General features: G+C 36.4%; 106 protein-coding genes, 25 tRNA genes and 3 pseudogenes (2 of these 134 cut by a window edge). 24 read left to right on the forward strand and 110 right to left on the reverse strand.

Translation table 11 applies throughout. The annotated features are described in order from the left end of the window. The 6 genes from LT143_RS02925 to rsgA form a co-directional block, all read right to left on the reverse strand. On the reverse strand, positions 1-272 hold the 5' portion of the coding sequence (locus tag LT143_RS02925; protein WP_246939504.1) for a hypothetical protein. It extends 214 nt beyond the left edge of the window; the window shows 272 of its 486 coding nt (coding positions 1-272); its start codon is at positions 270-272; its stop codon lies off the left edge, out of view. A gap of 79 nt (positions 273-351) precedes the next feature. Next, positions 352-1413 (reverse strand): AbrB family transcriptional regulator, encoded by a 1062-nt coding sequence (locus tag LT143_RS02930; RefSeq protein WP_246939507.1) that lies wholly within the window; start codon positions 1411-1413, stop codon positions 352-354. Positions 1414-1503: 90 nt separating this feature from the next. Then, positions 1504-2349 (reverse strand): manganese catalase, encoded by an 846-nt coding sequence (locus tag LT143_RS02935; protein WP_246939510.1) that lies wholly within the window; start codon positions 2347-2349, stop codon positions 1504-1506. Between the two features lie 105 nt (positions 2350-2454). Then, the gene (locus LT143_RS02940) at positions 2455-2718 is read right to left on the reverse strand and encodes a hypothetical protein (protein WP_246939513.1); all 264 of its coding nucleotides are present in this window, start codon (positions 2716-2718) and stop codon (positions 2455-2457) included. Positions 2719-2833: 115 nt separating this feature from the next. Beyond that, entirely contained in the window at positions 2834-3214 is a 381-nt protein-coding gene (locus LT143_RS02945; RefSeq protein ID WP_246939517.1) for a DUF120 domain-containing protein, read from the reverse strand. 223 nt (positions 3215-3437) lie between these two features. After that, positions 3438-4499: a ribosome small subunit-dependent GTPase A gene (rsgA, locus tag LT143_RS02950; RefSeq protein ID WP_246939519.1), complete on the reverse strand. Its 1062-nt coding sequence runs from the start codon at positions 4497-4499 to the stop codon at positions 3438-3440. A gap of 400 nt (positions 4500-4899) precedes the next feature. On the opposite strand from rsgA, the gene LT143_RS02955 reads away from it, so the two are divergent. From LT143_RS02955 to LT143_RS02965, 3 genes are all read left to right on the forward strand, one after another. Then, positions 4900-5814, forward strand: a complete 915-nt coding sequence (locus LT143_RS02955; protein WP_246939522.1) for a DMT family transporter — start codon at positions 4900-4902, stop codon at positions 5812-5814. Positions 5815-5884: 70 nt separating this feature from the next. Then, positions 5885-6838 carry a calcium/sodium antiporter gene (locus tag LT143_RS02960; protein WP_246939523.1) on the forward strand — a complete coding sequence of 318 codons (954 nt, stop codon included), beginning with the start codon at positions 5885-5887 and terminating at the stop codon, positions 6836-6838. Between the two features lie 20 nt (positions 6839-6858). Further along, entirely contained in the window at positions 6859-7149 is a 291-nt protein-coding gene (locus tag LT143_RS02965) for a DUF6407 family protein (RefSeq protein ID WP_246939525.1), read from the forward strand. A gap of 101 nt (positions 7150-7250) precedes the next feature. Here LT143_RS02965 and parC read toward each other — a convergent pair whose 3' ends face one another. The 4 genes from parC to LT143_RS02985 form a co-directional block, all read right to left on the reverse strand. After that, a complete protein-coding gene (parC, locus tag LT143_RS02970) occupies positions 7251-9674 on the reverse strand; it encodes a DNA topoisomerase IV subunit A (RefSeq protein WP_246939527.1) in 2424 nt (807 codons plus the stop codon). A 3-nt stretch (positions 9675-9677) separates the two neighbouring features. After that, positions 9678-11648 carry a DNA topoisomerase IV subunit B gene (parE, locus tag LT143_RS02975; protein WP_246939529.1) on the reverse strand — a complete coding sequence of 657 codons (1971 nt, stop codon included), beginning with the start codon at positions 11646-11648 and terminating at the stop codon, positions 9678-9680. Between the two features lie 209 nt (positions 11649-11857). Further along, entirely contained in the window at positions 11858-12271 is a 414-nt protein-coding gene (locus tag LT143_RS02980; RefSeq protein ID WP_246939531.1) for a CoA-binding protein, read from the reverse strand. 69 nt (positions 12272-12340) lie between these two features. Continuing rightward, positions 12341-12616: a hypothetical protein gene (locus tag LT143_RS02985; protein WP_246939533.1), complete on the reverse strand. Its 276-nt coding sequence runs from the start codon at positions 12614-12616 to the stop codon at positions 12341-12343. A gap of 220 nt (positions 12617-12836) precedes the next feature. Here LT143_RS02985 and LT143_RS02990 point away from each other — a divergent pair, with 220 nt between their 5' ends. Next, positions 12837-13442, forward strand: coding sequence for a DUF502 domain-containing protein (locus tag LT143_RS02990; protein WP_246939535.1), 606 nt, complete (start codon positions 12837-12839; stop codon positions 13440-13442). Between the two features lie 34 nt (positions 13443-13476). Here the strand turns inward: LT143_RS02990 and LT143_RS02995 are convergent, their stop codons facing one another. From LT143_RS02995 to LT143_RS03015, 5 genes and pseudogenes are all read right to left on the reverse strand, one after another. Continuing rightward, the gene (locus tag LT143_RS02995) at positions 13477-14787 is read right to left on the reverse strand and encodes a DEAD/DEAH box helicase (protein ID WP_246939538.1); all 1311 of its coding nucleotides are present in this window, start codon (positions 14785-14787) and stop codon (positions 13477-13479) included. 57 nt (positions 14788-14844) lie between these two features. Continuing rightward, positions 14845-17019, reverse strand: a complete 2175-nt coding sequence (locus tag LT143_RS03000) for a DNA topoisomerase III (RefSeq protein ID WP_246939541.1) — start codon at positions 17017-17019, stop codon at positions 14845-14847. Between the two features lie 20 nt (positions 17020-17039). Continuing rightward, positions 17040-17216: a hypothetical protein gene (locus tag LT143_RS03005; protein WP_246939544.1), complete on the reverse strand. Its 177-nt coding sequence runs from the start codon at positions 17214-17216 to the stop codon at positions 17040-17042. Between the two features lie 140 nt (positions 17217-17356). Further along, positions 17357-17491, reverse strand: a pseudogene (locus tag LT143_RS03010) (response regulator); the annotation flags it as partial. A gap of 357 nt (positions 17492-17848) precedes the next feature. After that, entirely contained in the window at positions 17849-18784 is a 936-nt protein-coding gene (locus LT143_RS03015; protein WP_246939547.1) for a DMT family transporter, read from the reverse strand. Between the two features lie 139 nt (positions 18785-18923). Here LT143_RS03015 and LT143_RS03020 point away from each other — a divergent pair, with 139 nt between their 5' ends. From LT143_RS03020 to LT143_RS03040, 5 genes are all read left to right on the forward strand, one after another. Next, positions 18924-20135 carry an MFS transporter gene (locus tag LT143_RS03020; RefSeq protein WP_246939550.1) on the forward strand — a complete coding sequence of 404 codons (1212 nt, stop codon included), beginning with the start codon at positions 18924-18926 and terminating at the stop codon, positions 20133-20135. Between the two features lie 228 nt (positions 20136-20363). Then, entirely contained in the window at positions 20364-20963 is a 600-nt protein-coding gene (gene plsY / locus LT143_RS03025; protein WP_246939552.1) for a glycerol-3-phosphate 1-O-acyltransferase PlsY, read from the forward strand. A 240-nt stretch (positions 20964-21203) separates the two neighbouring features. Further along, complete coding sequence (locus LT143_RS03030) at positions 21204-21392, forward strand: hypothetical protein (RefSeq protein ID WP_246939555.1); 189 nt, start codon at positions 21204-21206, stop codon at positions 21390-21392. A 91-nt stretch (positions 21393-21483) separates the two neighbouring features. Then, the gene (locus LT143_RS03035; protein WP_246939559.1) at positions 21484-22647 is read left to right on the forward strand and encodes a CapA family protein; all 1164 of its coding nucleotides are present in this window, start codon (positions 21484-21486) and stop codon (positions 22645-22647) included. Positions 22648-22761: 114 nt separating this feature from the next. Continuing rightward, entirely contained in the window at positions 22762-23055 is a 294-nt protein-coding gene (locus tag LT143_RS03040; RefSeq protein ID WP_246939562.1) for a HesB/YadR/YfhF family protein, read from the forward strand. Between the two features lie 7 nt (positions 23056-23062). On the opposite strand, the gene LT143_RS03045 is transcribed toward LT143_RS03040, so the two are convergent. The 8 genes from LT143_RS03045 to acnA all read right to left on the reverse strand — a co-directional run bounded on the left by LT143_RS03045 (position 23063) and on the right by acnA (position 30564). Beyond that, positions 23063-23374 (reverse strand): hypothetical protein, encoded by a 312-nt coding sequence (locus LT143_RS03045; RefSeq protein ID WP_246939565.1) that lies wholly within the window; start codon positions 23372-23374, stop codon positions 23063-23065. Next, positions 23374-23799 (reverse strand): acyl-CoA thioesterase, encoded by a 426-nt coding sequence (locus LT143_RS03050; RefSeq protein ID WP_246939566.1) that lies wholly within the window; start codon positions 23797-23799, stop codon positions 23374-23376. Before LT143_RS03050 ends, LT143_RS03045 begins: the two co-directional genes overlap by 1 nt. A 12-nt stretch (positions 23800-23811) precedes the next feature. Continuing rightward, on the reverse strand, positions 23812-26127 hold the full coding sequence (locus LT143_RS03055) for an AAA family ATPase (protein WP_246939568.1): 2316 nt from the start codon (positions 26125-26127) through the stop codon (positions 23812-23814). Positions 26128-26221: 94 nt separating this feature from the next. Beyond that, the gene (gene tlp / locus LT143_RS03060) at positions 26222-26446 is read right to left on the reverse strand and encodes a small acid-soluble spore protein Tlp (RefSeq protein ID WP_246939570.1); all 225 of its coding nucleotides are present in this window, start codon (positions 26444-26446) and stop codon (positions 26222-26224) included. 120 nt (positions 26447-26566) lie between these two features. Next, positions 26567-26710 carry an acid-soluble spore protein N gene (locus LT143_RS03065; RefSeq protein ID WP_246939572.1) on the reverse strand — a complete coding sequence of 48 codons (144 nt, stop codon included), beginning with the start codon at positions 26708-26710 and terminating at the stop codon, positions 26567-26569. A gap of 101 nt (positions 26711-26811) precedes the next feature. After that, positions 26812-26943, reverse strand: coding sequence for an FbpB family small basic protein (locus LT143_RS03070; protein ID WP_246939574.1), 132 nt, complete (start codon positions 26941-26943; stop codon positions 26812-26814). Positions 26944-27077: 134 nt separating this feature from the next. Beyond that, positions 27078-27662 carry a TlpA family protein disulfide reductase gene (locus LT143_RS03075; protein ID WP_246939576.1) on the reverse strand — a complete coding sequence of 195 codons (585 nt, stop codon included), beginning with the start codon at positions 27660-27662 and terminating at the stop codon, positions 27078-27080. Between the two features lie 187 nt (positions 27663-27849). After that, positions 27850-30564 carry an aconitate hydratase AcnA gene (acnA, locus tag LT143_RS03080; RefSeq protein WP_246939578.1) on the reverse strand — a complete coding sequence of 905 codons (2715 nt, stop codon included), beginning with the start codon at positions 30562-30564 and terminating at the stop codon, positions 27850-27852. Positions 30565-30813: 249 nt separating this feature from the next. Between acnA and sspO the strand changes: the two genes are divergently transcribed. Further along, positions 30814-30963: a small acid-soluble spore protein O gene (gene sspO, locus LT143_RS03085; RefSeq protein WP_246939580.1), complete on the forward strand. Its 150-nt coding sequence runs from the start codon at positions 30814-30816 to the stop codon at positions 30961-30963. Between the two features lie 86 nt (positions 30964-31049). Here the strand turns inward: sspO and LT143_RS03090 are convergent. The 24 genes from LT143_RS03090 to LT143_RS03205 all read right to left on the reverse strand — a co-directional run bounded on the left by LT143_RS03090 (position 31050) and on the right by LT143_RS03205 (position 34839). Further along, positions 31050-31121 (reverse strand) — tRNA-Glu (locus tag LT143_RS03090). Positions 31122-31136: 15 nt separating this feature from the next. Beyond that, a tRNA-Ser gene (locus LT143_RS03095) sits at positions 31137-31227 on the reverse strand. A 5-nt stretch (positions 31228-31232) separates the two neighbouring features. Further along, positions 31233-31307: transfer RNA gene (locus LT143_RS03100), tRNA-Asn, on the reverse strand. 197 nt (positions 31308-31504) lie between these two features. Continuing rightward, a tRNA-Ile gene (locus LT143_RS03105) sits at positions 31505-31581 on the reverse strand. 14 nt (positions 31582-31595) lie between these two features. Beyond that, positions 31596-31669, reverse strand: a tRNA-Gly gene (locus tag LT143_RS03110). 3 nt (positions 31670-31672) lie between these two features. Next, positions 31673-31747: transfer RNA gene (locus LT143_RS03115), tRNA-Gln, on the reverse strand. Positions 31748-31760: 13 nt separating this feature from the next. Continuing rightward, positions 31761-31836, reverse strand: a tRNA-His gene (locus tag LT143_RS03120). Between the two features lie 16 nt (positions 31837-31852). Then, positions 31853-31926 (reverse strand) — tRNA-Trp (locus LT143_RS03125). Between the two features lie 76 nt (positions 31927-32002). Then, positions 32003-32087, reverse strand: a tRNA-Tyr gene (locus LT143_RS03130). Between the two features lie 30 nt (positions 32088-32117). Then, a tRNA-Thr gene (locus tag LT143_RS03135) sits at positions 32118-32193 on the reverse strand. A gap of 160 nt (positions 32194-32353) precedes the next feature. Next, positions 32354-32429: transfer RNA gene (locus LT143_RS03140), tRNA-Asp, on the reverse strand. 306 nt (positions 32430-32735) lie between these two features. Continuing rightward, positions 32736-32812, reverse strand: a tRNA-Met gene (locus tag LT143_RS03145). Positions 32813-32861: 49 nt separating this feature from the next. Further along, a tRNA-Ser gene (locus tag LT143_RS03150) sits at positions 32862-32954 on the reverse strand. Between the two features lie 11 nt (positions 32955-32965). Then, positions 32966-33039: transfer RNA gene (locus LT143_RS03155), tRNA-Ile, on the reverse strand. Positions 33040-33067: 28 nt separating this feature from the next. Further along, positions 33068-33141 (reverse strand) — tRNA-Met (locus tag LT143_RS03160). Between the two features lie 47 nt (positions 33142-33188). Beyond that, positions 33189-33264 (reverse strand) — tRNA-Ala (locus LT143_RS03165). 17 nt (positions 33265-33281) lie between these two features. Further along, positions 33282-33358: transfer RNA gene (locus tag LT143_RS03170), tRNA-Pro, on the reverse strand. Positions 33359-33365: 7 nt separating this feature from the next. After that, positions 33366-33442 (reverse strand) — tRNA-Arg (locus LT143_RS03175). 56 nt (positions 33443-33498) lie between these two features. Further along, a tRNA-Leu gene (locus LT143_RS03180) sits at positions 33499-33587 on the reverse strand. A 13-nt stretch (positions 33588-33600) separates the two neighbouring features. Beyond that, positions 33601-33675 (reverse strand) — tRNA-Gly (locus tag LT143_RS03185). A 24-nt stretch (positions 33676-33699) separates the two neighbouring features. Continuing rightward, positions 33700-33784, reverse strand: a tRNA-Leu gene (locus tag LT143_RS03190). 7 nt (positions 33785-33791) lie between these two features. Continuing rightward, positions 33792-33867 (reverse strand) — tRNA-Lys (locus LT143_RS03195). Positions 33868-34058: 191 nt separating this feature from the next. Continuing rightward, a tRNA-Val gene (locus tag LT143_RS03200) sits at positions 34059-34134 on the reverse strand. Positions 34135-34578: 444 nt separating this feature from the next. Next, complete coding sequence (locus LT143_RS03205; protein WP_246940360.1) at positions 34579-34839, reverse strand: hypothetical protein; 261 nt, start codon at positions 34837-34839, stop codon at positions 34579-34581. 285 nt (positions 34840-35124) lie between these two features. Between LT143_RS03205 and LT143_RS03210 the strand changes: the two genes are divergently transcribed. Then, positions 35125-35250 carry a small acid-soluble spore protein P gene (locus LT143_RS03210; RefSeq protein WP_336296588.1) on the forward strand — a complete coding sequence of 42 codons (126 nt, stop codon included), beginning with the start codon at positions 35125-35127 and terminating at the stop codon, positions 35248-35250. On the opposite strand, the gene selA is transcribed toward LT143_RS03210, so the two are convergent. Further along, complete coding sequence (gene selA / locus LT143_RS03215; protein ID WP_246939586.1) at positions 35251-36654, reverse strand: L-seryl-tRNA(Sec) selenium transferase; 1404 nt, start codon at positions 36652-36654, stop codon at positions 35251-35253. Between the two features lie 201 nt (positions 36655-36855). On the opposite strand from selA, the gene LT143_RS03220 reads away from it, so the two are divergent. Continuing rightward, positions 36856-37236, forward strand: coding sequence for an Hsp20/alpha crystallin family protein (locus LT143_RS03220; RefSeq protein WP_246939589.1), 381 nt, complete (start codon positions 36856-36858; stop codon positions 37234-37236). Between the two features lie 39 nt (positions 37237-37275). On the opposite strand, the gene LT143_RS20700 is transcribed toward LT143_RS03220, so the two are convergent. Continuing rightward, positions 37276-37509, reverse strand: a complete 234-nt coding sequence (locus LT143_RS20700) for an Rdx family protein (RefSeq protein ID WP_418909797.1) — start codon at positions 37507-37509, stop codon at positions 37276-37278. A gap of 140 nt (positions 37510-37649) precedes the next feature. On the opposite strand from LT143_RS20700, the gene selD reads away from it, so the two are divergent. Then, positions 37650-38705, forward strand: coding sequence for a selenide, water dikinase SelD (selD, locus tag LT143_RS03225; protein WP_246939592.1), 1056 nt, complete (start codon positions 37650-37652; stop codon positions 38703-38705). Between the two features lie 72 nt (positions 38706-38777). On the opposite strand, the gene phnC is transcribed toward selD, so the two are convergent. The 5 genes from phnC to selB all read right to left on the reverse strand — a co-directional run bounded on the left by phnC (position 38778) and on the right by selB (position 44231). Beyond that, positions 38778-39509: a phosphonate ABC transporter ATP-binding protein gene (gene phnC / locus LT143_RS03230; protein ID WP_246939595.1), complete on the reverse strand. Its 732-nt coding sequence runs from the start codon at positions 39507-39509 to the stop codon at positions 38778-38780. After that, positions 39509-40264, reverse strand: a complete 756-nt coding sequence (gene phnE / locus LT143_RS03235) for a phosphonate ABC transporter, permease protein PhnE (RefSeq protein ID WP_246939598.1) — start codon at positions 40262-40264, stop codon at positions 39509-39511. The genes phnC and phnE overlap by 1 nt, the downstream gene beginning before the upstream one ends. A gap of 86 nt (positions 40265-40350) precedes the next feature. Then, positions 40351-41262 (reverse strand): phosphate/phosphite/phosphonate ABC transporter substrate-binding protein, encoded by a 912-nt coding sequence (gene phnD / locus LT143_RS03240; protein WP_246939602.1) that lies wholly within the window; start codon positions 41260-41262, stop codon positions 40351-40353. 73 nt (positions 41263-41335) lie between these two features. After that, entirely contained in the window at positions 41336-42343 is a 1008-nt protein-coding gene (locus LT143_RS03245; protein WP_246939605.1) for a glycosyltransferase family 4 protein, read from the reverse strand. Next, positions 42336-44231 (reverse strand): selenocysteine-specific translation elongation factor, encoded by a 1896-nt coding sequence (selB, locus tag LT143_RS03250; RefSeq protein ID WP_246939608.1) that lies wholly within the window; start codon positions 44229-44231, stop codon positions 42336-42338. The genes LT143_RS03245 and selB overlap by 8 nt, the downstream gene beginning before the upstream one ends. A gap of 163 nt (positions 44232-44394) precedes the next feature. Here selB and LT143_RS03255 point away from each other — a divergent pair. The 5 genes from LT143_RS03255 (at position 44395) to LT143_RS03275 (ending at position 48241) form a co-directional block, all read left to right on the forward strand. Further along, positions 44395-44491, forward strand: a tRNA-Sec gene (locus LT143_RS03255). 148 nt (positions 44492-44639) lie between these two features. After that, positions 44640-45608 (forward strand): tyrosine-type recombinase/integrase, encoded by a 969-nt coding sequence (locus LT143_RS03260; RefSeq protein WP_246939611.1) that lies wholly within the window; start codon positions 44640-44642, stop codon positions 45606-45608. Between the two features lie 385 nt (positions 45609-45993). Further along, complete coding sequence (locus LT143_RS03265; RefSeq protein WP_246939614.1) at positions 45994-46845, forward strand: hypothetical protein; 852 nt, start codon at positions 45994-45996, stop codon at positions 46843-46845. 810 nt (positions 46846-47655) lie between these two features. Then, a complete protein-coding gene (locus LT143_RS03270) occupies positions 47656-48081 on the forward strand; it encodes a hypothetical protein (RefSeq protein ID WP_246939617.1) in 426 nt (141 codons plus the stop codon). Continuing rightward, on the forward strand, positions 48059-48241 hold the full coding sequence (locus LT143_RS03275) for a hypothetical protein (RefSeq protein WP_246939620.1): 183 nt from the start codon (positions 48059-48061) through the stop codon (positions 48239-48241). The genes LT143_RS03270 and LT143_RS03275 overlap by 23 nt, the downstream gene beginning before the upstream one ends. 746 nt (positions 48242-48987) lie before the next feature. On the opposite strand, the gene LT143_RS03280 is transcribed toward LT143_RS03275, so the two are convergent. Next, positions 48988-49716 (reverse strand): hypothetical protein, encoded by a 729-nt coding sequence (locus LT143_RS03280; RefSeq protein WP_246939623.1) that lies wholly within the window; start codon positions 49714-49716, stop codon positions 48988-48990. A 201-nt stretch (positions 49717-49917) separates the two neighbouring features. Between LT143_RS03280 and LT143_RS03285 the strand changes: the two genes are divergently transcribed. Further along, positions 49918-50014: transfer RNA gene (locus LT143_RS03285), tRNA-Sec, on the forward strand. A 204-nt stretch (positions 50015-50218) separates the two neighbouring features. On the opposite strand, the gene LT143_RS03290 is transcribed toward LT143_RS03285, so the two are convergent. From LT143_RS03290 to LT143_RS03300, 4 genes and pseudogenes are all read right to left on the reverse strand, one after another. Further along, on the reverse strand, positions 50219-52915 hold the full coding sequence (locus tag LT143_RS03290; protein ID WP_246939624.1) for a PAS domain S-box protein: 2697 nt from the start codon (positions 52913-52915) through the stop codon (positions 50219-50221). Between the two features lie 225 nt (positions 52916-53140). Beyond that, a complete protein-coding gene (locus tag LT143_RS20705; protein WP_418909802.1) occupies positions 53141-54091 on the reverse strand; it encodes a methyl-accepting chemotaxis protein in 951 nt (316 codons plus the stop codon). Positions 54092-54097: 6 nt separating this feature from the next. Next, positions 54098-55237, reverse strand: a pseudogene (locus LT143_RS20710) (cache domain-containing sensor histidine kinase); the annotation flags it as partial. Positions 55238-55278: 41 nt separating this feature from the next. Then, positions 55279-55581: an STAS domain-containing protein gene (locus LT143_RS03300; protein ID WP_246939630.1), complete on the reverse strand. Its 303-nt coding sequence runs from the start codon at positions 55579-55581 to the stop codon at positions 55279-55281. Positions 55582-55933: 352 nt separating this feature from the next. Here LT143_RS03300 and LT143_RS03305 point away from each other — a divergent pair, with 352 nt between their 5' ends. Beyond that, on the forward strand, positions 55934-56143 hold the full coding sequence (locus tag LT143_RS03305; protein ID WP_246939633.1) for a methionine aminopeptidase: 210 nt from the start codon (positions 55934-55936) through the stop codon (positions 56141-56143). A 185-nt stretch (positions 56144-56328) separates the two neighbouring features. Here LT143_RS03305 and LT143_RS03310 read toward each other — a convergent pair whose 3' ends face one another. The 3 genes from LT143_RS03310 to proC are packed head-to-tail and all read right to left on the reverse strand — an operon-like array spanning position 56329 to position 59620. Next, positions 56329-57588 (reverse strand): glutamate-5-semialdehyde dehydrogenase, encoded by a 1260-nt coding sequence (locus LT143_RS03310; RefSeq protein ID WP_246939636.1) that lies wholly within the window; start codon positions 57586-57588, stop codon positions 56329-56331. A gap of 18 nt (positions 57589-57606) precedes the next feature. Next, positions 57607-58734 carry a glutamate 5-kinase gene (proB, locus tag LT143_RS03315; RefSeq protein ID WP_246939639.1) on the reverse strand — a complete coding sequence of 376 codons (1128 nt, stop codon included), beginning with the start codon at positions 58732-58734 and terminating at the stop codon, positions 57607-57609. 37 nt (positions 58735-58771) lie between these two features. Continuing rightward, complete coding sequence (gene proC, locus LT143_RS03320; protein ID WP_246939642.1) at positions 58772-59620, reverse strand: pyrroline-5-carboxylate reductase; 849 nt, start codon at positions 59618-59620, stop codon at positions 58772-58774. Between the two features lie 364 nt (positions 59621-59984). Between proC and LT143_RS03325 the strand changes: the two genes are divergently transcribed. Further along, the gene (locus LT143_RS03325) at positions 59985-60419 is read left to right on the forward strand and encodes a DUF2621 domain-containing protein (RefSeq protein WP_246939645.1); all 435 of its coding nucleotides are present in this window, start codon (positions 59985-59987) and stop codon (positions 60417-60419) included. Between the two features lie 238 nt (positions 60420-60657). On the opposite strand, the gene LT143_RS03330 is transcribed toward LT143_RS03325, so the two are convergent. The 6 genes from LT143_RS03330 to LT143_RS03355 all read right to left on the reverse strand — a co-directional run bounded on the left by LT143_RS03330 (position 60658) and on the right by LT143_RS03355 (position 64399). Next, positions 60658-61548, reverse strand: coding sequence for a hypothetical protein (locus LT143_RS03330; protein WP_246939648.1), 891 nt, complete (start codon positions 61546-61548; stop codon positions 60658-60660). A 49-nt stretch (positions 61549-61597) separates the two neighbouring features. After that, complete coding sequence (locus LT143_RS03335; RefSeq protein WP_246939651.1) at positions 61598-62086, reverse strand: hypothetical protein; 489 nt, start codon at positions 62084-62086, stop codon at positions 61598-61600. Between the two features lie 120 nt (positions 62087-62206). Further along, complete coding sequence (locus LT143_RS03340) at positions 62207-62680, reverse strand: CcdC family protein (RefSeq protein WP_272495674.1); 474 nt, start codon at positions 62678-62680, stop codon at positions 62207-62209. A 106-nt stretch (positions 62681-62786) separates the two neighbouring features. Beyond that, positions 62787-63146, reverse strand: coding sequence for a response regulator (locus LT143_RS03345; RefSeq protein ID WP_336296587.1), 360 nt, complete (start codon positions 63144-63146; stop codon positions 62787-62789). A 50-nt stretch (positions 63147-63196) separates the two neighbouring features. Next, on the reverse strand, positions 63197-63619 hold the full coding sequence (locus LT143_RS03350) for a Na(+)/H(+) antiporter subunit B (protein WP_246939654.1): 423 nt from the start codon (positions 63617-63619) through the stop codon (positions 63197-63199). Between the two features lie 72 nt (positions 63620-63691). Next, positions 63692-64399 (reverse strand): cytochrome c biogenesis CcdA family protein, encoded by a 708-nt coding sequence (locus LT143_RS03355; RefSeq protein ID WP_246939657.1) that lies wholly within the window; start codon positions 64397-64399, stop codon positions 63692-63694. Positions 64400-64752: 353 nt separating this feature from the next. Between LT143_RS03355 and LT143_RS03360 the strand changes: the two genes are divergently transcribed. Then, a complete protein-coding gene (locus tag LT143_RS03360; protein ID WP_246939660.1) occupies positions 64753-64920 on the forward strand; it encodes a Spo0E family sporulation regulatory protein-aspartic acid phosphatase in 168 nt (55 codons plus the stop codon). Between the two features lie 103 nt (positions 64921-65023). Here LT143_RS03360 and LT143_RS03365 read toward each other — a convergent pair whose 3' ends face one another. The 9 genes from LT143_RS03365 to yneA form a co-directional block, all read right to left on the reverse strand. Further along, the gene (locus tag LT143_RS03365; protein WP_246939663.1) at positions 65024-66826 is read right to left on the reverse strand and encodes an ABC transporter ATP-binding protein; all 1803 of its coding nucleotides are present in this window, start codon (positions 66824-66826) and stop codon (positions 65024-65026) included. Positions 66827-66829: 3 nt separating this feature from the next. Next, entirely contained in the window at positions 66830-68578 is a 1749-nt protein-coding gene (locus LT143_RS03370) for an ABC transporter transmembrane domain-containing protein (protein WP_246939666.1), read from the reverse strand. Between the two features lie 166 nt (positions 68579-68744). After that, positions 68745-69815, reverse strand: coding sequence for a tRNA 2-selenouridine(34) synthase MnmH (gene mnmH, locus LT143_RS03375; RefSeq protein ID WP_246939669.1), 1071 nt, complete (start codon positions 69813-69815; stop codon positions 68745-68747). 93 nt (positions 69816-69908) lie between these two features. Further along, complete coding sequence (locus tag LT143_RS03380; RefSeq protein WP_246939672.1) at positions 69909-70127, reverse strand: YneF family protein; 219 nt, start codon at positions 70125-70127, stop codon at positions 69909-69911. Between the two features lie 74 nt (positions 70128-70201). Next, the gene (sirA, locus tag LT143_RS03385; protein WP_246939675.1) at positions 70202-70642 is read right to left on the reverse strand and encodes a sporulation inhibitor of replication protein SirA; all 441 of its coding nucleotides are present in this window, start codon (positions 70640-70642) and stop codon (positions 70202-70204) included. Between the two features lie 138 nt (positions 70643-70780). Beyond that, the gene (gene tkt, locus LT143_RS03390; protein ID WP_418909798.1) at positions 70781-72784 is read right to left on the reverse strand and encodes a transketolase; all 2004 of its coding nucleotides are present in this window, start codon (positions 72782-72784) and stop codon (positions 70781-70783) included. A gap of 75 nt (positions 72785-72859) precedes the next feature. Then, positions 72860-73096, reverse strand: coding sequence for a DUF896 domain-containing protein (locus LT143_RS03395; RefSeq protein ID WP_246939681.1), 237 nt, complete (start codon positions 73094-73096; stop codon positions 72860-72862). Positions 73097-73170: 74 nt separating this feature from the next. After that, on the reverse strand, positions 73171-73815 hold the full coding sequence (locus LT143_RS03400; protein WP_246939684.1) for a YneB family resolvase-like protein: 645 nt from the start codon (positions 73813-73815) through the stop codon (positions 73171-73173). 1 nt (position 73816) lies between these two features. Further along, complete coding sequence (yneA, locus tag LT143_RS03405) at positions 73817-74146, reverse strand: cell division suppressor protein YneA (RefSeq protein ID WP_246939687.1); 330 nt, start codon at positions 74144-74146, stop codon at positions 73817-73819. A 157-nt stretch (positions 74147-74303) separates the two neighbouring features. Between yneA and lexA the strand changes: the two genes are divergently transcribed. Next, positions 74304-74927: a transcriptional repressor LexA gene (lexA, locus tag LT143_RS03410; RefSeq protein WP_246939690.1), complete on the forward strand. Its 624-nt coding sequence runs from the start codon at positions 74304-74306 to the stop codon at positions 74925-74927. 84 nt (positions 74928-75011) lie between these two features. On the opposite strand, the gene glnA is transcribed toward lexA, so the two are convergent. The 4 genes from glnA to hflX form a co-directional block, all read right to left on the reverse strand. Then, positions 75012-76346 carry a type I glutamate--ammonia ligase gene (gene glnA / locus LT143_RS03415; RefSeq protein WP_246939693.1) on the reverse strand — a complete coding sequence of 445 codons (1335 nt, stop codon included), beginning with the start codon at positions 76344-76346 and terminating at the stop codon, positions 75012-75014. Positions 76347-76376: 30 nt separating this feature from the next. Continuing rightward, on the reverse strand, positions 76377-76778 hold the full coding sequence (locus LT143_RS03420) for a MerR family transcriptional regulator (RefSeq protein WP_246939696.1): 402 nt from the start codon (positions 76776-76778) through the stop codon (positions 76377-76379). A gap of 142 nt (positions 76779-76920) precedes the next feature. After that, positions 76921-78186 carry a methionine gamma-lyase family protein gene (locus LT143_RS03425; protein WP_246939699.1) on the reverse strand — a complete coding sequence of 422 codons (1266 nt, stop codon included), beginning with the start codon at positions 78184-78186 and terminating at the stop codon, positions 76921-76923. 13 nt (positions 78187-78199) lie between these two features. Then, positions 78200-79462 (reverse strand): GTPase HflX, encoded by a 1263-nt coding sequence (gene hflX, locus LT143_RS03430; RefSeq protein ID WP_246939702.1) that lies wholly within the window; start codon positions 79460-79462, stop codon positions 78200-78202. 259 nt (positions 79463-79721) lie between these two features. Between hflX and LT143_RS03435 the strand changes: the two genes are divergently transcribed. After that, complete coding sequence (locus tag LT143_RS03435; protein ID WP_246940369.1) at positions 79722-80354, forward strand: trimeric intracellular cation channel family protein; 633 nt, start codon at positions 79722-79724, stop codon at positions 80352-80354. A gap of 178 nt (positions 80355-80532) precedes the next feature. Here the strand turns inward: LT143_RS03435 and spoVK are convergent, their stop codons facing one another. The 29 genes and pseudogenes from spoVK to LT143_RS03580 form a co-directional block, all read right to left on the reverse strand. Next, complete coding sequence (spoVK, locus tag LT143_RS03440) at positions 80533-81483, reverse strand: stage V sporulation protein K (protein ID WP_246939706.1); 951 nt, start codon at positions 81481-81483, stop codon at positions 80533-80535. A gap of 793 nt (positions 81484-82276) precedes the next feature. Then, positions 82277-82513 carry an RNA chaperone Hfq gene (gene hfq / locus LT143_RS03445; RefSeq protein WP_246939708.1) on the reverse strand — a complete coding sequence of 79 codons (237 nt, stop codon included), beginning with the start codon at positions 82511-82513 and terminating at the stop codon, positions 82277-82279. Positions 82514-82552: 39 nt separating this feature from the next. Next, positions 82553-83488, reverse strand: coding sequence for a tRNA (adenosine(37)-N6)-dimethylallyltransferase MiaA (gene miaA, locus LT143_RS03450; RefSeq protein WP_246939711.1), 936 nt, complete (start codon positions 83486-83488; stop codon positions 82553-82555). A 195-nt stretch (positions 83489-83683) separates the two neighbouring features. Continuing rightward, positions 83684-85564 carry a DNA mismatch repair endonuclease MutL gene (gene mutL, locus LT143_RS03455; protein WP_246939714.1) on the reverse strand — a complete coding sequence of 627 codons (1881 nt, stop codon included), beginning with the start codon at positions 85562-85564 and terminating at the stop codon, positions 83684-83686. A 20-nt stretch (positions 85565-85584) separates the two neighbouring features. Continuing rightward, positions 85585-88173: a DNA mismatch repair protein MutS gene (mutS, locus tag LT143_RS03460; protein WP_246939717.1), complete on the reverse strand. Its 2589-nt coding sequence runs from the start codon at positions 88171-88173 to the stop codon at positions 85585-85587. A gap of 160 nt (positions 88174-88333) precedes the next feature. Further along, a complete protein-coding gene (locus tag LT143_RS03465; RefSeq protein WP_246939720.1) occupies positions 88334-88873 on the reverse strand; it encodes an outer spore coat protein CotE in 540 nt (179 codons plus the stop codon). Positions 88874-89232: 359 nt separating this feature from the next. Then, the gene (locus LT143_RS03470; RefSeq protein ID WP_246939723.1) at positions 89233-89682 is read right to left on the reverse strand and encodes a YlbF/YmcA family competence regulator; all 450 of its coding nucleotides are present in this window, start codon (positions 89680-89682) and stop codon (positions 89233-89235) included. Between the two features lies 1 nt (position 89683). Then, positions 89684-91294, reverse strand: a complete 1611-nt coding sequence (gene miaB, locus LT143_RS03475; protein WP_246939726.1) for a tRNA (N6-isopentenyl adenosine(37)-C2)-methylthiotransferase MiaB — start codon at positions 91292-91294, stop codon at positions 89684-89686. 182 nt (positions 91295-91476) lie between these two features. Further along, complete coding sequence (locus LT143_RS03480) at positions 91477-92343, reverse strand: 2-oxoacid:ferredoxin oxidoreductase subunit beta (protein WP_246939729.1); 867 nt, start codon at positions 92341-92343, stop codon at positions 91477-91479. Continuing rightward, a pseudogene (locus LT143_RS03485) lies at positions 92330-94083 on the reverse strand (2-oxoacid:acceptor oxidoreductase subunit alpha). Before LT143_RS03485 ends, LT143_RS03480 begins: the two are co-directional and overlap by 14 nt. A 313-nt stretch (positions 94084-94396) precedes the next feature. Further along, positions 94397-95320 (reverse strand): dipeptidase, encoded by a 924-nt coding sequence (locus tag LT143_RS03490; protein WP_246939733.1) that lies wholly within the window; start codon positions 95318-95320, stop codon positions 94397-94399. Positions 95321-95416: 96 nt separating this feature from the next. After that, positions 95417-95677, reverse strand: a complete 261-nt coding sequence (spoVS, locus tag LT143_RS03495) for a stage V sporulation protein SpoVS (RefSeq protein WP_019242228.1) — start codon at positions 95675-95677, stop codon at positions 95417-95419. A gap of 163 nt (positions 95678-95840) precedes the next feature. Beyond that, the gene (locus tag LT143_RS03500) at positions 95841-96638 is read right to left on the reverse strand and encodes a TIGR00282 family metallophosphoesterase (protein ID WP_246939735.1); all 798 of its coding nucleotides are present in this window, start codon (positions 96636-96638) and stop codon (positions 95841-95843) included. A gap of 296 nt (positions 96639-96934) precedes the next feature. Beyond that, a complete protein-coding gene (gene rny / locus LT143_RS03505) occupies positions 96935-98500 on the reverse strand; it encodes a ribonuclease Y (RefSeq protein ID WP_246939737.1) in 1566 nt (521 codons plus the stop codon). A gap of 573 nt (positions 98501-99073) precedes the next feature. Continuing rightward, positions 99074-100117 carry a recombinase RecA gene (recA, locus tag LT143_RS03510; protein ID WP_246939739.1) on the reverse strand — a complete coding sequence of 348 codons (1044 nt, stop codon included), beginning with the start codon at positions 100115-100117 and terminating at the stop codon, positions 99074-99076. Between the two features lie 330 nt (positions 100118-100447). Further along, positions 100448-101686 (reverse strand): competence/damage-inducible protein A, encoded by a 1239-nt coding sequence (locus tag LT143_RS03515; protein WP_246939741.1) that lies wholly within the window; start codon positions 101684-101686, stop codon positions 100448-100450. Positions 101687-101700: 14 nt separating this feature from the next. Beyond that, the gene (pgsA, locus tag LT143_RS03520; RefSeq protein ID WP_246939743.1) at positions 101701-102279 is read right to left on the reverse strand and encodes a CDP-diacylglycerol--glycerol-3-phosphate 3-phosphatidyltransferase; all 579 of its coding nucleotides are present in this window, start codon (positions 102277-102279) and stop codon (positions 101701-101703) included. Between the two features lie 180 nt (positions 102280-102459). Next, positions 102460-103371 carry a helix-turn-helix domain-containing protein gene (locus tag LT143_RS03525; protein ID WP_246939745.1) on the reverse strand — a complete coding sequence of 304 codons (912 nt, stop codon included), beginning with the start codon at positions 103369-103371 and terminating at the stop codon, positions 102460-102462. 17 nt (positions 103372-103388) lie between these two features. Continuing rightward, positions 103389-104183 (reverse strand): YmfK family protein, encoded by a 795-nt coding sequence (locus LT143_RS03530; protein ID WP_246939747.1) that lies wholly within the window; start codon positions 104181-104183, stop codon positions 103389-103391. A 232-nt stretch (positions 104184-104415) separates the two neighbouring features. Beyond that, complete coding sequence (locus LT143_RS03535; protein ID WP_246939750.1) at positions 104416-104688, reverse strand: DUF3243 domain-containing protein; 273 nt, start codon at positions 104686-104688, stop codon at positions 104416-104418. An 86-nt stretch (positions 104689-104774) separates the two neighbouring features. Beyond that, positions 104775-105497, reverse strand: coding sequence for an elongation factor P 5-aminopentanone reductase (gene ymfI, locus LT143_RS03540; protein WP_246939753.1), 723 nt, complete (start codon positions 105495-105497; stop codon positions 104775-104777). 147 nt (positions 105498-105644) lie between these two features. Next, complete coding sequence (yfmH, locus tag LT143_RS03545; protein WP_246939756.1) at positions 105645-106925, reverse strand: EF-P 5-aminopentanol modification-associated protein YfmH; 1281 nt, start codon at positions 106923-106925, stop codon at positions 105645-105647. After that, positions 106925-108202: an EF-P 5-aminopentanol modification-associated protein YfmF gene (gene yfmF / locus LT143_RS03550; protein ID WP_246939759.1), complete on the reverse strand. Its 1278-nt coding sequence runs from the start codon at positions 108200-108202 to the stop codon at positions 106925-106927. Before yfmF ends, yfmH begins: the two co-directional genes overlap by 1 nt. Before the next feature lie 493 nt (positions 108203-108695). Next, on the reverse strand, positions 108696-109649 hold the full coding sequence (locus tag LT143_RS03555) for an ABC transporter permease (protein ID WP_246939762.1): 954 nt from the start codon (positions 109647-109649) through the stop codon (positions 108696-108698). A 1-nt stretch (position 109650) separates the two neighbouring features. Beyond that, positions 109651-110727, reverse strand: coding sequence for an ABC transporter permease (locus tag LT143_RS03560; RefSeq protein ID WP_246939765.1), 1077 nt, complete (start codon positions 110725-110727; stop codon positions 109651-109653). Further along, positions 110727-112250, reverse strand: coding sequence for an ABC transporter ATP-binding protein (locus LT143_RS03565; RefSeq protein ID WP_246939768.1), 1524 nt, complete (start codon positions 112248-112250; stop codon positions 110727-110729). The genes LT143_RS03560 and LT143_RS03565 overlap by 1 nt, the downstream gene beginning before the upstream one ends. A 188-nt stretch (positions 112251-112438) precedes the next feature. Next, the gene (locus tag LT143_RS03570; RefSeq protein ID WP_246939771.1) at positions 112439-113530 is read right to left on the reverse strand and encodes a BMP family lipoprotein; all 1092 of its coding nucleotides are present in this window, start codon (positions 113528-113530) and stop codon (positions 112439-112441) included. Positions 113531-113710: 180 nt separating this feature from the next. Continuing rightward, complete coding sequence (locus LT143_RS03575; protein WP_246939773.1) at positions 113711-114433, reverse strand: GntR family transcriptional regulator; 723 nt, start codon at positions 114431-114433, stop codon at positions 113711-113713. Between the two features lie 247 nt (positions 114434-114680). Continuing rightward, a protein-coding gene (locus tag LT143_RS03580; RefSeq protein WP_246939776.1) for an FtsK/SpoIIIE family DNA translocase crosses the window boundary here: on the reverse strand, positions 114681-115343 show its 3' portion. The gene runs 1662 nt beyond the window's last position; the window shows 663 of its 2325 coding nt (coding positions 1663-2325); its start codon lies off the right edge, out of view; it ends in the stop codon at positions 114681-114683.

Consider the following 115343-nt stretch of genomic DNA (forward strand, 5'->3'; position numbering starts at 1 on the left):
TCATTGTTACTAACTGTAACTATACCAGAAAAGACAAGCATCTTTTCCATTAAATCATTCATGATCGTATATTCTTTTTGAAGAAGATTTTTTTCTTTACTATCTCTTTCATTCTTTAAGAAAAAACCAATTGTATGTGTCAAGTAAGTTAGCGTATGAATCCAATATGATACTTCATTAGTAGGAATTTTCAGCTGTATTGCATGTTGTTCTAATTTCGTTAGTGCATCTTCTTTTAAGAGTTTTGCTTGTTCAAAATCTATCATACTCATTTTATTACCCCTCCTGCCGTCTCTTATACTAGCATGTTTCTATGTAGAAAGGCAGTTTACTTTTATGGTAAGTAGACAATTATTTTCCAAAAGCTCTATGCTTTTTAAATACCCAAACGACGACCGGAGGAACAACGAATAAAATGAAAAAGATCCTGAATAACTGAAACCCTGTAACGATTGATAGATCTGCGCCAATTGCTTGTGCAGTTAACCCCATCTCAGCAATCCCCCCTGGCGCTGTACTTAAGAAAGCGGTGCCTAAGGAAATGGGATACACCCATTTTAACGCCCCCGCTATGAGTATCGTTGATAACAATAAAATAAGACAAGAAATAACGGCCCCTGTTCCAAACAGCTTCCAGTTTTCCAATTTCTTAGGATCCACCATTTTCCCCACATGAATCCCTAAAAATATCTGTGCTGTAACTAACAATGGTTCCGGAATCGAGAATGGATCAAAACCTGAAATGACCAATATTCCACAACCTAAAATCGGTCCTACAAGATATGGAGTCGGTAGTTTAGCTTTTACTGCCAAAACTGCTGAAAGTGCAGTTACAACAAGAAAAAGAACTGCTTCAGTAGTAGTACTAACGGTCATTGCCTCTGAAGCTATTGTGTGTGAAGTACTATTTTCACCAAACCATTCAATTCTTACAATTGCAGGTACAAGATAAATCACGGATAATAATCGTATTAATTGAATCAACGTGACACTTGTTACATCTACATCCTCTATTTCTTCACCTAATAGTACCATTTGTGAAAACCCACCTGGCATCATTCCAATAAGTGCTGTCTTAAACGAAATACCTAGAAATTTAGCTGCGAAAACGGAGACTAACAAGGAGAAGCCTATTAAGAGTATAGTCGTTGCAAACATGGCCGGAAGCATCTTCGTCATCTGGATCAAGGTATCATATGTAAATGAAATGCCAAGCATATATCCAATAATGATGAGTCCACTGTTTCTCATGAGTGGATTGCTAACAATTTCTCGTTTGACCACGAGTTTCCATATTACAACTATAAATAAGGAACCCAGCATCCAAGCTAAAGGTAAATGTAGAAAAGTAAAAAGTAGTCCTCCAATAAAAGCGATGAAGAGTGTCTCTAGTAGGGAGAGTATTTTTTTCACAGAATCACGCTTTCCTATAAATTTAGAAAAATATTACAATATAATTTTAGCATTAATAAAGGACTGCAACAATGCAGTCCCTTTTTCTATTTAGATTAGATTTGGTGGCAATGGATGTGGTAACGTGTCATGAACATAAAGTGGAGCAGGAGTTAGACTTACTTTGGGACCAAACGGAACAGGCTTCGCAACGTAATTGAATACACCTTTTCCATCTGGAGCTGGTCCTTGAGCCCATAATCCTTTACTGCTTGCTTCTCCACGTGATAAATTATACAAGTCATACGATACGGCTTGCTTTTCAAGCTCTCTTGGGAAAGTTGTAGGTACAACTATATCCCCTTCACGTGCTTCAATCTCTGCAATAGCTGCTTTCCATTGATTTTGGTGGGCTGTATCACGTGCAATTAAGAATGAAAGCATATCTTTTACACCAGGGTCTACCGCTAGCTCATATAATCTTACTGCTTGAAGGCGACCTTGAGACTCTGCGGTCAAATTTGCCCTAAAATCAGCTAACAAGTTTCCACTTGCACCAATATAAGAAGCAGTCCATCGATTTCCAACACTGTCTACAGGCATCGCGCCTAATCCAGATACGATTGCGTGCTGAGGGTTCATTCCCCCCATAATAGCAGCAACAGCAGGATTATTATTGTAGGCTGCTTGCTGATCTTCCCATGGTGCCCCGTCAAGTAAGCGTGCAATCATCGTTGCTAGCATCTCAACATGAGCAATTTCCTCTGTACCGATATCTAATAATAAATCGCGGTATTTAGAATCCGCCCGACCGTTAAACCCTTGAAATAAGTACTGCATCATGACTGATATTTCACCATATTGTCCACCGAGTATTTCCTGGAGTTTCTTAGCATATATAGGATCCGGGCAAGTTGGTTTTGCATCAAACTGAAGTTCTTTAATGTGATAAAACATTAGGTAAAACTCCTCCTTTTTTAACATCCATATAATTTATAGACCATAAGGAGAAGTTGTGCTTGTATAGGTAAATACTCTATAGAGAATTTTGTTGCTAGGCTTTTAATCCTTTTTATCCTCACTGATAATTACGTTATCGGTATCAATACTTTCAAACTCACCAATTTCATCTTTAAGCTGCTTAATTGTCGGTAGGTCATCATAACTCTCTATGATTTCATGATTCACTAAGCTGACTAAATGAAATGTGAACTCTTCATCATCATACGGGGAATGAATAATTGTAAACACTCCACCACCATTTGTAAAAAAGAACTGAAGATGTGTTTTTAATCTCTTATCCTTCTTATCATGAATGATTGCCAATTGAAGTCACCTCTACTTCATATTCTATTAAAATATATTTGTGTAATAGAATAAATAGAACAGTGATTTAGTGCCCATCAACCACTCATTAAAAAAGGAGAAGCACACTTTTAGACTAATGTAACAATACTTCTTCTCTAATTGGCATCATTACTTCTACTTCCTCACCCTCACTTAATCTTAGGGATTTGATGAGATCTAAGTCTGATACAATTTCTATAATTGACTGGCTTGATTTCCGAAAAGTAGAGTCCATTGGTTCCATATAGTAGACTTTTATACCATTCACGTAACAAATCTGGTAACACTCGTCCTTCTTGTTCATACTATTTTTATGAATATACGTACTTTGTTTACAGTAATCTAATAATTGAATTTGTATACTACCAGGAAAGAGCCGAATTCCTGTCTTAGATGTGTAGTAACTTTCAAGCTTATTCATCCAACGAGAGCGTTCATTAATACCTTTCACTACTTTTCCTCGAATAACTTTCATGTTGATGCTCCTCCTTTTTCGCTATCTATTTTCTTTATTAAAGACTGTTTTTAGAAGATTATTACGAAGCAACAATCTATCCGCCTCTACTAATTATACCGAATAAACCTATTAATTTTCGAAAAGGAAATTCCTTTTTTATCGATGATATTCAACACCCGTTGTCTAAGAATGTCGTTTTGAACACAATAAGAGCCTAAACCAAATGGTTTAGGCTCAACTTTTACTTCCGGTGAACTCTTGTACGATCTCCGGCAATCTTTTTCCACTTTTCCTTTTCTGCCATCTGTGCTTTCTTATCAGTCTTACGTTCTAAGTAAGCAAGCTCCTTCTGTAGTTTTAAATAGCTTAGATAACGTTCTTCTTCAAGAGTGCCTGTTGCAATAGCATCTCTAACTGCACATTTCGGCTCGTTATTATGTTGGCAGTCTCTGAAATAACACTGCTCAGCCAGATCCTCCACATCAGAAAAACTTTGACTCATACCACTATCTGCTTCCCATAGTTGAAGTTCTCTCATACCTGGAGTATCTATAATGATACCACCTGTTGGTACCTTTACTAGTTCACGATGAGTTGTAGTATGTCGACCTTTTCCGTCTTCATCTCGGATATCCTGAACAACTTGTTTTTCCTCTCCTAACAAGTAGTTCGTTAATGTTGATTTACCAGCACCTGATGAACCGAGTAAGGCCACTGTCTGCCCTTCTTCGAAATAAGTTAGAAGTGCTTCTAACCCTACTAGATTTTTAACACTCGTTACGTGGATGGGGACACCAAAAGCTACCCCTTCAACGAGGTTAATCTTTTCTTCTATGTCATGACATACATCAGCCTTTGTTAGGACAATGACAGGATTAGCCCCACTCTCCCAAGCTAAAAGTAGGTATCTCTCTATACGCCTTACATTAAAATCCTGATTTAGTGCATTTACTAGAAAGACCGTATTGACATTTGTCGCAACAATCTGTTCATCTATTGTCAGACCTGCTACTTTTCTTGAAAACTTACTAAATCGAGGCAGAATTCCATGGATTGTTGCTTTTCCCTCTGAAATACGAGGAGAAACCATTACCCAATCACCTACAGCGGGATAATCTTCTCTTCCATCGGCTTGAAATCTCATTTTTCCAGTAATTTCAGCTAAAAGTTCTCCTTCTTCAGTCAATATTCTATACATTCTTTTATGCTCTAAGCTAACCCTTCCTGGGAGCCAGTTTAGTTGTTTTTCTTGATTAAATATTTCTTCTAATTCACAATTCCATCCTAATGACTTTAAATTCAATGTTGTTTCCTCCTACGGAACGTTTATGATTTTTTTTCAAAACAAAAAAGACCATTCTCATGATCTTTGATGTATACGCAAAAAGACCAAGAGCTACATAAACAGCCCCTGATCTTTTACCGCTCTCAAATAGGAGTAATAATAGGTTACATGGATAACAAGGGCTGTGCTATAAAATTAATCAAGTCAGTTACAATAGGCTTTCTCATAACACATCCCTCTCTTTCCGTTCATAATGATATGTTAATTATAATATGTAAAATATAGGTTGTAAAGACATTATTTTCTATATTTAAATGACTTTTAAGTTTTTAGCTAAATAGAATAAGTTCAAACACAAAACATATAATTCTATATAGGTTGGACAACCAGCCAATAATATGATTGTGGATGTGTTGACGTGGGAAACCGAAATGCTGTTATTTCTAGTATATATGCCTTCATCTCTATCTCTTTTTGGGGAATTTCTTTTGTATCAACAAAGGATTTACTGAATTCGCTAGATCCCTATACAATCATTACATTAAGATTTGGAATCGCCACTATCTTTCTCTTAATCTTAATAGTTATCCTTAAACAAGACTTATATATAAAACTAAATCATATACAATATCTTTTTATCCTTGCAATTTTAGGAGTATTTATTCATCAATTAGTACAAGCATCGTCCTTACTTTTTATAGATGCCTCAGCTGCAGGGTGGCTTATTTCTTTTTCACCTGTATTTACAGCTATTCTATCTATCTTGTTTTTATCTGAACGCTTTACTCTAGCAAAGTTAATGGGCATGAGCATCGCTGTTGTAGGTGTTATATTAGTCACAACCCATGGAAACTCTATTTTGAATTTTTCTCCAAACATTGGATACCTATTGATGATCTTTAGTACTCTAAACTGGGCTGTTTATTCCATTCTCATTAAGAAATTTAATTTACCCTATTCTTCTCTAACGGTGACATTTTGGACTAGCTTGTTAGGATTTCTCTTAACTATTCCGATTACCTATAATATGAGGGGTTGGTCAAAACTTTCAAGTTTACCCGTTGATGATTGGATTCATTTACTCTTCCTTGGGATCTTTGTTTCTGCCATTGCATATTGGTACTGGGGTAAAGCGTTAGAAACTCTTGAAGCCACACAAGTATCCGTTTTAATGTATCTAGAACCTTTAGTTACCTTGGTGGCGGCAGTGATCTTATTAAAGGAAAAGATTTTTCTTACTTCCGTACTTGGAGGCCTCTGTATTATCTTTGGTGTATCAATTGTGAACAAACAAGTTCTAAATTGGATTAAGATGAACTTAGCAAGGAAATAATGAGAATAGGACTGTTTCTTTCAGTCTTTTTCTTTTTCTTATTAGAGAAATTTTTAAGGAGGTTATACAGTTGACATATGTACTGTTACTCGTCGGATTCGCATTGCTAATAAAAGGGGCAGATTATTTTGTGGAAGGCTCTTCATCAATTGCGAAATCCTTACAAGTATCTCCACTATTAATTGGCTTAACCATTGTTGCGTTTGGTACAAGCTCACCTGAAGCAACGGTTAGTATTGTAGCGGCAATTGAGGAAAATGCGGGAGTTGCAATTGGAAATGTGGTCGGAAGTAATATCTTTAATATCACGTTTGTTGTTGGGATAACAGCCTTAATAAATCCACTAGTTGTTGAGAATACAACGATAAGAAAAGAAATTCCCTTTACTCTTTTAGCAAGTGTTGCCCTCTTTATTCTCATTAGTGATGTATCACTTCAGTATGTGAGTGATAATTTTATTACGAGAAGTGACGGATTAGTTCTACTACTATTTTTTGCCATTTTCCTTTATTATATATTTGAAATAGCCAGAAAGAATCGCAGTCAAGAAAACCGAACTGAAACTTTACAAGAAAGACGATGGGCGAGAAATATACTATTCACTCTTGGAGGATTGGCCGCCATTATCTTTGGTGGGGACCTAGTTGTAAACAACGCTACCAAAATTGCGTTTGCTTTTGGCATGAGCGAAACGTTAGTAGGTTTAACCATTGTTGCAGTAGGTACTTCTTTACCTGAATTAATCACCTCTGTTACGGCTGCCTATAAAAAAGCAAGTGATATCGCCCTAGGAAATATAGTAGGAAGTAATATTTTCAATATTTTGTTTGTTCTTGGAGCAGCTTCAACGATCTCACCGTTACCCGTTGATGATAAGATTTTCTTTGATGTCACCTTAATGATTATACTTACCATCATCCTACTCATTTTTTCAAGGACGAGCTTTAGAATTGGGAAGCGAGAGGGAATCGCCTTAGCTATTGCTTATATTCTTTACATGATTTATATCATCATTAGAAATTAAAACTTTGTTAGGAGAATGAAATGAGTATGAGTCTACACGATTTTATTCAGCAACAAATAGAAATGATTCAAGGGTTTGACTCAAGTAATAATCAAAACATACAAGAAGTCGTAAGGAAAACTATCAAACACTACCAACTAAAATCCTTTGAAGAATTGGAAGAATCGAGTAATGGGACGCTAATATATCTATATATTCACTCAATGGCGGAAGAAAATATATTAAATCGAGTCGTTACCCTCTCTACTAATATGAATTCAGACATGTCGGTTGAAGCAGTATACGAGGGAAAGGTCATAAGACAGTATTAGTTTAAAAATTTTTACAAAAGCACAATCTATACGAAAAAGAGCTCAATCTAAAAAAAGAGTGTCTAATCTAATTAGATTGGACACTCTTTTTTCATAATGCTCTATAGTCGATTTGTTCTCCAAACAGCATCTACGACTCCTACTTCGTCGGTATCTACAATAAAGGAACCATTTGAGTAACGATCATTTGATCGAAGTTTTAATGGATCAATTGTTTCCATAACCTTATTTTCTGTTTGTATAATGACTAAATGCTTTTCATCAATTACCGGAACAATTCTAACAATTCTATGCGGATTTGACTTCAGTTCACGTAGCATAATGACTCCGCGTTTTGCTCTTGTTGCTTTTTCAAATTCGGAAAGAGGCATTTTCTTAGATGCTCCTCTTTGCGTAACGAGAATCAGGTTAACTGGATGATCAGGTATAATGAGTGATCCTGAAACAACAAAATCCTCGTCTTTTAGATTAATCCCTTTTACACCCGCTGATCTTGCACCCGTTGGATTAACTTCTTCCTCAGAGAACCATAAAGCATAACCATTATTTGTCGCAAGGAAAATATCTTGAGTTCCGTCTGATATATGGACATCAATCACTTCATCTTTATCTTTAAGGTTTATTGCCACAAGAGGCTTTGAATAACGTTGTGCCTTATATTGATGAAGCTCTGTTTTCTTCACCATTCCATTTTTCGTGACAAACAACAGATAATGAGGCGTTTCAAAATTCTTTATAGGTAGCGCTTCAATTAAGTTCTCATCTCTATCAATCGGAATAATGTTTGCAATATGTTGTCCTAGGTCTTTCCATCTAATATCTGGAAGTTCATGGACAGGGAGGTACAAATAATTCCCCTTATTTGTAAAGAGTAACAGGGTATCCGTTGTATTAATCTCAAGCTGTTTTAATAAACGGTCTGTATCCTTCATGCCAAAATCCTGCCCATTTGATGCTGCATAAGAGCGTTGGCTCGTTCTCTTCACATACCCATCTTTTGTCACAGTAACAATGACATCTTCGGATGGAACCATGACTTCTAAATTGATCTTAATCTCTTCAATTTCAGCTTGTATCTGTGTTCTACGGTTATCGCTAAACGTTCTCTTTACACGTTTCAGATCTGTTTTAATTACAGAAGCCAGTTTGCTACTACTATTTAGAATTTGGGTAAGTTCTGCAATTTTAGCTGCTAATTCATCAGATTCTTGCTGTAATGCAGTGATATCTGTATTTGTTAAGCGGTATAACTGTAAGGATACAATTGCTTCTGATTGAGGCTCAGTAAAAGCAAACTGCCTCATTAGGTTTTCTTTAGCATCCTTTTTATCTTTAGATGCACGAATGGTCGCAATAACCTCATCTAAAATCGATAAGGCTTTCATGAGACCTTCAACTACATGCTGTCTTTCTTCCGCCTTAGCAAGCTCAAACCTAGAGCGATTCGTAATCACTTCTTTTTGGTGGTCAATATATGCATCAAGTAAAGACGGGAGGCTCATTAACCGCGGACGACGATTATAGATTGCAACCATATTAAAGTTATAAGGAATCTGCAGATCTGTATTCTTATATAGGAAATTAAGGACTCCCGCTGAATCCGCATCCTTTTTAAGCTCAATAACAATACGAAGACCCGTTCGATCGGTTTCATCACGAACTTCTGATATCCCTTCAAGTTTCTTATCAAGACGAAGTTCATCCATTTTCTTAACAAGATTCGATTTATTAACTTCAAAAGGAATTTCAGTTACAACAATTTGTTGTCTACCGCCCTTTATTTCTTCAATATCAGCTTTACCACGGATAATAATTTTACCTTTTCCCGTTTCAAACGCTTTTTTAATTCCATCAACACCCTGTATAATCCCACCTGTTGGGAAATCTGGCCCTTTTATAACAGTCATTAAGTCATCTACTGTTGCTTCTGGCTTGTCCATGCGCATAATTACAGCATCAATGACCTCACCTAAGTGATGAGGCGGAATTTCAGTTGCATAACCTGCCGAGATCCCTGTGGATCCATTAACTAGCAGGTTAGGGAACATAGCAGGTAAGACTGTAGGCTCTTTACTAGTGTCGTCAAAGTTTGGAACAAATTCTACCGTCTTCTTTTCAATATCTCGAAGAAGCTCGGAGGCTATAGCGGATAATCTTGCCTCCGTGTAACGCATAGCAGCAGGTGGATCTCCATCCACACTTCCGTTATTTCCATGCATCTCTACAAGAAAGTTTCTCATTTTCCAGTCTTGGCTCATTCGGACCATTGCATCATATACAGACGTGTCTCCGTGAGGATGGTAATTACCGATTACATTACCAACTGTTTTTGCTGATTTTCTGAATCCTTTTTCAAACGTATTACCTTCTGCATGCATGGCATACAAGATTCTTCGTTGAACAGGCTTTAGTCCATCTCGTGCATCAGGTAATGCACGCTCTTGAATAATATATTTACTGTATCGACCAAATCGGTCACCTAATACTTCTTCTAATGGTATATCTCGGAATAGTTCCTGTGTCATCTATTAAACCTCCTCAGTGACAGACAACGTTTCATTTTCTAGAATATTCGGATCATCTTCCATACCGAAATCAACATTTGTCTCAATCCACTTTCTCCGAGGCTCTACTTTATCTCCCATTAGAGTCGTGACTCTACGCTCTGCTCTTGCCGCGTCATCAATACGAACTCTAATAAGGGTTCTTGTGTCTGGATTCATCGTTGTATCCCAAAGCTGATCAGCATTCATCTCACCAAGTCCCTTGTAACGCTGAATCATATAACCTTTACCTATCTTTTTGATCGCAGATTGTAGGTCAGTTTCTGACCAAGCATACTCAATTTGCTCCTTCTTACCGGTCCCCTTGCTTACCTTATATAGAGGTGGTAGAGCAATATAAACTCTGCCTGCTTCAATCATTGGCTTCATATATCGGTAGAAGAACGTTAATAAAAGTACCTGAATATGTGCTCCATCAGTATCGGCATCTGTCATAATCACAACTTTGTCATAATTAATATCCTCAAGAGAGAAATCTGGTCCAACACCAGCTCCAATCGCGTGGATAATTGTGTTAATCTCTTCATTTTTAAAGATGTCTGCAAGCTTGGCTTTTTCTGTATTAATGACTTTACCACGTAACGGAAGAATGGCTTGAAAACGTCTGTCTCGCCCCTGTTTAGCAGACCCACCAGCTGAGTCACCCTCTACTAAGTAAAGTTCATTCTTTTGAGGATTACGGGACTGTGCGGGAGTAAGCTTTCCACTTAAAACCGTCTCGGAACGTTTTCTCTTCTTTCCACTCCTAGCTTCCTCTCTTGCCTTACGAGCAGCTTCCCTTGCTTGGTATGCTTTTATTGCTTTTTTCACTAGCAATGTACTAACCTCAGGGTTCTCTTCAAGGAAGTATAAAAGCTTTTCAGAAACAACTGAATCAACAGCAGAGCGAGCTTCACTCGTACCTAGCTTACCTTTTGTCTGCCCCTCGAACTGAAGTATAGCTTCGGGAATTCTAACAGATACGATAGCAGCTAATCCTTCACGAATGTCAGTTCCTTCTAAGTTCTTGTCTTTTTCTTTTAGAAGGCTCACCTTTCTCGCATATTCATTAAATATTCTAGTCATTGCTGTCTTGGCTCCAGCTTCGTGTGTACCCCCGTCCTTTGTTCGAACGTTGTTAACAAAGGATAAAACATTTTCAGAGTAGGCATCATTAAATTGGAATGCGAACTCTACTTCTATATCATTGGCTTCACCTTCCATGAACACAACCTCATGGAGGGCATCCTTTTCCTCGTTTAAGTACTCAACAAACGCCTTAATACCTGTATCGTAATGATAAACATCATGCTGATCATAACGTTCATCCTTCAACTCTATCTTTAATCCCTTTAGCAAGAATGCAGATTCTCTTAAACGCTCACTTAATGTATCAAAAGAAAATGTAGTGGTACTAAAAATCGTCGCATCTGGCTTAAAGTGAATGGAAGTTCCTGTTTGCTTAGTCGTACCTATTTTCTCTAATGTTGTGACAGGTTTACCGCCTGATTCAAACCGTTGTTTATAGATAAAACCATCACGTTTAATTTCTACTTCTACCCATTCGGATAATGCGTTTACGACAGAAGCCCCTACACCATGAAGACCTCCACTTGTTTTATATCCGCCTTGTCCGAATTTACCTCCAGCATGAAGCACCGTAAAAATGACTTCTGGAGTGGGCTTTCCTAATTTATGCATTCCTGTTGGCATCCCTCTCCCCTTATCTGTAACAGAGATGCTATTGTCTTTGTGTATTTTTACGATGATGCTATCACCAAAGCCTGCTAATGCTTCATCAACAGAGTTATCGACAATTTCATAGACCAGGTGATGAAGACCTCTCTGATCGGTGCTGCCGATGTACATACCAGGTCTCTTCCTAACAGCTTCTAATCCTTCTAGTACCTGTATTGCATCATCATTGTAGTCAAATGGTTGTTGTTGCCTTGCCAAAGAGTCCGTCCCCTTTCTTTCTGAAGAGCTAAAAAATTACTATAGCTCACGTTACATCTTGCCCTAAAGAGTATTTCTAACCAATTCGTTGTTCACTCTAATAACGAACGTCTATTCCTTATTGTACTTGTTGTTCTTCATTTCGCAAACACCCTTTTTAAAAAAGATGAAAAAAACCCTTGATATATCAAGGATTTTTGAAAGTAAATTTATTTTGTTAAGGCATGTTCAACCTTAATACAGCGGTTCATGATGACAGACTTACCGGAGTTTCTCAACAGTTCATAGGCTTCTTCACTTTCTAGACCAAGCTGAGTCCAATAAACATCAGCATCTATTTCTAGAAATTCCTCTGCATGACCAAGTAAATATTGAGGGCGTCTAAAGATATTAACTATATCGATATGCCCTTCAATTTCTTTGATTGAGTCCACGGCTTGTATTCCTAGCACTTCTTTTACATTTGGATTTACAGGTATTATTTCGTAACCTTCCCTTTGCATCGCTTCACTTATCATATACGAAGATGTTGAGGGATCATCGGATAATCCTATCACTGCAATCCTTTTACTTTTTTTTAAGATAGCACCGATCTCATCCCTACTTGGATTTGAAAAAGTCATCCTGCAGCACTCCTTCTTGCCTTTTTCTTACAATATGCTATAAATTCCGTCTCGGTTCAAGTAGGTTGCTCAGGAATATTGGTTTTGACAGTCTTCATGTTCACCGTAAATCATAGACAACATTTCATCTGAGTCTTCATTTGAGATTTCTTGATAGTCCTTTGCAAAATGCCTAAGGCTGTCACAGAAACCAACATTGTCTTCTCCTACTCCTTCTGACCAACTTTTAAAGTTTCGGTAATCTTGAACAGGATCATAAGACTCAAAGCTAGCAACAACATCACTTTCATTCCCAATCGTCGTTACTTTCAATCCCTTTGTATGTTTCTGGATGCACTTCATCATACTTTACACAAGCATAAAAAATCATGTGCTGCAAATCCCCTTCCAAGAATGTGTCTGATTATGTTATATTTTGTTTTTCTAATTGATTTATACATATTTGTGTCCATATACTAGAAGAGATGATTCGCATTTAATTACTGTTTTGTGAAGAAGTGATAAGATATGTACAGTAGTAAAAATATTTTTGCATGAGAGAGATCTGTAAGAAGAGGAGAACCGCATGAAAGTTTTTATTAGGAATTTTATTAATGGTCTACTAACCATCGTCCCTATTATTCTTGTTATTTATGTTGTGATTAAGGTTTTTAATTTCTTAGATGGGATCCTTGGAGATACGTTAAAACCATATATGGAAGAGAGCTATATTCCTGGAATAGGAATTGTTGTAACAATTCTCTTGATTACAATAGCAGGGTGGCTTTCAACCAAGTTTTTAGCTAATAAAATTATTGAACTTATTGATCGTTTGTTAGAAAGAATTCCATTTGTTAAGACATTGTACTCTGTGATTAAGGATACCTTTCAATCCTTTCTCGGTGAAAAAAAATCTTTCTCAAAGGTTGCACTCGTTACGATGCCCCAAACATCCATGAAAGTGATTGGTTTTGTAACATCTGAACAAGTAGGATCATTTAATGACTCTTTAACTGATTATGTTGCCGTTTATATACCACAAACCTTTCAGGTTGCTGGTTTCACCTTTTTAATTCCAAAGGAAGATGTGGAGTTCCTAGATGTGTCACCAGAGGAAGCCATGAAATTTGTACTATCTGGTGGAGTAACCTCAAAGAAAACAGAAACACATTCGGTCCGTAACAACGAATAAGAAAGCCAGGATTACGAGAATCCTGGCTTTTTTCCTACTTATGGTTTGATTTCGTTGTTGATCGACTATTTCCTTTTTTAGATACCCGTGTACCCATTATTGACTTAGATTTTCTGCCTGAACGAGTTTCTTTTTGATTTGATCTAGTTTTCTTTGAGCTCCCAGGATTACTTTTCTTCTGATTAGTAACTCTCTCTTGATTATCATTTCTACCTGTTTTTTCAGTATGTTGCACCTCTTTTACTAATGTTCTTTTTGGGAGGGTCAAACCTATACCTTTTTCGATGATTTTTAGTTGTGAAAAGTCCTTTGGAGTTACGAAGGTAATTGCTAACCCTTTACTTCCCGCTCTCCCAGTTCTTCCAATTCTGTGTATATAGCTATCTACATCTTCAGGTAGATCATAGTTAAATACATGGGTAACACCTTCTACATCAAGACCTCTTGCTGCAACATCCGTTGCTATTAGGTATTGAATATCTGCTTCTCTAAAACGGTCCATTACCCTTTCCCGCTTTGGTTGAGAGAGATCTCCGTGAAGAACGTCGCAGTTATACCCGAGTCCCTTTAAATTCTCATAAAGCTTATCTGCTCTTCTTTTCGTTCTGCAAAAAATGACGGCAAGGAATGGGCGATGTTCGTCTATTATTTGACAGAGAGAGGCCTGCTTTTGGCGATCAGTCGTCTCATAAACGAGTTGCTTAATTTCATCAAGTGTTTTGTGTTCCTCCGCTATCTTTACTGAGACCGGATTTCTTAAATATTTTTGAGAAACCTTCTTTACTTGATCTGTTAAGGTCGCTGAAAAAAGCATCGTTTGTCTAGTACTTGAAGTCTCACTAATAATAGTTTCAACCTCGTTTATAAAGCCAATATGAAGCATCTGGTCCGCTTCATCTAATACCAGCATGCTAACGTTTTGTAGTTCAATAGTTTCTCTTCTGAGATGATCTAAAATTCTACCCGGTGTACCGACTACAATATGAACATTGCCAGCCAATCGCTTTAGTTGTCGCTCAACATCTTGTCCACCATAAACAGCTAGTACATTGATTTCTTCCGATTTATACTTCTGAAATTCATTTGTTATTTGAATCGCTAACTCTCGAGTTGGAGAAACAATCAATGCCTGAATGTATCCTTGGTCTATATTGATTTGATCAAGGATTGGGAGGATAAACGATATCGTTTTACCTGTTCCCGTTTGTGCCTGTGCCAAAACATCTCTCCCTGCTAATATATGTGGTATGGCTTGTTCCTGGATAGGTGTAGGCACCGCAATACCATTCTTTTTTAATGCATGTTGTAGAGGTTGACTTACCCCTAATTGGATAAAATTCTGCAAAGTATTTCCCTACTCTCTTTACTTCTATACGATTATTGTCACCAAAATTTATTCAATTTATTTTACTTGAGTTGTTGCTTCTCCTTGGCCAAAGAGAAATGTAACTTTTCCACTACTTTCTCCCAGCTGTAATTTAGCATCAAAAACCTTGTCTCCCTTTTTAAACCCTTTTATATTGTCTGTTTCACCAGACGTAAGGAGCTTTTTAACTTGGTTGGTTGTTAATTTCTTTCCTAAGATTACTTTGGAAATGGTAAACGAGCATTTTGTCGCAGAATAGTTGGAACATCCGTAAAACTGCCCTTTGTCTAGTACTTTTCCATCACAAAGTTTACAACCACCGACTGTTGTCCCTATACTAACTTTACTAGCAACACGTTGAATAGACGTTGTATTTAGATCTTTAAAATCCCATTCCGTCGAAGATGAAATGGCATCCTGAATAATTTTCTCCGATAATTTTTTGGTTTGTTCCATAAACATTGTCGCAGAGGCCTTACCTTGTCCAATTTCCGATAGTCGCTGCTCCCATTTTGCTGTCATCTCCGGAGAAGCTAAAATCTTATCCCCGATGGCACGAATTAATACCTTACCTTTGTCTGTTGCAAATACTTGATTCTTCTTTACTTCAATATATTTACGATCTTTAAGCATCGTAATAATACCCGCTCTTGTTGCTTCTGTCCCAAGACCTTCTGTTTTCATCAAAACTTTTTCAAGTTCTGAGTCCTCTAGGTGCTTCCCAGCAGTTTTCATAAGGGTTATTAATTGTCCCTCTGTGTATCTCTTAGGTGGCTGAGTTTTCCCTTCCTTTACCTTAACTTTTGAAACGATTCCAGCTTCACCTTGCTCAACTAGCGGTAGGATCGTCTCCTTATCTTGATCATCCTGAAAGATTACCTTTCGCCAGCCCTCTTGGATTTGCTGCTTTCCTTTTGAAATAAATTCCGCCCTATTGTCTACTAATGTCACAATCGTTGTATAGTCAAACACCGCATTTTCATAATGGGCCGCGAGTAACTGACGAATCACTAAGTCATACAATTTTTGTTCATCACCTGACAGTTTAGCTGGGTCAGTTACTTGTTCTGTAGGTATAATAGCATAGTGATCCGTTACCTTTTTCTCATTAACATAGCGTTTATTATGTTTGATAGATTGAACTGGCAATGGAAAGAGATCCTTGTACATATCAAACTGACTTAATTTATTTAATATTTCCGGAAAGGTATCAGCTTCTCCCTCAGTGACAAAGGAAGAGTCAGAACGTGGATATGAAACAATTCCTTTCTGATATAACTGTTGCAGAACATCCAGTGTCTTCTTTGGGGAAAACTTATATCGTTTATTAGCAGTAGCCTGTAGAGAGGAAAGGTTAAATAAATAAGGAGGCTGATATTCCTTTCTTTCTGTCTGCATCTCCTTAACCACTGCTTCCTTTTTCTCACAAAACGCTGCGATTTTCTTTGCCATTTCTTCATCTTTTAGTCGAGAGTCCTGTTCTTTCTGCCACTTTCCCTCATAGGTCTTGTTGTTCATTTTAAACGTAGCTAACACTTCCCAGAATGGTTCTGATTGAAAGGCCTCAATTTCATTTTCCCTTTTTACAATTAGTGCCAGTGTAGGAGTTTGTACTCGACCTGCAGAGAATACATCTGACATTCCTTTTTTCTGCAAAAGTATACTGTAGACTCTTGAAGCATTCATTCCGACGACCCAATCCGCACACGCCCTCGTATATGCTTCATAAAAAAGGTTTCTTGTCTTATCTTCAGTTAGAAGTTCCTGAAAGCCAGAGTATATCGCTTTTTTTGTTAAGGAAGAGATCCATAATCGTTTCATTGGTTTTTTGACACCGACGGTATGAATAATGTTTCTTACAATAAGCTCCCCTTCACGTCCAGCATCCCCCGCATGAATAATCTCAGTTACTTCTTTTTTGGTTAACAGACTTTTTACCACCTGAAACTGCTTATATTTAGATCGTTCAACTTCATATTGAAATTTATCTGGAATAATGGGCAAGCGTTCTAATGACCATTTTTTCCATTCAGGTTTATATTTCTCTGGTGCTATAAGCTGACATAGATGCCCAACTGCCCAGGTCACATACGCTCCTTTTGGGAATATTTCATTCGGATGAATCTCAATGTATCCTTGCTGTTTTTTTGATTTAAAAGGTGAAGCAAGCATTGCTCCTTGATCTGGCTTTTCTGCGATAATTACTTTCATGTCTTTCTCCTTGCTGTCTCTTATCCTAGGTATTCTTCAATTAGTTCGTAATTTAATTGGAAAGGTAAATAAAGTGGGTCCTGTTTATTTTGCTGAGGATTAGCGGTGTGAGGTTTTCTAATTTGTTCCTGAGGCTTCTTCTTTTTTTCCTCTAGATACTCAAAGCCTTGATTCATTTCCATGATCATTTTTTCCATATGTATTCCCTCCTATTTTAACATTATAGCATTTTCACGATCTACATATGATGGTTATTTAAAATATATAGTAATCCATTTCTTAGAAAAGAGTTCGTAAAAAATCAAAGCAAGAACACCTTGCTTTGATTTTGTTATTACTTCCTTAATATAACAATGGTTTCTAGCCCATCAGCTGCATGAACCACATTCAAGCCTTCATTTCTCAAGTAAATCTCAAGTGCATCTCTAATTTCTTTTTCATCGTCTACGACTAAAATTGTATAAGGGTCCATCTTATTCACCTTCCAATTGGAAACTAAAGCTATTATAGCACTCCCCTCCTTTTCTATTGGTAGTTTTTATTATGAACAGTGTTTATGAAGAAAATAGTTTCATAAATCTTAAGATTTTCTTAATAGTGGATTTTAGGACTTGCATGTTGGCTCGTGTAACAACTTAGCTTCTACTAAAGTTGACATACCGACGAAGAAATGAATAATATCGACTAAATTTTTATTTTATCTAACAGATCTCTCTATGTATCTAACACATTGTAAAATTTATCAACGAGTTGACCCTATTTATTAACAAAATCCTTATAACACAAAAAAACCACAGTACAATACTGTGGTAGAACTCAAACTAGTTATTTACTTTCCTACTGCTTTTTCAGGGAATTGCTTTGGACTCCCAATACCCTTTAAACGAAATTTGACTGCACCTGTTCCTAAAATAACGCCACTTATGATAAAGGCGAAACCAATAATATGTTTTGCATATATTTGTTCTCCTAGAAACAAGAAGGACCCAACTACCGAGAAAAATGGGCTTAAGTTAATAAATAAAGAGGTGGTACCAGCCCCAAGTTTATGAATGGCATAATTGTATACCATATGCCCGAGTCCCGTTGCAATGATTGCAGATGCAAGGAGAACACCCCAAATATAAACTGGAACTTCACTAAAGACAATATTCTCACGTGATTCTGTAAAGAAGCTAATGACGATGAGCATGATAGAACCAAAAACAAGCATCATTCCTGTCATTTGTCGTGATTCAATGTTAGCCGTTAATTTCTTAATTAATATAAAGCTAACTGCCTGTGTAATGACTCCTCCAAATACATACAAATCGCCAATTGATAGATCGTTTAATCCGCCATTTTTATTCATTACAATAAGATAAACACCAATAAGAGCCAATAAAATCCCTAGTGATTTTGTTACGGTCAACTTCTCATTTAAGAAAATCATCGCTAAAATAGACGTGCATAATGGAATTAATCCTAAAATAAGCCCTGCATTTGTAGCAGAAGTACTCATTAGACCTAAAGCTAAAAATAGGTGATGACCGACTACCCCTACAATTGATGCAATTAATAAACCTACAATATTTGAAGAAGATACTTTTTTAAGACTTTTAGAAAGCCATAATATAAGAATAACAGAAAGCCCCGCTATCAAAATACGAGTCCCTTGCATTAATGCAGGAGGAAAATAACTAACGAGAATTTTAATTGCAGATACATTAAAGCCCCAAATTACCATTAGCCAGAACAGTAATTGATACAGCACCCATTTTGACACAAAAAAACCTTCCTTCTCTAAAGGTAGAATAAATCTAACTTTACCAACATCCTTTAAACAAGTAAAGAATTTATTCTTTACAATAACTAACAAATAGTAGTATGTTTGTAAAGTTAGTTTTCGTAAGGAGAGATTAAATTTGGGACCGCAAGAAAAATCAACAAGTGTATTAAAAACATTTCTCTTTTTCTTTCATGCCACTGGTTTTGTCATTACTAGCTTCCTATCTTTATTTTTGATTGATAAAGGATTGTCTCCTACCCAATTAGGATGGATATTAGCGATTGGCCCTATTGCGTCACTCTTATCCGAACCAATTGCAGGGTATATCAGCGACAAATATAAATCTATTAAGAGAGTGATTCTCATCAGCGGTATCGGGATGTTAATCACGGGATTTATCTTCTTTCAGCTTGACCACTTTCTAGGTTTTGCAATTCTTGCCTACTTCTTATTCTTTTTTATGGCCCCTATTGGAGCATTGGGAGAGAGTCTTGCACAGAAAACAGCGAATCAACTTGAAGTTTCATTTGGTAGCATAAGAATGTGGGCATCCCTTGGTTTTGCCATTTCAAGCATTGCAACTGGGTATATACTCAGCTTTATCGGTATTGAAAATATCATGGTACCCTTTCTATTGTTTACCATTATTTTTTTAGTCAGCAGTTTTCGTCTTCAAGATGTTAAAGCATCAGATAAGCCTGTTCAACTATCAGATGCGTTTCAATTAATTCGAGACTTAAGGTTTGTCTTGTTCTTACTAGTAGCACTAACCATTACCATTGCACATAGAGCAAATGATGTTTATTTGAGTGTGTTCATTAAAGAACTCAACGGGGATGAAATGATGATTGGCTGGGCTTGGTTTGTAGGGGTATCTGTTGAAGTATTTGTTTTCGCAATCAGCCATCTTTGGTTTAAAAAATTTCATGAGCTAACCTTTATCATGATTGCCGCTCTGTTATATGGAATTCGTTTTATCGGCATGTCCTTTGCTACAAGCCCGATTGAATTATTCTTTTATCAACCTTTACATGGAATTATATTTGGGATATTTTTTACAGCTTCTTTCTCCTATGTAACAAAGATTGTGCCTCTCGAATTACAATCGACAGGACATGTCCTGCTTGTTTCTGTCTTTTTTGGCTACTCCGGTATTGTAGGTGCGTTAGCTGGTGGAACGATTATAGAAGAGCAAGGTATTCATTTTCTTTATTTAATGTTGGGTATAAGTTCTCTGGTAGGTTTAGTACTACTAATTTTCTATAGGTTTATATTTCAAGGCGGTACACGTTCTTATATTGTGAACCTTAAATCTAAAACCTTGGTTGAGTCCAAACTCTCACGATAGGCAGGAAAGATACTGAGGATATATTATGTCTGGTGTACATTTACTACTAAAAGCAGTGGACTTCAGGTACTGAAGTTTCACTGCTTTTTTATTCTTGAAGTAATACGTTTTAATTATTGTCCCTTCCCCCTTCCATCCTACTTAAACTTGGGCTAAAATAAAATAGTATTTCATATGATAGAAGAAACAAAGTCCATTACATAAAACTAAACAGAGAGGAGACACAGAATGCTTGTTGGAATTGTTATCATCCTTGCCTACTTAATAGGATCTATCCCTTCTGGATTAATTGTTGGAAAACTAGGTTATGGAATCGATATTAGGGAACATGGTAGCGGCAACTTAGGAGGTACAAATACGTTCCGGACGTTAGGAAAAAAAGCAGGATTTACTGTTACGATAGCTGACATCTTAAAAGGAACGTTGGCTACTGCCTTACCCTTCATTTTCGGAGTGGACCTTCACCCATTATTAGTTGGTACTTTTGCGGTCATTGGACATATGTATCCTATTTTTGCAGGCTTTAAAGGTGGAAAAGCTGTCGCTACTTCTGGAGGAGTCCTACTTTACTATAGTCCTGTTTTATTTATTACGATGGTATTAATTTTTCTTATTTTACTTTTACTTACAAAATACGTTTCATTATCTTCCATGCTAACTGGTGTGTATACGTTCGCTTTTAGTCTATTCAAACAAGACATACCTCTGATGATTGTTGTTGGAGTATTAGTCTTTTTTGTATTCTATAGGCATCGAGCAAATATAAAGAGAATACTAAATAAAACAGAACCTAAGGTCCATTTATTTGCTAAAAACAAAAAACCTTAACAAACTCAGCATCCTACTTAGTAGGGTGCTTTTTTTAGGAGCAAATAATAGCCTAACACATCAAAAAACTAAATAACATGAAACTTTGTCCCTTCTTATACTAAAAACCCAATTGCTAATACAGCAATTATGGTTCTTATAGTCTGTTATTCTTCCCGTTTCTAGTAATCATGAGGATGTTTTATAAATTTTGGGCATACAATATCTACAATATCTATTTTCGGAAGGAGGAAAATTGTCATGAAGAATAACCGTTCAAAAAATCTAGTATATGAGGTAGAAGTATCCAATACTCAAAACCAAGAAGAGTTTGCCCTCGAGTTATTTGAACTTATGGAAGATGCAACAACAAAAACCTCTCATCGAAGTATACGTAATTTTGATGAGTTACTGGATTGGAATGAAGAGTTTGAATCTGGGGAAAAATAGACATAAAAGTTATACAATTTAAAATTATTGGTACATTCTGTCTTATTTTGTATAATAGTAAGAGATAGATGAGAAAAAGGAGTCCATTGTTATGAACAAACGAACCTTACTAATTTCTATTTCGAGTTTAATATTACTTTCTACTCTCTTACTGTTTTGGTTTAACCAAGCACCTTCAGAATCTCCTACTCCATTGTCACTCAGTCAACCACATGTCCTAAAGAATCAACAACTTTCAGCTAAGGACTTTAAAAGTACCGCTACCCTAACAGCCATAGGTGACATACTCATCCATAGCCTAGTCTATAATGCTGCTAAAACAGGAAACAGTTATGACTTTACCCCTATGTTATCAGAAGTAAAACCTTACTTAACAAGTGCTGACCTTACATTTGCTAATCAAGAAACGATGATAGGTGGAAAAGAGATTGGATTGTCGACTTATCCTACTTTTAATAGCCCATTTGAACTAGCGGATGCCTTAAAAGACAGTGGTATAGATATTGTTTCTATTAGTAACAACCACACGCTAGATCGCGGTGAACAAGCTCTGTTAAATGCAACTAATTATTTTAACAAGATCGGTATTCAATACACTGGAGCATATGCTTCAGAAGAAGATAGTAAAATAATTCGAACTGTGAAGAGAAATGGGATTACATTTTCTTTTCTTGCTTATACGTATGGTACAAATGGAATTCCAATCCCTAAAGAGAAACCTTATATTGTCAATCTAATTGATCTACCCAAAATAACAAATGATATAAACCTCGCTAAAAAAATCAGCGATGTTGTCGTAGTTAGTTTACACTTTGGCAATGAATATCAACGTATGCCCAGTGAAGAACAAAAACAAGTAGCTAAGCATGTAATAAGTGCAGGTGCAGATCTAATTCTGGGACATCATCCTCACGTTTTACAGCCGATGGAATGGGTGGAGGCAGATAATGGCCATAAGGGATTCGTCGTTTACTCCCTAGGGAACTTCCTATCTGCACAAAAATCAATATACCGTGAAATTGGAGGAATTTTTACGATTACTACTCGTAAAGAAGTGAAGAATGGTATTACAACCATTTCGTTAGATAGTCCCTCTTTCATATCAACATATGTCTCAAGAGCACATAATTATAAAGTGATCCCTTTAGAAAAGGCAGGACAATATGGTCTATCTGGTGCTAAAGGTATCTATGATAAAATCACAAATCATATGAACCAGTTCCTTACTAATACAAAAATCGCTCAATCAGATTGAACTTGAGCGATTTTTAGTTGGAGTGTTCATTTTCTTTCCTACGATTGAAAAGTTTGTGTAAGCTCCACTGATTATTTATAATATAGCTATCATTACTCTACAAAGGAGCTAAACATGAAGCTAACCATTGATGAAAAAGCAGCGAGCTGGTATATAGATGAATTGCATTTAAAACAAGGTGATTATCTTCGTTTTTATGTACGTTACGGTGGTCATGGAACCGTCTTAGCTGGGTTCTCTCTAGGAGTCTCTAAAGATGCTCCAGAGGAAATTGGTAATAGTGTAACAATAAAAGGCATTCATTTTTTTATTGAAGAAAGAGACCTTTGGTATTTTGATGGACACAACCTACATATCCAATTTAATGAAAATTATTTAGAGCCTGAATTCATGTATAAAAAGCCGTAAAATACCATTACGGCTTTTTTAATTGAAATCTCTCTAACTGGTTGTTTATTCCTTCCTTAACTAAAATATCGATCTGAGTTTCACCAATTAAATCAAAGTGAGGATACTTCTCTCGCCTATGTATCCATTCTGGTTGTAATCCATATTTCTTACCCCACTCTATTAATAAATCTAGATTAGCGCTCCCTGCTTTTGTGACAGTCTTAATTTGTGGATATTTAGGATGGAGCCAGTAATGTGTTAGAAAAACAACTTCGCTTCCCTCCAATACTTTAAGTTTCCATTCTTCCAACTCTGTGCGCTTAATGCCAAATGCCATTATACCTCATCCTTAATTCGAGCTTGTAAATAAGCTTCATGCCACTTTGGGTATGCCTTCCTAAATGGGATTGGACGGAAAGTATCTTTCTTTACACAAACATGTGTTGAACGAGCAGTTACGGCCAATTCTCCTGAAGGGGTTAATATTTCGTAACCATAAATTGATCTGAATCCATCATACTCCGCAATCCATGTCTTAACAGTCGCTGTTTCACCATATTTTAATGGTTTTTTATATGAAATTTGCAAGTCAAGCACCGGTGATACAATTCCCTCTGATTCTAGCTCTGCATAACTAAAACCTAAATCCTTAATTAATCCTGTTCTTCCTATTTCCATCCAAACAAGGTAATTTGCATGATATACAACTCCCATCTGGTCGGTGTCCGCATATCTTACTTCCACTTCTCTTTTTGAAATCATATAGAATCCCCCTTAAGATATCGGGTAGAAGGATAGTCCCTCCTCCATATCCTTTTCATTTATTATCGAAAATTCCTCTTCCTTTATATCTGTTTGTTCCATAACCCTTGCAGCCTGTATTTGTAATAACTCGTCTACGAAATTAACCGCAAAACGGGCATTTCCTAAAACTTTTTTAGTGTTTATAAATTCTTCCAAAGCCTTTATTGCTTCTCCAGTCAAATCGTACTCATATTGTTTCACACGCTGGAGAATGATTTCTACCATTTCATCAGCAGTATAATCAGGAAAGTGGAAAAACTTTTTAAATCTTGATTGCAAGCCAGGATTGCTCTTTAACAACTCATCTATCTCTTTTGAATATCCGGCTAAAACGATCACCAAGTTCTCATTATGCTTCGTCATCTCTTCCACAATGGTATCTACAGCTTCTTTACCAAAATCATTAGAGGATCCAGCTTGTAATGAATAAGCTTCATCAATAAACAATACTCCACCCAGAGCTTCCCTGATTTTCTTTTTTGTTTTTAAAGCAGTCTGCCCGACATAACCAGCAACTAGATCTGCTCTTCCTGTTACTACTAAATGACCTCTTTTTAGGAGACCAGTCTCTTTTAACATTTTTGCGTATATCTTCGCAACAGTTGTTTTCCCGGTACCAGGATTACCACTAAACACTGCATGTAATTGAACAGGAACAGTCTTAAATCCTTTTTCCTTTCTTACTTGTTGTAGCTGCACAAAATGTTGTATTTTCTTTATTTCTTCCTTTATTCCCTCTAGGCCAATTAATTCATGAAGCATTTGTTCTGGCAACAACTCTTCTGATATTACTTGTGTAGGTAATAAATCATTCTTTTCAAGCAAGGTAAGATCAAAACTATCAGCATCTTTTAATTCAATGGTAGCACCTTTTTTAAAGATTGAATCTAATATAATGTTTTTAACCGTACGAGCATTTCCAAAGCTTTCATCGACACGTTCTTTTTCAATACGAGTCTCTAGCTCTATTAAAGCCTCCTCTGTCATCATATAGTCATTATCTGAAGCAACCTTTTTTGCTATTTCAAGCAGTTCCATATTTGTATAATCAGGCAAGTGGATATGATTACTCTCTGGAAAACGACTTCTTAATCCTGTGTTTGCCGTTAAGAACTGCCTCATCTCTTCAGGGTACCCCGCTAAAATAACAGCAAATTTCCCAACATATTCGCCACTTGTCATTAAAGAGACAAGTGCATCTATAGCGGTTTGTCCATAATCATTTGTCGATTGACCCTCTCGTTTTAAGCTATATGCCTCGTCAATAAATAAAACGCCTCCGAGTGCTCGATTAACTGCAGCTTTTACATTTTCCTCTGTCTGTCCGACATACGCTCCGATTAAGTGGGATCGATCCACCTCAATCACTTCAGGCTTTGTTAAAACACCAAGCTCAAAGTAAATTTTCGCTAACATCCTAGCTAAAGTTGTCTTTCCAGTTCCCGGATTACCGGTAAATACCATGTTAAGGCTCATTTCATCCTTCATGGTGAATCCTAATTCCTTACGTTTTTTTTGATATTGTATGTATTGTGAATGTTGATATACTCGATTCTTAACTTGCTTCATACCTATCATTTGTTCTAGCTCTTGTAAGCTAGAGGTATTAGCTTTCACTCGTTCCTCTTTTTGATCACTTTGTAGAAAGATTTCTTTAAGTTTGCCAATTTCCTCAAGTGTGCTCTTTATTTCATCAAGGTGGACCGAAGTATGAAAAACCCCACTAATAGATGAGTAATACTCATCTGATGCTTTAAGGAGTTTATGAACATGATTACTCAACTCACTCGAGATATGAAGCCAGTGGGCTGCTTGTTCACTCAATTCTTCTTTATCATTCATGAACTCATCTAACTCAGCTAACATATCATCATATTGGTCAAGATAATTCCTGCAACGGTCAATATATTCTTCAGCCAACTTTCTTTTCGACGTTCTATTATCGGCTTCTCGAATAAAGGGGAATTGTAGCTGCTTAGGTAGAGACTTCAATGAAGTATAGATAATTTGGTCATAAAATGCTTTTAAATAATGATTTTGCGGATCCAATTCACGAGCCCGCCTCACCCATTCCATCGTAAGGTCATCCATCTCCTTACGACGAAATGTTCTAGATTGTGCCAAAAGAAGTAATAAAATTGACTCTAATTTTGGGTTAGGTATATTTTTTAGATTTCTTATACCTTGGATAACTAAACCTTCATCTTCTATGTAACCTCGATCTTCTAACTCTCTTTGCCATAGCTCTATTTTCTTTTCATCAACAAGTATTTGTTTTTTTATCAAATTTATCACCATTTCTATCATATCACTGTACAGTCACTCATGTGAAAGAAAATGACCAAGCTCTGTGCTTGGTCATTTATGTAGCAATGATCGTTTATTTGTTATGGCGAGCTTCATCTTTTACTTCATTGCGGAATGCATCAATGCTGTCACGTCGTCTCTCATTTTTTGCTTCAATATTGGCACGGTCCTTTTCATTAGAAAACTCCATTGTTGCTTCTGCTGCTTCCATATTCTCAATCGTGTTATGAATCATTTCCTGCAGCTTTTCTACATTATCACTTCTGTCGTCTGGATTTGGTCGTTGATGATTTGTCATTTTCTTTTCCTCCTTTAATGATATCAGTATTACAAAAATATTGTTTCTATTTATGGGGGTGTTTATGTGTTGTTGTGAAGAACAATTTTATGTAGTGTAGGGACAAGTTGTCCCTATACGTTACTCACCTTTTGTCTGGATTACTTGAGCATGTTCTCCAGATTTATCTTGAAACTTCTTCCCTTTGTTTCCACTGAATCCTCTTGGTTGAGTCCCTAAGTGACTAGGAACATAATGCTTAGCATGTTTTTTTGGATTTCCCATATCATAATCCCCCCTTAACGCTACTATTTGCTTTATTTAATCGACCTATACAGAAAAAGAAGCTGGTAGGTTTACCCGCTTCTTTTTCTGTATACAACTGGTTATTCTGCTTTATCTAACCGTTTTTGTTCCAATCGATCTTCAATACGTTCTAATGCCTCTTTGTCATTAAGTAACTGTCTTTTATTTTCAAGGACTAGTTCCTGAAATGAGCGTTTTTTGCTTTTTCTCATTAAAGGTCACCTTCTTTCTATATTTGTTTTATTTTTTTTATTCCCGAAAATAGCATGAATTATGCCAGTTTTGCGAAAATTTTATTAAAATAAAACGACAACGAAAAAAGCAACAAAGAAAGATCTCTGTTGCTTTAATCAAGAGAATTAACCATTTCCTCCATTTTCTCAAGCGTTAAAGGTCCAATAAATTTATATTGAATCTCGCCATTTGTATTAATGAAAAAAGAGGTAGGTAGTGTTAATACTTTATAACTCTCCCCAACCTTTCCTTTTTGATCCAATAATACAGGAAAAGTATAGCCGTTCTCTTCAATAAATTCTTTAACTACTTCATCACTTTTTTCAGTATTACGTAAATCAATCGCTAGAACCATAATATCAGGATATTTCTCATGAAATTCTTGTATTTCCGGCATTTCGTCTTTACAAGGCGGACACCAGCTTGCCCAAAAGTTTATAAATACTTTTTTACCTTTTAGTTCAGAAAGTCTCACACTCTCTCCAGATAACGTTTGTAGTGAAAAGTCAGGCGCAACCTGATTGACTAGATCACCTTTATTTATAACTGCACCTATTTTTTCATTAGGGTTAAAAGGATTAGTTTGAGCAATTTCAGACGAATCTACTGTTTCAACAAGATGCTTGGCCCATACTTGAGTATAAATGGTATATCCTATTAGTCCAACGAGAATACCTATGGCTAGAAATCTTTTCATGCTCTCGTCCTTTCTATCGACTTTTAACATTATGGGTAGTTCGGTCTATTATAGCTTATTCTCTGTATGCTTCATGGTGAATAGTTCTTTCTCTTATTTTATCATGGTTTGTCCCATAATCCTATTGAAAGGATGCGTTCTGTATCCAACAAAAAGAAGAGCTACAACTTGTAGCTCCCCTTCTTTATTAATTTTCTTTTAACTTATCACGAAGTACCATTTGGAGAATTCCACCATGACGGTAGTAATCAACTTCTACTTCACTATCGAAACGTACAAGAACTTCAAACTCTTTCTTGTTACCATCTTCGTCAGTAGCAGTAACTTTCGCAAGATCACGTGGCTTTACACTTTCATCGATTTGAACTTCGATTGTTTCCTTACCAGTTAAACCAAGTACTTCAGCATTTTCACCCTCTTTGAATTGTAGAGGAAGAACTCCCATGAATACTAGGTTACTACGGTGGATACGCTCAAAACTTTCAGCAATAACAGTCTTAATACCAAGTAGGTTTGTACCTTTTGCTGCCCAGTCACGAGAAGATCCCATTCCATAGTCATTACCAGCAAGTACAACAAGTCCTACACCATCTTGCTTATACTTCATACATGCATCATAGATCGACATTACTTCGTTTGTTGGCCAGTAAGTTGTAAATCCACCTTCTGTACCAGGAGCAATTTGATTCTTGATACGGATATTTGCAAACGTACCTCTAGTCATAATACGGTCATTACCACGACGCGAACCATAAGAGTTAAAGTCACGTGGTGTTACGCCCTTTTCCTGTAGGTAGCGTCCAGCTGGAGTGTCCTTACCAATTGAACCAGCAGGTGAAATATGGTCAGTTGTTACTGAATCACCAAATTTACCAACAACGCGTAAGCCTTTAAGTGGTTCAACAATACCTGGCTCAGCTGATAGCCCTTCAAAGAATGGAGGATTTTGGATGTACGTTGAATTCTCATCCCATTGATAAAGAGCATCTTCAGTCGTTTCAATTTCATTCCAACGAGCGTTATCATCAAATACTGTTTCATATTCTTTACGGAATAGGTCAGGTGTAACAGTATCCTTAACTAATTGGTTAATTTCTTCAGTAGTTGGCCAGATGTCTTTAAAGAATACATCATTACCATCTTTATCTTTACCGATTACATCATTTTGAAGGTCAACATCTACAGTACCTGCAAGAGCATATGCCACTACTAAAGGTGGTGATGCAAGGTAGTTACCTTTTACAAGTGGGTGAATACGTCCTTCGAAGTTACGGTTACCAGATAATACAGAAGTAACAAGAAGATCATTCTCAGCTACAGCTTTTTCAATCTCATCAGCTAATGGACCTGAGTTACCAATACATGTTGTACATCCGTATCCTACTGTATTAAATCCTAGTTTCTCTAGGTAAGGTAATAGACCTGAGTTTTCTAGGTAACCAGTTACAACCTTAGAACCAGGTGCTAAAGATGTTTTAACGTACTTTGGTACTTCTAACCCTCTTTCTGTAGCCTTTTTCGCAACTAGACCTGCCGCGATAAGAACATATGGGTTAGATGTGTTTGTACAGCTAGTAATCGCTGCAATTGCAACAGCACCAGTCTTCATTGTTGTTTCGTCACCATTATTGAACTTAACAGTTACTTCTTTTGTTAAGTCAGTTGGCAGTAGTCCGAAACCTTGATTTCCTGCAGGAGCTGTAAGAGCTTTATTGAATTCCTCTTTCATCAGAGAAAGTGGGATTAAATCTTGAGGACGCTTAGGACCTGAAAGATTTGCTTCAATTTGAGAAAGGTCAATCTCTACTACATCAGTAAATGTTGGTTCTTCCGCATCAGCAGTAAAGAATAAACCATTTGCTTTAGAATATTGTTCAACTACATTAATTAACTGTTCATCACGACCAGTTAGACGTAAGTATGAAAGTGCTTCGTCATCTACTGGGAAGAATCCACAGGTAGCTCCATACTCAGGTGCCATGTTAGCAATTGTTGCACGGTCAGCTAGTGGTAATTTAGATACCCCTGGTCCGAAGAATTCAACAAACTTGTTAACAACACCTTTTGCACGTAACACTTGAGTAACTTTTAACGCTAAGTCAGTCGCTGTCGTACCGTTTGGAAGATCTCCAACTAACTTAACACCAATAACTTCAGGAACTGGGAAATAAGAAGGTTGTCCTAGCATTCCAGCTTCCGCTTCAATACCACCAACACCCCATCCTAAAACACCAATACCATTGATCATTGTTGTATGTGAATCTGTTCCAACTAAGGAATCTGGGAAAGCTTCAAATTCGCCATTTTCACCTTCAACCGTTTGAACAACACTAGCTAAGTATTCTAAGTTAACTTGGTGAACGATACCAGTAGCAGGAGGAACAGCACGATAGTTATCAAATGCTTTTGTTGCCCAGCTTAAGAAATTATAACGCTCAGCATTACGTTCAAATTCAAGGTTCATATTAAAAGCTAATGCATCTGCAGTCCCTGCTCTATCAACTTGTACAGAGTGGTCAATAACTAGATCCACTGGCTTTTCTGGATTAATCTTTTGAGGGTCTCCACCAAGATCAGCCATTGCTTTTCTTAGAGATGCTAAGTCAACAACTGCTGGTACCCCAGTAAAGTCTTGAAGAATAACACGAGAAGGCTTAAACGGAACGTCTACTTCCTTCAATTCATCAGTACCCCATTTTGCTAGGTTCTCAACATGTTCTTTTGTAATCACGCGCCCGTCATATTGACGTAAAACGGATTCTAATAAAACTTTGATTGAGTAAGGTAGACGGGATACGTTACCAATTCCCGCATCTTCAAGGGCTTTTAAGTTGTAATAATTGTACTTCTTTCCATTCACCTCAAAAGATGAACGTGATTTGAATACATCGTTAGTAGCCACGAGTATTCCCCCTTTTCATTCTTTAATTACGGATAGCGTTTTCTTTTGAATTATCTTTCAGCAATCCTTCTACAACTTTACCTTCTAATCTTAATACAAGTATATACATAAGTAAATAAAAAGAAAGTTATGGTTTGTTATAAGAATTTCTTATAAAAGATTATAATGGTGCCTGTCACTTGTCGAATTTTCTTTACCAACATATTTTTAACTTAGATGACTCATTATATAAGTATGGAGGTGAGGAAGATGGCAAAACGTAAATCAAATCACGTCATTCCTGGAATGAACGCAGCTAGTGGACAAGGAATGGGTGCAGGGTATAACGAGGAGTTTCAAAATGAACCATTAACTGCAGAACAAAGACAAAATAATAAGAAACGAAAAAAGAATCAATAGACACTATCTACACGAATTATTAGTAAAAACCTACATTTATGCATAAAAAAGGCACTGTGTACACAGTGCCTTTAAAATTTCCTTGATGACCCATACGGGATTCGAACCCGTGTTACCGCCGTGAAAGGGCGGTGTCTTAACCGCTTGACCAATGGGCCTAATTAATATGTTCCTGGCGGAGAAGGAGGGATTTGAACCCTCGCGCCGCGTAAACGACCTACACCCTTAGCAGGGGCGCCTCTTCAGCCACTTGAGTACTTCCCCAGATATGGCTCCACCAGTAGGATTCGAACCTACGACCCTTCGGTTAACAGCCGAATGCTCTACCGCTGAGCTATGGTGGAATAACCTAATAAATATTTAAGAAATAGCAACTACTGGAGCGAACGTCCCGATTTCAGAATGCTAAATCAAGATGTCACACAATCGGTACGCTGAAGCCTATTCCAAGAAGTCAATTCAATCGTGCTCTACCGCTGAGCTATGGTGGAATAATTTAATCAAAATATGAAAAGTTATTTTCGCTATCGCGAAAAAACTCTGGTGGGCCTAAATGGACTCGAACCATCGACCTCACGCTTATCAGGCGTGCGCTCTAACCAGCTGAGCTATAGGCCCATTAGTATGCTAATTGGAGCGGGTGATGAGAATCGAACTCACGACATCAGCTTGGAAGGCTGAGGTTTTACCATTAAACTACACCCGCAAATGGCTGGGCTAGCTGGATTCGAACCAACGCATGACGGAGTCAAAGTCCGTTGCCTTACCGCTTGGCTATAGCCCAATATTTTTTAAAATGGGGCGACCGAAGGGAATCGAACCCTCGAATGTCGGAACCACAATCCGATGCGTTAACCACTTCGCCACGATCGCCATAATATTATTCTATTGGCAGGGGTAGCAGGAATCGAACCCACACCAAAGGTTTTGGAGACCTTCGTTCTACCTTTAAACTATACCCCTATTTATATTCATATTTTCATAAGTGACAATTTTTCGCTGTCACGTTATTGATAGTTATTTTCGAAAGCAAAAACTTTGGTGGAGGGGGACGGATTCGAACCGCCGAACCCTGAGGGAGCGGATTTACAGTCCGCCGCGTTTAGCCACTTCGCTACCCCTCCATATAGTAATACAGCATTTTAAAGTGTAGCTGGTGCCGGCTATAGGATTTGAACCCACGACCTACTGATTACAAGTCAGTTGCTCTACCAACTGAGCTAAGCCGGCATATTAAAGAAATATACTAACTATTATTTATTGCAAGTACTTGTCGTCCCAATCTCAGAAAGCTGAATCAAGAAGCAAGTTCCATTGGTACGCTGAAGCTTTTCTCTGGAAGTTATTCCCACGTGCTCTACCAACTGAGCTAAGCCTGCATTACAAAAAATGGCGGTCCCGACGGGAATCGAACCCGCGATCTCCTGCGTGACAGGCAGGCATGTTAACCGCTACACCACGGGACCATTTCAGAAAAATAATGTGATCTATGCAATTTATTACTACTAGTACAACTGTCCCTTCCTCTAAAGGAAAATTCAAGGATGTGAATGCGTCGGGACAACTCGAAGTCTTTTCTTTGGAGCTTCGCTCGTCGCTACACCACGGGACCATTTCAGAAAAATAATGTGATCTATGCAATTTATTACTACTAGTACAACTGTCCCTTCCTCTGAAGGAAAACTCAAGGATGTTAATGCGTCGGGACAACTCGAAGTCTTTTCTTTGAAGCTTCGCTCGTCGCTACACCACGGGACCATTTCAGAAAAATTTGGTTGCGGGGGCAGGATTTGAACCTACGACCTTCGGGTTATGAGCCCGACGAGCTACCAGACTGCTCCACCCCGCGATAATAATATATGAGTCATGTTAAGATCATACCAATACTTGATAAGATATGGCGGAGGAAGAGGGATTCGAACCCCCGCGCGGTTTAACCCGCCTGTCGGTTTTCAAGACCGATCCCTTCAGCCGGACTTGGGTATTCCTCCATAAATGTATATGGACCTTGTAGGACTCGAACCTACGACCGGACGGTTATGAGCCGTCTGCTCTAACCAACTGAGCTAAAGGTCCAATTCTTATAGTTATTAGTATTGGTATATAGCGGCGGAGGGAGTCGAACCCACGACCTCACGGGTATGAACCGTACGCTCTAGCCAGCTGAGCTACACCGCCATATTAAGATGTAAAAAGAGTAAGTTATTTTGCACCGCAAAATACTTTGGTGGAGCCTAGCGGGATCGAACCGCTGACCTCCTGCGTGCAAGGCAGGCGCTCTCCCAGCTGAGCTAAGGCCCCAATATAATATATAGTAATGGTCGGGAAGACAGGATTTGAACCTGCGACCCCCTGGTCCCAAACCAGGTGCTCTACCAAGCTGAGCCACTTCCCGTTATACATGGCGCGCCCGAGAGGAGTCGAACCCCTAACCTTTTGATCCGTAGTCAAACGCTCTATCCAATTGAGCTACGGGCGCTAATATTTTGCTGCCGCCAGATATTATGAAAAGTTATTTTGCTGCCGCAAAAAACTTGGTGCCGAGGACCGGAATCGAACCGGTACGGTAGTCACCTACCGCAGGATTTTAAGTCCTGTGCGTCTGCCAGTTCCGCCACCCCGGCAATACAAAGCTCTTGGAGCGGAAGACGGGATTCGAACCCGCGACCCCCACCTTGGCAAGGTGGTGTTCTACCACTGAACTACTTCCGCAATGAATTTGCATATTTATAGAATTGGTGCGGATGAAGGGAGTCGAACCCCCACGCCATAAGGCGCTAGATCCTAAGTCTAGTGCGTCTGCCAATTCCGCCACATCCGCGTATAAATGGTGAGCCATGAAGGACTCGAACCTTCGACCCTCTGATTAAAAGTCAGATGCTCTACCGACTGAGCTAATGGCTCATATAAATGAGTATGTTCAAGCAAAGTATTTTGTAGCTAAAAACGACCAAATCTCAGGAAGTCTCGCAAGCAGTGGCTCGATTTGTTCGCTGATGCTTATTCTTAGAAGCATATTCTGTCGGGTTCTACCGACTGAGCTGAGCCGACGAAAAAACTATAGGACAGATATTTTCACTAACGTGAAAAATCTATGGTGGAGGATGACGGGATCGAACCGCCGACCCCCTGCTTGTAAGGCAGGTGCTCTCCCAGCTGAGCTAATCCTCCAGGCTTATAAGTTAAGATGTAAAAGTAGCGAGGTTATTAATATACCACCTTTTTGATTACCAACTCAAGTTGTACTTTTTTCCAGTGAGTTTAGGTAGTAATTCTTTAATCTAAATTTCTTACTCTCATTTAATGTTATCAGCGGAATATCAATATACCATCTTTTATTTAACTGTTCAAGCTGTATTTTTTACCATTGAAATTAGTATTTAGTATTGTTGTTATTTACTGTTTTCACATACTCACTCGCTTCATGAGCGGAATATCAATATACCATCTTTTACTTAAGATGTTCAAGCTGAATTTTCTTCCAGTCAACTTGGTACTTAGTAAGATTTATCACACTCGCTTCATGAGCGGACTCTTAATATACCATGAACTTTTAAAATATCTCAATATGATTTTATTTCCATTAAAAGAGATAGCTTTCCAGCTATCTCTTCTTTATTCCTGACTATTAATATCTTCAACAATCGAATTTAAATCATCTTTGAATTGTTGCAGTTGCGGGCGCTGAGTTTCAGAAGCTACTTCAAGAGCATTTGATATCTGTTCATAAGCCTCGTTAACTTCGTTTTTTAAATGTTTAAGTTGTGACCCATAATCTCCGCCTGTTACTTCCATGTTCTCATAAACGTCTTTCGCCTGATGAGTTCCTTGTTGAGCTGCTTGAAAAGCTTGTTGTTTGTTTTTATTGTATGGCATGTGGCTCTCTCCTTTTTTTGTAAAGGCTCTTTTCGCATAAATTGTTGCTTTCATAATAATCCCAAAAGCCATATTTTACTTCTAGGAAGTCGCTACTTTCTAAACAATCAATATTATTTTATCGACTAGAATAACCTTAACTTCAGTTAAAGTGGTTAAAAAGCAACAAAGTTTTAGAAAAGAGGCTTTGTAAATGTTTCTTTATTAGTTTTTCAACGTTTTTAAAAATGATGCGGAGAATAAAAACAAATTATTATTTCATCCTAATTGATAAGGAGGGATGCAATAATGGCAAAGAAACCACACAGTAAAAACGAAAATACAAGTCAACCTGAACCGTTAAGCGGATCTAAAAAGGTAAAGAACCACAATCATACTCGCCAAAAGAATAACAAAGGGCACGATATGTAATTAACCCATTTGGTGTAATCTTTTAATGATATCATCGATTTCCGATGATTGAATGGTTCTAAAGTCGAAAATAACTTGATTATTTCTGACTCTCGTTACAATCGAAGGATCGTTTAGACGGAGCTCCTTACTCAGGAGCTCTGCGTTTTTAATTGGATGAGTAAGAGTAACAACATATGTAGATAATTCTACATCAGGCATCGTACCTCCTCCAACCTGGGAGACATCTTGTTCTATAGTTAACTGGTACTTGCTAGAATTTAATAATATTGATTTAAATTGTTCAGCTTTTTGTAGAATCTCTTCTGGTTTAATTAACATATCACGAATTACTGGAATTTCCATCATTTTTTCAGTACCTTTTAAGTAAGCTAAAAGCGTTGCTTCTAGTGCTGCAAATGTGAGCTTGTCCACTCTTAACACTCTTGCTAACTGGTGCTTTTTCAATTTATCTATTAAAACTTTTTTACCTGCAATAATCCCAGCTTGAGGACCCCCAAGTAATTTATCACCACTAAATGAAACAAGATCTGCTCCTTGTTTCAATACTTCACTAACTACAGGTTCATCTCCTATTCCATGCTGTCTAAAATCATAAAGGACTCCACTACCAAGGTCCTCATAGAAGATAATTTCTTCATGTTTCCTTGTTAAATCTAATAGTTCATCCGTAGTTACACTCTTCGTAAATCCAATTGTTTTAAAATTACTAGTGTGTACCTTCATAATCATTTTTGTTTGTTCAGTTATCGCATCCTCATAATCGTAAAGGTGAGTTTTATTTGTCGTCCCTACTTCGACTAAATTCGCCCCACTCTCTTCCATAATAGATGAGATTCGGAATGAACCACCAATTTCAACAAGCTGGCCTCTAGATACGATTACCTCTTTATCTTTAGCTAATGCTCGGAGTATTAAATAAACTGCAGCTGCATTATTATTAACCACCATTGCTGCCTCTGCCCCTGTAACCGAACGAATTAAGCCTTCTATAATATCATGGCGAGAACCCCGTTCACCCTCTTCAATTCTATACTCTAAATTGGAATAGTATTTAGCAATATCCATAACATGCTGTATGGCTGGTTCACTTAAACGTGCTCTACCAAGATTGGTATGCAGAATAGTTCCTGTCGCATTAATCACTTTCCTCAAGAAGTACTGGCTATATTTCTCACCAGCTTTTGTTAACTGATCAAATAAGTAGGAGATGAGGGACTCCTTGGTCGCATTTTTCTCTATCCAATTCCCATTTAATAAATTTTGACGAAGAAGATGTATTTCTTCTTGTAATAATTGAGTTAATTTTTCTTGTTGTAATTCGGTCTTCTCTAAAATTAATGTAAACTGTTCATGTTTTTGTAGCTCATGAACAGGAGGTATAAATCTAAGATATTCTTTCACGTTCTTTCCTCCGTTTTAACACAAGGCTGATTTCATATAGGTAAGTGCTATGATAGATTCATTAATACTATTATAAAGTGGCTTCTGCCCTAGCACAAATAAACGATATCAGAAAACACATCATTTATCCTATATAAAAGTCCACACGATTATATGGGTATACGAATATTTTAATGGTAACAACAAGTTGGAGGGCTTGTCATGAATGATGAAACTAAAGATGATATATTGCTTGAAGTGGACGGAGTAGAAGAATGGATGGCTCAGTTTGTCATGGATCCATTTTTCGACGGGAATATTGATGGCTTTCGAATGGACTTGTTTGAAACAGATTCTTCCTACATTATTGAAGCAATTGTTCCTCAATATAGCAAGGATAATATCACAATAAAGGTTGTGAAGGGTGGCCTTCATGTAATATTTAAAAAGTTAAACAAAAACACTACCCGGTTCATAACTCTTCCTTTTTCTTTATGCAGGAAAAAAATTCAAGCAACTATTAACCATGATCGCCTTGAAATATGCATCCCCAAAAAGGGAAAAAGAAAAAGAAAACCGTACCGGACCATAAAAATAAATTAAAGGAAGGCGCCAAATGTTGGTGTCCTTCCTTTATTTTGACTATTTTTGTAATTTATTAATTATTTCAGTTGTATCAGGAAACTTACCAACTTCTAGTTTTGAATAAATCTTTTCGCCATTTACTGTAACTTCAAAAGCTCCGCCTCCAGTAGGCACTAACTCGAGACTCGTTATTTCGTGACGGAAATGTGTAAATAATTCTTCTGCGAAACTCGCAGCTTTAGGCGCATAGTTTCACATCATGCAGAATTCAACTTTAATTTGAAAGCTCATTATATTTTTCCTCCTTAAGTAGTTTCTGTCATTTATTGTAGTACAACTTCATAGTGGAAGCAAAATTTTCACACTTGAAGCGTGATATTTGGAAAAAAAAACATAAACGAGATATACTAATTTTCAGGAGGTGCTTGTTTATGTCAAACCAAGAAAACGTAAGATTAACTCAAATGTCCTCAAAAGCTGGTTGAGGATGCAAAATTGGTCCAAGTGACCTGGCGCAAGTGTTGCGTCAATTACCTGAAAGAGAGCATGATCCAAACCTTTTAGTTGGACTTGATACCTCTGATGATGCTGGTGTATATAAATTAACAGATGACATAGCTATCATTCAAACAGTCGATTATTTTACACCTGTAGTAGATGATCCTTATATGTTTGGTCAAATTGCTGCTGCAAATGCATTAAGTGATGTATATGCGATGGGTGGCAAACCAAAAACTGTTATGAATATTGTAGGATTTCCCATTAAAGAACTAGGTCCTGATGTTTTGGCTGAAATATTAAAAGGTGCAGCAGATAAAACAAAGGAATCAGGCGCTCTAATAGTTGGAGGCCATTCAATCGATGACAAAGAACCGAAATTTGGACTTTCTGTTACTGGTTTAATACATCCAGACAAAGTATTAAAAAATGTTGGGGCAAAGCCTGGTGATGCTCTCGTTTTAACTAAACCTATTGGAGTCGGTATATTAACTACTGGTGTTAAGCGAGATGCTGTCACACCTGAACAACTTCAAAAAGTAACAGAAACTATGGCTAGTTTAAATAAAGTGGCTGCTGAATGCTTAGAAGGACTAAACCCAAATGCGGGTACGGATGTTACTGGATTTGGTCTTTTAGGTCATGCAAGTGAAATTGCAAGAGGTAGTGATGTTAGTTTAACACTTCATTTTGATCAAGTTCCTTTATTGGATGGAACAGTCGAGTTAGCTGGTAAAGGGATTATACCTGGAGGAACAAAATCAAATTATGAATGGTTAAGCGAAGCTGTTGAGTATAGTGATGAACTAACTGAACAAGAACGCTACATCCTTTGTGACGCAGTTACTTCAGGTGGGCTTTTAGTAAGTTTACCAAAAGAAGAAGCAGAGCTTTACGTACAGAAACTTCACCAAAATGGTATTGCTGAGGCTGCTATCGTTGGAGAAGTGACAGAAAAGCGCGAATGCTGCTTATACGCAGAAAGATGATGCAAAAAACAGAGACTTTATATGGAGTCTCTGTTTTTTTACGTTTACTTATTGTTGTACAAAACAACCCACTTAATAAATATTCTCCAAGTCTTCCTGGGTCAATTCATCAGGCTTCCCATCAAATACAACCTCACCGTTTGCAATACCAATAATTCTTGTCGCAAATTCCTTTGCTAACTTAACATCATGTAAGTTTATCATCATTGTAATCTGATCTTGCTCATTAATTTCTCTTAGCAACGACATTACTTGAGTGGAAGTATTGGGATCTAAGCTTGCGACAGGTTCATCTCCAAGTATAATTTTCGGCTTTTGAACTAGTGATCTGGCTATTGCTACTCGTTGCCTCTGACCACCGCTTAGTTTACTTACTCTTCTATCAGCAAACTCACGAAGCCCTACTCTTTCTAATGCATGTAAAGCTTGTCTTTTTTCCTCTTTACTAAATTGGAAAAATAGTCCTCGCCATAACGGAATTGCCCCTAAAAATCCAACGAGTACATTGGTAATAGTAGACATACGCTCAATTAAGTTAAATGATTGAAAAATCATCCCAATCGAACTGCGGTATTTTCTTAGGGATTCTCCTCGGTAGGAAAGAATAGATACACCATTCCAAATAATATCCCCTGAAGTTGGATCAACAAGACGATTTATACATCGAATAAGAGTTGATTTCCCGGCCCCGCTTAATCCTAAGACTGCCACGAACTCTCCTTGTTCGATTGTAAAACTTATCTTTTTTAATGCCGAGTTAGTGGCTTTTGGATATTTTTTTCCTAGTTCTTTAATCTCGAGCATTAAATCACCTTCTTACGAATAATGGCTCCAATATAATCAACAATCATAACAAGAAGCATGATAAAGATTACTTCTGTGGCCACCATTTGATAATTGAGTATTTTAAAATCGATAAACAGCATACTTCCGATACCGCCTCCACCGATAAAACCTAAAATTAGGGATGCTCTTATACCTACTTCCAATCTATAGAAGTAATGAGAGATAATATTAGGTATGATTTGAGGCAGTATACCATATGTGATAATTAATAGTCTCTTTCCTCCAACAGACCTAACTGCTTCCTGTTGTCCTTCCTCAGATGCTTCAATTAATTCTGAGATTAACTTTCCTAATACCCCGATATTGTGTAAAGCAATTGCCAGAACGGCAGGAAAAGGACCTAAACCAAATGTAGGTACAAAGAGAAGACCAAATACAATTTCAGGTACAGAACGAAAGAAGTTTAATAGCGCACGAGTCGCATTATACAACCATCTAGAAGGAGCTGTATTCCATGCAGCAAAAAAACTAAGGGGTAATGCAAATAACAACCCTAAAAAGGTACCCATAATAGCTATTTGAAGTGTAATAACGGATGCTTCTAGTGCATATTTTGCATTCGAAAAATCTGGTGGCCACCATTGCTCTTTGAAAAAGTCGACCGTCCTTCCTATCTCCATAAATTCACGAAAGGAAAACTCGACACCATAGCCACTCCATATAAGAATAGCCGCTGACAGTACTGCCAACGACCATTTATTCATGTGTTTCATTTTAACACCTTCTTATCAACATAGACGATGTAAGGCTCCAAAAATGGAAGCTTTACAGTTGGTTATACCTAATGTTCAATTTGGTATTATTTACCTGCTGCTTCTTTTTTAGCTTGGCGAATTGCTTCGTAATCCGCATCTGTAGCTTTGGTAAATCCTGTTGCAGCAAAAGCATCAAGTATTTCTTGATCTTCTACTTTTAAGAATGCATCTTGAATCTTTGTTACAAGATCATCACTGACTACTTTACTTACAGCCCAAGGATATTGAAATAATTTGTCTGACTGCCAAATTACTTTAAAATTGTCCCCAACTTTACCATTTTCCTTTAGCGTGTTAAAGATCGCACTATCAATTGCACCAGCATCTACTTGCTTATTTTCTACCGCAAGAGCTGTTGCATCATGACCACCAGTATATAGGATGTTCTTAAATTGATGTTCATTTTGATTTGTAAATACGCCTTGGTTCTTTAATTCAATACTAGGAATTAGTGAACCTGAAGTTGAACTTGGATCTCCAAAAGCAAATGTAAGATCCTTACTTTGCGATACTAAATCTTCAATTGAAGTAAGTGCTGAGTCCTTATGAGTGATGATATAAGAATAGTAAAATGGTTCGCCGTCGATCAATTGAGTCATAATCGCTCTTGCTCCACTTTGCTCGTTCGCATCAATATAAGTTGAAGGACCAAAGTACGCCATGTTTACTTCATCGTAGGTCATTGCTTGAACAACAGCTTGGTAGTCAGGATATACAGTAATTTCTACTGGCATTCCTAATTCGGTCTCAAAATGCTGGGATAACTTATCCATAGCCGTTTGCATATTTCCCTGGTTTAATGAAGGGATGACACCCACAACTAATTTTTCAAGTTCAACTGAACCTGTTTGCTCTTCTGTCTCTTCAACTTGTTCTTCTACTTCTTCATTCCCGCCTCCACATGCTGCAAGAAGGGCAAATAAGGCAATAATCATAAATACCCAAAGTTTTTTCAACTTAAATTCCTCCCAATTATGTATTAACGTTCTTAATCATAAGTAAGTCTATCAATTTTGTCTAACAACTTGCTCAGATGAATTGATTATATAATTCCAAGTACTGATTGATTTCTTTTTCAAGTGAATGATGTTCTAACACATATTGCTTTCCGTTTCTAGCTAAGGTTTCTGCAAGTTTTTGATTAGTTAATAGTTCAAAAGCCATGTTATAAAAGTTTGTAGGATCAGTAAATACAAGTCCAGTTTCTCCGTGTGTAACTGTACTTAAATTCCCTTCATTTTTCCGTACTAAAACGGGACTAAGATTGTACATTGCTTCTATAACAGATGAAGACTGGCCTTCTGTAACAGATGTATTAATGGTAATATCAGCTTGCCTGTACAAATACTTCATCTGATTAAATGGAACATCCTCTAAAAAATGCACCCAATCATATTGTCTACAAAGCTTTTCAATTTCATGAAATAATTCTCTTTCAATTACAATACCAGCGATAATAAATTGTAGATTGTTGAACTGCTTCTTTAACTCTTTTATTTCATTCCAAACAAAGAGAGGATCTTTAATTGCTCGTATTCCAGCTGGTAAAAATATAATGGGGCGATCCTCTGGCAGAGAAATAGAAAGATCGTTTACACCATCTTCAAACCAAACACTTTGCGGTATAACTTTTAAAATTTTTTCTGGAAATAGGGATTGCACTTTATTTTTACCGTCTTCAGTAAATACAGTAATAGCAGCCGCATTATGAATCATTTCGTCCATTTCTGCTACTTGAGCCGGATTTGCTAAATCATAATTAATATCAGTCCCACCATTCGTGAGGATAAATGGTTTATCTAGAGGAAGTTCCCTACACATATTCCATTTCGCAAATCGATAAATATGGAGAATGTGATAAAGATCGCAATTCTTTAATTGCTCATCCTTTTCTTCTGACCATCTCTCCTCTAGGTAAGGAACGACATATACATCCATGCCAGCCTCACGAAGACCATGTACAATTCTCTTCGTAGTTGTTGCATTTCCTCTATTACTATGAAAATAAGGTGTAAAAAAAGCAACTCTTTTATTCAATGGTATTTCTCACCCACACTCGATTTTGATCCTGTCTTTTTGTAATACCTAGATGATCCAAAAGTTCTACAAATGGAATGAGATATTTTCTTGAAACATCCAGACTATCCTTTGCTTGCTTTAGATCAAAAGAATTCTCAGTATTGTTATAAAGCTTCTTCAGTGCTAGTTCAAAAGAAGATGATGAAATAGCAATTTTATCATCTAAGAAATAGATTTTGCCTTTTTGTCTTAAATAATGCTTTAGCTCCTCTAATACATCCTTCGGCAAGCCTGCCTTTTGTCCATATTCTTCCCAACTCTTTGCATTTAGCCCATCTGAATTCAAGTCGATTAGCATAGATTCAATTCTCTTGGACCAGTTTGCAGGAAATGATTCTTCAAATTGGACTAAAGCAATGAATTGCTCTTGCTTCTTTAACTCTCCTGTTTGGCTGGCAAAATCCACTACACTGCCAACCCATTCTTTAGGAACATTATGACTAAGGAAACTCACTAATTCAGCCTTGTTCATACCCATTCGCATCGGGTATTTATCATGGTAAGTAGCTAAAACATCCTTTGCTCGATTAATTAAAGCAGTTTGTTCAGAGTGTAATGTGTATCCCTGAAGAACTTCTATTACATCAGGTTCACTTGCCTTAATTTCAGTTAACGCCTCTTCCTTCAGAGAGGTTTGTTGAAATAATTCCTTTTTAGACATATATTTTTTCTCTTTGAGGATGTCAATGATACGCTGTGCTGGTGTACCCTCTTTCTTTTTATGTAGCATATTAGCTGTCGCCTGTCCGAACTTATACTTTTGACCATTGGGGTCAATGACCCAGCCTCCACCTATCGTTTCAACAGGTGTAGCCCTTCTTAGGATAAAACGGTCACCACGTTTTGTTACGATTTCTTCGTTTAACCTCAACTGACAGAGTACTTCACCTTCATCGCCAACTACTTCGTTACGGTCAAAAAATACAATCTTCCCCATTACTTCAGAGGTTCCAAGGTGCAGTTTTATCGGTGCACGTTGTTTAACAGCTAGTTTAATTTTTTCAACAAGGGATAAAGAGATGTCAATTGTATTTGTCACAACAAAATGCTCCTTGTCAACTAGTACATCACCTCTATCTAAATCCTCTTTCGTTACATTTGATAGATTGATCGCAACACGTTGTCCAGCTACAGCTCGATCAGCTGCTTTGTGATGTACCTGAAGCTGCCTAGCCTTTGTTTCTTTTCTAGATGGTAGAATTAATAGAGATTGTCCTTCAATGACGGTTCCTTCATAGACTGTCCCTCTAACAACAGTTCCTTGTCCCTTCACAGTGAACACTTGGTCAATTGGCAGTCGAAAAGCGCCATTTGCATTTCGTTCTTCTGTTTCTAGTAGATTTCCCTTAATTTCCTGCTTAAGCTCATTTATTCCGTTACCTTTTAAGCTATCAACTAGGATCATAGGAGAATCAGCAAAAACTGTTCCCACGAGTTGTTCTTTTACTTCTTCTTTCACCAACTCAACAAAGTCAGGATCCACTTTATCAATCTTCGTAACAGCTACAATTCCCTTTTTAATCCCTAAAAATGATAATATATCAAGATGCTCCTTTGTTTGGGGCATGACTCCTTCATCTGCAGCGACCACAAGGATTACCAGATCGATTCCCGCAACTCCGGCAATCATCTGACGGATAAAACGCTCATGACCTGGAACATCTATAATTGAAGCAACTAGATTGTCTCCAAGTTCTAAAGGAGCAAACCCAAGCTCTATTGAAATTTGTCTTTCTTTTTCTTCTTTTAGACGGTCTGTATCGACATTCGTTAACGCTTTTGTTAGCGACGTTTTTCCATGATCAATATGTCCAGCCATCCCGACTGTGTAATAATGTTTTTCCATATCTTTCACTTCCTTTATTTACTGCATCTTTACTTTACATGGAATAGACCTTTGTTTCAAGGGAATCGCACTTCAAATTGTTGACGCATGTCGCTTAAAAAAGTGAATATTTCCCCCTTGATTTCAATAAACTATGAAGTTATAATAGTAAAGCACCATTAACGGGGCTGAATGGGGTACTGGTGTCCCCCACGGTCTTCAAAACCGCATGTGAGGCGCGTGCCGTCTCAGGTGGGTTCGATTCCCACACAGTCCCGCCAAAAAAAGGTTTATTACATACCTGGTCATTAAAAGTCCCTAACGGTCTAATTACACTTTTTGATGGTGTCCGTTGGAGACCGTCTAACGAGACCGTGTACATAAATTACAGTCTATAGCCTTCTACTATAAATGTAGGAGGTTTTTATTTTGTCAAAAAAACCAAAGATTAGAATGTATTCAAAAAAAGGTATAAACGTACCCAACCAAAGTAACCAAGAAGAACTATCAATTAGAACCTTGTTTGATTTGTTCCTGACAGAAAAAAGTATTGAGGGCTTATCGGAAAGAACAATTTACGACTATAATGTACATTTTGATTACTTAATGAATTTCTTAGGAGAAGACATAACCAATACACAGTGTAATAAAGAACTTTTTAGAAGTTATATCGCCTATATGTTACATGAAAAAGGATTGAGTCCAGTTACTGCCAATGTCAGGATAAGAACTATACGGGCATTTTTAAGATATTGCTATTTAAATGACTATATTGATGTAGCTATACATGAACATTTTAAACCAGTTAAGACAAAAGAAGATACACTTGAATCTTTTACTCCTGAGGAAATAAAAATGTTACTATCTAAAGTTGATGAATACTCCTACAAGGGTTTTCGTGACAGAGTAATTATATATGTATTATTAGATACTCTAGTAAGATGTTCAGAATTAGTCAGTATAAAAAGAAAAAATGTGGATTTAAAGGCTGGCTTTATCACCTTGGAGTCAAATGACACTAAAACCAAAAAAGGAAGGTCTGTTCCTATCTCGAATAAGACATTAAAACTATTAAAAGAATACATTGGCATTACAGATGATTATAGGTCAGAGTATTTATTTCTGACTTATGAAGGTGAACTATTATCTGATAATACTGTTAGGAGAAGTCTAGCAGAAATTGGAGAAAAAGCAGGAGTAAATAAAAGGGTATCCCCTCACACATTTAGGCATACTGGCGCACTATTTTACATTCTAAATGGTGGTGACCCATTTAGTTTACAAAAAATCTTAGGGCATTCAGACATGAGCATGGTAAGAAAATATATTCAGATGACTAACACAGATGTAAAAAAACAACACAATATCTATTCACCTTTAAATAATGTCTTTAAATGATTGTTTTCACGAAAAGTATTTATTGATAAGTGGGAGTTAGTGAATACCTACTCCCCTTTTCTAATACCACTTAGAAAAATAAAATTTATATTTAAAAACAAAAAGGAATTTTTTGTATATTTGAAGTAATTAAAAGGAAATGGTCTTTTTCCTTACTATTTAAAATATCAATTGAATATTTAATCAAAAATATTGTTTTCAGATTATCTATTTTTATGACTCAATGTAAGAATTTATTTATTCCATCATATTTAGGTTTATCCATAACCAATTAGATAAGTTTACTTTCTAAGTTATTTATAATTTCAGCAACGGCTAAACAATTAAGACTGTAACAATTTTTTTAGATAATATTAAAATTTTTAATACATAAGGGGGAAGAAATGTGAATGATTCAAATAATCAACATACGTCTAAAAGACCAGTTCGAAAAGAAGATGTAATATTAAGTGTTATTTTTTTTGGAGGTATATTCCTATTCTATTTATTCATTGTAAATGATGAGTATATGGAAAAATATGGGCTAAGGGCAAGGGTAGAAATTTCTAGATATTTAGATGTAGACATAGAAGAGATTCCAAAGCCGTCAAAAGTATCAGTAGACAGAAATTATGAAACAGGTGAATTTCTACCTCCAGTTATTACAGAAACAAACAAAGTAACGTTTAAAATAACTTACAAAGAAGAAGTCTACAATATTGAGTTGATTGAATACGTACTTGATTCTGGATTGGCAAGAATTGAACTTAAAAATATTATAGGTGATAAATTCATTAACTCAAGTGATGAAAAAGTTGAGAGTAAAGATAATATAGGTAGTAAGGTTGTTGATACAGAATCTAAAGAGAAACAGAAAAAAACAAACATTGAAGAAATAAATCAAAAAAACCAAGAAAATAGAATCGTGGGTAATACTCAAATTACTGATGAGATAACTACTAGAGATTCATCTGTTGAATATGAAGATATAGTAATTAATTATAGTATTAATGATAAGGGTGTAACAATTACAGATGGTCCTACTTCAGAAACAATCAATTTAAAAATCGGACAAAAGATTCAATTAAATGCCCAAATAAGTAATAACTCTACTGAAAGAGTTTTAGTAGATGGTACTATAATGGAATTTATAGATGAAACCACGATTATTGCAGTAAAAAAAGGAACTGGGGATTTAAATATTTTGCCAAATGAGAACTGGGGAATAGTAAAAGTATATAAAATCATTATTGAATAAATTTTTAATGTATCTTTAAAAAAATGGATATTATATATGTCAACCTGCCTAAAGTGATTTTCGTTCGGAAAATGTGTTTTATTTGAATATACCCCCACCCCTTTTAAAACGTTATTCCCTCCAAATTACTGATTATATTCATTCTCATAATTGGAAATTGGGAGTTTATATAAATGTAAGTGAATATGGTTTAACCTCCATTCTTTTAGCTTACTCATTATTTGCCCCCCATAAGCAACAAATAGGGGGTAAATAAAACGTTATTTACCTATTGTTTTAGAATATTAATGCTTGTACTTCCTTTATATTCCTTGCCCCCGATTTAAATTTGGGGGAATTAGTCATAATTAATATAAGCAAATACAAATGCCCACAATGGGTGGACATGAAAGACTAATACACCAAGCATAATCTAATAATAAACTGTAAATGCCCTCTAGGAGTCTCTAGGGGGCTTTTATATTCCTCATAACCTTTGTTATAGGAACAGAAAATTAAAAGTGCAAATTTCGAGGGAGCAAATCGTAAATATATATATATATGAAAGTGTTACAGAATGCCAATAGCATAATCCAAGGCACTTCAAGAAGTTTATTAATAGGAGCGGAATAAAAGATAACTTCCTCTATCTTTAACCGTTTCACAACTCCTTTATTTTTTTGTATACAAGTATTCTACTAAATATTGTACGGAAAAAACGAAGAGGGCTTAACTTCCATTGTGCCCTCTTCCAACGTGTAAAGTTCATGCGATAAATTATAGTGTGGTGATCCGCATGAACAAATAAAACATTTTAAGGAGGATTAGAAAATGAGTATCATTTTTACTACTTTGCACAAAGAAGTATTGCCTAGAGTGAGATATGAGGGCGAAGAAGATTATTTAGGATTAATCTTTTATAACGCTAAAGAAAAATCCATTATCAATATGAATGACGAGCAATTATACATTGACCTAATATCTTTTGCTCATGAAAATGGATTATCGGAAAAAGGATTATTAGAAATTATGAGTTATAACGCTGGCATTAAAAGTTATTTAGCATATTATCGTGATAAAAATTTGAGGGTGGTTAGATTGTTAGAAATTAGAGGTCTTGATGACCTATCTAAACTTTTAAGAAGTGTAGGAACTGATAATAAAAAACTAAAAGAAACTAAGGAAAAAGTATTTAAAATGATTCAGAAAATAGAAGAAAAGGAGGAACAAGTACATGGAAAAAACCAAGCAAACTAGCGTACATTTAGAGCCCTTACATATTAAATATTTAGATTTAATGAGTGTTTTCACGGGGCTTAACAAGAGTCAATTAATCAGAGAATTACTGGATTCTGATATGGAACAAAACAAAGAAAAGATTAGGCCATATGAACAACTACTATTTAAAACTTTGTAACAAAATTAGCAAGAAGGTATTTCAAAGCTGAGGGTTATACCTAAAATAAACCCCAAGGTTAGCTGAGCCGATGCAGAAAATTAGCAGTTACCGATTAGGTAATATCGTTAGTAAGATGGATTTCTTCTAACATGCAATATTACTTGAATGTTTTCGGTGATGTGATGGGTTTAACGCATTCCCATGTAAATAAAATAACGAGCGGGGCGGAGGTTCTCTTAGTATCTTACTAAGTACCGCCAATGAAGTAATTATCGTTGAGGCTCAAATAAAACGATTCCTTTATATTAGTTTTCATTGGTTTTTGGGTATATAGGGGAAAGTATGTCTTGAATAATAAATAATCTTTTCATAATCAAAGTTCATCAGGAAGAAGTCGTTAGCAAATAAACTTTGATTCAATCTTGTTAATTACATTCAGTGTGCAAGATTGAATATGATAAATGAATTATAAGTAATCAAAATAAACAAGATATTACCTTGCTCATCCAATTTACTTAACACATAAATAGGAATCACTAAGTGATTCAATCATCTAATTTCCCCGACATAAGCAAGTGGTTAATTAATCGGAGAAAAGATGATTATATAAAAGAAGTTATTAAAAGTATTGCTTATGTTTTAAACATTACATAAGCAAAGGATATATCTTTATAGTCCAGACTAATTCATTCAATATTATCGATTATGTTCTATAAAAAATTTTAGGGCGGGGGAAGCATAAAAAAATTAGTCTTGCTTATGTATTATCCAAATATAAATATTGCTTTTTTTACAAGGTTAACTAGACTTTGTAAGTATTTATCCATATTCCCTTTGACCTCTTCCATATTAGTTGTTTTATGTGTATGACCAATATGGTTCCTTATCCATGTGAAAACTGTTTCTTCCACTTCTTTTTCAGTACCATCAAAATTAGTCTTTATTCTTTTACATAATTCAATGCTCTTATGATGTTCTTTTATAAATTTCTCGACATTGTTCTGATTACCTAAAATATCATACAAAATACTGTATAGAAACATAAACTTTCCAAAGGGGTCTTGAATATAAATAGCTGATTTAAAGAGGTGGAATTTCATATTATTTTTCAGTTTATTAAGGAGTTCGATATCCTCTAACCCAACTTTTAATCCCTCAAGATTATCTCCAACAGTCATATGTGAAGTTACAGTTAACGTTGAATATAAAAACACTTGGTTATTAAACATGTCTAACTCTATTTGCCTAACAATGTATCCATATTTATAAATCAATAAATTAATAATATCTTCTAATGGTTGTTTGGTGACTCGTTGGGCTGTTTCTAATGTATCTATACTCTCGATAAGATTAAATTTAAAGTAAATTGTATTGTTGTCATTAGTAAAAATTTCAATTGTACTAACTCCATGTTTTTCATATTCTAATTTTAAGGGTTCGAAAGTTATTTTATTAATTTCAGAAACCTTTCCATTATATTGAATAAATGACATTCAACTAATCTCCTTTCTTATTTTATATTATAATACTATTTATTTGAGTTATATGGCGAGGAAGAAATATAGATAAAAGTTGACTTTTGTTGATTATGGATAGATAACTCAGGTTTATTTATGATATAATTTTATTCAGAAAGCTATAGACTAAACCGTTGGCGGAAATAAGCAAAGACCGTTATAACCCCTATGGGAAATGGGGCTGAATGGGGTACTGGTGTCCCCCTCGGTCTTCAAAACCGCATGTGAGGCGCGTGCCGTCTCAGGTGGGTTCGATTCCCACACAGTCCCGCCAAAAAAAATACTATTAAAAAAAAACCACATATAAACTGAACACCTTCTTATCCAAGATAGGTGTTCTTTTCTTTAATCAGATAATAGAAAAACAAAGGGCGGCTACCTCCTATCATACTGGATTCTAGCCCCCTTTTATTGTTAAAGGTATTTTTAATAGGTATAAAAAGTCTTGCATAATGTTACAGATTATTTATCCCTTGTGTCAAAGATTGTCTCCATCTACACTCTGTGTTGCTCCTAATCGTTTCACTAATCTCACTTGGTTTCCCTTTGGATTATATTCCACTTCATCCATAAATTTTCTCATTAAGTAAATACCTCTTCCAGATTCAGACCAGATTAATTCTTCCATTAAACTTTCCTGTTTTTCTTCGATTTCTTTTAATTTTCTACGAGCATCAAAGCCAGGACCATCATCTGTAATGACAAAGATTAATTGACTTTTTGTAAAGCCTATCTCAACTTGAATTTTCTTCGCTACTTTTAGTGAATTATTTAAGGCCTCATTGAATGCTAATTCAACATAGAAAGTCTTGTCTTTTAAGTGTTCTTCTATAAGCATACTTATATCATTTTTCAACTCATCAATAGCACCGAGGTTGTCCACTTCTACCGTTTCTTTTATCGTCCAGCTTATTTGCTCTTTTATTTGTATACTTAGGGCCGTTGCATCATCAATTAGAGAATGTTCATCACAGAACAGTTTTACATATTGAAAAAAATCTGTAGTCGTTACACTCTTTGGTAGCACATCTGTAATCCCGTCAGTCAAAAAATGAATGGTATCTCCTGGGTGGATATTGATTTTGAATGACTCGTAGTCTGCAGTCTCAAACATCCCAAGTAAAAACGCTGGATTCTTGTATTTTACTAGTTTTCCATCACGTTCTATGAATAATTCATTTACCCCACAAGGTACAAATTCAAGTACTTTATTTTTTACATCTAATTCAAAGAACACGCCTGCTACAAACGTTTCAGATGTTAAATAGTTAATGATCTCTAGATTAATAGATTTCACTTTATCTATGAGCGCAATGTCCTTCTTATAAATATATTCAAATAACACGCCGAGTGCTGATGTTTGAAGCGCAGTTGCTACACCATGTCCCATCGCATCAAAGAAAATACCCACTAATTTTTCTTTCGTTTCAAGCCATTTATAATAGAAGAAATCACCACTAACATATTGAGCTGGTTTAAAAATATGTTGAGTCTTTAAAGAATCATTATTAATCGGTTCTGGTAGCGTAGTAGACTGCACCTTCCCGGCCAGTTGTACATCCTTCTGAACATATTCCTTTTCTGTTAGATCTCTAAGAATGCATACGAGATTGGTTCGCAATCCAGATACACTTAGAATTGATTCTACTTTTAGCCATAGAGGCTTTATTTCCTTGTTTTTCCCTACCGTAAGGTTTATCTGCCCTTCCCATGTCTCACCTTTTTCAATGGTTAATTGTATTTCCGGACACAGCTTTTCTAACCCTTGTTGCATGGTGATGTATGACATATTTTGATTAAGTAATTTATGTTTCGGCAAACCAATCACATTCTCTAGTGAATCATTAATGGAAATAATAGTAAAGTCTTCGTCTAAAATTAATACAGCTTCTTTCATGCTTTCAAAAAGCTTTGCCGCTATTTTCATTTGTTGTTCATTTTCTCGAATATGTGTTACGTCCTTTGATATACCATAAACACCTTGTATTACTCCATTAATGACAAATGGCAAAGCTTTTACACTCAAAAAATGTTTTGATCTGTCTTTGTGATAAATTTGTGTTTCAAACTCGACTTGTTCCCTACTCTTAATGACGTGCATGAAGTTTTGAATGGTCTCTTGTTTAAATTCGTCTACCAAGAGATCTTGAAAATACATACTCTTTAATTCCTCAGATGAATAACCCGTGATTGCAGTGCAAACATCATTAGTTTCAAAGAATTTCCCTTCTAGATCCATCATATAAACTGCATCATGATTACCATAAAACAACGCACGATAACGCTGTTCTCGCTCTTCAATTTCTAGTTCAGCTTTTTTCTTTCTCGTAATATCTGTTTGAAAGCCCATGAAATATGATAATTTTCCACTTTGGTCATAAATGGCATCAATTTTTAACTCGTTCCAAAACTTTGTACCGTCTTTTTTATAATTGAGAATTTCTATTGTAAGACCTTGTCCATTTTTAACAGCTTGTGATATTTGTTGAATTGTTTCACCATTTGATTCTTCGCCTTGCAAAAACTTACAATTTTGACCTAGTACCTCTTCCTCTGAGTATCCTGTCAGTTGAGTAAAGGCATCATTAACAAAAATAGTGGGATTATTTGGTAAATTAGGATCTGTAATAATCACACCTGTTGTTGTTTTATTTATCGCTGTCGTTAAAAGAATGTTTTCCTTTAACATACCTCTTAATTCTACTTCAGAAATTGCTAATGCAGCATACTCCCTTAACAGAGTTAAATCCTCACTTGTAAAGCTTCTAGGCATCGTATCTAAAAGACATAGTGTCCCTAATATATTTCCTTTTTTTGTCTTTAATGGAACACCTGCATAAAAGCGAAAGCCTAATTCACCTGTTACCAAGGGATTTGAGTAAAATCTTTCATCTTTTAATGTATCTTCTATAATAATTGCTCGATCCTCAAGAACAACATAGTGACAAAAGGTTACTTCTCGACTAGCTTCTGTTAATCCATCCAACCCAAAACATGACTTAAACCATTGCCTATCTTTATCTATGAGAGAAATTAGACAAATTGGAATCTCAAAAGCTTTGCTTACAATTTGGGTAATTCTATCAAAGGCCTCTATCTTTTCAGAATCTAATAGATTTAAAGAAAACAGCTCTTCTAATCTTTCTTTTTCTCGCTGGTTTAGTTGAGGTGTCAATTCCGTTCATTCCTTTACATATCATTATAAGACAAGGGTTAATAAGAATATCTTAAGCTATTTATAAGAAAACATCACGTACCATTTTTATACAATGTCTAACTTATTTCTACTTGGTTAGTAGCTTATTAATTTAGTAAGAAGACTTCCTATTCCAAAAAGGATCAACCTATAAAAAAGAGCGATATAACATGAAGTTATTCGCTCATTATTAGAAGTTTCAAGCTAGAGTTTGAAACGATCAACGGAATTGGTTAAGTCATTTGCCATCCCGGAAGTTTGTTCTGATACTGCACTCACGTTTTGCAATGCTGCTGTCGTTTCTTCAAATGATGCCATCATCTCTTCAGCACTTGATGCTGTAATTTCTATAATTGTAGCTAAATTGTTTATTAAGTTTACTATTGCTTCTGAAGTTGCCACTTCATCACTAGTAATATTACTGATTTCAGTAATAGATTGAACCGTTAATGTTACAGCTTCTAGTATTTGCTGTAAGGACTCTCCTGCTACTTGAGCTACCTTGGTCCCTTCGGTTACCATTCCTCTACTTTCATTCATAGATACTGAGGACTGCTGTGTTAAGGATTCCATTTTTTGCGTTAATTTAGCTACTTCTGCAGCACCTAAATTGGATTGCTCCGCTAAGTTACGAACCTCTTCCGCTACCACAGCAAAGCCTTTTCCATGTTCACCCGCTCGGGCTGCTTCAATAGATGCATTCAATGCTAATAAGTTTGTTTGTTTGGCGATATTGGTAATCGTTTCAGTAATTTGCCCAATTTCTCTAGAATACACTTCTAATTCCTCAAGAATTCTTTGTGTTTCTTCCGTCTTTCTCTCAATTTGACTCATCTTTTGAACTGTTTCTTCCACTTTTTCCACACCATTTTTAGCGGCTTTCATTGTATGTTCTGAACTAGTCTTTCCATTTGAAGCTTTTTCTCTAGCCAATTGTATGAGTGAGGACAGCTGTATGAGTGATTGAGAAGCTTCTAATGTAGCCTCTTTTCCTTTGCTAGCATCAGCAGCCAGTCCTTGTACAACTTTATTCAATTCCTCTGTAGACGCTGTGACTTCTTCAATAGAAGCAGACGTTTCTTCACTTCCCGCGCTTAACTCTTCAGCTGATTTTCTAATACCGCCGACAAGTTCAAACATTTTATCATTCATCATGTTTAATGCATGCACTAATTGCCCTACCTCGTCCTTACTTGTTACTTCTAGTGGTTGGTGTGACAAATTTCCACTTTCAATTTCTTTTACTCTCTCACTTGCTTTAATAATCGGCTTACTTGTTTTACGCGCAAAGAAAATAGAAACTACAGTAATCAAGATTGCAGTAATAGAAAGAATAAATAACAATGTAATCGTAAGTTGATTAATTGACTTCTTTGCTTCTGACTCGTCAATTTCAGCAATAATTGCCCAGTTTAGTCCTTCAGTATTAATTTGTGAGTACGCACTGTATACATATACATCCCGGTAGTCTTTTATTAGTGCTACATTTGTTTTTCCTGAAAGAGCCTCTTGAGTAGCTTTTGTATCAATTAGCTTCTCTCCAATATCTGATCCATTTGTAAATATAGAATCAGAGCGCATTAGCTTATCAGTACCAACTAAGTAGGTTTCTCCTGTTTCACCAAGACCACTTCGCTCTGACATTATCGTCTTGATCGCTTCATCCGATATTTGAAGGGCAACAACACCTATAGACTTTCCGTTCTGGTCTTTAATAGGGGATGCAATAAAAGAAGCATACCCATTAGAAGGCTCGTAAAAAGCATAATCTACTATGGTCCTATCCGTTTTACTGCTATTGAAAGCGTTCGCCAAATTACTATTTTTCAAAGAACCTGTTAATAAGTTTTGCCCGAAGTCAGATTCTTTCGCAGCTGTATATATAATATTGCCATCGGCATCAATTAAAAACAGGTCATAGTACCCGTATGTTTTTACAAAATGATTTAGTTCTCCATGATATTTATTGTATAGCGCATCAAATTCTGAACTATCCATTCCTTGATTTCCATAAGTATCTTCCAATTCTATTAATGCATTTTTTACGGATTCTCTGTTCGCTAAGATAGAAATATCACCTAGTCGCTCATTAAAGAAGTTTTCAATTTGAGTTTTCTTAATGTCCCTGATGGCAGAGAGTTTGAGTTCTTTTTCTAGTTCTATCGCCGAAGTTGCATTTGAAATACTAAAAAAAACGATAATTAACATTGGAAGTAGACTGACGCCTAGGAACAGCAATGTAATCTTAGTGGCCAAACTCCTTGTATTCTTAATTTTACTTTTAGTTTTTTTCATAGTCATGTCCCTCTATCTTATACTTTTATGTTCATCACAAGTAGTCGCTATTGGATCTTAAATACAAGATTTAATCTAGTTAGATAAAAAATTTCCTTCACTGGTCCTTTAAGGCCTCTTACTGTAAGGTTTCCGTTGTTAGAAACAGCTTGTTTTTGTAACCCTATTAATACACCTAGCCCAGTACTGTCAATATACTCTAAAGCACCTAAGTCAAAATCAAAATCTTTATATCCCTTCTCTACATATGCTGATATTTCTTCTCTTAGCTTCATAGCCTCTTGAACATACATTTTGCCTCCCAAAGAGACATGAACAACCCCGTTTATTAATGCAATCTCGACTTTCACTTCTTGTTCCTCCTAGTGTTACGAATCTTCTTTTAATGTTATATCTACATTTTGATATAGATGCACTTGGAAAAATTTATGAGTTTAATAATTTTATAGCCTTTTTTTGTGACAATCAATTCTTTTGTCCCCATAAATGATATTAAGCCTATACTATATAATAAATTATTTATCTTAAAAATACATCAACCATTATTATACAGGCACTTTGCATACAAATAGTTGCATTCGAAAAAACCCATAAGCAATACCTAGAAAGTACTAATGAGTTTATTAGGGATAGGATTTGGAATAATTCTCCTTTCAATAAGGAAAGCTAACTAAAAATTTCTAATTAAAGGAGATGAGTTAATTGGGATTGATTAATACAATTACAGAATGGAACACAGCTAGACAAGAAAAATACCATTCTAAAATGAAGGAAAAAGGCCTATGTCCACAGTGTAAAGGCAGAGGATTTCATGCATATGCAGGTCATGAGTATGCTTTTTATAGCTCTACTCTTAATTGTCCGGGGTGTGAAGGAAGCGGAACTTACGCTGACTGGAATAATTTACAGTAAAAGACACTTTTATTTTTTAAATAGTAGGCATATACTAATATAGATCTCTTCCGTATCTTTTTCGCTCGTTGCGGGACACTTAACCAGTTCGGAACGGAAGGGATCCTCTGACGCTAGAGCTTTTCTAGCGTCATATTTATTTTCCCCATGAAAAAACCAAGGTTTGTAACCTTGGTTCAACAAATTTACCTAACTTGACCATTACCAGACATGATGTATTTAATCGTTGTTAAAGCAGGTAGACCCATAGGACCCCTAGCATGGAGCTTCTGGGTTGAGATACCAATTTCCGCACCAAAACCTAGTGCACCACCATCTGTAAAACGAGTTGAGGCATTATGATAGATGGCAGCAGCGTCCACTAACGTCATAAATGTTTGGGCAGAAGCTGTATTTTCTGTAATAATAGCTTCTGAGTGCTTTGTCCCATACTGATCAATATGTTCTACTGCTTCCTCTACATCTTTCACTACTTTTATTGCGATACTTAGATTTAAGTATTCCTCTGCCCAGTCCTTCTCACTCGCTAAACTGGCATTAGTAAATGACTGAACAACTGTTTCATCTCCAAATACTTGAATGTGATAATCTTGTAATGTTTTTTCTAACACAGCCTTATATTGATCGAACCATGCCGAATGGACGAGTAACGTCTCTGCAGCATTACAAACTGCTGGACGGTCTGTTTTTGCATTGATTAGTATAGATAATGCCTTCTCCACATCTGCATCCTGATCAATATAGATATGACAATTTCCTACACCCGTTTCTAGGACTGGAACCGTTGCATTATTGACAACTGCATTTATTAGTGAAGCCCCGCCTCTTGGTATGAGCACATCAATATGCTCCTTCATAGTAAAAAGCTGTTGAGTGGCCTCTCGGTCTGTTGATGCGATAAATTGAACTGCTTCCTTTGGGATCTTTGTCTTTAGAAGGGCATTGTGCATCACTTCTACTATTTTCTGGTTAGAATAAATAGCATTGGAGCCACCTTTCAATACAATGGCATTACCTGACTTCAAAGCAAGCCCGGTAGCATCCACCGTTACGTTCGGTCTTGCTTCATAAATCATTCCAATAACACCTAAAGGTACTGAAATTTGCTCAACTTTTAATCCGTTTTCTAAAACCCAGCTAGTTTTAACGATACCAGTTGGATCTTCAAGTTTTGCTACTTCGCGTAAACCATTAGCAAACTCAAAAACTCTTTCCTTTGTTAACGCTAATCGGTCCATCAACGCAGAATCAAAACCTTGCTTTTCACCGTTTTGTAAATCGATCGCATTAGCTTCAAGAATTACTTCATAATGGTCCTCTAATTCTTTCGCAATGATATGAAGACTTTCATTCTTTTCAGTATTTGATAATACACTAAGTTTTTTTGCTGCTCTTTTTGCTTGTATTGCTTGATTCTCTACATTAGTTTTTATAGCTGTCGTCATCCAATTCCCCTTTCAAGTTTATACACCTACCGGTAGTAGTACCTCTAATTGACAAACAAAATCTTCATAATCAATAACAGGTGTTTGCTGAGTATTTAGTTTACCAGGGTCTATTAAGCATAAGTCTTCTGATGAATAACCTACAACTCCTAGACCGATTTCCACTTTGTTCTCATCTATAATTTTTATCACTGCACCTCTATCAAAGTTACCTTTTACGTTAACTACATCTGCAGGAAATAAGCTATTCTTTTCATTGACAATTACTTTTTTCGCATCTGCATTTATTGTAATTTCACCTTCAGGACCAGAGTGAAACGCAATCCACTGTTTCTTTTGATTTAGGTTTACAGCATGTTCTTCCGTTTGTTCAAAGTAGGTCCCGATTGCTGATCTATTAACAGCATCTTTAATAATATTCGGTATACCAGCCTTTCCTAAGAAAGTCGATATACCAGAAGCCATCGCAATTTTCACCGCATCAATCTTAGACTTCATTCCTCCTGTACCTACAGAACTTCCTGAATCTCCAGCAGCTGCTTCAATCTCGGGTGTGATTTTATATACTTTATCAAGGAGTTTTGCATTTGGATTCTTCCTTGGATCAGCATTATATAAACCATCTATATCAGATAGAATAATAAGTCGGTCTGATTCAATTAATCCCGCTACCTTCGCTGAAAGTGTATCGTTATCCCCAAATTTTAGTCGGTCAACCGTGACGGTATCATTCTCGTTTACAATTGGGATAATCCCACGCTCCAACAACACATTTAAGGTATTACGCACGTTTTGGTAACGGTTTTCATCTGAAAAGTCGCTTCTTGTTATTAAGATTTGAGATGCTACATAACCATGTGATAAAAAAAGTTCTGAATATGCTTCCATGAGCAAACCTTGACCTATGGAAGCTGCAGCCTGCTTCTCTGGCAATTGAGTAGGTCGTTCTAAGAATCCTAATTTTCGATAACCGGCGGCAACTGCACCGGAAGAAACTAGCAACACTTCATGCCCAGCATCTTTTAGTTGAACAATTTCGTCAACCAATCTTTCAAGTTTTTTCCTACTTATTTCTCCGTGTAAGCTAGTTAAAGAACTGCTTCCGATTTTAATTACAACCCGATGCTTTATGCCGTCTGGGCTCATTGTATCACTCCTGTTATCTATACTAGTTGTTTACTATTTATTGCGCTTTCGCTAAAAGCTTTCGCTGTAATTCACTACTTATTTCATTTGAGCGGTTTGAAGCATGCTTAATGGCTTGAGTAATTGCCTTCCCTCCACCATGCTCTGCAAGTGCTGCAAGACCCGCTGCTGTCGTTCCATTTGGAGATGTTACATTTTTTCTTAATTGTGCCGGAGATTCATCCTGTTCGAGAATCATCTTAGCTGCACCTAAAATGGTCTGGGCCATGACCTCTCTTGTCGTTTCCATATCAAGGCCACCTTCTTTTCCGGCTTTCTCCATATGCTCCATTAAATAATAAAAGTAAGCAGGGCCACTTCCGGCAATCCCCGTAAAAATGTCCATTTGTTCTTCTTCAATTTCAAACACTTTGCCAATACAGCTAAGCAGTTCTTTTGCATCTTCTACTTGATCTCGATCAGTGAATGTTCCTATAGAAATGGCTGTTGCAGATTCACCAATCATGCTTGACGTGTTCGGCATCACACGTATAACTTGTTGGCCTTTTTGTAAGTGGTGTTCCATGAAAGAGGTTGTAATACCTGCAAGTACTGATATTACAAGTTGATGTGGTTGTAATTGATCTTTTATTGAAAGCATAACAGCTTCTGCATCCTTTGGCTTCATTGCAAGGAAAATAATATCCATTTCATCTAATGAAACGTCCTCACTGGATACACCCTTTATTCCGTACCCGGCTTCTAATTCCTTTAAACGTAATCTATTACTTTTATTTGAAACATATAGTTGGTTTTTTGGTACTTTGTTTCCATTAACGATGCCAGAGATCATTGCTTCCGCCATGGATCCTGCACCTAAAAAAATAATGTTCTTTTTTTCTAACATCTAATCTCTCCCAGTTTGTTCGTATTTTGTTCTCTTTTTTCATAACGTCTTTTATCTTACCATCATCTGTGGAAGAATCAACCACTTCTAAACATGTTATAAGGATATGGCTCATTTAGTTAGTGAAAGCGCTAACATCAATATTTATTGTCACTTAATCCTTTCTGAGCAGCTATTTTCGTGGTTAATCAAGCAATATCCGATTTTTTGTTTTAATTAAAGTTTTCAAAATTCGTCGTATTAGATATAGTCTTGTCGATTTTTGTAATTCATCTATTTCCTTTAACTTTAATCTCTACTTGAACATTTTTGCTTTTTTTATGATAATAAAAGACATGTATGATTTGTAATTGAGGTGAATGTAATGTACCAGTTTGCAGAATGGACGCAATGGTTGATTATCTTCTGGACCGTCTTTTTAGTTACGATGATGGGTATCGGTGGATTTTTCATGTTTCGTAAGTTTCTAAAACGGCTGCCAAAAGAGGACGGGATGAGTGAATTAGATTGGCAGGATCAATATATAGAAAAAACAAAACATCTTTGGCCAGATGAACAAAAACTTCTTCTTGAAGATTTAGTTAGACCAGTACCTGAACTTTTTCGTGATATCGCTAGACAGAAAATAGCTGGGAAGATTGGTGAATTAGCCTTAGAAGAAAATGCATCTTCTATAACACAGGATTTGGTAATCAGAGGCTATATTATCGCGACACCAAAGCGAGATTATAAATTCCTTATTAAAGCATTGCGAGAGAAGAAAATTGACTTATCTCCTTATGAGGGTTTGCTTTCATAAAATACAAAAAGAGGAACGTCTGAGTTAGATTCAGACGTTCCTCTTTACATTTGGCTGTTATCGTATAGATTGAAGATTTCGTAAAAATCCCAAAAGCCGGATTTTTACTTGGTAGTACAAAGTATCACAAAATTGCTGAAATATAAGATTGAAAATCAACAAGTTTTAGAAAAGAGCATTGCATTTATTACTGTGCAATTACACGTACTAAGGGTACTTTAAGTCCATGATTAGGCGGTTACTTCTCTAACCTAAATGGAATTGTCACTAGTACATTCGACTCCTCATATTTTTTTACCGTTACTTTTAATTCTTTCTCTTTTCCTAGAACTCTAATTGGATTATACATAGAAACCAGTAGCTCGCCGTTTGAATCCGGTCTGAAAAGTGTGTCACTGTTCATATTACCATGTCTTATTATTACGTTTTGTTCTGGACCAAAGAGAATGTCACCAATAAAAATTTCATATAACTGTTTTGGGTCTAGCTTATAGGCATGAATGGTTGTGTTTACTCCACTATGATCATACTCAATGGTGACATTTCCATTACCCTTTTCAATAGGCATGTCTTTTTTACTCTCTTTTTGGACTTTTGCAACTGGATTATCTTTCATTTTTTCGTTATTCATATGATCAAGTTTATATAGGAGCTGACCTTGTTGATCAAAAAACTCAACTTCTAGATCAAAGTTAATATTTTGTTCCCGATTAACTATCATTATAAAATGAAAGTATCCATTTTCTTCAAGCATTATTTCATTTTTACCCTCTAACCAGTTACTTTTAATATGCGTTGCGCGTGCATCATTTGAATAGCCATATACTTTATAAACACTTTTATTATTTATAGTAGACATTCCCCAATAGGCTTTTGCAAGGGTTTCTTCCTTACGTTCAAACCCATAAGAACCTCCTTTGGGAACCCAAAATAATCCTAATGGTTTCTGGAAGTTGACTTGATGAAAGAGTGCATGTTCTTCATCTTCAAGAATAACGGAATACATATGACCTTCTTTAACTACTGACACTACCCTTGTATCTGCAGGAAACTCCATTGATTTTAATGATTCCTCTACTGACTTTTCCAATGAAAAGGGATGGGGTGATGCACCGTATAACATTAGCATGAAAAAGCTAAGAATGATGGACCAGCGTATTATCCTAAATAGTATAGACTTATTCATGTTGATCACCTATTTTGTATGTAAAGGAAAATGATTCACCATAACGGTTTGAGTATAGCGTCAAACTTTCTATACCGTCAGGGAGATTGCTAAAATCATAATGACCTGTTGTCCTGAAAAGGTTTGATGTTGCACCCCCACCATTTGTTATAACCTCTGTTTCTCCATCTTTTGTAACAACTTTTAAAGAGGGCCTATTCGGAATAGAATGATGTAACAGATTATGAGAGCTTACAATAATGCTAGCGTCATTTGTGCTAGAATGATAGATTAACCCTTTTGACTTTATTACACGATCAAAATAGATCTGCTGATCGTCATCTGCTTGATAATACGTTCCATCCTGTATGGCATTACTTATTTCTTTTGTATAATTAAAGAAACGATCGATTGGCAGTAAACTTGTAATAGAGATAAATAAGATGTAAGCAACTAACAAATATTCCACAACAGTAATTAATCGAATGAGGATCAGACGCATACCATCCATCCTTTGCTTGATTTTAGATAGTTTAAGTGTAACAGTAGAAAAGAAACTAATAAAGGAAAATTTCCCCATAAAAAAATACCATATCCATATTAAGGATATAGCATTTTCCTTTTAAACAACCGGCTGCTGAAACAGTTGATCATTAAGTTTTTTAAACGAATAATACATGGCTATTCGCCACGGAATAATCATACCTAGTGCTAATAAATAAAACATTCCACTTAATTCACCAACATCTATGGTTGAGCTAAGGACAAATTTAAGGATAATACGTAATAATAGTAATCCAAATAAGATAAATATAAATGCCTTTGAACGCTTTAAGTATATTTCATTGTCCCTTACCTCAAACTGTGATGTTTTTATTAAAAAAATGGAAAAAACAGCACCAACACTTACCGCTTCTAGAACTTGTAGTGGTGTTACCTGAAACATCGGAAATAAAAACATAAGTGAACCTGTACTCATAAACAATGGTGGCAAGATAATTTTTTTTACTGTAGCAGGCTTTTTAGCTGCTCTTAAACGAATAATAATTACGAGAATTGCCATAAATATGGCCGCTAATGATGAAAGTATTACCAACTAAATCAATCCTTTATCTACCTTTAAGTCTACTTACTCTTTTATTATTATAACTCTATTATGATAAAAAAAGCCATTTAAGTTATAACTTAAAATGGCTTTTTCATTAACCTAATACTCGATTAATAGCTTCAAGAACCCGGTTCTCTTCAAAAGGTTTAACAATAAAGTCTTTTGCGCCTGCTTCAATAGCCTCCACGACCATCTTTTGTTGCCCCATCGCAGAACACATAATTACTTTTGCCTGAGGTGCTTTCTTTTTAATTGCTTTTAAGGCGTCAAGGCCATTCATCTCTGGCATGGTAATATCCATTGTTATTAAATCTGGCTGGAGTTGATCGAATATGCTAATAGCATCAATTCCGTTCTCCGCCTCTCCTACTACCTCATGATTTCCTTTTTCTAAAATAGTGGTTAATGTTAATCTCATAAATTTTGCATCATCTACTACTACGATTCTCGCCACAGATAGATACCTCCTGAACTAGCACAACTCATTTAACTCTATGTATAGATTTATCGATCTTCTGCAATGGATAAAATAATGGTCATCGTAACTCCAATTACAGTTAAGTATACCCCCACATCAAAAAGAACGGCTGTAGCTAAGTGCGATTTTCCTAAAATCGGCAAGTAGAAATATCCATCTGTATGGCTTAAAAACGGTTGCCCAAATATAAAAGAACCTATACCTGTAGCAACTGCAATGGAAAGTCCGATAGCTACTAAAATGGTGAACGGCACACGGAATACTTTATTTATGGGACCAATTCCATATGTTAAATACATTAAAATGATGGCACCAGATGTCATCAACCCTCCGATAAAGCCTCCACCTGGCATATTATGCCCGGCTAGAAATAGCTTAAAGGAAAAAGCTAATATGATGAATACAATAATATTTGTGGTCGTTTTTAGAATTAAGTCGTTGGTCCTCATTCATCTCTCCCCCAATACTAATAAGCTTTCCTTTCATTATAATACAAATTCAAACTTTGTGCAGATTCTCTGTTAAAAGCCTGTAAATCCACCGAACATATTTGTAAAGTATATCGTAATTCTTGTCATCCAATCAAAAAATAAGAAAATACCCATTACAATCATAAGGTACCCCCCAATTTTCATTATACGTACATTATGCTTCTTAATCCAAGTCAGCTTCCCAACAAAGAAGGAAAGGATAAAGAAAGGAATGGCAAATCCTAAAATATACGCGATCATATATAGCATTCCTGATCCAGGATTAGACGCTGCAAGTGTAATCACAGATAAAAGTATAGGACCAGTACATGGTGTCCACCCAGCTGCAAATGCAAGACCGATTAAAAAGGAACCGATAAAACCTGAAGGGCGGTTCTTAATATTCACTCTACGATCCTTCATTAGAAATTCAGGTTTTAACAGGCCAACCACCACAAATCCTAAAAATACAATAAGGATTGCTCCTAGTTGTCTAATTAAGTCTTGATAGTTCGCAAAAAATTGACCTACATATGATGTCCCGAAGCCAATTGCAATAAAAATAACAGAGAAACCTAATAAGAAAAACGCTGTGTGTAGAAAACTCTTTGTCTGTAACATCGCATTTTCATTTTTTAATTCACTTACACTGATACCAGTTATATAAGATAAAAAGGCAGGATATAGTGGTAAACAGCAAGGTGAGACGAAAGATAAAAAACCTGCACCAAATGCTAATAATAAGTTTAAATCTGTCACGTTAAAACATCCCCCACTCTTCTGATAGTTTTATTTTATCAAAAATTGACTACTTTAGCCTTAATTAAGCATGACAGCTTTGTGTCAATGTATTTCTTTATGGCTAATTCTAAAACATTGTTGTTTTTTAGACTTCTTTTTCCTGAAGTTAAGTTTAATGAAAACAATAAAATGACGTATATTCATTATAAAAGAGTCTTATATCACTATATGTTACACCCCATAAATGTTCTACTTTAATAGATGTTGGTTAGGATTGCCGATTGATTCTATCTAAATTTGTCAGTATAATATTTTTATCAAATATATGACTTCTGAATTAAAAATTACTATAAAAAAGAGAGGTTTACGATATGGGCAAACAAGAATTACTACAACAAATAGAACATAAGCGTCATGAACTGTTCCAAGTCGTTGCCAAATACGGACTCTCATCTGATAAGACAATTGAATCTAGTAAGCAATTAGATGATCTTCTAAATACCTACAACCGCCTACATCTGAAGACGATATCACAATAAAAAACACTAGGAACCTAGTGTTTTTTTGTTTGGCAGGTTTACTGGAGAATACCTCCTAACATGTTGTAGAGATATTCTCAAGACGTCTAAACTGGCATGTGTTTTACGAGACGATATCTTCAATCTTATCAGTTGCCTGATTTTGAAGAACATACATTTTATAGTATAGACCTTGCTTTTCAAGTAGCTCCTGATGTGTTCCCCGCTCAGTGATTTCCCCTTGATGCAGGACTAAAATCTGATCTGCGTCCTGTATGGTGGAAAGACGATGAGCAATAGCGATTGTTGTTCTGCCTTTTCTCATTTTTGCTAAAGCCTCTTGGATATATCCTTCTGTTTCACTATCAATATTAGCTGTTGCTTCATCCAGAACTAGTATCTTAGGATTAGTGGCGATTGTTCTTGCAAAAGCAACAAGCTGTCTTTGTCCACTAGAAAAAGTCGTACCTCGTTCTGAAAGTTCATAATCATATTGATTTGGTAATGTTTCAATAAATTTATCTGCCTGAACAAACTGTGCTGCTTCTTTAATTTCATTGTCTGAAATGTCTGGATTATATAACTGAATATTCTTTTTAACAGACCCAGCAAATAAAAATGGATCTTGTAAAACTAACCCTATTTTCTTTCGAAGTTCCTCATCTTGAAATTCCTTTAATGATTGATCGTCAATTAATATTTCTCCGCGATTAATTGTATAGAATCTCATAAACAAATTAATAATCGAACTTTTACCGCTACCTGTATGCCCAACAAGGGCAATCGTTTCTCCTGGGTTTGCGACAAATGAGATATTTTTTAGAACATCTCTTTTACCATCATAGGAAAAGCTGACATTTTTAAACTCTATCTTTCCCTGTTCAATGGATAGTTGCTTATTTCCAACAGCTGTAGGAGCTGTTTCTGGGTCGTCCAATAACTCAAACACTCGAGTCGCCGACACAATTGCCTGTTGATACATAGAGAGTCTCATCATCATTTGATTAACGGGTTCAAAGAAACGTTCTAGATAGTTAATGAAAGCATACAATACTCCAATCTCAATTGGACTGTTAAATGACTGTATACCAAAGAAGCTTAAAACTAGAATTAATGAGCAGACATAGATAAAATCAATAGCTGGTCGAAGTAGCAAGCCATTTAACTTAATGTTCTTTACCCCTGCAGCGTAATGTCCTTCATTAATCTCTACAAATTCTTTTCTAAGCCTTTTTTCTTGGCGAAAGACTTGGATGATTGCCATACCCTGTAAGGATTCATTTAGTTTCGCGTTAAGTTGACTTAATTTTTCTCTTAGATCATGAAAGTAAATCGAGCTATACTTTCGGTAAGCTTGCATAATAAGAAAGATTATAGGAATGATTGCTAAACAGAAAAGTGCTAGCTTTACATTCAATAAGAACATCGCAATGAAAATTCCAATTAAAAACACAATATTTTGAACGAATACCGATAATACGTCTGTAAAAAATTCTTTAATTGATTCTGTGTCATTCGTTACACGAGATACAATACTTCCACCTGGAGTTTGATCAAAGAATTTAAGACCTAACTTTTGAACCTTACTAAACACATCTACCCTTAATTCTTGAATAATTGTAAGGGCGATTTTATGAAAAACAAATAATTGGAAGTATTGAATAATAGTCTTTGCTACTAACACTCCTACATAAAAAATGGCTAGCCACATGATAGGCTGGAACGGAAAACTTTGCTCAACTAAATAGTCATCAATAAATACTTTAATCAAGTATGGCCCTAAGATCTCACCTAAAGTCCCAAAAATTAATAGTACAAAAGCACCCAATAATGCTTTTTTATGAGGTTTGCTGTAACTAAGTAATCGATGAAGTACTTTTCTTTGTTCTTTTGACTGCTGATGAGTAGATTGTTCATTTACATCCATAATCTATCCTCCATGCTCTACGAGTGATTCTAGTTGCTGGCGATTGTACATATCCTTGTACCAGCCTTCTTCTTTCATTAGATCGTAATGAGTTCCTCTTTGAACAATCCGTCCTTGATCTAACACAATAATTAAATCAGCGTGCTCAATGGCACTTAATCGATGTGAGGTAATAATAGTTGTTTTTCCAGATCGATTATTCTTTAAAGAAGTTAAAATACTTTCTTCTGTCTTAGCGTCTACTGCTGATAATGAATCATCCAATATTAACACTTCAGGTTCAACAATTAGCGCTCTCGCAATTGAAATTCTCTGTTTTTGTCCTCCTGATAGTGAAACTCCGCGTTCCCCAACAACTGTTTCGTATCCGTCAGTAAATTGGATGATATCGTCATGAATATTAGCTAGCTTAGCTGCATCAATAATTTCTTGGAATGATGATTCAGGTTTAGCAAATGCAATATTATCAGCAACCGTAGCAGAAAATAGAAAATGATCCTGTGGGACATAACCGATAGACTCTCGTAATGCATTTCTGTGATAGGCAGAAAGCGTTAGATTACCATAATGAATGGACCCCTCATATCCCTCAAACTCACGAAGTAATAATTTAAGTAAAGTTGTTTTCCCTGAGCCTGTTTTCCCTACAATACCTAAAGTTTGTCCCTGATTTAAAGTAAAGTGAATATCCTCTAAGACAACCTTATCACTTGTTGGGTAGACAAACGAATCAATAGCATATCTGATGGAGCCAGACGGTCGGGAAGTGAGAGCATTGTCCTGATCAATGATGTCTTCTTGTTCAGATAATAGACCTTGAACACGGTCATATGAAGCTCTTCCACGTTCAACTATATTGAATAACCAACCAAATGCCAGCATTGGCCAAATTAGTAAGCCTAGATATGTTGTAAAGGAAATGAGCTGTCCAATCGATAACTCACCAGATAACACAAAGCGTGAACCAAAGACAATTGCTAAAATAAAGGAAATACCTACAATAAAGGATATGGTTGGATCAAACAATGCATCAATTCTTGCAACAGATACATTCTTATTTACTACATCTTTGGATTGCTGTACAAATTCTTCTGTATCTTCCTTCTCTTGACCAAACGTTTTAATTACTTTTATTCCTGTTACACTTTCCTGAACCTTATCATTTAAGGTAGAGAAAGCTTCTTGTGCCTTATGAAACCTATTATGTAGAAGTGTTCCATAATAATTTGTTAAGATTGCCATAAACGGCATCGGAATTAAACATATTAATGTCAATTTCCAGCTAATTGTTGTAGCCATAGCAATAATGACAAAACTTCCTGTAATAATGGAATCAACTAATGTTAGAATTCCATCTCCAGCTGTTTGTTGAATAGCCTGTAGGTCATTGGTTGAATGAGCCATTAAGTCACCTGTACGTCTTCTTTGATAAAATTGTTGCGACATCTTGGTGAAGTGCTCATATAATCGATTACGTAATAATCGTGCTAATCGAACTGAAGCACCAAAAATCATAATTCTCCATAAATATCTAAGCAAATAGACAGAAACCGCCATTGCTAATAAAATACCAAGCCATTGAAATAAAATTTCATTTGACAGTGTCTTGTTATTAATGTGGTCAACTACAATACCAATTACCATCGGTGGTAAAAGTTCTAATAACGCAACAAACGCAAGTAATACTACTCCAAACCCATAGGATTTCTTTTCAGCTTTAAAGAACCACCACAAATCTTTGAAAATACTCATGTCTACACCATCCTAGTTACATTTCGAAGATTAGTTTAGCATAGATTCTTTAGAAAGATTATAAATTTTACAAAAAATTGTATTATTAAAATAAATCACTAGGTATATGTAGATAAAAACAGAATAATTAATTACATAAACAGCAAAAAAAGGAGCAACTGCTCCTTTACACCAATGTATAACTTGACACTAATTCATTAATTTTACGTTGAACTTGCTCTACTCCATCCTCTAGCGATGTAATAAATAATCTGTGGACAGGAGTTGTGTACTTTTTAGAAGTATATTCGTATTTGGGGTCATAATAATCCCTCAGGAAAACCTCTACTACTGAATGGATCTTACCTTGATGTAACTTCTCTAGCATCGTCTCAAAAGTTTGAGGAGGGAAATGCTTCTTCAATCGGAAAATAGCGTGTTCAAATTCCTCCTTATTCTTTTCATATTGATAAGTGGCACAAATTGTTCTTGCTCTTTCTGATAACTCCATATCAATATGAATCCGACTACCGTTTTCCTTACCTTCTAGTAAGAAATCAGGTAGAACAATACTACCTAATCGTTTGCTTTCTGCTTCAATTATATAATAAGGTGAATCTGTCAGCTCAATTAAACGATGGTACAACAAACTCTCAAATTCCTTTTGACTTCTTGGCTTTAAGCCAATCTGTCCAAATATAGAACCACGATGACTCGCTAATTCTTCAATATTAATTACTGGGTATTCACGTTTTTGTAACTCAGCTAATATATCCGTCTTTCTTGTACCAGTAAGTCCCTCTACTACGACAAATCTCTTTGAAAAATTTTTAGTAGCATGTAATTCATTTATGATCAATTGACGATACGATCTAATCCCTCTATCTAATTGTAGTATAGGAATATCAAGTGCTCCCATCATGGTTACAATAGATTTACTCCTCATTCCACCACGCCAACAGTAAACAACCAATGGTTTTGATGTATCTTGTAAATGGAAGCTTTTTATCTTCTCATAAAAATGAGGAAGTTTGGACGAGAGTATTTCTACTCCGATATCCTTTGCTTGATCATTACCCTTTTGTTTATATATAGTACCTACTTTGGCACGTTCTTCGTCTGAAAAGATAGGCAAACTGATCGCACCTGGAATGTGAAACTCTTCGTATTCACTAGGAGAGCGTACGTCAATAAGCTTATAGGTATCTGCCAAGACTTGCTCGATTGAGATTTTTGGTACCAAAAGTTTTGTGTCCATTTCTTTCATTCCTTTTATCTTGAATAAAACATATTATATAAAACACCGTATAAAAAGAAAAGCACTCAGTCTATAGTGAGTGCTTGTCCATTTTTATTTCATTTGGTTATTCATAGCCTTCATCATTTGGTTAATCTTCTTCTGAGAAGGTTTTTGGCCCATTTGCATCATCATCGCACGAAGCATTTGCTCGTTAATTGGCGGGTTTTTCTTTAAGTAATTCATCATGTATTGACGTGCTATAAAAAATCCTAGTGCTACCCCAGCAACTAATGCTAGAACACCAACTAGAATACCTACCCATAATTCCATGAATCTTCCTCCTTCAAGTTGTCTATACTACAGTGTACTAAAACCTAATCCATTATACAATATGAAAGTAATAATTACACAAATTTTCGTTGCTTCACTGGTGAAATCCAACCAAAACTAGCCTGTTTCACATTAACAGCTAAAAATCGTGAATCCCATTTCTTTAATAGTTCAAAAAACACCATTTCAGCTTCATATTTCCCTTTTGCCACTAATGTCATACTTCGTTCAGAAACAGCCAGGCAAGCAAAACTTCCACTATCTTGCCCTTCAACACAGTGTCCATTTATCGTAAAATGATAGCTTTTGTTTTGTTTTAACTCTGATTCTATAAACTGATTGAAATGGATAGATGGAATTGGCTTGGTGATATAGTCTACTTGTTTAGAAAGGATGGTTTTCAACTCTCCCCTAGCAACGTTAGATTCTGCAAAAAGATTATAAAACATTCCTTCTCTACCAAAATAATGGTGAGCAAACTCTTCCTCCATCCAGTAGATCGTATATTCTCTCATTCCCTTCCCCCCTAATCACCTTATCGTATGGATATTATAGCAGAAGCCTATTAAAAAATTTGTCTATCGGTCGGGAGAGGAATAATGTTTTTTTGTCGAAAAAAAGCCCCCTATCAACAGATAAGAGACTTTTACTATTTAACCTTTTATTAATTGTTTAGTTCGATTAACCACATTTTCTACTGAGAATCCGTATTCTCTCATCACGATGTCTCCAGGAGCAGAGGCACCAAAAGTATGGATACCAATAATTTCTCCTTCATCTCCAACATAGCGCTCCCACCCAAGTGGCATAGCCATTTCTATCCCTAAACGTTTTTTCACCGATTTAGGTAGTACAGACTCTTTATATTCGTTTGATTGTTGTTCAAAGCGATACCATGATGGCATACTTACAACAGAAACTGATATCCCTTCTTCGTTTAATACTTTTTGCGCTTCTACAGCCAACCCAACCTCTGATCCAGTTGCAAGTAATAGTGCATCCGGAACTTCTTTTGTACTCTTAGACACTACATAAGCGCCGTTCTTTACTCCCTCATATGCTTCTTCCTTCGTTGAATCTAAAGTAGGAAGATTTTGTCTTGTTAGGACTAGAGCTGTTGGTGTATGTGTTGATTCAAGAGCTAATTTCCATGCTGCAACTGTTTCATTACCGTCTGCTGGTCGAATTACATCTAAACCTGGCATAGAGCGTAAGGACGGAAGTTGCTCGATAGGTTCATGTGTTGGGCCATCTTCACCAACTGCAATACTATCATGTGTAAACACATATGTTACAGGTAGTTGCATTAAAGCCGCTAAACGTATGGCAGGACGAAGGTAATCAGAGAATACAAAGAATGTTCCTCCATAAACCTTTACACCACCATGAAGAGCTAAACCGTTTAGAGCTGCTCCCATTGCAAATTCACGTACACCAAACCAAATATTTCTACCGCTGTAATCCTCGCTTGTGAAATCAGCTGCACCTTTAATTAAGGTTTTGTTAGATCCAGCTAAATCGGCTGATCCACCAAAAAAGAATGGAAGATTTTTTGCTATAGCGTTAAGAGCCTCACCTGATGAAGCACGGCTTGCTAATGCTTTACCTGATTCGTAGACAGGAAGATCCTTATCCCAACCTTTAGGAAGCTCACCATTTATAGCAGTCTTAAGTTCAGCAGCTAACTCTGGATAAGCCGATTCATACTCTGCAAAGATTTGATTATATTCAAGCTCTGCTTTCTCACCTTTTTCAACCACTTCTTTTTTAAAGTGGTCATATACTTCATCCGGCACATGGAAGTCTTGTTCAAATGTCCATTTATAAGCCTCTTTTGTCAGTTTTGTTTCTTCAGCTCCAAGTGGAGAACCGTGGACATCAGATGTACCTGACATATTAGGAGAACCATATCCTATAGTAGTTTTAACTTCTATTAGAGTAGGACGATTTAAATCTGTTTTTGCTTCAGATAATGCACTTGATAATTCTTTAATATCGTTGCCATCCTCAACGCGAATCACTTGCCATCCGTAAGCTTTAAAACGACCTTCTACGCTTTCTGTAAATGCACGATCAAGTTCACCATCTAAGGAGATATCATTTGAATCGTATAATACAACAAGTTTACCTAGACGGAGATGAGCAGCGAGAGAAGCGGCTTCAGCTGAAACTCCTTCCATTAAATCGCCATCTCCACAAATTGTATATGTAAAGTGGTCAACAAGATCAAATCCAGGTTGGTTGTATTTAGCAGCTAGGTGCCTCTCTGCCATTGCCATACCAACTGCCATCGCAATACCTTGACCTAAAGGTCCAGTTGTGGCTTCAACACCAGGTGTATGTCTAAATTCAGGGTGACCTGGAGTCTTACTCCCCCATTGACGGAAATTTTTAATATCTTCCATTGATAAATCATAACCAGATATATGTAATAAACTATATAGAAGCATTGAACCATGGCCAGCAGATAACACAAAACGGTCTCTATTAAACCATTGTGGGTTTTTTGGGTTGTGATTCATAAATTGCGTCCAAAGTGTATATGCCATCGGCGCAGCACCCATTGGCATTCCAGGATGTCCTGAATTTGCCTTTTCTATCGCATCAATTGATAATGTTCGAATTGAGTTAATTGATAATTGATCAATTGTTTCCATAACATTCATCCTTTCAATTAAAAAATTTATTTTCATCATATCCTTTAATTTGATGATGAACAACCTAAATTATTACTAATGAAGATTTTTTCTATTTTCTTTACTGTTTCTTAATTTTTCAGGTGTAACATCATTACCCTTTTCATCTACAACTTTAATAGAATGTAAATGCTCAACCATTTGCCCTCTAAAAGCTTTTATGTATTCTTCTCTAAGCTTTTTTTGTTCTTCTGCTTCAGGACCAGTAAGTCCTACCTCTTTTGACTTCTTTGATAGATGGTTTATTCTTGCTAGTTTTTCCTGTGATATCATAGATTCTATACTCCTTTACAACCTTCTTAAACATATTGGTATCATACTAAAAGAACCTGCTTGTATCAAGCAGGTTACATTTTACCCTTTACATAATCATTATATCTTCGATTTATCGTTGCTTTTGAGATATTATACCCTAAACCGTTTAAAGTAGATGTAATTTCAGTAAATGTTAAATCATTTCTTCTAAGCCTTACAATTTCCTCAATCGGGACTTCAATTTTGTTACGGCCAGAACTATTATGAGTATTAGTTAAATTCTTAACTGGGTTATAGCCATCTCTCATTGCCTTTTGCATGCCTCTACTAATCTTAATATTTTGGAGTTTTCGTTGAAAATCCTCAACTAAACTTACAATGTTTAATACCATAGAGTCTCCATCAGAAAGTTCAACATCACCTTGATTAATGGATGCAATAATTTTTATACCTTCTTTTTGAAATAAGTGAATTAATGCAAGTTTAGCGTTCCCTCTACCTATTCGGGTATCATCTTGAACAAGTAGCACATCTATTCTATTTTCTTTAATAAGTTCAAGTATTTCAAAAATACCTTCACGGTTTATTTCAAAACCGCTCTCTTTCTCCTTAATAACTTTAATAACATTTAGATTCAGGTCATTTGCTAGTAGAGTTAACTCTTGCTCCTGTCTATGAAGAGAGGTTTCTTGATTACTTTTTTCGGTGCTTACCCTGGCGTAGATAACAGCATTCAACTTAATTAGTTCCTCCGTCAGCTAGCAAAAACATTGAATCGTCTTCTAACTCTTTTTTTACAGGTATAGTTATTGCAGTTCCTGCTTTTACAAAATCCGGATCAATAGAGTTATTTTTCTCAACCCAATGAACGAATTCCGAAGGAGTTAATGAATGTTCAGAAGAAAATTGTATGGCTAACTCCCATATGGATTGATTCTCGGTAATAACTACCTGTGCATAATTTTCTTCGATTCTATTATCACTAAGGAAGTAAGCTAATATAAAAAATACTGAAATACTCATAATAAAGACTATGTAAAATGATAGATTCATTGGTTTGATAGACATCTTCAAATTCCCCCAAATAAGAATGTTTGTTCCCTTTAATCAAATAATAATACGAACAAACGTTTTAGTCAATAGATTTTCTTCGAACTTATGTTTGTATATTTTATTGGAACATGCTATAATTTATGTAATATTATGGAGACATTGAGGTGTACCAATGAAGAAACTATCAAAGCGTCAACAAGATATACTTGAATTTATTAAGAAAGAAGTCCAACTAAAAGGATATCCACCTTCTGTTCGGGAGATTGGGGAAGCAGTTGGCTTAGCTTCTAGCTCAACTGTACATGGACATTTAGCAAGGCTAGAAAGTAAAGGGCTTATCCGTCGCGATCCGACTAAGCCAAGGGCGATAGAGATACTAGATCAAGAAATTGTACAACCTATTTCTACAGGCACTGTGATTAATGTTCCCATACTAGGAAAAGTCACTGCCGGTTTACCCATCACAGCAATAGAGAACGTTGACGATTATTTTCCAATACCAGATCGCTTTGTTTCACCTGATGAAAAAGTATTTATGTTAGAGATCATGGGTGATAGTATGATAGAGGCTGGAATATTCGATGGTGACCTCGTGCTAGTGCGTCAACAAAACACTGCAAATAATGGTGATATTGTTGTTGCAATGACTGAAGACGATGAAGCTACAGTAAAAAGATTTTTTAAAGAACGAGACTACTTCAGACTACAACCAGAGAATTCAACATTAGAACCCATTCTATTAAAGAGTGTCTCTATTCTAGGTAAGGTAATCGGGGTATATCGTACTCTTCATTAATTATTAAAAGAAGGCATTGTCTCTACAATGCCTTCTTTTCTTTTAGGTTTTTTACAAAAAAAAAGATGGCACAAGGCCATCTTTTTAGTAAATCGTCATATATTGCTCGCGCTCCCAAGGATGAACTTGAGTTCTGAACATATCCCATTCAATTTCTTTTGCTTCTACAAAGTGTTCTAGAATATGTCTACCTAGTGCATTAATGATTACTTCGTCAGTCTTCAGATTCTCTAATGCATGGAATAAAGTAGCAGGTAAATCAGCAATTCCGTTCTCTAAACGCTCTTCTTTATTCATGACATAGATATTGCGGTCAACTGCTTTTGGTGGTTGTAACTTATTCTTAATTCCATCAAGACCAGCTGCTAATAAAACCGACATTGCTAAATATGGGTTTGCTGCAGGGTCAACACTTCTAACTTCAACACGTGTACTTAATCCACGAGAAGAAGGAATACGTATTAATGGACTTCTGTTTCTAGCTGACCAAGCTACATAACAAGGAGCCTCGTAACCAGGAACAAGTCGCTTATATGAATTAACAGTTGGATTTGTTACAGCTGTGAAATTTGTAGCATGTTTTAAAATACCCGCAATAAACTGACGAGCAGTTTCACTCAATTGTAATTCTCCATTTTCATCAAAGAATGCATTTTCTCCATTCTTGAATAAGGAAACATTACAGTGCATACCTGAACCGTTCACACCAAAAAGTGGCTTTGGCATAAATGTAGCATGCAAACCGTGCTTACGAGCAATAGTTTTTACAACTAACTTAAATGTTTGAATATCATCACACGCTTTAAGAGCATTTGCATATTTAAAGTCGATTTCATGCTGACCTGGTGCAACTTCGTGGTGAGATGCTTCAATCTCAAAGCCCATCTCTTCTAGTTCTAATACGATGTCGCGACGACAGTTCTCACCTAAGTCTGTTGGAGCAAGGTCAAAGTATCCACCGGCATCGTTTAACTCTAGAGTAGGTTCTCCTTTTGCATCTAGTTTGAATAAGAAGAATTCTGGCTCAGGTCCAAGATTAAAATCGGTAAATCCTAGTTCTTCCATTTCCTTTAGAATACGCTTAAGGTTATTACGTGGGTCACCTTCAAAAGGTGTACCATCTGGATTATAGATGTCGCAAATTAAACGAGCTACTTTTCCTTTTTCAGCTGTCCATGGGAACACAACCCAAGTGTCTAGATCAGGGTATAAGTACATATCTGATTCTTCAATTCTAACGAATCCTTCAATTGAAGATCCATCAAACATCATCTTATTGTCTAAAGCTTTTTCTAATTGACTTACAGGAATTTCAACGTTCTTAATAATTCCTAAAAGATCAGTAAATTGTAAACGGATGTACTTAACATTCTCTTCTTGTGAAATACGGAAAATATCCTCTTTAGTAAATTTCGCCATACTACTATTCCTCCCCTTTATTAGTGATCCTTAATGAAAGAATCTCGACATATCCCCTTGCCGCAATGAAGTTCGGTTAAAGCGACCAGCTTGAATAAGTTCGGATTTTAATAGTTTTCGAAGCTCTTCGTCACTTAACTCTTTCTTTACGACAGATTCAGTGGTTGCTTCTTGCTGAGCTTCTTGTTGATTTGCTACTTGAAGGACTTTCTTAATTCCTGCCATGTTGACACCCTGATCGATCATTTCTTTTATCTCAAGTAATCGGTCTACATCATTAAATGAGAAAAGACGACGATTCCCATCGGTTCTAGCAGGTCTAACCAGATCATGTTCTTCGTAATAGCGGATTTGGCGTGCGGATAACTCTGTCAAGCTCATCACTATCCCCATCGGGAACAAAGGCATATTCCGACGTATGTTATCGCCCATAACCAATCCTCCTTTTTTTCTATCTCTATTTTATTGTATGCCATGTAAGAAAATGTGTCAATATAATGTTAGGTTTTATTACATGAACTCATTGTAAAAAGGGAATAATGTTTTGCCCTTTTTACATTTCCCTTACTTTTTATTATTTAAACAATCCTTTATCAATTAATGAATCTACTGCAGAACAGATCGCCATTTTTACATGTGTATAAGTAAGTCCCCCTTGCACATATGCAACATAAGGTGGTCTTAAGGGACCATCAGCTGATAATTCAATACTTGCTCCTTGAACAAATGTACCTGCAGCCATAATAACATCATCTTCATACCCTGGCATATAATTTGGGTATGGAGTAACATGGCTATTAATTGGAGATGCATATTGAATAGCCTGGCAAAACGCCACCATTTTCTCGCGATCATCAAATTGGACTGATTGAATTAAATCGGTTCTTTTGCTATTCCACTTAGGACTTGTATTAAATCCGAGTTTCTCTAGAAAAGCAGAAGTAAAGACTGCGCCTTTTAAAGCTTGGCTTACTGTGTGTGGTGCCATAAAGAAACCTTGATACATTTCTTGTAGACTATATAAGGAGGCACCCGCTTCAGCTCCTATTCCCGGTGATGTCATTCTGTAGCTACATGCTTCTACTAATGATTTTTTCCCTACAATGTAACCACCTGTTTTCACAAGTCCTCCACCAGGATTCTTAATTAGAGAGCCCGCCATTAAATCGGCACCTATATGACAAGGTTCAAGATCTTCTACAAACTCCCCATAACAGTTATCAACAAAGACTATAACGTCTGGCTTTATTGATTTAACAAACTCAACCATGGACTTGATTTCTTCAATTGTAAATGATGGTCTTGTTGCATAACCTTTAGAGCGTTGTATTCCAATCATCTTGGTAGTAGGTTTGATGGCTTCTTGAACTGCCTCGTAATCAATTTGGCCTTCAGGCGTTAGATGTACTGTATTATAATCAATCTTGAAGTCTTTTAACGAGCCAATTCCATTTCCTCTTAAGCCAACAATTTCTTCAAGCGTGTCATACGGTTTACCTGTTATGTACAATAATTCATCCCCTGGTCTTAAAATCCCAAACAACGAGATCGAGATTGCGTGAGTACCTGAGATTATTTGTGGCCTTACTAAGCCAGCTTCACCACCAAAGACTTCCGCATATATTTCTTCCAAAGTATCTCTTCCAATATCGTCATAACCATACCCTGTAGTTGGGATAAAATGTGAATCACTCACACGATGTTTGCGGTAAGCCTGTAATAGTCTAAACTGATTCTTTTCAGCATTAGTATCTATATTTTGAAATATTGATTGAATCATATTTTCTGTTTCATTTACGATGTGTTCAAGTTTCTCGCCGTGTTTCAAGTACTGTAACATGTTACTTCCTTTCTTATTGCATAAAATTCTTAAGTTGCTGTGTTATGGCCAATGTTGGTTGAATATATCCCTTACATAAATAACTGTTCTTTTCTTCATCAAAGGTAAGCTCCGTTAGTACAGAAGTGGATTTTAATTGTGCTAGTAGCTTTCCTTCTGAATTAGGAATATAGACTTTATATTCTTCCATACTATCCATCATTAATGATTGTATTAATAACTTTAATGAGACAAGATCATCTTCATTAAAGGCACTAATCAAGATAGATTCATGACCTGTTGACGGAACGAAGTCCGCATGTCTCTGGTCCCGTTTATTGTAGACCGTTAGTATCGGAATTTGGTCTGCTTTGAGCTCATCTAGAAGTTTATAAACTGTTTGTTCATGGTTAAAATAATCTGGATTAGAAGAATCTACAACATGTAAAATTAAATCAGCCTCCTTTGCCTCCTCCAAAGTCGATCTAAAAGCAGCAATTAAGGAGGTAGGTAAGTCTTGAATAAACCCTACAGTATCCGTTAATAGTGACGTGAACCCAGAGGGCAAAATACATTTTCTTGTCATTGGATCTAGTGTTGCAAACAGTTGGTTTTCTTCATAGGAATCGGCTTCTGTTAAGCGGTTAAATAAAGTTGATTTTCCTGCATTTGTATATCCTACTAGCGCAAGCTGAAACGATTGATTATGCTTTCTTCTCTCTCGATATCTCTCACGATGCTGAACAATACTTACTAATTGTGACTTAATATCATCAATTCGACGATGAATATGGCGGCGATCGGTTTCTAGTTTTGTCTCACCAGGCCCCCTCGTGCCAATCCCACCACCTAACCTAGAAAGTGACAATCCTTTTCCTACTAGACGTGGTAATAAATATTGAAGTTGTGCTAATTCGACTTGAAGCTTCCCCTCTCTTGAACGTGCTCTTTGAGCAAAAATATCCAAAATTAGCTGAGTTCTATCAATAACCCTTGCCTCTAAGACATTGGAGAGATTTCGAATTTGACTAGGTGATAATTCATCATTAAAAATAATCACATCTGGTTCAAGTTCTTCAGCTAACGAGACAAGCTCCTCTACTTTCCCTTTCCCTATATAGGTAGCAGGATGTACAGTATTTCTTTTTTGAGAGACCATAGATATGACCGTACCTTTTGCTGTCTTTGTTAATGAACCTAACTCATCTAATGAATATTGAAATCGGTCATCATCATCCATCGGGAGCTGGCAGCCAACAAGAATAACTCTTTCTAATTCTTGATCCGTAGTACCCATCTTTTATCCCCTTCCAGTCGTATTTCAAAGTAAAACCATCATACCAAAACTTAGTTTATTTAGAAACTCCTTCTAGTTTTTAAATACTTTTTATCTATAGGAATTTCTTTTTGGTTGTAAATCTCCGTTAAATTTAAGCATATAAAAGACACAGAGTTAATTAGACTATGTAAATTATTCAAAATGTATTGATTTCCTTCAGATACCTGATAGAATCATAACGAGCCATCTAAGATTGACATGAGAGGTAATGAATATGATTACGTGGGACGTTATGACCATAATTGGTACAATTGCATTTGCAGTGAGTGGCGGTATCATTGCAATGGAAGAAGAGTATGATATATTAGGTGTTTATGTTTTAGGGTTAGTCACCGCTTTCGGTGGTGGCGCCATCCGAAATTTATTAATAGGTGTACCTGTATCCGCCCTATGGGAGCAGGGGTACATGTTCCAATTGGCCATGTTATCCATTACTGTGATTTTTCTGTTTCCTAATGGTCTATTAAAGCATTGGAGACGCTGGGGAAACTTTTTTGACGCCATTGGACTTGCTTCATTTGCAATTCAAGGGGCACTATACGCTACTGAGATGGGCCACCCAATCAGCGCTGTTGTTGTGGCTGCTGTTTTAACAGGTAGCGGTGGCGGCATTATTCGTGATGTACTTGCCGGTAGAAAGCCCGTTGTGTTTAAAGCGGAAATATATGCGGTATGGGCTGCACTTGCCGGTTTATTAATTGGATTCAACATAATAAAAGGTTCGTATTCTCTTTATTTTTTATTTATAGCACTTGTCATCCTAAGGATGGCATCACTCCAATACAAATGGAGGCTACCTGTAAAAGCTATTGGGCAACAACAACAAAACAATCAACAAACCTTTATGTAAGCTTGGGATAATCCTAAGCTTTTTACTTTTGCCTTCTTGCATAATTTTATAACAGAATAATCTCAGATTCGCTCAATATTAACTTTCTGATTTTCTATAATCTATCGCTCTTGGTCTTGGTGTAGACTACACAAGAAAGGGTCCTTGTTGTTAAACAAGGACCCTATTTTTGGAGGAGCTAATGCTCCACACTAAAATCTAGATCATAACGTTGGATCAATAGAAGGTCTTGCCTGTCATAAGACTCATTACGTAATAATCTCATTGCTTGAGAACGAATTGTCTTTTCAATTACATTTCTTACATATCGACCATTACTAAATGATCTTGGATTTTGTAGTAACACTTCCCTTAAATGATTCTTCAGTTCCCATTCGGCGTCCTTAGTAAACTGATATTCTTTGTCCGAAAGCATCCTCTGGGCGATTTCCATTAGTTGTTCAACCGAATAATCCGGAAAGTCTAATACGACTGGAAATCTTGATTTTAGACCAGGATTTAAAGAAAGGAAGTTCTCCATTTCACGAGAATATCCAGCTAAGATCAAGATAAAGTCATGCTGTTTATCCTCCATATGTTTCACTAATGTATCAATAGCTTCCTTCCCAAAATCCTTCTCTCCACCTCTAGCTAGTGAATATGCTTCATCAACAAATAAAATTCCACCCATCGCTTTTTTAATAAGGTCACGAGTCTTTTGAGCAGTATGACCAATATATTCCCCAACTAAATCTGCTCTCTCAGCTTCGATTAAATGTCCTTTGGACAAAACATTCATTTGTAAGAACAGTTTTCCTAATAAACGGGCTACTGTTGTTTTACCAGTACCAGGATTACCCTTAAATAACATATGCAATACCTGCTTGCCTACTTTAAGCCCCTGTTCTTCCCTCTTTTTATTAATGTATAACCAGGCATAAATTTCCTTAACCATCTTTTTCATCTCGGTTAATCCAACAAGATTAGCCAATTCTTCTTCTATGTGTTTTAATTCAGGGTGCTTAACAGGCGCCTCAACCATAGGAAACGGTTCACGCTCCAATTTAGTGGAATGAGATTGTTGTTTTTTTTGATCATGCAGAATGATATTAATTTGTCCGTTATTTTTTAACTTTATTGGTTGATCCAAGGACTTTCACCTCTCATTTCCATACATTATACGTTGAAAGTTTAAGAAATGTGACAAAAGCCTAATTTTCTATAAAAAAGTTATTAAATAACCACATTCGTTAGACTATATTCTACAAAATCAAACCGATAAATGCTGAAATAAGCACAAAAATGTCTACACATGCGCTTTCCCAAGAAATAACCGAAAAGCGGAAGCGGCTTGCTCAGGCCCGACAAGCAAATGTTCCTGAGGCTAAGAAAAGGATGACTTTCCCTTTTATTAGACTCAGGGTTATTTGACTCGAGGGCCTAGCCGCTGAAGCTAGACAAACCGAAAAGCGGAAGCGGCTTGCTCAGGCCCGACAAGCAAATGTTCCTGAGGCTAAGAAAAGGATGACTTTCCCTTTTCTTAGACTCAGGGTTATTTGACTCGAGGGCCTAGCCGCTGAAGCTAGACAAAACCGAAAAGCGGAAGTGGCTTGCTCAGGCCCGACAAGCAAATGTTCCTGAGGCTAAGAAAAGGATGACCTTCCCTTTTATTAGACTCAGGGTTATTTGACTCGAGGGCCTAGCCGCTGAAGCTAGACAAAACCGAAAAGCGGAAGCGGCTTGCTCAGGCCCGACAAGCAAATGTTCCTGAGGCTAAGAAAAGGATGACCTTCCCTTTTATTAGACTCAGGGTTATTTGACTCGAGGGCCTAGCCGCTGAAGCTAGACAAACCGAAAAGCGGAAGCGGCTTGCTCAGGCCCGACAAGCAAATGTTCACACACCCTTTATTAAATCGAAGAAAAAAAACCTCGTTAGACGAGGTTTAAGATAACTGCTGATCAAGATCCAGCTGTACATTCTTTTGTGGTACAAATGTGGAAATGGCGTGTTTATAAATTAATTGTTGTTTCCCTTCAGATTCTAAAAGCACTGTAAAATTATCAAATCCTTTAACCATTCCCCTTAATTGAAACCCATTTAGTAAATATACTGTTACAAATGCGTTGTCTTTGCGTAGCTGATTTAAAAACTGATCTTGGATATTAATAGATTGTTTCATAATAAGTCCTCCTCATTTCTCTATACTTTTCTATTTCGATTAAACATTAAGCTTTCCTGCTATATATTGAATAATTTCAGTGAACTTTTTTTCATAAGCTTCATTTGTGAGGTCAAACCAGTTAACATCCATCTTATTTCTAAACCATGTTAATTGGCGTTTTGCATACCTTCTTGAATTTCTTTTCAAAAGTTCAATTGACTCTTCATAACTAATAAAACCATCAAAGTATTGGTATAACTCTTTATAACCAATTGCCTGGATAGATTGGACATCCCTTATACCCTTATCATACAACGATCTTACCTCTTGAAAAAGTCCTTCATCCACCATTTGATCAACCCGCTGATTGATACGAGAATATAATAATTCCCTCTCTAGAGTCAACCCAATTAATGCTAAATCATATAGTAATTCGTCTTCTTGTTCTTCCATGAAGTCACTCATTGGTTTTCCTGTTGTTATGTATACCTCTAGCGCTCTAATTACCCTACGATGATTATTGGGGTGAATTTTTTCTGCACTCTTAGGATCTAGAATTTTAAGGCGGTCCATTAAGACCTCAATGCCCTTAAGCTCCACTTCTTTCTCAAGCTCTTGTCTAACCTTTTCATTTGAACCCCTGTCAGAAAAATGATAATCATATATAACAGATTGTATATATAACCCCGTGCCTCCTACAATGATAGGAAGTTTACCTCGTTTGGTAATATCATGTATGACCGCTCTGACATCATGCTGAAACTCTGCTGCTGAATATGCTTCTGTTGGTTCTTTACAATTAATGAGATGATGTATTATTCCTTCCATCTCAGAAGGTTTCACTTTCGCTGTGCCAATGTCCATTGAACGGTATATTTGCATGGAATCTCCACTAATAATCTCCCCGTTAAATTTCTTTGCCAGCTCTATACTAAGCTTCGTCTTACCGACCGCAGTAGGACCGATAATGACAACAAGCTTTTCCTTACTCATTGTTCATCTACCTCATTCCTGCCGTTCTTTGCTATGGACTATTTTATCACAAAAATATAAAAAATTATGTAGAGATAGAGTAGCAACATCAAATTATTATGCCCAATTCCAGAAATTTCATTCTCCATTCAATAAAAATATTATATTCATACCCGCTCAAAATGACAAAAAAAGAAAGCTGCTTTTTGCAGCTTTTTACATGACTCGTTTAAATAGTTTTTCCATTTCATACGTACTGAAATGAACGATGATTGGTCTTCCATGAGGGCAAGTAAACGGGTCCTCTGATTGGCGTAAAGATTCAAGTAATGAGAAAATATCAGATTCACGTAAATAGTGGTTAGCCTTTATAGATCCTTTACAGCTCATCATGATAGCCGCTTCTTCTCTTAGCTTCTTAATGTCTATTTTTTTTGAAGTTAGGACTTGCTGAATAATCTCCTCTATTACTTCCTCTTCGAACCCTTTAGGAAACCATTGGGGGTGCGATCTAACAATATAGCTTTGAGGTCCAAATTCCTCTAGAAATATACCGACATCTGCTAAAATATCTTTATTTTCTTCAACTATGACATATTCATTATGGGAATATTCCAGAGTAATGGGAACTAATAAGTCTTGCAGTTCCCTTCTTACCTCTCCAACCTTGTCTCGAAAATACTCATACTTCACTCGTTCCTGAGCAGCATGCTGATCAACAATATATAGCCCATTCTCGTTTTGGGCTAAGATATACGTACCGTGCATTTGCCCAATTGGATATAGAGGTGGAATTCTATCTTTTTTATCATCAGTAGTAGATTCGTTTAACCCAGGTGTTTCGTGTATTATTTCCGTCAGCTCTTCTTCGTATGTCTGTGATCTTGTATCTACCGTTTCCTGTTGTTCATTAGTAATAATATTTAACGAGTTTTCTTCTTGGGTATCAAATAATCTTTCACTAGAGTTTGTATTCACTTTGGGCGTTGAAAGAAAATCAAACTCTCTCTGTTCCTTAATAAAAGTGGTCGGACTATGAGTAAAGGTAAACGATTCTTGGACACTATCATTCTTCTTCACCGTTTTAGGAGCTTGAACAGTTGGAATAAGCTGTTGTGCCTTAAACGCCGATTTAATACCTTCTTTCAAAAGTTCATTTAATTCAGCATCCTTACTTATTCTTACCTCGAGTTTTGCAGGATGAACATTTACATCAACAAGTAACGGATCCATTTCAACTTCTAAAAGTGCTATGGGGAAACGGCCAATCGGCAATAACGTATGATATCCTTCTTGGATAGCCTTACTAATAGGAAAGTTTTTTATAAAACGACCATTTATAATAACAGACAAGTAGTTACGCGAAGCCCTTGTTACCTCTGGCAACGAGATATAACCTTTAACTTTAAAATCTAAGGAATCCAACTCTAATGGTATAAGTTTTTTTGCAATCGACATGCCATAGATAGATGCTAATACTTGTAGAACATTTCCATTTCCATTCGTATAAAGTATTCTGTTTCCATTATGAGTTAACTTAAATGAAACTTCAGGGTAAGCCATTGCAATTCGATTTACCGTATCTGTAATATTACCGAGCTCCGTATGAATGGTCTTCATGTATTTTAATCTAGCAGGTGTATTAAAGAATAAGTTCTGAACAGTAATCTCTGTTCCTTTTCGACTATTCGTTTTCTCATGTTGAATTACTACTCCACCTTTTAAAGATAGATGAGTACCTGGACCATGCCCTGTTGAAGTTTTGATTTCTAGCTCAGACACTGAAGCAATACTCGGCAATGCTTCCCCTCTAAAACCCAGTGTTCGAATACGAAATAAGTCTATTTCATCTTTAATTTTACTTGTTGCATGCCTTTCAAATGCTACTAAACAATCATCTTCTTCAATACCATGCCCGTTATCTATGATTCTAATCTTAGAAAGCCCGGCTTCTTCTATTTCTATTTCAATGATTGTACTGCCTGCATCTATGGAATTCTCAACAAGCTCTTTTACAACAGACGCAGGTCGCTCTACTACTTCACCAGCTGCTATCTTATTGGAGAGTGAATCATCTAGTTTTCTAATGATCCCCATGTTCTTCTCCCCCTTTAAAATCATTTTAATTTCTTTTGTAATTCATAAAGCTTATTCATCGCATCCATTGGTGTCATTTCCATCAAGGGAATTGTCTTAATAAGCTTAATAATCTCTTTTTCCTTATCTGGTATTACAGATTCTTTAGTTGCTGCCGCTTCTTCTGTAAAGAATGATAATTGCGTTTCCTCTTCCTTAATTGTAGATAACTTCTTAGCTGGATGTTTACTGATTTTTTCTCCTTCAAATGTTGCAAGTAATTCTCTTGCTCTTGAGATTAAAGGCAACGGTAACTCAGCTAGTTCTGCAACATGAATACCATAACTTTTATCAGCAGCACCTTCTTGAACCTTGTGTAAGAATACTACTTTCCCATTTTGCTCAATCGCTCTTACATGGACATTTTGCAAGTGAGGTAACTCTTCTTCAAGTGCAGTAAGTTCATGGTAATGGGTAGAAAACAGGGTCTTGGCTTTAATATGTTCATGTATATATTCAATAATTGCTTGTGCTAATGCCATACCGTCATAGGTAGAAGTTCCTCTGCCAATTTCGTCAAATAATATTAAACTATTATGAGTTGCATTCGATATTGCATTTTTTGCTTCTAACATTTCTACCATAAACGTACTTTGACCAGAAATTAAATCATCTGCAGCACCAATTCTAGTAAACACTTGATCAAATATTGGCAAAATGGCCTCTTCGGCAGATACAAAGCAACCGATCTGGGCTAAAATTGCTGTCAAAGCAATTTGACGCATATAGGTACTTTTACCAGACATATTTGGTCCTGTAATAAGTAAAACTTGACGGTCATCATTCATCATACAATCATTCGCTACATATTCCTGAGAATCCATCATTTTCTCCACTACAGGATGTCGTCCGTTTAACACCTTTAATGTATGATCGTTTGACATAACCGGCTTTACAAAATGACGTTCCTCACTAACTACAGCAAAAGCTTGTAGAACGTCAATTTCACTAATCATTTTAGCTAGTCGTTGAAGTCTAGGTATATATACTTTTACTTGATCACGAAGCGAAATAAATAATTCATATTCTAACTGGACAATCTTCTCTTCAGCTTCTAGGATAAGAGCTTCTTTGTCTTTTAACTCCGGGGTAATATATCTTTCAGCATTTGCTAGCGTTTGCTTTCTTTCATATCTACCTTCTGCCAGCAAGCCAATGTTTGACTTAGTTACCTCGATGTAATACCCAAATACTCGGTTATATCCAATTTTAAGAGATTTAATTCCAGTGATTTCACGTTCTTTTTGCTCTAGTTCGGCAATCCATGTCTTTCCGTTACGACTTGCATCTCTATACTTGTCCAATCGTTCGGAATAACCGTCCTTTATCATATCTCCTTCTTTTACACTAAGTGGCGGCTGCTCTTTTAAGGCTTGCTCTAATAAAACTAGCAAATCTTCACAGCCATCCATATCGGCAGCCAACTTTTTTGCATACGGGAGTTCAAGCTCTGAAACTGTTGCTTGAATGAACGGAATCTGCTGTAGTGAACGTCTAAGTTGCACTAAGTCCCTTGCATTTACATTTCCGAATGCGACTCTCCCCGCTAAGCGTTCTATATCATAAACTTCCTTAAGTTTTTCACGAAGTTCACTTCTCTGAAAGAACTGCGCTAATAGTGCTTCAACCATATTTTGACGTGTCTTTATTTTATTAGCATCAATTAGCGGTCGATCGATCCAAGCCTTTAGAAGACGCCCACCCATAGCGGTCATTGTTTCATCTAGTAACCAAAGTAATGATCCTTTTTTTCCTTTTGAACGGATTGTTTCAATTAGCTCTAGATTACGTTTAGAATACATATCTATTTTCATAAATTGCTGTACGGTATAGTACTCTGGTACTTGGATATGATCTAACTTTCGTTTTTGTGTGCGAATTAAGTAATGCAATAATCGCGATACCGTAACTTTTTGCTTATCCTCTTGTAGTGATTCTACAATAGGAGTAACTTCATCAAGCTGTATCTTCAAGTCTTCATACGAAACGGTTACAAAACAGCGCTCTTGTAGTTGCTTTCTATTTTGTTCAGGAAGCTCAGAAGAGACAACAATTTCTTTAGCCCCTGTTGATAATAATTCACTTATTACTTCATTCCAGTCATTTAATACTGTTACCTGAAGTTCACCCGTTGACAAGTCATTGTAGCAGAAACCATAGGTCAAATCCTCCATTACAGTAAGAGAGGCTATGTAATTATTCTGCTTATCCTCTAGACTTTTCCCTTCCATTACAGTACCAGGCGTAATAAGTTGGACAACTTCTCTTTTCACAACTCCTTTTGCCTGTTTTGGGTCTTCAACTTGTTCACAAATGGCAACCTTGTATCCATTTAAAACGAGCTGCTCGATATAGTTAGGTGCCGCATGATAAGGTACCCCACACATTGGAATTCGCTCATCAACTCCACCTTCTCGGCTCGTTAACGTAATTTCAAGGACATGTGCTGCTCGTACTGCATCCTCAAAAAACATTTCGTAAAAATCTCCTAAACGGAAAAATAAAAAGGCATCTTGGTACTCTGCCTTTATCTTTAAATATTGCTGTATCATTGGCGTATATGTGGCCATTACTTAATCCCCCGTTACTGACTAACTAAAAACTTTGACTTCATTATAACATAATTCAACAAAGTTCTACTTTGGTAAAAATAGAAAGGGCAATGAGACTTACGAAAATGACATACTAAACAATAAAAAAAACTAGGAAGTATACCTCCCTAGTTCGTCATTATTCCTCTTCGTCGCCTAATAAGAAATTAGGATCTAAATCCTCGAAGTCCTCGTCATCTACGTCAAAGTCAAAGTCGTCATCACAGCCGTCACAGTGGACTGCTACACACACTTTTGTTTCTCCGATTACTTCTACTAAGAATTCTCTTTCTACTTGCACCACTACCTTATTACCATTCGGCGAAATCGTTGCCTCAAGGCAATTAGGTTGTTGAACTGCACGTGCAATGACTTCATGGTCTTCACCAAAGAAATTCTCGTCTCGGTATTTAAGCTTTACAACATCTTTGTATGATACTGTCTCTGTTACAACCTCTGTTTTTGTATTGTCGTTGTAAGAGTACCATACGTTAATATCATAGCGACCATCAACTTCCACAGCATCCCCACATTTTTTTGCATTGTATACGTGGTTAATTACCCAGCACCCAAGAATGCTAGTTGGTCTGTGTGAAGGTGAAATGGTATGTGTTGACTGTGTGAATTTCTTTCCTTTTCCAACAACAGCCTTTGTAATAATCTCTCTGTATTGGGACATAAGAACAAACCCTCCTCAATTCAATCTACAATTCATCCTATGCGTGACAAATGACTAGTGTGCTACAATTTTTTAGGAAAGAATAAAATTTCATCACCAGCAAAATTAGGCGGTATAGTTCATTGTATGCACGAATGCCCAGATATGTACTAAAATTTATCAGTTTGTAGAGGAATTTTCTTCATTACTTCCTTTGTTAGAGTAGGACAAACTAAAAAGTGAGCAATTATAATAATGTTCAAAAAAAGATGCAGAAGGAATTCCTTCTGCATCTTAGTAAATTAGGGTGTTTTTGTAAAGATTGTTACGTTATTAGACATTTTAGCTAAAAAGCAACAGAGTTAATAAAAGTGCCTTAATTAATGACAGCCGCAGCCATCTCCACAGCTACTTGACCCAGACCCATTAACTTTTGAACCTGTTTCTCCACGCAGTACATCTCCGCCTGTAGATTCAATGATTTCATTTGTTACAGTATTTGAGATCGTATTTGCTACTAATTGAAGAAGGTCATTAATATCGACTTGTGAAGTCTTAAAATCTTGAACAACCGGAATTGCATCTAGCTCTTCCTGTAGTTGATCAATTTGTGCTTCAACCTTTTTTAAAGCTTCATGCTTACCATAGTGCTGATAGTTTACAGCATTTTTTTGTAGGTTTTTAATTTTGTTAATCATTTCTTGGACTTTCGTATTGTAGTTAATCTGTGATTCCGCACGCTTAAAGAAGTCTACTTCTTCTGTTTGTGAGATCATTTTTGCTAATTCTCTTGCTCTGTTAATTATTTCTTCTCTTGTATAAGTTGCCATATTAGTTCACCTCAACCATTTCCTCAACCATTTCACCATCTAGGGTCCATGTTTTTGCTTTAATAATTTTCACCTTTACGATCTTACCGATTGCAGACTTCGGTCCTTTAAAGTTAACCAACTTACTCTTCTCTGTATATCCAGCGAGAACCTCAGGATTATTCTTACTTTCCCCTTCTACTAGCACCTCAACGACTTGTCCTTCATAGGCCTTAAGCTTTTTCGCAGATGTCTCATTAACAACCGTGTTTAGACGTTGTAATCTTTCTTTCTTTACTTCCATTGGAATATTATCTTCCATTTTAGCCGCAGGTGTACCTTCACGAGGAGAATATATGAATGTATAAGCTGAATCAAATTCAACCTCTCGATACAAAGATAAAGTCTCTTCGAACTGTTCTTCTGTCTCATTTGGGAATCCAACTATAATGTCAGTTGTTAAAGAGGCATTTGGCATTGCCTTTTTAATTTTACTAACAAGCTCTAGATAATGTTCACGAGAATATTTACGTGCCATTAGCTTTAGAATTTCTGAGCTACCAGATTGCACTGGTAAGTGGATATGATCTAAAAGATTTCCACCTTTAGCTAACACTTCAATTAATCGATCATCAAAGTCTCTAGGATGACTCGTTGTAAAACGGATGCGAGGGATATCAATTTTACGTAGTTCATCCATTAGATCTCCTAGTCCGTAATTCATATCTGTGAAGTCTTTTCCATATGCGTTAACATTTTGTCCTAGTAAAGTAATTTCCTGATATCCTTGTGCCGCTAAATGACGCACCTCTTGGATAATTTCTTCTGGACGGCGGCTTCGTTCTTTTCCACGAGTGTAAGGAACGATACAATACGTACAAAACTTGTCACAGCCATACATAATGTTTACCCAGCCTTTAATGCTACCTTTACGGACTTTAGGAAGATTCTCAATAACATCTCCCTCTTTAGACCAAACCTCAATTACCATTTCCTTAGAGAGATATGCTTCATTTAGAATTTGTGGTAGACGATGGATATTGTGCGTACCAAAAATCATATCAATGAACGGATGTTTTTGAAGGATTTTATTTACAACTGATTCTTCTTGTGACATACATCCGCAAACTCCGATTAATAAATCCGGTCTTTCCTTTTTCAAAGGTTTCAAATGGCCAATTTCTCCAAAAACCTTATTCTCTGCATTTTCTCGAATTGCACATGTATTTAATAAGATAACATCTGCATCTTCAACTGTGTCAGCTTGTTCAAAACCAAGACCGATAAAAATACCAGACATGACTTCCGTATCGTGCTCATTCATCTGACAACCATATGTGTTGATGATAAACTTTTTCCCCTGTCCCATTCCCTTTAACTCTGGAGCAAGTTCAAATTGATCAATATAGTTAATAGATTCCTTGCCACGACGTTTACCTTCAGCAAGATCAGGTGCTTCATTAATCGTCACATTACGTCCGCTGATTCGGTAAGTAGTTTTTCCGTCTTCTTGACTCACTACTTTTGCACCGCTAAAATCGAAATATTTGCTGTAGTCCTTATCGGATTTTTTGTCCGAAGAATCTACAGTCTTTATATGCGCAGTCTGCTCTAAACGCTGCTTTTCGTTCATGGAAAAAACTCCTTCCTAGTTGGTGAAAATTACTAGTTCACAACATACATAAAAATCTATACACATTACCATAGTATATAGGTTAACCATATTTAAAACAATGGAAAACTTTGATGTCACTAATTATACAATTTTATCAAAATGAAAGCCATTTCCTAAGACGGAAATGGCTTCTTTTATCATTACATAAACTCTGAAACTAGACCATTAAATTGATCTTCTGAGATATTTAAATCTGACTCAGAAAGTGGTGATTCACTGTATCCAGTTATAAGCTCTTGGTAAGATTTTTGCTCTGTGTTTTGATAGATTAATCCAGTAACAAGACCTCTATTTTCCATTAATGTCTTCATAGCAGTCATTTTGTTATGTGGATCGTAACTTTCAACATCACTTAGCTTTACTAGGTTCTCTTTGAACCAGTCATACGTATTTACCTTATTGTAAGTTACGCATGGGCTAAATACATTGATTAAAGAGAATCCTTTATGGTTAATACCAGCTTCAATTAAAGCCGTTAACTCTTTTAAATCAGTTGAGAAGCTTTGTGCAACGAATGTAGCACCAGCAGTTAGTGCCATTTCCATTACATTTAGAGCTGACTCAATTGAACCTTGTGGAGTACTCTTTGTCTTGAAACCAACATCACTTCTTGGTGATGTTTGACCTTTTGTCAAACCATAAATTTGGTTATCCATAACGATATAAGTAACATCAATATTACGACGAATCGCATGAATCGTATGTCCTAAACCGATAGCAAATCCATCTCCGTCACCACCAGAAGCAATAACAGTTAAATCTTTATTTGCCATCTTTACACCTTGAGCGATTGGTAAAGAACGACCATGGATTCCGTGGAAACCATAAGCATTTATATATCCTGAAATACGACCAGAACATCCGATACCTGATACAACTGCAAGTTGATCTGGCTCTAAGCCTACATTAGCAGCTGCACGCTGGATAGCAGCTTGTACAGAGAAATCGCCACATCCTGGACACCAGTTCGGTTTTACAGAGTTACGAAAATCTTTAAATGTTGCCATTGATTATAACAACTCCTTGCTTCTGTTGTGAATTTCTTTCGGCAGGAATGGGTTTCCATCATATTTTAATAGTGGAGCAACCTTTTCAGCGTAACCAACATTCATCTTTAAGATGTTTGCTAATTGGCCAGTTGCGTTGTTTTCTACTACAACAACCTTTTTAGCTGACTTCACATATGGAAGGATCTCTTCTGTTGGGAATGGATGAATTAAGCGAACATGCGCATGATTCACTTTAATCCCTTCTTGTTCGAAACGGCCCATTGCCTCTTCAATAGCTCCACGAGTTGAATTGAATCCTACAAAAAGGATATCTGCCTCATCATGCTGTGCATTAACATGAACAGGAGTGTTGAATTTTAAGTTATTAAGCTTACGTAAGCGCTTATCCATCTGAGCGTTACGGTTAGTTGGTGATTCAGAAGGCTTTCCTGTTTCATCGTGTTCTACACCAGTTACATGGTGAATACCATTTTTCATACCTGGAAGTACACGTGGAGAAACGCCATCTTCTGTTACTTCAAAACGCTTGTAGTATTCTTTATTTTCTGTCTCTGGTAATTCACCATTTTGAAGTTTACCACGACGGATTTCAATCTTATCATATTCTAATGGTTCAACTGTTTGCTTACCAAGTGATAATTGAAGGTCTGTTAAGAAGATAACAGGCACTTGATATTCTTCTGCAATGTTGAATGCCTCAACGATATCATAGAATGCTTCTTGAACTGTACTTGGAGCCATAACCACTTTTGGAATCTCTCCATGAGTACCGTAGATCATTGCCATCAAGTCAGATTGCTCTTGCTTAGTTGGAAGACCTGTAGAAGGACCACCACGCTGAGTATCTACAATTACTAGAGGTTGCTCTGTAATACCTGAAAGACCAATCGCTTCCATCATTAATGAAAGTCCTGGACCAGCAGAAGCTGTTAACGAACGAACACCAGCGTAGTTTGCACCAATTGCCATTGTACAAGCTGCGATTTCATCTTCCGTTTGGATAACTGTACCACCGAACTTTGGAAGCTTTTTAATCAGGTATTCCATAATTTCTGATGCAGGTGTAATAGGGTATGCCGGCATGAAACGTGCTCCTCCAGCTAGTGCACCCATAGCAATTGCATCGTTACCAATTAGGAATAGACGCTTCTTGCCATCAGCTTTTTCAAGCTGCATAGTTTGGATATTGTCACCTGCTTGAGTTGTAACGAATTCAAAACCTTGTTTAATCGCTTCCATATTCTTTTCAACAATTTGTTGACCTTTTCGTCCAAAGATTTCTTGAACTACTTCCTTAAATACATTGATATCAAGGTCTAACACCGCACTACTAGCTCCAATTGCTACCATGTTCTTCATTAAAGAAGTACCTAATTCAGTTGCTATTTCAGTGAATGGTACTGAATATAAAGTAACATTAGAGTTATCTGGAATAGTTGGTTCAAACTTAGCATCCGCAACTACAATACCACCATCACGTAACTCATGGAAGTTTACATCAATTGTTTCTTGGTCAAATGCTACTAAAATATCAAGATCATCTGATATAGAACGAATTTGTGTTGTACTAACACGAATCTTGTTGTTAGTATGTCCACCTTTGATACGAGAAGAGAAATGGCGATAACCATATAAATAGTATCCTAAACGATTTAACGCGATAGAAAAAATCTCCCCTGTACTTTCAATACCTTCCCCTTGCTGTCCTCCAACTTTCCATGAAAGTTGATTGATCATGTGTTTACACCCCTTTGAATTACGTTCATTCTATTAAATTATAGTTTAATAATATATGGATGCCCAAAAAGTTATCCAATTGTTATGTAAAAGGAAAAATAAGAAGCCTATCACATAAAATAGCATTCCGAAATCGGAAACTTCCTGAACAAACTTTTGAATAGTATTTTTCTGTCTAAATTAATAGAAAAGATATATACTAAACGCTTACAATTCTAGACCTATCACAAGGAAATTGCAACCCTTTCTAGCCAATTTATGGAGAAATTATGAATAATTTTTATGAATTTAAATAATTAAATCTTTTAACCCTTTAATCCGGCAGATGATTGAAGAAGTTTCCGTAACAAAAATTGGATATTTGGTTAGTAGTATAATATTTTTGAAGCTCATTGACTAACTTCTCGTACTTACCGAAATGTTCAAGACCCAGTACCGTGCTGGTAATTCCATCAAAATCAGACCCAAACCCAATATTCTTCTCTCCACCTAACTGACAGATATAATCAATATGGTTCAACACATCTTTTATAGTTGCCTCAGGTTTTTCTGTAAGGAAATAAGGAACAAAAGTAATCCCAATCATACTATCTTTTTGGATTAAAGCTTTAAGTTGATCATCGTTTAGGTTTCTAGGATGTGAGCATAATTCAATAGCATTAGAATGAGAAGCAATTGGATAATCGGCAATCTCCATCACATCCCAAAATCCTTTAATTGATAAGTGTGAGACATCTGTCCAAACTTTAAACCGATTATTTTCTTGAACTACTTGTTTGCCAAATAAAGAAAGGCCCGCCCCCCTAGGTTCTAGAATCCCGTCTGCTACTGCGTTACCATAGTTCCAGGTCAATCCTACAGATTTTACACCTAAATGGAAAAGAGTTTTCAACCGACTAATACTACTTCCTATCGCATCACAACCTTCTAATGTTAACAGCACACCTATTTCATCTTCTTTTAGCTTGTTAATGTCCTCCTTTGTTCTGACAAGCTTGATAGAGGGATAGTAAGGCAAGATTCTTTCATAAAAGATATTAATCATTTCCAAAGCCACTTCAAACCTCTCTTGGAATGGTACTTCTTCAGGTATATAAATAGCCATGCATTGTATTTTTGCTTGTCCTTTTTGTAAGCGATTAAAATTAATATGTAATTCATGACTATCTTCAAAGTTTAAGGTTGGGTTTAACCATAATTTATATAATACGTCACAGTGGGCGTCAAAAATCTTCATCCAACTTCTCTCCTTCGTTATTTGAGTCACAAAAAGAAAAACCTGCTCGCTTCGGAAACAGGTTCACTCATATGATGTACGTTGCTGCCATTATACTTATCTAGGCTCTACAATTAGTTTAATAGCAGTACGTTCTTCACCATCTATCATAATATCTGTAAAAGCAGGGATACAGATTAAATCCACCCCACTTGGAGCTACAAATCCTCTAGCAATCGCAACTGCTTTAACAGCTTGGTTTAGGGCACCTGCTCCGATTGCTTGAATCTCTGCTGCTCCTCTTTCTCTTAGCACACCAGCTAGAGCCCCAGCCACAGAATTTGGATTAGACTTTGCCGAAACTTTTAAAATTTCCATTTTTTTAGTTCCTCCTTGTACATTTCAGTAAATGATGTGAGTTCAATAGAACAAATATAAAAAAATATCATTTCACTGTACTATATTCACGAGGAACTTCGTGTATTCCTGCTTGTTTTATGTAATTTTTCTAAAAATTCTAAATCAACCGAAAAAACAATGATTACGTAAAAAAAGGATGATCATCATTAATTAAAATTCGTTTAATTGAATTTGCCTTACCTGTTTTAGGGTCTAGATCAATAAACACACCATTTAACTGATTTCGCCCATCTTTTACCACTTCAAACCGTACAGGCAACTCCGTTAAAAATTTCTTAAGAACTGCATCTTGTTCAACACCTAAGATTCCATCATAAGGACCAGTCATCCCTACATCCGTTATATAGGCAGTTCCTTTTTCTAAGATTCTATCATCTGCAGTTTGTACATGTGTGTGCGTACCGACAACAGCTGAAACGCGTCCATCCAAATACCAGCCCATCGCCTGCTTTTCACTAGTGGCTTCAGCATGAAAGTCAACAAAGATAAAAGGAGTACGTTTTTTTGCTTCTTTAATTAACTCATCTGCTTTTCGAAATGGACAGTCTATGGATGGAAGAAACGTTCTACCTTGTAAGTTAATAATCGCTACCTCGAGTGCATTTACCTGCAAATAGACCAAACCTACACCGGGATTTCCTTCTGGAAAATTAGCTGGGCGTACAAGGTACTTAGCTTGATCAATAAATTCAAAAATATCCTTATGATGCCAAGTATGATTCCCAAGAGTAACAGCCTGAGCTCCCCATTCTAAAAATTGACGATAAATCTTCTCTGTTATTCCTTTTCCACCTGCAGCATTTTCCCCATTAATAATTGTCAAAGTAGGTTTATACTTCTGTTTTAATTGTGGAAGATACTTCTGAACCATATCTCGCCCTGGAGAACTTACCACATCTCCAATAAATAAAATCTTCATTTCTATTACCCCATTCATTTCATATGTATTTTTTGAGGCTCTTTTCTTAAGCTTTGTTGTTTTACAACTACATTTTTTCTGAAACACCATTACAATAAGATACAAGTAAAGCTTACTTTAGAAAAGGGCAGACTCTTTATGCAGTGTACATAATATTGTACTTGCGGATAAAACCCGGTTTTTAGGATTTTTACACGATGAACAATCACGAAAACAGCCTTTTGAATAGTTTGTCACATTCCTAGCTTTATTACAAAGTGTTCTTACAAAAAAATAAAGCGACGTTTGACGTCGCTTTATTTTGCATATTCTACTGCTCTCGTTTCCCTGATTACCGTTACTTTGATATGACCTGGATAATCCAGTTCTTCTTCAATGCGTTTCCGGATATCTCTTGCTAAACGATGAGCTTGTAGATCATCCACCGTGTCTGGTTTAACTAAAATTCTCACTTCACGTCCAGCCTGAATAGCAAACGACTTCTCAACACCTTCATAGGATTCAGAAATCTCTTCAAGCTTTTCTAATCGACGAATATAGTTTTCTAAAGTCTCACTTCTTGCACCAGGACGAGCCGCAGAAAGTGCGTCAGCTGCTGCAACTAAGACAGCAATCACTGATTTTGGTTCTGTGTCTCCGTGATGGGAAGCAATACTATTAATTACAACAGGATGTTCTTTATACTTAGTTGCTAGTTCTACACCAATTTCAACATGACTTCCTTCTACCTCATGATCAATAGCTTTTCCGATATCATGTAGTAATCCTGCTCGGCGGGCAAGAATCTCGTCTTCACCAAGTTCAGCTGCCATTAACCCAGCAAGGTATGCCACTTCCATTGAGTGTTTAAGAACATTTTGTCCATAACTCGTACGATACTTTAAACGCCCAAGAATCTTTATTAGATCTGGATGTAATCCATGTACACCAACCTCAAAGGTAGTTTGTTCTCCAACCTCTCTGATGTACTCGTCCACTTCTCTTCTTGATTTTTCAACCATTTCTTCAATTCGAGCAGGATGGATACGACCATCTTGTACTAACTTATCTAAAGCCATACGTGCTGTCTCACGACGAATTGGGTCAAATCCGGATAGAATAACCGCTTCAGGTGTATCATCAATAATAAGATCAATTCCTGTTAACGTCTCTAGTGTACGAATATTTCTTCCTTCCCTACCAATGATGCGTCCTTTCATTTCATCGTTTGGTAGATTTACGACGGAAACCGTTGTCTCTGCAACGTGATCTGCTGCACATCGTTGAATTGCTAAAGAAAGGATTTCTTTTGCTTTCTTATCAGCTTCTTCCTTCGCACGATGTTCGCTTTCTTTAATCATCATTGCTGTTTCGTGGGAAAGCTCGTTCTCCATTTTTTCAAGGATAATATTCCTTGCTTCATCGCGAGTTAAGCTAGAGATACGCTCAAGCTCCGTTTGTTGCTTTCTCACAATCTCTTCCACTTTGCTTTCCATCTCTTCAATATGCTGTTGTTTTTGTGCTAGAGATCCCTCTCTCTTTTCTAACATCGCCTCACGATTATCTAGTTGTTCATCTTTGCGATCCAGGTTCTCTTCTTTTTGTAATAAACGATTTTCCTGCTTTGAAAGTTCGTTTCTACGATCACGAATTTCTTGTTCTGCCTCTGTACGGAGAGTATGAATTTCATCTTTCGCTTCTAGCAGTGCTTCCTTCTTAGTCGCATCTGCTTCCCGTTTTGCGTCCTCTACTATTTGCTCGGCTGAAGACTTAGCACCGGCAATTTTAGCTTCTGCAATAGATTTACGAACGAAATATCCAACAACTGCACTGATGATTGCGGTAAGCAAAATGGAGATGAGTGTAATTAATGTATTCATCATTTCACCTCCCATTGCTTAAGAGGATGTTCAACTAGTCTAAGAAAGCCATTGTTTCCCCGCTGGCTACCTTATTGATCCTCATGTATCAGTAATGTCTATTTACCTTCAGTTATCTCTTTGTAAACTTATCGTTCACACGAAGTATTCTTACATTCTGTACAGTGTGGTAACATATTTGGAGCCGACTTGAAATGGACTAACTGACTCACCTTGAACACACTCTAAGTCAAAAATTAAATGAACAAATGTCAGCTGGAACTCAGCTTTGTTTGTCCAATATACAGCCACAGGCCATATGATTTTTGTTCATAATTGTAATGAACGTCTTACGTTGGAACAATCGGGTTTCAAATTGCGTATGTTCGCATCTTACAGTATAAATAAGATAGTAAATATACATATTAATTGTATAGGTGGAAAATTTTATTGTCAAGGGTTGTCCCAATAGTTAGACAACTTCAATTTCTATTTTTCACTTTGAGCATACCAAGCACTATTAATCTCAAACGGACTATCATAATAGAAAGTAAAAAAGGAGCACCAGCATTATACTCTGGGCTCCTTCTTGTGTGCTTATTTATCTTCTAGTAAATCAAACATTTCATCTTCATTTTCAGGAAGCACTTTTACTTCATCAAGTCCGTAATGAGCGCGAACTGCCTGTTGAATCTCAAGGCGCATAGATTGGTTTTCTTTTAAAAATTGCTTTGCATTTTCACGGCCTTGTCCAAGACGTTCCTCTTTGTACGAATACCAAGCCCCACTCTTTAACACGATATCTAAATCAGATGCCATGTCAAGCACTTCTCCTTCTTTAGAGATTCCTTCTCCGTACATAATATCAACTTCAGCTGTACGGAATGGAGGTGCTACTTTATTTTTTACTACTTTAATTTTTGTTTTGTTTCCAACCATATCGTTTCCTTGCTTTAAAGTCTCAGCACGACGAACTTCTAAACGTACAGACGAATAGAACTTAAGTGCACGACCACCAGGAGTCGTTTCTGGATTTCCGAACATAACCCCTACTTTTTCACGAATTTGGTTAATAAAGATTGCAAGTGTTTTTGATTTATTAATCGCACCAGAAAGCTTTCTAAGTGCTTGTGACATTAAACGTGCCTGGAGTCCTACGTGAGAATCTCCCATCTCTCCTTCAATTTCAGCCTTTGGAACAAGGGCAGCAACGGAGTCGATGACGATAATATCGACTGCTCCGCTTCGTACTAAAGCTTCAGCAATCTCAAGTGCTTGCTCTCCAGTGTCTGGCTGAGAAAGTAATAACTCGTCAATATTTACTCCAAGCTTTTGCGCATAAACCGGATCTAAAGCATGTTCTGCATCAATAAATGCTGCTTGTCCACCGTTTGCTTGTACTTCTGCAATTGCATGAAGTGCTACTGTTGTTTTACCAGATGATTCCGGACCATATATTTCAACTATTCTTCCTCGAGGATATCCTCCAACCCCTAATGCAACATCAAGTGCTAGAGAACCACTTGGAGATGTAGATACCTTACGATCTGTTTGTTCCCCTAATTTCATAATGGAACCTTTTCCGAACTGTTTTTCTATTTGTTTTAGAGCCATTTCTAAGGCGGCTTGACGATCTCCCACTTACATTTCCTCCTTTATTCTATGAAACTACTTATACTATACTCTTTTTTTATTTATTTGCCAAGTTAAAAACGAACATCCATTCGCTAATTTTAATTGGTAATATTCATTGAAAATACCATTTTCTTTTAGGTAAAATTATGTTTTCAACTAGAAACCTTTAACAAAAATTAATATTACATGTAAAAAATTTTTATAAATGGCTGTTTTCGTATCAATTATCACTTTGGTTTTGCGTACAAAATAGGGTGGGTTTTAGAAAAATAAGTTTTAGAAAAGAGCCTTATAAATAAACCAATAGTAGCTTTTACTATTGGTTTATTTCTACTATCATTCACTTTTAAGAGCTTTTAACAAGTAGTATAACCCATACCTCACAGAACGTTCGCGAATGGCTATTCTGCTACCTGCTAACTTTATTTCAAATGCAGCTGTATCGTTTGGCATAGACAAACCTATAAAGACAGTTCCTACTGGCTTTCCTTCTATTGAGTCTGGTCCAGCAACTCCTGTAAAACTAATGCCGATATCAGTCTTCATTAATCGCCTGCTATTTTCTGCAAGCTCTCTAGCACATTGCTCACTAACCGCGCCATCTTTTTCTAATGTCTCCTGAGAAACGTTTAATACCAGTTTCTTGATTTCATTGCTATAACAAACAATTCCACCTTTCACCACTGAAGAGGCGCCTGAAATTGCCGTTAAAGTTTGCGAAAACAGCCCACCCGTTAAGCTTTCTGCAGAAGTAATAGTAAGACCTCTCTCTTGTAATAGACTCATTACCTCAATAGAAAGTGACGTTTCTCCATATCCATAGAAGAATTCTCCAACACGATCCATGATTTGTTTCTCGACCTTGTCTAATAAGAGAGTAGCTCCCACTAGAGTACTATGCTTAGCTGTTAATCTGAGTGTAACTTCATAATCACCTGCGAGCGGAGCAATGGTAGGATTCGATTGAGCATCTATTAAATCTGTAATCTCAGTTTCTAATTGAGATTCTCCGATACCAAAAAAACGCAGAACTCTTGATTCGATTCTTTCTTGTATCTTCAATTCATTCAAGATGGCCTGTCTCCCAAAATTCTGGAACATAGGTTGCATTTCCTTTGGAGGTCCGGGAAGTAGCATGTAGTGATGATCACCAATTGATAGAAACATACCTGGTGCCATTCCATTACGATTCGGTAAAACATTACAGTCTTCAATGACCAATGCTTGCTTTTTGTTATTCTCAGACATTACTCGATTTACTTTTTGAAAATATTCTTCAATCGATTCTAGCGCTTCTTGGTCCATTACAAGCTTTTTCCCTAGACTGGAGGCAATAGTCTCTTTTGTTAAATCATCTTTGGTTGGTCCTAATCCACCCGTAAATATAAGTAAGTCAGCCCTTGATTCTGCCAGTTTAATAGACTGACGGAGCCGATCTGCATTATCCCCTACAACCGTATGATAATAAACATTTACTCCCAGTTCAGCAAGCTGCTTTGATAAATACTGGGCGTTTGTATTCGCAATTTGTCCGAGAAGTAATTCAGAACCTACCGCAATAATCTCTGCATTCATACAGGAGCCTCCTTTTACTTTGATTGAAGAAGTACTGCCTTATTCTTATTAAAGTAATCCCATCCAGAATAAATAGTGAAAAACACAGCTACCCATAGAGAAATCATGTCAAATGGTATATTAAGCCAGACGAAAGGAAAATTATGTAGTAAAAGAGCTGAAACAGCTATAATCTGAGCCCAAGTTTTTATTTTCCCTAACATATTCGCTGCAACAACCTCACCTTCACCCGCTAATACTAGTCGAAGACCAGTGACAGCGAACTCACGGCTAATGATGACAATCACCATCCAAGCAGGTGCAAGCTGTAATTCTACAAGTGTAATTAACGCAGCAGAAACAAGCAGTTTGTCAGCTAATGGATCTAAGAATTTTCCTAGGTTAGTAACTTGGTTTAATTTCCTAGCATAATATCCATCAATCCAGTCTGTACATGAAGCAATAATAAAAATAATGGCCCCAACAAGATGTGTAACTGGAATAGAGTACTCCCCTAAGCTAAGTTCCCCCCATGAAAAAGGTACAAGGGTAACAACTAGGAATAATGGTATGAGAAAAATTCGTGAAACGGTAATCTTATTTGGTAAATTCAATGGTTAAACCCCCTTAATCACATTTTGCCATAAAGCAGAAAAGAAACCCACAATTATGTAGTGGGCTTCAAAACACAAAAGTACAAGCACCTTTCCAATAGCAATTAACTTGGAAAGTGATCGATTGGGCTTAAACCCAAACCAATCAATGACACTAACTAACTTTAAAAGGAGCCTTTTTTATTCAGCACTCTTTTCAAAAATAACGGTTATTTCTTGGACATCCTTCGGCTCCGACGGGAGTTCAATTTGCTGGCCGTTTATCTTTAAGATCGAATCCATGGCTCTACCTAATTTAATGAAGGCTTCAGTTTCATTTGTATAATCGTAGGATGCCATATCTGGTATTTTTTCTTCCGTTTCTTTAGCATTCAACATTCCGCTAAAGAACTTTTTATTCTTACCATTTTTTAAATCTAGCCACGTTTCGCCATTTGTTGAAACTTCCACTACAAATTGATTTGTACCAGATAATTTGTACGTGAATTTGCGTCCTGATGATTCAATCAGCTCAACTTGTTGTATTGGCTCAACAACTTCCTCTTCTGTTTCCATTGTTGTTTCCTCTTCTACTTCAGTAGATTCCTCTTCTTCATTTGATTCAGAAGCTGTTTGGAGAGGATTATCCTTATTTTCTTCTACCTCAGCCCCACCCGTTTCTGTTTCTGGTGACTCCTCCACTTGATCTGCTGGTGGATTGCTTTGTACCACCTTCCATACAGTAAAGGCGATGCCAATTATTATCAGTGTTACAAGAACTTTAGGAAAAACTTGCAGAATTTTAGAATCCTTTGTATTTACTTCCGCCCTAGCTCGCTTTACACGGGATAGTTGTTCTGGTAGAGCCTCTTTTTGAGTATTAGGTAATTCATGCTTAAATTCTTCAAATATCCTTTCAGAATCTAAGCCTACAGCTTCAGCATATTGTTTTACAAAAGCTCGCGCATAAAAGATACCCGGTAATGCATCAAAATTTCCATCCTCGATATTTTGCAAATATCGTCTTTGAATTTTCGTGATACCTTGTAACTCTTCTAGTGATATATTTTTTTCTTCTCTTGCTTGCTTTAAATGCTGTCCTAACTCAGCCAATAAAAACACCTGCCATCTTAAAAATCAAAACTTGAGAACGAAGAATCTCCCGACATGAATTGTTGCTCTTCCACGACCTCATAGGTAATTTCCTCATCTGGTTCGTTTCGCAGCTCAATAATATAGTCAAAATCATCTAACGTATATTCTGTATGTTGGACAAATATATCCGGATGCTCCACCACTTTTGTTGCTGGAAGCCTCATGATCTCACGAACAAGCTGCCAATGGCGTTCATTTGCTCTTCTTGTTGATACGATACCATCAATGATAAATAAATTTTCTTCGTTATACTCGTCATCAATTAATTGACTTCGGATTGTTTGTTTTAACAATGTTGATGAAACGAATAACCACTTCTTGTTGGCACATACACTTGATGCAACAATGGATTCTGTCTTCCCTACTCGGGGCATTCCACGTATTCCAACTAGTTTATGTCCTTCTTTTTTAAATAACTCCGCCATAAAGTCAACAAGAAGTCCTAATTCATCTCTAACAAACCTAAATGTCTTTTTGTCATCGGCATCTCTTTGAATATATCTACCGTGTCTGACAGCTAATCGGTCACGAAGCTTGGGTTCGCGGAGCTTTGTCACGGTTATATTATCCATAGTTTGTAAAATTGATTCAAGTCTTAGAATTTGCTCATGATGATCAGAAAGAAGTAGCATTCCTCTTCTCATATCTTCCACACCATTAATTGTAACAATATTAATGGATAACATACCTAGTAGTGAAGAGATGTCACCCAGTAATCCAGGGCGATTTTTATGTATTTCATATTCTAGATACCATTCTTTTTTTGCCATGAAGACATCCCTCCTTAACACCATTTACAAAGTATTACTACAATATACCTTATTTCTATAATATAGTAATTATATTTTGAATGAAAGGCAAAGACCAGCGAATTATGACAAAATCGTATAATACTACTATTATAAATCCAAAATTGCTTAAAGTAAGCTATCTTTGTTTTGTAGAGAGAAGTAACAATGTCTTAAAAAGCAAAAAAAGAGGGATTTCTCATCCCTCTTTAAACTAACGAATCGACGTACCTTCGTTACCATCGTTTTGAACTAATTTAACCATCAGGTTTGCAATAGCATGTTGCTCCTCAGGAGAAGCTACACTCCATAAATCTGCAAGGACTTTCTCTTGATCATTTTGTGGTTCAACTTGCTTTGCAAGATAGCCACCAATTTGATAAGCTAGATCATTAATAGTATTTTGCTCCATACCTTCATTTTGTGCATGGTGCAAACGATTAGCTAAGAAGTCTTTCCATTGTTCCCAGTTATCTAAAACAGACATTGTCATTCCTCCTTAAAATTGATACAAGTTTATTGTGTCATCTTCTATTTAAAAATATTCAAGGAGGCACGTCTGTTTCAATTTTGTTACGTATGCCAAGCTCCATTTACCGATAAGATTTGCCCATTTATATAGGAAGATTCCTTAGATAATAAAAATTTTACTGCATGTGCTATATCCTCTGGCTCGCCTAATCGTCCCATTGGGATTTCTTGTATTAATTCTTCACGCTCACTACCTTCTAAAAATTGAAGCATACTTGTGTTAATAGCACCAGGTGAAACAGCATTTACTCTTATATTAGAAGGTGCTACTTCTTTTGCTAGTGCTTTAACTAAAGTGTTTTGACCACCCTTCACCATTGAGTATAAAACTTCACAAGACGCTCCTATTTCTCCCCATATAGAAGTAATAAAAACGATATTTCCTTCTTTTCTTGTAATCATAGACGGAAGTATGGCCTGTATAAGCTGGAATGGACTTGTCATATGTAATGAAATCATATTGGTTACTTCCTGGTCTTCCATATCCGTTACTAGTCCAACAAAGCTGTTTCCACTATTTAAGACAAGTGTGTCAATTGGATGCTCGATTTGGGTTAATAATTCTTTTACACCACTTGGGTCTGAAAGATCAGCTTTTACGAGATAAGTCTCATATTCATTATGTTTAACTTGAATTTTTTTTGCACCTTCATAATTGTTATTGTAATGAAGATATACAACATAATTATTTTGTACTAATTGAGTAGCAATTGCGCTCCCTATCCCACCACTTGCACCAGTGAGTAATGCATACTTTTTCTCCATATCGTTTACTTCCTTTTATTAAGGCTATGTTCTAAAATTTTTGTTACTTTTCAAACTATAAATCTTTTGTTAGAAAAGAGCCTTTATTAATGTTTAACACAAAAAAGAGATAAGACCATTGTCTATCTCTCTTTTGTTCCTTGTCAACTATTTTGGTACTACTTGACAAACTGTCATACGTTGTTCATCTATAAGAGCTTCAGCGCTGACTTTTATATCCTCGACTGTTAGTGATTCAAGAACCTCTACAACCTCAAACATGTTCATTTCATTAAAAGAATATCTGGTAAATTGATTCGCTATGAATTCAGGTGAGTTCAGTGCCCGTAAAAAGGACCCAATTTTTTTCTTCTTTACTCTCTCTAAATATTCTTCTGTTAGTGTTTGCTCGAAACTTGTAAGCATTGTCTTAAGTGTGTCAGCAAGTGCATCTGGCTGAGTTGTATCTCCACCAATTATTGCAAAACCAAATCCAAGTTCTTCTGTATAGTCATACGAGAAAGTATCGTCAATTAAACCCTCATTGTAGAGTGTGTCATAGTTTTTAGAACTTTTTCCAAATAGCATATCAAGCAATACATTCGTTGCAAGTTCAGAGCGTAATAACTGCTCTCCAGATTTACCTGGATTTGCCATCTTCAATCCTAATAAGCACTTTGATGATTGAACTGTCATCTTTAAGACCTGCTTTTTTTCAGCAACTTGCAATGGCTCTTCATCAAAGAATCGTTGAATCGGCGCTTGTGATTCAAACTCCTTCTTTGACTGATTATCTCTAATTTGATTCATAATCTGTTCAGGATTAATAGGTCCAACAATGAATAACAACATATTACTCGGATGATAAAATGTTTCATAACAGGTATATAAAAGATCCTTCGTAATGTTTGATATAGACTCAATTGTACCAGCAATATCAATTTTCACAGGATGATTCTTATACATGTTTTGGATGACTCCAAAGTACAATCTCCAGTCTGCATTATCATCATACATCGTAATTTCTTGCCCGATAATTCCTTTTTCTTTCTCTACTGTTTGTTCTGTAAAGTAGGGAGCCTGAACAAAATCAAGTAAGGTTTCTAAATTTTGTTCGACATTCGATGTGCTTGAGAACAGGTAAGCAGTTCTTGTGAAAGATGTAAAAGCATTCGCAGAGGCTCCCTGTTTGCTGAACTTTTGAAAAACATCCTCATCTTCTTTCTCAAAAAGCTTATGTTCTAGAAAATGGGCAATACCATCAGGCACCTGCAAAGGCTCCTCGGTATTCAATGGGACAAAGCGATTATCAATGGAGCCGTATTTTGTTGTAAATGTAGCATATGTTTTATTGAAGCCTTGTTTAGGTAAAATATAAACTTGTAATCCATTTGACATTGACTCGTGAAACAACTCTTCTTTTAACTGATCAAACACAACTTTTTCCATTATGCTTCCTCCTTTCCTTTTAAGAAGTAAATGGTATCTAATTCAATCTTTGCACCAGCCTCAATAATCTGTTCTTTTGTAACCTCTTCGATTTTTGTGAGCCAATCTTCTATCGGCTGTTTAACTTCCGCTAAAACGTCATTGTACAATACTTCAATAAGGCCTCTTGATGTATCTATTGTTTCTAGTAGCTGATTTCTCAAAACAGCTTTTGTTTGTTCAAGTTCTTTGTCTGTAAAGTCGCCATTTTTCATAGCCGTCATTTGTTCTTTGATTATTGTGACGGCCTGATCATAGTTCTTAGCATCTACCCCAGACATTACCATTAATAATCCTTTGTGGCTTTCAACTCGCGATGCGGCATAATAAGCTAGGCTCGCTTTTTCCCTCACATTGATAAAGAGCTTAGAATGAGAAAAACCACCAAATATTCCATTAAATACTTGTAAAGCATAATATTCAGAATCATGATACGTAATATTCGTTCTATATCCTATATTAAGCTTACCTTGCTTTACATCTTGTTCTTCTATTACTTCATTTTCTTTATCTATGGAAATAGTGTTCTTTTCGATATTCTTAGGAACTCTACTTTCTAACGAAAATAATTTTTCTACTGAGTTTTTGATTTCCTGTACTTGAACATCGCCAACAATATAAAGATCAATTTCATCCTCTTTGATTGATCGTTGATAATATTCATATAGTGATGGAGCTGAGATTTGATCCACATCTTCCATTTGTCCGTTAGCATGAAGTGCGTACGGCTCATTTTTACACATTTCTTCTACTAGACGAAGACTAGCGTACCTCATCTTATCATCGAATACAGATTGAATTCTTTGCTTTAGCGATCGCTTCTCTTTCTCGATAACTGAAGGTATAAAAGCTCCATTTTCTAAAGCAGGATGTAGTAAAATTTCCGACAATAATGTTAAACCTTTATCAAGTAAAGGCGTTTGATCTGATAAGTATACCTCGTTCGCAATTTCCAATCTTATCGTGATGATATGATACTCACCTTTTTTACCTAAGTCCACACTTAAAGATGCTCCATATAATTCATCTAAGTAACTTCTCAACTCAGTCGAAGTAGGATGCTGTTTTGTAGCACTCTGAAGGACATAAGGTAACAAAGCACGTTTTGTAACATCCTCTTTTGTTAATGGAGCTTTCATCTTTAAAACAAGTGTATTTGTTTTGTACTTTTTTGTCTCTACAACATGCAGGGTTAATCCGTTTACTTTTTCCTCAATCTCTTGATCAAGCTTCACCATTTTTGCCTCCTTCTTATGGATAGCTTTATGCCTACAAATTAGTGTTTCTTTTATTTAATAAAAATAAACTATATCCAATATAAAGGATAAATGGGATTATATACAAATTTCAACTATTTCACTTATACTCTTCTCTTTACATATGCGAAAGACAAGATGTTAAATACATACTTTAGTGAGGCTAGTTTAAAACAATTCTTTAAGAAAACAAATTGTGTTTTAAAAGAAGGGCTCTGTTAACACTTGGTTGTTGATTTTCGTTACGGGACGCTCGCTTTCCGCGGGCGGGAAATGAAGGATATTTTCACTATCGTGAAAAATCCCACTCCTCGGCGCTTCACGCCGGTGGGGTCTCCCTTACCTCGCTCCTCCCGCAGGAGTCTCGCATCCCTCCACTACAATCAACACTGCAAAATATCAACATTGTTCTTTAACAGAGCCAAAAGAATAAAAAAAGATGACTCGTATTGTACGAATCATCTTTTTGTATCTTTTATCGTTTACCTGGATCATATGGTTCGCCCGCTGCTTTTGGAGCTTGCGACGATTTCGAAAAGATAACTAAAGCAATTAGTGTAACTACATATGGGAATAGCTTTAATACCAATGGTGGTATTACGGTTAAAGCAGGTATTACCTGTGATACATTGGCGATCGTCATAGCAAATCCAAAGAAGAACGTTGCTCCTAGAATTCCTAACGGTCTCCACTGACCAAAAATTAACGCTGCTAAAGCTAAAAACCCTAACCCTGAAACTGTCCCAGTAAATTCACCTGCATAGGTTAAGATAATTAGCGCTCCACCTATACCTGAAAAAGCTCCAGATATCATGACACCACTGTAACGTACTCTTCTAACATTAATTCCTGCAGCTTCTGCAGCTTGTGGATATTCTCCACACGATCTTAACCGCAAGCCAAATGGAGTCTTATAAAGTATAAAAGCACTTACAAGTAAAACGGCTAAAATAAACCAAGTGGTAGGATAAGTTTTCGTAAATAGTAATGGTCCAATGACAGGAATATCAGATAAAATTGGTATATTAGAAGGTGAAAAACCACTAACAATTCTAATATTACCAGAACCTGTAATATTTCTTGCTAAGAAAACCGTTAAAGCACCTGCAATCATGTTAATTGCTGTACCACTGATTATTTGGTTTGCACTAAGATTTATACTTGCAAAAGCATGTAGAAGCGAGAATACAAGCCCACACAATGCTGCTATTAATAATCCTAACCACAGTACCAAATCCTTATTAGGAAGAATCGGATAAAGTAAGTTAATGGACAATGCGCAAGTAAAGGCACCCATAATCATTAATCCTTCTAGTCCGATATTGACAATACCACTTCTCTCACTGAATAATCCACCTAAAGCAGTAATAAGAAGGGGCATTACAAAGATAATTGCGTAAGGAAAAATCTGCTGTATCAATGTCCACATCTTACGAATCCCCCTTCTTAACAGCAGTATTGACGTTTTCTTTTTCAGTTCGCTTATTGAAGTACTTACGAAGTAAACGTTCAATTAAAACACTTGTTGCAGCAAAATATATAATAATAGCAATAATTGTGTTGGCAATCTCAGGTGGAATATCAGTCATTGCATTCATAAAGCCTGTCCCTGAATATAGAATTCCGAAGAATAGGGCAGCAAACAATACTCCAACTGGTGTGTTGTTCCCAAGAAGAGCAACCGCAATTCCATCAAATCCTTGAGTTGGCATGATTCCAATCTGTATACTATTTGCATTACCAGTATATTGAATGACACCACCGAGTCCAGCTAGACCACCAGAAATAGCCATTGATAAGATGATACTTCTGTTAACAGACATACCTGCATACTCAGCAGAATGACGGTTGAAACCAACAGCCTTTAATTCAAATCCTAAAGTTGTACGATTAATAATAAAAGCAATTACAATTACCGTAATGACGCCAAAGAAAATACCCATGTTAATGTAGGAACCGGCAAAAATTTCTGATAGAAAAGGAACTTTTAATGTTGCCTTGTCAGGTAATTTTGCAGATTCTGTTTCTAGAAACTCACCTTTAAAGTAAGAAGGAACCACATAATACACTGTCCAATAAGCAATCCAGTTCATCATAATGGTCGACACTACTTCGTGAACATTAAATCGCGCTTTAAGAAAACCTGGAACAAAGGCCCACAGTGCACCTCCAACGAATCCTCCCAATACCATCAAGGTAAGTAAAACGGGTCTAGAGAAGTCAAAGCTAAGACCTATTGCTGTCGCAAAGAATCCACCAATCAGCATCTGGCCAGCTGCCCCGATGTTGAATAATCCAGTACGGAAAGCAAAGGCCACCGATAATCCTGTAAATACTAATGGTGCAGCAGTAGCTAACGTATTTCCGATTCTTTCCATATTTTTTAATCCACCTTGGAATAAGTATGTATACCCTTCCATTGGATTGCTTCCAATTAAAAACATTAAAATCGCACCAGCTAGTAGACCTAACACTACAGCTAATAGTGATACAATAGTATTTTTCATTACTTACTTTCCTCCTTGCTCACACCTGCCATCATTAAACCAACTTCATTTTCATTTGTCTCAGATGCTTCTACAACTCCAATTAGTTCCCCGTTATTAACAATGGCAATTCGATCGGAAAGCTGAAGAACTTCGTCTAGTTCTAACGACACTAATAGTACTGCTTTACCTTTGTCTCGATGTTCAACTAGCCTTTTGTGAATATATTCAATCGATCCTACATCTAAGCCACGAGTTGGTTGAACTGCGATTAGTAATTCAGGATTTAACTCCAATTCTCTACCAATGATCGCTTTCTGCTGATTCCCTCCAGATAAGCCCCTTGCTAGTGAAGCTGAACCTTCACCTGCACGTACATCAAAGTTCTTAATGATGTTCGACGCATACTCCCTTATTGCCGAGACGTTTAATAACCCATTCTTAGAAAATGGAGGTCTATTGTATACCTCAATAACCATGTTTTCTTCAAGTTTATAATCTAGAACTAGTCCACGTTTTTGGCGATCTTCCGGAATATGACCAATACCTTTTTGAATACGCTGACGAATTGGAATGTTCGTAATTTCTTCACCATTTAAAGAAATGGAACCGGATTCAACTTTCCGCAATCCCGTTATCCCTTCAACAAGTTCACTTTGTCCATTACCTTCTACACCAGCAATTCCAAGGATTTCTCCAGCTTTTACTTCAATAGAGAAATTCTTAAGTCCCAACACTTTTCTACTATTCTTCACCGATATATTCTCTACTTGTAAGACGACTTTTCCGGGTTTACTATCTGCTTTATCTACCTTGAAAGATACATGTCTTCCTACCATCATTTCGGCAAGACTTGCTTCCGTCGCGTCTTTAACATCTACAGTTCCAATTGATTTTCCCCGACGAATAACCGTACAACGATCAGCAACAGCCTTAATTTCCTTTAGTTTGTGAGTAATAATAATAATTGATTTTCCTTCATGAATGAGGTTCTTCATAATTTTCATTAACTCATCAATTTCTGCTGGAGTTAATACAGCTGTTGGTTCGTCGAAAATAAGAACTTCTGCATCACGGTATAGTGTTTTTAAGATTTCAACCCTCTGTTGCATACCTACTGAGATATCTTCGATTTTTGCATGGGGATCAACATTTAAACCATAATGCTTGGACAGTTCTTCAATTCTTTTTGCTGCTTTATCGATATCCATAACCATGCCTTTTTTAGGCTCACTACCAAGGATGATGTTTTCTGTAACTGTAAAGTTATCAACGAGTTTAAAATGTTGATGAACCATCCCTATTCCTAAACGATTTGCTACGTTTGGATTTGATATTTTCACATCTTCTCCATTAACTCTAATTTTCCCTCTGTCTGGTTGATACATTCCAAACAATACACCCATTAGGGTAGATTTTCCAGCACCATTTTCACCTAACAGTGCATGAACCTCACCCTTCCTTAATGTAAGAGTTATATTGTCGTTGGCAACAACACCAGGAAATTCTTTTCTTATATCCAGCATTTCTACAACATACTCCATTGAACTTCCACCTGCTTCTACTATTTTTTAAGCTATCGAGGATAGCTTTATTAACATTTTTAAGGACGCGATATGTCAAATTTTTTGGGGGTAAAACTTTCACTTACGAATTTTCTGAAAAGAAAAGATTCTTCATAATATAGAAAAGAGACGGAAGCGACCCGTCTCTGTTGTTTCCTTGTCCTTAATTACTTAAGTAAATCTCCTTGCTCAGCGGAGACAGTAACTTCACCTGATTTAATTTTTTCAACTACTTCATTTGTTTGAGTTACAGTTTCTTCACTAAGGTTTGGATTTTCTGTTGGAATACCAACACCATTGTTTGTAACATCAAATGTTAATGTTTCTCCACCTTTGAAGTTACCATCAAGCTCTGCTTGAATCATATCAAAAGCTACTTGACCTAAATTTTTCATAGCAGATGTAAGAATAACTGATGTCTTTCCATCTTCTAGTAAACCGTCAGCATACTGGTCAACATCGACTCCAACGATATAAACTTTGTCTCCAGCTTCAGCACGAGTCTTCGCTTCATTGATCGCTCCAACCCCTACTCCACCAGCCGCTGTAAAGATTACATCCACACCGCTGTCAAACATTTGAGCAGCAATTTGTCCACCCGCTGCTACGTTATCAAAACTTCCTTGATAAATTACGTTTTCAGCTTTGATGCTAACATTTGTGCCTAAGTTTTCGTTAGCATATTTAACACCTTGTTGGAATCCCCAGTTGAACTTTTGTACCGCAGGAATTTCCATTCCACCGATAAATCCTGCTTCAGCTTCTTTTAATTCTAGTGCAGTAGCAACACCAGCGATAAAGCCTGATTCATGCTCTGCGAAGAAAATTGAAACTGTATTTTCTTTAATTGTTACATTGTAGTCACCAGCATGTGGTGCTCCATCAATGATGACAAACTTTGCATCAGGATATTTATCTTGAGCCTGGAATACAGCGGTTTCAAACTTGAAACCAGGTGTTACAATAAATTTGAAATCAGCATCGTATAGGTTTCCGATTTCTTTTAAGTAGTCTGCTTCAGTTGTACCAGCAGGCTTTAAGTACTTTTCAGTAATTCCAAGTTCTTTAGCAGCTTTTTCAATACCTTCCCACGTACCTTGGTTAAATGATTTGTCATCAATCGTTCCGGCATCGGTAACCATACCAACTTTCATGCCATCACCTGTTCCTTCTCCACCTTCAGCATTGTCGCCAGTACCACAAGCAGCTAACATACTAATTAGTGAGAAGACTAGTAAAAATAATAAACCTTTCTTCATCATTGTACCCCCAATATTTAATATATTTGTTAATAATATTAACAACAGACATATTATAGCTTTTCCGGCTATTTTTGACAAAACAAATTTTAGGAGCATAAATATTAAGTAGTCCTACGTTTACTAGCATACTCAAGAATCTATAATTTATTAGAGCTGTTTTCGTATAAATGAGCCTTATTAAATGCGCTTCCTTATGACATGAAAACTAAATTGATCTGCTCTGAAATAATTGAGAGAAAATAACACTGGTTGTTCATGTTGATTAAAGTGCATTTGTTTTAAGAGTAGTAATGCCGTTTCAGGTTCACAATTTAAGATAGGTGAAATTTTTTCATGGTATCCTAACGGTTCTATATAAACCACAGCATGAGAAATATAATGCCCTGATCTCTCAAGAAGCATAAAAAGGGATTCTTCATTATGAGAGTATCCATCTGGGAGAAATTCAGTTGGTATTTTATCAATACAATAGACGACAGGTTCACCATCTGCAGTACGTACGCGTTCCACTAAGAGAATCTCATCATCTAATGAACATCTAAATCTCCTTACATCTTCTTCAGTTGGACCTTGTTCATTTGAGGACATATAGATAGTGCCTGGAGTTTTACCAGCCTGTTTAATCATATTTGTAACACTGTTAAGCTGTTCAATTCCTGAAGAAAATAAGGGTTTTGGATTTACAAAGGTTCCAACACCATGTCTTCTAACCACTACGTTTTCCTCTTCTAAAATTCGAAGAGCTTCTCTAAGAGTTGCTCTACTAACACCTAATTGCTTGGCTAAATCAAATTCAGAGGGAAGTTTTTCGCGCTCTTTATAGATTCCTTTATCAATATCACTTTTTACTCGATCAATAACCTGTAAATACAAATGACGGTTATCGGATTTAATGGTCATAACCCGCCTCCCATATTCATCTGATCAAGACATACTACATAGATGTCTGATGTCTAACAACTTTTTTATTAATTTGCTACCAACCGTCAATAATATACCATTTATTAAAATAGAAATAAATAGTAATTCGTTATTTTTATGTCGAAAATTGGAGAATAATTTTAGAGATACTAAAGTTTGGTACTTATTAAAGAAGCAAATAAACTAAAAAAGAGGAAGCACATGGCTTCCAACTTTTATAGATCCTCTATGAAGTTGCTTCTTCACTGTTTTGAGAGACTAACACCTCTCTTGGCTTACTTCCTTCATAAGGTCCTACAATACCACGAGCCTCCATAGCATCTATTAATCTCGCTGCACGGGTATAGCCAACTCTAAATCTTCTTTGAAGCATTGATACTGAAGCTGTTTGCATTTCTATAACTAATTGAACAGCATCATCGTATAGATCATCATCTATCTCATTTTGAGAAGATGTAACTTCCGTTGGAATCATATCTTCTTGATACTGTGCCTTTTGTTGTCTAATGACGAAGTCTACAACTTCTTCTACTTCTTGATCAGAAAGGAATGCTCCCTGGACACGCACTGGCTTAGACATACCTGCAGGAAGGAATAGCATATCGCCTTTTCCTAATAATTTCTCTGCCCCCCCCATATCTAAAATAGTACGAGAATCTGTTTGGGAGGAAACACTAAATGCAATTCTTGAAGGTATATTTGCTTTAATCACGCCTGTAATGACATCTACTGAAGGCCTCTGTGTAGCAATTATAAGATGAATACCAGCCGCTCTGGCCATTTGAGCTAATCTTGTAATGGCATCCTCAACATCTGAAGAAGCTACCATCATTAAGTCAGCAAGCTCGTCCACAATTACAACTATAAAAGGAAGTAAAGGTTGCTTTTC

Source organism: Bacillus pinisoli (genome assembly GCF_023036475.1).
GTDB lineage: Bacteria > Bacillota > Bacilli > Bacillales > SA4 > Bacillus_BS > Bacillus_BS pinisoli.

Coding starts and splice junctions, on each gene's coding strand:
- selB (WP_246939608.1), bottom strand. CDS start 44,231: ATGGAAAAACATTATTACACAGTCGGGATGGCTGGACATATTGATCAT.
- LT143_RS03035 (WP_246939559.1), top strand. CDS start 21,484: ATGAACAAACGAACCTTACTAATTTCTATTTCGAGTTTAATATTACTT.
- LT143_RS02990 (WP_246939535.1), top strand. CDS start 12,837: ATGAAAGTTTTTATTAGGAATTTTATTAATGGTCTACTAACCATCGTC.
- LT143_RS03480 (WP_246939729.1), bottom strand. CDS start 92,343: ATGGCAACATTTAAAGATTTTCGTAACTCTGTAAAACCGAACTGGTGT.
- LT143_RS02945 (WP_246939517.1), bottom strand. CDS start 3,214: ATGAAAGTTATTCGAGGAAAAGTAGTGAAAGGTATTAATGAACGCTCT.
- tkt (WP_418909798.1), bottom strand. CDS start 72,784: ATGGAAACAATTGATCAATTATCAATTAACTCAATTCGAACATTATCA.
- LT143_RS02965 (WP_246939525.1), top strand. CDS start 6,859: ATGAGTATGAGTCTACACGATTTTATTCAGCAACAAATAGAAATGATT.
- LT143_RS03070 (WP_246939574.1), bottom strand. CDS start 26,943: ATGAGAAAAAGCAAAAAACGCTCATTTCAGGAACTAGTCCTTGAAAAT.
- rny (WP_246939737.1), bottom strand. CDS start 98,500: ATGATGAATACATTAATTACACTCATCTCCATTTTGCTTACCGCAATC.
- LT143_RS03040 (WP_246939562.1), top strand. CDS start 22,762: ATGAAGCTAACCATTGATGAAAAAGCAGCGAGCTGGTATATAGATGAA.
- LT143_RS03395 (WP_246939681.1), bottom strand. CDS start 73,096: ATGATATCACAGGAAAAACTAGCAAGAATAAACCATCTATCAAAGAAG.
- LT143_RS03350 (WP_246939654.1), bottom strand. CDS start 63,619: ATGAGGACCAACGACTTAATTCTAAAAACGACCACAAATATTATTGTA.
- LT143_RS03075 (WP_246939576.1), bottom strand. CDS start 27,662: ATGAAAAGATTTCTAGCCATAGGTATTCTCGTTGGACTAATAGGATAT.
- mnmH (WP_246939669.1), bottom strand. CDS start 69,815: ATGGACACAAAACTTTTGGTACCAAAAATCTCAATCGAGCAAGTCTTG.
- LT143_RS03360 (WP_246939660.1), top strand. CDS start 64,753: ATGGGCAAACAAGAATTACTACAACAAATAGAACATAAGCGTCATGAA.
- hflX (WP_246939702.1), bottom strand. CDS start 79,462: ATGGGTACTACGGATCAAGAATTAGAAAGAGTTATTCTTGTTGGCTGC.
- yfmF (WP_246939759.1), bottom strand. CDS start 108,202: ATGGTGAAGCTTGATCAAGAGATTGAGGAAAAAGTAAACGGATTAACC.
- LT143_RS03275 (WP_246939620.1), top strand. CDS start 48,059: ATGGAAAAAACCAAGCAAACTAGCGTACATTTAGAGCCCTTACATATT.
- LT143_RS02980 (WP_246939531.1), bottom strand. CDS start 12,271: ATGACTTTTTCAAATCCAAGTAGGGATGAGATCGGTGCTATCTTAAAA.
- LT143_RS03220 (WP_246939589.1), top strand. CDS start 36,856: ATGAATGATGAAACTAAAGATGATATATTGCTTGAAGTGGACGGAGTA.
- phnC (WP_246939595.1), bottom strand. CDS start 39,509: ATGCTCGAGATTAAAGAACTAGGAAAAAAATATCCAAAAGCCACTAAC.
- parC (WP_246939527.1), bottom strand. CDS start 9,674: ATGACACAGGAACTATTCCGAGATATACCATTAGAAGAAGTATTAGGT.
- LT143_RS03065 (WP_246939572.1), bottom strand. CDS start 26,710: ATGGGAAATCCAAAAAAACATGCTAAGCATTATGTTCCTAGTCACTTA.
- LT143_RS03420 (WP_246939696.1), bottom strand. CDS start 76,778: ATGGGCGATAACATACGTCGGAATATGCCTTTGTTCCCGATGGGGATA.
- mutL (WP_246939714.1), bottom strand. CDS start 85,564: ATGGGGATCATTAGAAAACTAGATGATTCACTCTCCAATAAGATAGCA.
- LT143_RS03560 (WP_246939765.1), bottom strand. CDS start 110,727: ATGAAAAATACTATTGTATCACTATTAGCTGTAGTGTTAGGTCTACTA.
- LT143_RS03335 (WP_246939651.1), bottom strand. CDS start 62,086: ATGCGTCTGATCCTCATTCGATTAATTACTGTTGTGGAATATTTGTTA.
- ymfI (WP_246939753.1), bottom strand. CDS start 105,497: ATGGAGAAAAAGTATGCATTACTCACTGGTGCAAGTGGTGGGATAGGG.
- LT143_RS03565 (WP_246939768.1), bottom strand. CDS start 112,250: ATGGAGTATGTTGTAGAAATGCTGGATATAAGAAAAGAATTTCCTGGT.
- LT143_RS03370 (WP_246939666.1), bottom strand. CDS start 68,578: ATGAGTATTTTCAAAGATTTGTGGTGGTTCTTTAAAGCTGAAAAGAAA.
- LT143_RS03000 (WP_246939541.1), bottom strand. CDS start 17,019: ATGAAAGTAATTATCGCAGAAAAGCCAGATCAAGGAGCAATGCTTGCT.
- LT143_RS03005 (WP_246939544.1), bottom strand. CDS start 17,216: ATGGAAAAAATGATCATGGAAATGAATCAAGGCTTTGAGTATCTAGAG.
- yfmH (WP_246939756.1), bottom strand. CDS start 106,925: ATGGAAAAAGTTGTGTTTGATCAGTTAAAAGAAGAGTTGTTTCACGAG.
- LT143_RS20705 (WP_418909802.1), bottom strand. CDS start 54,091: ATGATGAATGATAAAATGTTTGAACTTGTCGGCGGTATTAGAAAATCA.
- lexA (WP_246939690.1), top strand. CDS start 74,304: ATGAAGAAACTATCAAAGCGTCAACAAGATATACTTGAATTTATTAAG.
- proC (WP_246939642.1), bottom strand. CDS start 59,620: ATGTTAGAAAAAAAGAACATTATTTTTTTAGGTGCAGGATCCATGGCG.
- LT143_RS03570 (WP_246939771.1), bottom strand. CDS start 113,530: ATGAAGAAAGGTTTATTATTTTTACTAGTCTTCTCACTAATTAGTATG.
- LT143_RS03310 (WP_246939636.1), bottom strand. CDS start 57,588: ATGACGACAGCTATAAAAACTAATGTAGAGAATCAAGCAATACAAGCA.
- LT143_RS03470 (WP_246939723.1), bottom strand. CDS start 89,682: ATGGCAACTTATACAAGAGAAGAAATAATTAACAGAGCAAGAGAATTA.
- LT143_RS03530 (WP_246939747.1), bottom strand. CDS start 104,183: ATGGCAAAAAAAGAATGGTATCTAGAATATGAAATACATAAAAATCGC.
- LT143_RS03465 (WP_246939720.1), bottom strand. CDS start 88,873: ATGTCCCAATACAGAGAGATTATTACAAAGGCTGTTGTTGGAAAAGGA.
- LT143_RS03515 (WP_246939741.1), bottom strand. CDS start 101,686: ATGAATGCAGAGATTATTGCGGTAGGTTCTGAATTACTTCTCGGACAA.
- sirA (WP_246939675.1), bottom strand. CDS start 70,642: ATGAGAGAATATACGATCTACTGGATGGAGGAAGAGTTTGCTCACCAT.
- LT143_RS03205 (WP_246940360.1), bottom strand. CDS start 34,839: ATGCCATACAATAAAAACAAACAACAAGCTTTTCAAGCAGCTCAACAA.
- proB (WP_246939639.1), bottom strand. CDS start 58,734: ATGAGCCCAGACGGCATAAAGCATCGGGTTGTAATTAAAATCGGAAGC.
- LT143_RS03555 (WP_246939762.1), bottom strand. CDS start 109,649: ATGTGGACATTGATACAGCAGATTTTTCCTTACGCAATTATCTTTGTA.
- mutS (WP_246939717.1), bottom strand. CDS start 88,173: ATGGCCACATATACGCCAATGATACAGCAATATTTAAAGATAAAGGCA.
- LT143_RS03425 (WP_246939699.1), bottom strand. CDS start 78,186: ATGTTACAGTACTTGAAACACGGCGAGAAACTTGAACACATCGTAAAT.
- LT143_RS03380 (WP_246939672.1), bottom strand. CDS start 70,127: ATGGAATTATGGGTAGGTATTCTAGTTGGTGTTCTAGCATTAGTTGCT.
- miaB (WP_246939726.1), bottom strand. CDS start 91,294: ATGAACGAAAAGCAGCGTTTAGAGCAGACTGCGCATATAAAGACTGTA.
- LT143_RS03030 (WP_246939555.1), top strand. CDS start 21,204: ATGAAGAATAACCGTTCAAAAAATCTAGTATATGAGGTAGAAGTATCC.
- glnA (WP_246939693.1), bottom strand. CDS start 76,346: ATGGCGAAATTTACTAAAGAGGATATTTTCCGTATTTCACAAGAAGAG.
- LT143_RS03500 (WP_246939735.1), bottom strand. CDS start 96,638: ATGAAGATTTTATTTATTGGAGATGTGGTAAGTTCTCCAGGGCGAGAT.
- LT143_RS03330 (WP_246939648.1), bottom strand. CDS start 61,548: ATGCTAATGTTATACGGTGCATCACCCCATCCCTTTTCATTGGAAAAG.
- plsY (WP_246939552.1), top strand. CDS start 20,364: ATGCTTGTTGGAATTGTTATCATCCTTGCCTACTTAATAGGATCTATC.
- LT143_RS02935 (WP_246939510.1), bottom strand. CDS start 2,349: ATGTTTTATCACATTAAAGAACTTCAGTTTGATGCAAAACCAACTTGC.
- yneA (WP_246939687.1), bottom strand. CDS start 74,146: ATGTCTATCAAACCAATGAATCTATCATTTTACATAGTCTTTATTATG.
- LT143_RS03325 (WP_246939645.1), top strand. CDS start 59,985: ATGTACCAGTTTGCAGAATGGACGCAATGGTTGATTATCTTCTGGACC.
- miaA (WP_246939711.1), bottom strand. CDS start 83,488: ATGAGTAAGGAAAAGCTTGTTGTCATTATCGGTCCTACTGCGGTCGGT.
- phnE (WP_246939598.1), bottom strand. CDS start 40,264: ATGAAACACATGAATAAATGGTCGTTGGCAGTACTGTCAGCGGCTATT.
- LT143_RS03280 (WP_246939623.1), bottom strand. CDS start 49,716: ATGTCATTTATTCAATATAATGGAAAGGTTTCTGAAATTAATAAAATA.
- LT143_RS03270 (WP_246939617.1), top strand. CDS start 47,656: ATGAGTATCATTTTTACTACTTTGCACAAAGAAGTATTGCCTAGAGTG.
- spoVS (WP_019242228.1), bottom strand. CDS start 95,677: ATGGAAATTTTAAAAGTTTCGGCAAAGTCTAATCCAAATTCTGTGGCT.
- LT143_RS02985 (WP_246939533.1), bottom strand. CDS start 12,616: ATGATGAAGTGCATCCAGAAACATACAAAGGGATTGAAAGTAACGACG.
- LT143_RS03050 (WP_246939566.1), bottom strand. CDS start 23,799: ATGATTTCAAAAAGAGAAGTGGAAGTAAGATATGCGGACACCGACCAG.
- LT143_RS03575 (WP_246939773.1), bottom strand. CDS start 114,433: ATGACCATTAAATCCGATAACCGTCATTTGTATTTACAGGTTATTGAT.
- tlp (WP_246939570.1), bottom strand. CDS start 26,446: ATGACAAATCATCAACGACCAAATCCAGACGACAGAAGTGATAATGTA.
- LT143_RS03535 (WP_246939750.1), bottom strand. CDS start 104,688: ATGTCTGTTTTAGATAACTGGGAACAATGGAAAGACTTCTTAGCTAAT.
- hfq (WP_246939708.1), bottom strand. CDS start 82,513: ATGAAACAATCTATTAATATCCAAGATCAGTTTTTAAATCAGCTACGC.
- LT143_RS03045 (WP_246939565.1), bottom strand. CDS start 23,374: ATGGCATTTGGCATTAAGCGCACAGAGTTGGAAGAATGGAAACTTAAA.
- LT143_RS03365 (WP_246939663.1), bottom strand. CDS start 66,826: ATGGATGTAAATGAACAATCTACTCATCAGCAGTCAAAAGAACAAAGA.
- LT143_RS03490 (WP_246939733.1), bottom strand. CDS start 95,320: ATGAAGATTTTTGACGCCCACTGTGACGTATTATATAAATTATGGTTA.
- sspO (WP_246939580.1), top strand. CDS start 30,814: ATGGCAAAACGTAAATCAAATCACGTCATTCCTGGAATGAACGCAGCT.